The sequence below is a fragment of the Streptomyces sp. NPDC002817 genome, assembly GCF_053592055.1.
In genome coordinates, this window is sequence record NZ_JBSFUY010000014.1 from 1 (window position 1) to 112656 (window position 112656).

Below are 112656 nucleotides of genomic sequence, written 5' to 3' on the forward strand. Positions count from 1 at the left end.
CTCTCGACTCCCCTGCGGGCTGCGGTTAGTCGAGCATGCCGAGATCGGTGTGGGCGACAGGGCGGGGGGGGGCGGGGCCTGAAAGGCCTTATTCATTCAGCCTTTCGGCTGAATGCGCTGAGGAATTCCCCGTTGGGGAATTCTTGGGTGGTGTATGTCGGCCCCCGTTGGGGGCCTTGTTTTGCGTGTGAATTCCTCCGTTGGAGGAATTCGAGTTGTGGTGTGTTTTTTGAAATTCCTTCGGAATTTTGGGCCCCTGTCGGGGCTTTTGTTTTTGAGGGTGTTTCAGTTTTGTTGTGGTGGTGGGTTGTTGGGCCGCCCGGTTCGGGCGGCCGGGGGTGGGTGCGGGTGGTGTGTGGTGGGGCCCTGTCGGGCCTGGGTGGGGTGTGGGGGTGTCAGTTTTGGTGTGGGGGTGGGGTGTTGGGCGCCTTCGGCGCTGGGGTTGTGTGGGGTGTTGAGCTGGTGTTTTGTGGTTTGGTTGGTGGTGTTTGTCGAGAGTTGCAATATACGAATCCTCGGTTGGTGGAAGTGCTCCCTGGCCGTTGGCCAGGGGCGGCTGGGGGCGGGTTCGTTGGGGTGCCTGACGGTGGGCGTGCTCGGGTTTCCGGGGTGGGATTGGGTGGCCGCCGTAGTCCTGGCACGAAGGCGGTTTTCGGTGGTTTACCGGGCCTGCTGTTCCTTGTGTTCGGCGTCTTTCATTTTTCCTTTTCTGGGAGTGCTCTGGGAAGGGGTTACGTGTCTTTTTCTGGAGGTTATGGGCGTTGCTCTGGGGTCTCTTTTTCTGCTTCGTGTGTGTGGTGGAGGTGTCTCGTCTCGGAGTCTGAGGTGGTGTTTTTTATGAGCCGGGCTTGAATTGGTTTTTCTGCGTGTTCCTGGGTGTTGTCGGGCGTGTTTTGGGTGGGGTTGCTTGGCGCCCGTTGGGCGCTTATTGGGGGCGGTCGGGATACCAGGGGGCGAGGCGTAGGAGGAGGTGGAGGGTTCGGTGTGCGGCGGTGCGGTGGGCGGGGTTTCGGGCGTAGGCGGTGCGGAGGGCGAGGGTGGCTGTGGTGGCCAGGAGGAGGAGCAGTGCGATGCCGGCGATGGTGAGGGCGGTGCGGCCGGCCGTGGTGGCTGTGAGGAGGAGGGGGAGGGTGACGGTGGTGGTGATGCGGGCGCGGCGGTGGCGGGGGTTGGGCATGGGGTGGCTCCTTCGGGGGGTTGGGTTCCTGCTGGCTGTGGGGCATGGGGTGGTGAGGGTTAGTCAGCCAGGTGGGCTGTCGGTGGTTCACGGGTGCTTCGCGGGGTTCTAAAGTCGGGCGTTGTGGCACGTGGGGAGCCCAGTGGGGCGGATCAGGAACTGATCGAGCGCCTGTCGGCGCTCGGCTTGACGGTGTCGGCGGCGCAGCTGGAGCGGTGGCGTGGGGCCGGGCTGCTGCCGGGGCATGCACGGCGGTGGCTGGGGCGCGGGCGGGGTTCGGTGTCGGTGCTCGAGGAGGCGGTGGTCGACGTCGCCGCGGCGCTCGCCCGTCACGCGCGGCAGGGGCGGGACCTGCGGTGGACGGTGCTCGCCTGGTACGCCGAGGCCGGACGTCCGCTCGTGCCGGGCGCGGGCGTGGTGCCGGAGCCGCCGTGGCCGGCGGTGCGGGAGGCGGTGCTGTGGGCCATGGCCCACTCCCGTGCGCACCGCGTGCTCGCGCAGGCCCGTACGGCGGCCGGCGCCGCGGGTGAGGAGGATCGGGACGCCGGGCGGGACGCGTTCTACGCGGAGGCGGAGCGGGCGTTCGCCCACGGGCCGGCCGGGACGCCGGACCCGGCCGCGGTGCGCCGGCTGCTGGAGGGGGAGGCCGAGACCGCTGTGGTGCGGGGTGAGGACGCCGTACGGCGGCGCGCGGCCGTGCACCTGGCCGCGGCCGCCGGGATGGGCTCCGGCGAGGTGGGCGGCGCGCTGTTCGTCGAGACCCTCGCCGTTCTCCTGCCTCACCTGGACTGGTCGGCGAGCGCCGGGGCCGCTGACCAGGCCGAGGACGAGGGCACGTTCGACGGCTGGGTGTCGGCGGCCGCCGTGGACCCGCTCGCTCTCCTGGCCGCGGCCGGCGAGCAGGAGATGGCCCTGGCCCGGGCACGGGCGCAGCTCCTCGCCGGCGTCGGCGGCCTGCACCTGATGTACGGGCTGCTCATGCCCGACACCCCCGCCCTCGCCGCCCTGCGGACGGCGATCGAGAGCACCGGCCTGGCCGTGCTGCTCCACCAGTTGGTTCCGCTGCTGATCAACCCCTCCGGCGTCCCGCACGCGCTGGCCGCCTGTCTCACCCCCCAGTACGAGCACCTCGCCGACCACGTCGGTGAACTCCTCGCCGAGCACGCCCAGCACAGCCTGCTCACCGGCCCCGGCAGCGAACACCCCACCGCCCAGGCCTACATGGAGACCTGGCTCGACCGCCTGCGCACCGCCCCGATCCGCCGCGCGAACGCCGCCCCGCACGACCAGGAGGCCGCCGGCGACGAGCTCGGCGAGCAGGACGCGCCACACGGGCCCCAGGACGGCGGGGCACAGCACGCGGCCGGCCCGCCGGCCCCGCCCCGCGGCTGACCGCCTGGTGCACGCAGAGGGCTCCGGGGTGCGCCGGCCGCCACCTCCGACGGACACGCCCCCGGGACCACGGGGCCCGCCAACCTCTCTCCAGAATTCGTTTACTAAATTTCACAAGACCTCTTTTCTTGGTTTCCGAAGAGCTCTTTTCTCGTGAATTCTTGACGGGCTTTTCGGGCGTGCTATCGGGCGGATGCCGCCTGAGAAATTGTGCGACCTGTTGTCTCCGGGGCGCCCGGAGGGGCGCGGACCATGATCGAGTGCCGGAGCGCGTGCGCGGAGGCGCGGAGGAGCACTCCGGGCCGGCCGACGGACCGTCATGTCGACATCGAGCCTTGCAATATACGACGGCTCGGCTCACCGGAACCGGCTGCGGACGCGGCGGACCACCGAGGCCTACCGGGGTCCGTCCTGGCCCAACGCGCCGTGATGGACCGGGAGTTGGCTCCCAGGGCGGAGGGCGGGCCTGGACGAGCCGGGCGCCGTCGTACGGCGGCGGGCCGCTGCTGCCCGCCGGTGGAACGGGCGGCGCCAGGGCGCGGCAGGACCGGCCGTAGTCGACGTCGCCGAGTCGCAAAGGTCCTCGCTCAACTCCCGTAGCGCGGCGGATTGTTCGTCTCCGGGGGCGCCGTCGTGCGGCGGGGCGAGGGGCGGTGCCCTCGGCCATCGCCGTCGGCGGCAGACAGAGCGCCCGTACGGTCCGCCGGCGGGGCCGCGTACACCAACGCCACCCTCAACTCCCCTGCCCTGCCCGGATGTCCGTACCCGGGTAGCGGAGCCGAGGAGAGCGGTCTCCTGGTCCCGTGGCCTCGGCGAGGCCACGGGACCAGGAGACCGGGCCAGGGTGCTGCGCGGGCGCCGTGACGTGCCGACGGCGCCGTCGTTGACCATGCGGAGTTCTGCGCCGCTCCACCGCCGCCTGCTCGCCGTCATCCCGCCGCTGGAGTCGCCCGTGCCGTCCCTCGCAGCCCCGCCCGCCACCGCACCGGGACCGGGCCCCGACATGCGCTCCCAGCAGTACCTCGAACAGGCCGCCGCGGCCGGTGTGCTGGACCTCGACGAGCCCGAGACCCTGGTGGTAGCCGACGTCCCCCAGGCCGACGGCGGCCTCTTCTCGTGCACCGCCTGGACCCCCGGCGCCGCGCGTCTCGGCGACCACATCGACCAGGTCGCCCTCGCCGGCCGGCTCGACGCCTGCTCCTGGATCGAGATCCTCGACCGCCACTCCCGCACCACCCACCACGGGCAGACCGTGATCCGCACCTACCGGCTGCGCCCGTACTCGCCGACGTCGAGGCCGGCCACCGCGGCAGTGAGAACCTCCGGGCCAACCTCGCCCGCGTCCTGGCCGCCGACGCCGCGCGCGCGACGGCAGGCCACCGCTGCCGGCACCGGGCATTCCCGGATGGGTCGGCGTCGGCCCCCGGCTGTGGCACGGGCACCACTCGGTGGCGTCGACGGCGGCGGGCCGTCCGGCCGCCATGGCGTCGCGCCCGGCACCCTCCAGGAGGCTCCGGTGGCGCAGCCGCAGTCCGCGTCCGGATCGCCCTTCGGACGGCACGGCTGACCGCCGTTCAGCCACGATCGCCGGCCGCCGGGCGTCCGGCCCGCGAAGAGGACAGAGGAGATCCACAGTGCCCGCGGTGTTCACCACCATGACTCCCGGCGATCCGGAGAGCGAGGCGGCTGCCCGGCTCCTACAGGGCGTAGCCCTGTCCGACACCGTCCGGCTCACGTCCGGGGAAGAGGGGGTCTTTCAGCGGGAGTTGGCCCGGATCTGGGAGCGGCTGCTGCACAACGCCGGCGTGACGACGTGGCTGGCTCCCGGCCAGGACCTGGGGAGCATGCGGGGCGGGATGCCGCGCCGGACGGTCCGGGCGAAGGGCGGGCGTACCGAGGACCTGGTCCGGCTCATCCCATGGGTGCTGCGGGAGAAGATCGCCGGAGACACGGCCTACGAGGACGCCGCCCGGCGCGAGGAACAGGTCACCAGCGGGCACGGCCTTCAGCCCGGTGACGCCGCCTCCTTGCGCTTTCGCAGCACGAGCCCGCCAGTCGCGCAGGGCCGGCCGCCTGGTCCCGGTCGCGAGGAGGAGGTCGCGCGGTTCCTCGAACTGCAGGCGCTGATGGCGATGTACACCGCCACACCGCACTTCGTCCCGTCCCACAGCGCGTTCGACGCCGCCACCGGACTGCCGCCCGAGCCCGGAGCACGGCTACGGCTGACCAGCGAGGCCGTCCTGGTCTTCCACGACGGCGTCCCGCTGCCCGCTGTCATCGCCGACGACGAGGCCCTCCACGCCCACGCCACCGCGCACTTCGGCGCCGACCACGACATGCTCTTCGGCGCCAGCCCGCTCGTGATGGGCGGCGTCGTCCTCGCCCGCCCGGACGACGGCAGCGACCAGGCACTGCTGTTCGACCCGCTCGTCGGCTGGCTGATTATCGCCCACCGCGCGCACAACGGGCGGTACGCATGGGCGATGCACCTGGTCGACCAGCTCGACGCCAACCCCGGTCCGGCCGCCCGCGTCCTGCGCAACTACGCCGCCCTGAACGCCCTGGAGGGCTGGGACACACCTCCGCGGATCCCGGGCCAGGCCCGATCCAGCGGCAAGAGCAAGAAGAAGCCCCAGGCCCCTGCGGCCGAGCGGCGCCGACAGCAGCTGGAGCAGGCCGCCCGCACCCCTCAGGCCCAGCGCGGCGCGCTCCTCGGCGTCCGCGTGCTCACCTTCACCGCGCCGCCCCACGAGGCCGCCCCTCCCCCGCCGGCGCCGTCGGCCGGGTCACCGGGCAGGGCGCCCGCCCAGTACCGCGAATGGCGCCGCGCCCACTGGACCCGCAACACCCGCGTCCACCTCCTCGACGAGAACGGCCGGCCCTCCGGCCCGGTCTACGGTCCCGACGCCGTCGAAGGCGTGACCTTCACCCGGCGCCGCACCCGGGTGAAGGGAACCTGGGTCAACGAGCACCTCCCCCCGCGTCCCGGCCAGCGGCCGGTGTACGCCGTCGACCCGAAGCTCACCCGCACACCGGCCGACAGCTCCTGAACTCGGCGAGCGCAGGGCGGCGGGGGCCGCTCAACCAGCGGCACGGCCCGAGAGCGGAGGCAGCACAACCGGCACAAGACGCGCGGCCGTACGGCGTCCGAGCGCGGGCAGCAGGGCAGGAGCAGCGGCGCGGCACATCACACAGACCCCTCCTCCACGGGCGTTTCCTCGCACGGGACCTCACAATTGACTCTTAAGACTTGCATCCACCCATCAGTGCATATATAGTCTTAAGAGTCAACAAGTGCAGGGCTCAACCTCCCGGAGGAACCATGAACCGCTCCCTTCGCCGCCGCATCCTTCGGGCCTACTACGCAACTCCCTGCGTCGACGCCCCACGCGAGTGGAGCCAGGAGGCCACCCTCCAGCGCCACCGGCACCGGGTCGAGGTCGACATCACCTTCCCCCGCGGCATGTTCGCCGATGCCCCGCGCCCGTGGACCCCCGGCGAGGAGTACACCGAGGTGCTCGGCGGCGCGTGGCTGCGCACGAACGCGGACGGCTCGCAGACGGCAGTCGTCGCGGACGTGGGCCCCAAGACGCTTCCCGGGCGTGACGGAGGCCCCTGGACGGACGAGGAGCTGTGGACGGTCACGTCCCACGACCCGAGCGTCTTCGCCTACCTCGACGACAAGCCCCACCGCATCACCTGGGCCTTGGGCCGCGACGACGTGACGATCATCCGCGAGCCCTACGCCGCTCACCCGCACCTGGCCTATGCCGACTACTGGGACGCGGTGCACATGCAGTTGCACTTCACGCCCCGGCTCGACGCCGACGGCCGCTACCGGCTCACCCTGGCAGCCATGCCCAACTCCCTCGCCAGCACCGAGAACAACGTCCTCACCCTCGCGGCCGCAGCGAGCCACGTCCTGAAGACCGTGGGCGGCACGGCCGTGGTGCGCAGCACCGAGCGGAACGTCGACCCCGGCGACTGGCGGAACGCACCGCCGGAGGTCGACCTCGCCTACGCCCTCGCCCCGTACAGCGCCCGGTTCTAACCCCCCCGCCCCCTGCTCGACGCACGCGGGGCGGACTGCGCAGCACCCAGCAGTGGGCCCGGGGACGCGGCCGAACTCGACGACGCCGTACGCGCCCTGCTGGCCGCCGCCCCTGACGCCGCGTTCGCTCCCGCCCGGCCCGACGCGTACCAGCCGCCGCCCGGCCGGCAGCGCCTCAACTCCCCACCGCGCGGCGGTACTTCCGGACACGACGAGCGTTAGGCGGCCGCGCTCCGGACGGGGCGCGGCCGCGTTACGGCTCGGCGTGCCGGTCGCGGACCGTCCGGAGCGCGGCGCGCAGCCGGCGCCCGTTGTCCGTGCCCGGGATCCTGAGGCGGTCGGGGTCCATGGCGGCGAGGCGGGCGACCGCCGTCTCCTGCCCCTGGGGGCCGTCCCGGTCGGCGGTCTCCAGCCGGTACAAGGCCTTGTAGAGGACCTGGGAGATCCCCCCGACCCCGTTCATGAACGGCGCCATGGCCTGCGTCAACTTCGCCACCGGGTCCGGGACTTGCGCCCGGAGGGCGGCGGCGCGGCGGCGGTAGGCCTTCTGCCGGCACGCCCGCCCGCAGTACGCCGAATCCGCACGCCCAGCCGTAACGGCCTTGCCGCACGCGCCGCACGGCCGGCCCGATCCCCTGCCGCCGTGACGGATCCGCGTGAGGGATGTCCGGCAGGCCCGTGAACACGTCACCCCCGCCAGCAGCTTCTCCGCCCGCCGGACGACGAGCAGGGAGCAGTTGACGCACGGCGTCGGCGCCATGACCTCCCCCCGGCCGGCGAGCTCCGTCCACCGGGCCGTCGCCGTGCGCCGGGCGGCACCCGGGCGCGACAGCCCGGTCACCGGATCCGGGCCTCCCCTGCCATAACAGCCGGCGCAGATCAGCAGCCGGCCGCCGACCCACCGCCGGCCCCGGCGCACCGCGCCGACGACCAGGTACACCGGACCGCCGGACTCACCGGGCAGACCGGCGGCGCACACAGCGCAGGACCGAGAACCCTCACGGACAGCCATAACGGACACAACGACCCGCACGCGCAGCCGTAACGGCGCGGCCGCCGATCCCGCACGCGGCGGACAACCGGCACGCACAGCCGTAACACCCCGTCCGCCGCCGCCCGGCGCACGCCGGGTAACCCGAGTTACCCGAACCGGTCGTGACGCCCGCGAGCAGCTGCTCGGCGCCGTCGTACGACGCTTCAGCGGCCCGCTGCGGCGTGCGAGCAGACCAGCAGGCCACTCTTCCGCGCCTTCTTCTTGTCGTCGGCATTCCTGCGCCTGTACAGAACGTGCAGGCCAGAGGACATCCGCCGCACCTGGACCACGATCTCGTAGCGTCTGGTCAAGATGTCCCTTCTTCCGGCAACGCACCCGACTTCCACGGCGCAGGCGTGGGTACGGCCTTCAGCAGCATCCCAGACAACCACCCCCGCACCCGCGAGCGGCGGCACCGCCCAGACCTCCCGCGCGCAGCCCTCGCCGGCCGACCGCGAGACGAGGTCGCCGCCGCGCCGCAGCGCGAATTCCCCCGTCCGGCCCGTCTGCATCCCGTACGCTGCTCTCACCGACGCGGGGTGGAGCAGCTCGGTAGCTCGCTGGGCTCATAACCCAGAGGTCGCAGGTTCAAATCCTGTCCCCGCTACGAACATCCGGCCCCCTCCGATATTCGAGATCGGAGGGGGCCGGAGCCGTTCACGAACAGCGTCACCGGCCGGCGAGCAGGCCGGCGAGGATGCCGGCCCGGTACGACACCTGCGGGGCGAGCGGGCGCGCCAGATGCCGCATCGACGCGTTCGCGGGGTACCGGATCCGGCCGACGGGCAGCTCGAGGTCGAGCGGGGCGCCGGGCGCCAGGACGTGAAAGCCGTCGGCCTCGTAGTACGGCGCCAGATACGGCTTGCGGGTGTGGATGCCGCCGAGCATCGCCTCGTAGCCCTGGCGGGTGTAGGAGCGGACCAGTTCGTCGACGAGCCGGTGGCCCAGCCCCTGTCCGCGGGCGCTGTCGGCCACCGACACCGCTTCCAGTTCGACGAGCGCCCTCGACAGCCGCAGGCACAGCTGCCGGCCCAAGGACGTCTCCATCGCCATCAGCCACTCCACCGGCGGGATCGCGTGGGCAAGGCCGACGACCTCTCCCTCCGGGTGTTCCTGGGCGAGCAGCAGGGCCGCGGTGCCGAACTGGGCCGGCAGGCGCCAGCCGGTGCGCATCCGGTCGACGATCTCCCCGGGCATCGCCGCGTCCATGAAGTCCACCGGCTCCAGGAGCGCGCGCACCACTTCGGGGTCGTCGTCCAGGGTGGCCGGGCGGATCAGGTACCGGTCCAGCACCACGACACCGGGAGCGGCATCGGGCTGGGATACCGGCTGCGGCGCGTTGCGGCGTTCTGCACGTCGTCGAGAGGCTCGTCCCATGCCCTCATCCTCTCCCAACCCCGGCCCCGACAACGGGTGATGGCCGTCCGGCCCGCAGGGTCGAGGCCCACGTACGGTCGGCGAGCCGTAGAGCGACTCGTGAGGGAAAAAAGGGGGGCCGGCCGTTGGCCGGGGGTGGGGCGTGCCCCCTGTCGGGGGCCGCGTGGGGGTGGGGGTCGGGTCCCTTTCGGGACCCTGGTCGGTCGGGTGCGGGCCCGGGGCCGCTGGCCCCGGGGCGGGGTGGTCAGCGTGTTGTCCGGCTTCGGCTGTTCGGGCCGCCGCGTGAGCGCATGGTGGTGTCGGCCTCGGTGAGCAGGCGGTGGACGAAGCCGTAGGACCTGTTGCAGCCCTGGGCGAGGGTGCGGATCGAGGCTCCCTTGTCGTAGGCCTTCTTCAGATCGGCGGCGATCTTCTGTCGGGCCGGCCCTTTGATGTGGACGCGGATTCCCAGCATGCAGGCTTCCTTCAGGCTCGTGTTCGTGAGCGGCTGCGGACGGCGCCGGTGCGGTCCGCACGCGGTGTCGGGTGGCTCACCGGCGGCCGGCGGCGTCGACGTCGCCAGCGTTGACCAGAGCCGTCCTCAGCTCCTGCACCCCCGAGGGGCGTTCGCCTTGGGGCAGGGCGGTTGTGGCGTCCAGCAGGGCGCGGGCGTTGCGTCGTACGGCTGTCTCCCGCCATGTCCCGGGCGCCTGGGCGACCAACTCCGCGGCCAGCAGCAGGGCGTCGGTACGGTCGGGGTGGGTGGCGGCGCGTTCGGCGACGAGATCGGCGTCGGTCAGGGCCGGGGAGTGCTCGGCGCTCGCCCGCATCAGCTCAAGCCACACCGTTTCCTGGACGGCCGCGTCCGCGAAGGCGCCCGCACCGGCGAGCGCACCGGGCGGCAGGTCGGCCGCGATGGCGGCCCGCCACAGGTCTACGGCCGCTCCCGCCCGTGCCTGCTTGGCCGGCGGGAGCGGGCCGTCGGCGCCGGTGCGCGGCGTGCGGGCGGCGATCGCCTCCAGCAGGCGGGAGACCGCGGCCACGCCGTCGCCGGGGCCGGCTGCCAACTCGGTCCACCAGGTGGTGGGTTCACCCAGGAGGGCGGGGTCGTCCAGGAGGGCGTGCGCGAGGTGCTCGGCGGCGCCGGGCACGGCGGCGCGCAGCGCGGTGAGGAGCTCGGTGCGGTCCAGGGCGGCGAGGAGCTGCCCGTCGGGGCCTCCCCAGCGCAGCCAGGAGACGGCCGGCGACGGCCGTCCGGGCACGAGACCGTACAGGGCGGTGCGGTGGGCGGCGGCGAACGCGGGCGCGTGGTGGTGCAGGGCCGGCAGGTGCACCCCGATCGCGGTGGCCACCGCCTCCTGGCCGGCGTGTACGGCGAGGACGTCGGCGAGCGTGTCCAGGACCTCCTCGGGCATCTCGCCGGTAGTCCGGGCGCGGTGGACGGCGTACTCCAGCAGGCAGCCCAGCGCCCGGACTTCTCTGTCCGGTCCCAGCAGCGCCGGCGCCTCCCCCGCGGGCTGCGCAGCGCCGGCGCCCGGGCCGGCAGCCGGCGTCGGGGTTGGGGTCGGGGTGGCGGCGAGGGGGGTGGCGTCCTTGGTCTCCGCGGCGGGGCCGGTGGGCCCGGCTCGGCGGGTGAGCGGGGCGGCCAGGGTCTGCAGGTACGCCAAGGCGTCCTTCTCCTGGTCGCCGTCGAGGGCACCGGCCCGCCAGGCGGCGGTGAGCAGGTCGGCCAGCGCCTGGTCGGCGAAGGACACCCGGGCGGGCCGGCGTCGTACGCCGTCGAAGCCGACGGCGGGGGCCATCTGGCCAAGGCCGCGGCACAGGTCGAGCGCCGCGGCGACGGACGCCGGCAGCGCGCCGTCCGGGAAGGCGCCGGCCCGGTCGGCGTGGGCGGCGGCCGCGGCGAGGTAGAACGCGGCGAGCTCCGGCCGCCGGAGGCTGGCCAGGACGGCGGGCACGTCGGCCGTCCAGGCGGCCGGGTCGGCGGCGACAAGTTGATGCAGCACCATCGCGTACCCGTCGTCGCCGGCATCCCCGGCCCCGGCGATCCGGGCCGCGACCGCCACCGGCCCCTGCCCGGCCGCCAGTTCCGCCAGGTCCCCGCCGTCCAGGGACGTGGCGGTCCTCGACGGTTCGAACACCGCCTGGGTGCGCGGATCGGACGGGCCGTCGGGCTCCAGACGCCGCAGAGCCTCCAGCAGCGGCTCCCAGCCCTCAAGGACCGGGGAGCTCAGGACCGGCGACCAGTCCCACACCCGCAGCCACGAGGCGAGCGGCTCGGCCGTCCCGTCCGCCTGCCCAGCACCGTCGGGCAGGACCTCGGCCACCCGGGCGGCCGTCGGCACCGGGCCGAGCGCGGTACGCACGTCCGCCTCCAGCTGTCCGGCGCGCTCGGGCGGGCAGGAGCCGAGCACGAGCTCGACGAGGCGGGCCGCCTCCGGACCAGGTTCACCAGCCACCAGCCGCACGACCAGCACGACGGCCTGATCCCACCACTCCGTCTCCGCCACTCCGCCGGACACTGCAGGGCCGGCGGCCGGCGGACGGGCGGCGAGATGGGCGGCAAGGAGCCGGTCGTGCAGCCAGCCGTCGACCGCGGCCAGCCGGGCCAGCCGCCTGGTGCGCTCGGCCAGACCCACGCCGACGTCCGCGTCCGCCGCCGCGAGAGCGAGCACGGCGCGCGCCAGCCGCGGCCCGCCGAACGCCGCGGTGTCAGCGACGTGCACCTGGTCCAGGTCGCCGTGGAAGACGACCGGCCGGGCCTGCTCGGCGGTCAACTCGACGTCGTGGGCCAGCAGTTTGGCCAGGACCACCCGGACGGCGCCGACGTTGCGGTGTGCGGGGCCGCGGCGGCCGGCCGGATAGGCGGTGCACGCCAGCTCCCGCACCAGCATGGCGACGTCGTGGTCGGGCAGACCGGACGCGACCTGAAGGGCGATCAGCCCGCGCATCTCCTCCTCGGTCACCACCCAGTCCGCGGAAGCCGCCGCGCCCGCGACGTCCTCGCCGCCGTCGAGGAGGCCGGCGGCCTTCATCTGGGCCCTCACCCGCTCGGCGACCGCATCGAGCGCCAGGTGGCCGGTGTGCTCATCCTCGACGGCGCCGGTCAGCAGGCCCTCCACCACACCGATCCACGGTCCCGCCCGCTCGGCGCGCGGGACCGCGCGGGCCCACCTCGCGGCCAGGCGCAGCGTCGCCCCCGCCTCCAGGCCGTCCCCGTCCCGGACACCGGGGCCGGCCAGCACGGCCTGAAGGGGAGCGGCGTCGACGGCGTCCCAGTGGCGTACGGCAAGGTCCAGCAGCGCGTCAAGGGCCAGGCGGCCGGCGGCGGCGATCTGCTGGGCCCGCAGGACGCCGGGGGCACCCTGGCCGGCCGGTGCGTTCAGCCAGGCGCGGGCGGCGACGAGGTCGGCGGCGGCGACATGGTCGAGGAACGGGGCGGCCGGCCACCGTCCGCCCGCCGCCCCGTCCGGCATCAGCAGGTGCGGCGCATGCTCCTGCAGCACGCCCAGCCACGCCGTGGCCGGGCCCGAGCGGAAGAAGTACCCCTCGGCGCGCGGGTCCGCCCAGCCGGCGAGCTCCTTCGCCTCGACGACGCCCGGGTGTTGGAGAGCGACCAGCTCCAGGACGCGGGCCGCGCGGTCCGCCAGCGGCACCAGCAGGTTACGGGCCGCGCCGAGGACGTCCGCGTACAGGACGGCGGCCTCGCCGGCGTGGGCCGCGCGGCCGTGCAGGATCCCCGAGGCGACCCCGTAGACGGTTCCCCACACATCCAGCGCCCTCTCCTGCGCCGCACCGAGCTCCACCCCCATCAGCCGCTCGACGATCCCCCGCGCCCGCGCCTGGTGATAGCGGCCCGGACGGTTGAGCTCGCCGCGCAGCACGTCCGCGGCCGCCCTCACCCGCCCCCACGCCGCGCTCGCCCCGGCGGACGCGCCGGACAGCGCACCGGCCGCTTCGTCGTGGGCGGTGCCGGCATCGGCGGCCGGCCCGTCGGACGGGAAGGCCTCACCGGACGGCGGCGCGACACCGGCCGGTCCAAAAGCCTCGCCGGCGGGAGGCTCGACGGCATCCACCGCGGCCAGCAGGCCTTGCGCTGCGGGCTTCAAGCCCACCGTGACCGGGGCACCGGGCAGGCCCAGCAGCGCGTCCGCCGCGGAGCGCACACACGCCGCAGCGACCTCCGCCGGCCGTACGAACCCCTCCCCGGTCAACACCCGGTGGGCATCCCGCAGCAGCCCCAACGCCCGTACGCCCGCCTCCCCCTGCACCGTCAGGGCGTCCGCGAGGACATCGTCGACCTCGGGCAGCACGCTCGCGCCCACCGGCGCCACCTCGTCGCTCATCCCCGCACCGTAGACCCGCCGGCCACCACCGGCGGACCGGTATCGCGAACCCGCGACAGCCAACAGGCCCGGCCTGCCGGCACACCCCCACACACCAGCCGCGCAGACCCCGATTGCCGCTCCGGCGACGTCCTACCCGTCTCCGCCCGGCAGTTGCTGAACCGCAGCATGTGGTCCGCATCCCGGGGTCCGGCCGGTCCTACCGGCGTACGGCGGCGGCCGTAGGGATGCGCGGTCTCGACGGCCTGTTCGCCCCCGGTCCGTCACAGTCGACTCCCGACGAGGCCGTCGGCGGTCGGGGTGCGTGCTTCACCGGTCCGCTGCCGTCCTGCGAAACGGTGCGGCACGCCGCCGGGTGTACTCGGTGCCGAGCCGCTTGAGCTTGCGGCGGACCCGTTCACCGAACGCCTCGGGATCGGTGGCGCCGACGAAGCGAGCCGCCTCGGTCCAGGTGTCCGTACAGGGGCAGGACCAGGCCATCGCCACCCGCCGTTCCTCCACAGCGAGTTTGGCCAGGACGGCGTCGATGCGCGGATCGTCGAAGCCGAACGCGAAGACCAGATCGGCCGGGCAAGGGATGCCTTCGAACACCGGGGACTCCTCAGGACCATGGCGATGCCTACCTCTCCCAGCCCCAGGACCGGGGTGTTCCGGCAGAAAATCCTGACCGCGGACACCAGAGGCCCCCGCCTGCCGCACGTCGCCACGGCCGGACCGCCCGTTCATCTGCCTCCGGCGCCACCACGACCTCGGCACCAGGGCGCAGCGGGCCGTACGGCCTCCAGCGGAGCCGGCCGCACGCCGTGCGCCGTCGTACGGCGGCCCGCTACTGCATGAGCGCGTGCGTGGAAGTGTGTGAATTCGTGAACGCCGCCGGACGGTGCTTCCACCGGGCGCAGCGGAGGACAGCGCCGTACAGCCCCGCCACAGAGCGGTTCGGCGCGCTGCCGGTGGTATCCGCACTCCGGCGGTCTCCAGATGCCGCAATACGCAGATTTCACCCGAAACATCCGATCGACCGCCTTACGGAACAGGTCAGTTGACCTCTTTTTGTGCGGTCCGGGGGCTCGGCGGGGCGGGCGGAGAGCAGGACGTCGCACGGGGCCGGCCGTTGGCCGGCGTGGGGCGTGCCCCCTGTCGGGGGCCGCGTGGGGGTGGGGCCGGGTCCCTTTCGGGACCCTGGTCGGTCGCGAGGAGCCCGGGGCCGTTGGCCCGGGCGGCGAACGGGCGGGTGGCGGGGCGGGGTTGCCCGGGTGCCGGGCGCGGCGGTGGCGGCACCCCGGGAGGGCACAGAACATCCGCGGCACTGACAACAGGCCCTGGCCAGGGCGTTGCCGGCACGGACGGCCCATTGTCAGACCCTGCCGGTAGCGTCGGTGTTGTTCATGGGTCCGCACATGCCGAAGAGCCCCTGAAAACACGGTCCTTGCTTGGCGGCTGGCCGTGTCCCAGGAGCTCCAGGCGTCGCGGTCCCCCGACCCCCTCGTACGGGCAGCAGGAGAAACCCTTGACCGACATCTGTGAAGCTACAGCACGGCACCGACAATCGCTCCGACCAGCACAAACGGGCGCCGGAGCGGACGGCGGGAAGGCGACGGGGCGCGGCGTGCGCGTCGGCCGGGCGAAGGGGTCCGCCGTCCGATGACCGAGTTCGCCATCACGCCCGGCCTGCTGCTCGCCCTCATGGTCACGGTGGCCGCGGCCACCGCCGTCTACCTCGACACCAAGCGGCGCAGCAGCGAGATCCCGCCCCGCGGGGACCTGTACATGGCGATCACGGCAGGTGCCGCCGTCGCTACCGTCCTGCTGGGCCTGGCCCTGGCCTCCCAGCCGCCCGCCGCGCACACCCCGGTCGTCACTCCCGCGACGTCCTGCCCGTCCCCGCCCGGCAGCTGCTGAACCACAGCATGCGGTCCGCGCCCCCGGGGCCCGGCCGGTCCTACCTCCGGCCCGACCCCGGGAACACCCAACCCCGCCCAGCCCGGCCCAGCAGACAACCCGCACGCACAGCCGTAACAACCACCCGGACGAACGTCCGGAGCCCCCACGGACGAGAGCAGCGGACCGACGGCGCCGCGCGGGATTCCTCTCCGCCGCCGAGATCGTCTCACTGCGCCCGCCTCCCAGCCGCGTCCCAGAGTTGGACGGGATGACCTGCTCATACGGACTTAGGCCCGCGGGCCCGGGGCAGCACACCGCCCCGGGCCCGCGGGCCAGACTCCTACCGATTCACCACCAGCGACTGCGTGAACGCGATCTGCTCGCACGCCACCAGCGGATGCAACTCGCCAGACAGGACCTGACGCCGCAACTCCGCCACCCGCTCCGCCTTCCACTCCTCCGAGACCCCCAGCAGCCCCAGCAGTTCCCGCATCTCCTCGGCCAGCTCCACCTCCATCTGCCGCACCCGCCACGCGGACCTGATCCGGGCAACCTCCGCCTCCAGACGGTCACCGGCCACCACACGGCTCTCACGGTCCGAACGGCTCATCCCGCACCCCTCTCCACACCCCGCACCCTCTGACTCTTAAGACTATACATCAACATATGTACGCAATGCAAGCCATAAGAGACGAACAGGTCAAGCAGCTTCACACGCGAACCAAACACCCTCCCGGGCCACACTCCAAAACCGGCAGCACGCACACAGAAATGGACTCCACGCCGACAACCCGGCAACCCCCAAACCCAGGAACCCCCAGCACCACCCGACACACCCCCACAAGCCCCACACCCGACCACCCGACCACACCGGACACCCCCGCCCACGGAGCCGGCGGGCGCCGCACGGCACCCACACCGCCCGCACGCGCCGCAACGCAACCACTCCGCCTCTTAAGACTTGCAATCACACAATCCGATACGTATAGTCTTAAGAGTCAACAGGCGGGCGGCAGCCACCCGGAGGGGATCCGATGTACAGCGACGAGAACAGCAGCGACGAGCGCGAAGCCATCTACACCGAGCGCCTGGACGTCGACCTGGAGATGGCACAGATGCACGCCGAGGCCGACACCTGGCACGCCGTGCGCGAGCGCGGGTACTGCAACCACGGCTCCGCCATCGGCTACATCGACCCGCCGGTCCACGAGGTCCAGAAGCTCCTCAGGCCCGGCCAGCTCATCTGCACCGCCGGATGCTCCACGGTCTTCCGCGACGACGAGGACTGGTACACCCAGCTCGACGACCCGATGGCCAGCCCCGTCCCCCTGCCCGCCCGCACCCCCGCACCCGCCGGGAAGTGAGCACCGCCCCCGCGGGACCGCACCGGTCCCGCGGGGACCGCGCAGCCGCCCGCCCCGCCATCAGCCGCCCAGGAGCACCCGTGCCGACCACGCCCGCCCAGACCGTCTGGCGCTTCGCCGACCACGACACCGTCCGCACCGGCGACGGCCTCACCTGGCACCGCGGCCTGCGCCGCAGCCAGCAGTGGACCGTCCCCGGCGGTGACACCTCCTGCGAGATCGACGACAGCACCGTCCGCGCCCTGCTGTCCGCCGACCCCCGCGCCGTCTTCGCGCCCGCCGGACCCGACGCCCGCACCCCCCTGCCCGGGCGCACGCTCGACACCCCCGAGGCCCTGCGCCTGCTCGACATCCGCCCGGCCACCGGCGCCACCCTCCACCGCCACGTCCTGGACCGCGTCGGCGCGTTCGCCGGGAGCACCACCGGCACCCGCCGCACCCCCACCCCCGCACTCCGGCCCGCCGACATCCGCACCTCCCTGCTCGGCACCGCCCAGCGCCACCCCGCCGCCCGCATCACCCTCGACCGCACCCGCGGCCGCATCCACACCCGCTACGCCATCGCCAGCACCCTCCACACCCACACCTACGTCCTCACCACCACCTGACACCCCCCACAGCCGCCATCCCGGGACGGGCAGCAGCCGGCACACGCGAAAGCACGGCACCGCCTCACGGCGCGGGCACGGGAGACCCCCCACAGAGAACGACAACCCGAAGCAATCCATCGACTCTTAAGACTTGCACCCTCACCGATGCTTCGTATAGTCTTAAGAGGCAAGGGCGGGTGATCCCGCCGGACCTCTCCACGACATGGAGCACCACATGCCGCGCACCACCGCCACCAGCCCGGCCGACATCACTGAGCTCGTCGAGCTGCTGGAGACGGCGCGCGGCAGCATCGCCTACGACGCCGACAAGGACCACTACCCCCGCCACCACTCCGAGCGCGGCGAGATCGACGAGGTCTTCGACAAGCTCGTCGACTGGGCCCGCGCCCGCATGGCACCGGCGGAACTGCACAAGCTGGTCAAGCCCGCGTCCGACCCGGACCTCAAGCCCGGTGACGTCATCCTGATGAACAACACCCCGGTGACGGTCCGCGAGATCCGCTTCCGCGCGCCGGGCGAGCACCAGGGCTCCGGCCAGCCCGCGCACCACGCCGCGATCGAGGTCGTCACCGCCGAGGGCAGCCAGTGGCTGTCCCTCGTCCCCCACCCCGCCCTCGCCCGGTAGACCCATCACCAGGGTGGCGCCGCACACCGCGCGCAGCGCCACCCCGAACCGGACCCCAACAGGACCTGCCCACACCCCTCAGGCACCCTCGGCCCCCGCTACGATGACGGGAGCACCAAGGGCAACCGCGCCGCGCCCGGTCCACCACCACCTCGACGCCCACACCGCCGACGGGGACCGCAGACGTCTGAGACTCGCGCGAGCGATATCGTCATGCCCTCCTCCTGGACGGCCGGCGCATGTGGGGCAGCAGGCCGGACAAGGACGTGAGACGCCATGACCAACCGCCGCAACCGGGAACAGGACCGCGCCGTACGCCAGTACAAGCGCGAACACCCCGGCATCACCCTGGAACAGGCCCGCCAGGCCGTCGCCGCCCGCACCGGCCGGCAGCAGAGCCTCCCAGCCCGGATCCCCGCCGCTCCCCTGCCCCGCCCCGCCGAACGGCTGGAAACCTATGTGAAGCGCGTCGCCGACGCAGCCGGCGTCCAGCGCCACCGCGCCATGGAACTCCTCGGCCTCGCCCCCGGCACCTCGGCCACCGAACGCCTCGACCACCTCGCCGCCGGCCCGCTTCCCGAGCAGGCCGTACGCGCCCTCACCGCGGCCACAGGCATGACCCCCGATCAGGCCCGCGCCCTCACCACTCCGGACACCGCGTACCCCGACCTGGACGCCGTACGGCGCACGACCGAGGCGGCCTTCCCCGCCGGGTACTTCCGCCGCGGCGGCGCGGGCAAAACCTCGATCTCCACCGACCTGAGCGCGGCACTGACCCGCACGTTCGCCCAACGCGCCCACATGGTCCACCTGGACTCACCCGGCGACCCGGACCAGCCCGACCGGATCCCGGACCTGGAGGACCTGGCGCGGCGACTCCTGGACGAGAAGCACATCCAGCCCGGAGGCGCGGGCAAGACCCGGACAAACGCGCTTGACTTCGCCCGGCTCCTCGCCGAGACGTACGGATCACGAGTCCTTCCCGTCGACCTGCCTGTGCACGAGCTCTTCCCGGCCCCCTACACCCCGGTCATCGCCGATCCGGACTGGCCCTTCGATGCTCCCCGGCCGCCCGTCGACCCCGAGGTCCTCAACGAGGTCGCGAAGGCCCTCGGCATCGGACAGGACACCGACACCGACACCGACACGCCGCCACACGAATAGCCGCCCGCCCAAGCGCAGACCGGACCGGCCACCGCCCGGGGCCTGCAGCGAGGACGGGCGGGCAGCACCGCCCTACGGCCCTCACCACGGACGACAGTGACGCCCGAAAGTCCCGAACACCACACTGGACACCACAGAACATTGGCAGCCACCGCCGAAAGCCGCCGAACACCAGCGAACAGCCGGACCGTCATCACCAGCCACAACGCCGGCCACGACGACACTCCCTGCGGCAACACCCTCCTCAACGGCGCGGTGCCCTGCTTCGTCCAGCGCTGACCGGCCAGGTGTCCGCGGGTGCGCCGAGCCCCGGCCCGGAGTACGGCGTCCCACCCCGCCACCCACCCGAACCAGCCGGATGCGACCACCCGTCGGGCAAACCATTCTGACGCCCCTCACCACCCGCAAGGCACCTCGGCCTCCGGGTCGTAGCCGTGCGCGACGGCGTGGGCGTAAAACGCGCCGAGGGCCGTCCCCAGGCCCCGCCCCCGGTCCGTGTCCGGCAGCGGAGGCCGGGCCACCCACTCCTGCAGAACCGCACGCTGCGCCTCATGCGGCAGGTCCCCGAACTCCAGCCCGGAGAAGTTGTCGGGCATGCCCCTGCACAACTGCCCGAGCCTCTTGACCAGGCCTTCGGGCAGGCCGTCGGGCGCCTCCGACAGGCCTTGGGCCGCGGCCTTGAGCGCGTCCACGACCAGGCGGCCCTCGTCCGAGTCGAACACCCTGTCCGCGCGGAACTCCGGCCCGATCAGCCGGGCGCGCGGCAGGTCGGTGCTGATCTCCGCCTCGCGCTGCAGGCCGAGATCGCACTCGGTCACCCGCACTCGGTCCCGCCGGGCGTTGTAGCCGACGTCGTCCGCGGCGAAGGCCAGGTCGATCACGACGTCCGGGGTAAGGGCGGCGCGCAGGCCTTCGCCGTCAGCGCCACTGGTCTCGGTCACCGCGAGCACCGGCACATCGAGGTCCCGGGCCAGGCGCCGCAGTTCCTGCGCCGCCCCGGCGCCGTCCTCCACGTCGTGCGCCGGACGGCGCAGACCGGGCACCGCCTCGAGCCCATCGACGACGACCAGACGCAGCCCCTCCAGATTCCGGGCCAGACGCGCGAGTTCGCCGGTCTCAGTCCCGGGCCGGTCCTCAATCAGCAGCCGCGCGGCCTCCGGTCCGGCGCTGAGCTCGGCCACGGCGGCCCGGGCCGCTCCTTCCAACCGTCCCTCGCGCAGCGCCTGGTAACCGATCCGGAGCTGGCCGGCCATCACCCGCGCGGCGACGTCCCGCGCGGAGGGCCCGAACGCCGCGTACAGGACCGCGCCCGCGTCCCGGAACAGCGCGCCCCGCACCGCACCGGCGGCCAGCAGCCCTCCGCCTGCGCCGGGCCGTCCCTCACCGCCCACCGGGCCGGCGACGGTGACCAGGTACAGCCGGCCCGGATGCAGACCGCCGCCGAGCGCCTCGTCCAACACCCGCACGAACGTCGACACCGGAGGCCGCGAGCCCAGCAGGGACGCGACGGCCTCGGCAAGACTGCCCGGCGACAGCCGCTCCTCACCCTCAGGGCGGGAGTCCTCGGTGCCAGGAGACGGGGACGCGGGCATGGGGCACCTCGCACGGGCAGGCCGGGCACGGCCGGCGGCGGAAGGCCCACCGTACGGGCGGCGCCCGCGGCACCGGGCCGGTCCAGACAACCGGTCACCTTCGCGCGCGAACCCCACCGCAAGCCCCGGACACGGCCACCCACAACCGCTACCCTGCGTACCTCCACGACCCCCCTCCACCCCGGCCGGGCGCCAGCCGTAACGATCGGCGGCCGATCAGCAGGAGCTGGGGCACACCGGCCCGTCAAGCGGCAGCATTCCCTCCCGCCGCGGGACGAACTCCTCGGCCTGGGCCGCTGCCGTTCGCACGGTGGAAAAACACAGCTACGGTTGCCAGCCGAGGATCTCGGCGACCCCGTCCATGTCGACCTGGCCGTCCTTGTCCCGGGCGCGCCCCAGGAGCAGCTCCAGTCGCGTGAACCGGCCCACCTCGGCAAGGCAGTCATCTGCGAGTGCCATGGCGGGCGACGCGGACGAGGAGCGCGGCGACCAGGTGGTCGGGGTAGCGGACGCTCGAGGTCTCGGCGGCTCGGGCGCGCACAGCGGTCTCATCGTGTGGTGACCAGTCGCCGTCGGACGGCAGCCCCTCGGCCCGGGAGGCGACGAGGAAGATTCTGTCTGCGCTGATCCACTTCTCGTCCCCCTGGGCCGGGCGCACGATGTCGCTGGCGGGCCCGTTGGTAACGAGGATCTTGACCTGGCCGCGCCCGATCCGAATGACGGGACCGATGACGGTCGCCTGGTAGCGCCCGGACGTCGTGCCGCCCACGGTGTCACCCTCGCGGACGGTGCGGCCGGCGGCATCCCGAATGGTGTCCATGCTGGTACTTCCTTTGCTTGCGAAGGCACCCGCCCTGCGCAGAAAGGGGCGGGCACCCTGTGTCTGATGTGTAGGCCGGGGGCGGTCGCCTCAGGAGGGGGGCGGAGAGTGCACGGCACGGCCGCGCGCCCGGGCGTGTGTGGGCGGTGGTCAGCAGTCCAGGAGCGGGCCGTAGTGGTGCAGGTGACTGTCGATCGCTGCGTGGATATCCGCCTCCGAGAACCCGCACGTCCCATCAAGCTTTCCCCCGGCGTAGTCGAGGGAAATGTCGAGCAGGACCGTCAGCAGGTTGTGGAGGTCACGGGGCGCCAACGTCAGGGTGTGGCTGGCGCTGCCGGGAAGGAGCTGCTCAGAGACAATGCAAGCCAGGGGCCGCAAGGCAGGGTCCGGCCAGCCGCGGAGCACGGAGCAGACATGTCGGGCGATCGCGGTGGAAAGAGTGGCCACCGGCGCGGCGGGCATCGGGTTCGGCCGGTTGCGGTAAGAGGCGACTGCGCACTCCTTCGGCAGGTACACAGGGCCGGACGACCCCGACGACGTGAATCGGCACCCACGCCGGGGGGCGTATGGGCGCCGGCGGCAACCGTCTGTTTCCCGGGGCACGCGGCCCCGGGAAACAGACGGGAGGTCGGCGATCGCGCTCCCCGCCACGGGAGCCATCACCTCTGTGCACCGGGCAACGGCGCTCCAGCGGCGAAACGGCGGCTGCTGCCCAGCCCCGGGCTGAACCGGAAGCCGGAAAGCAGCACGGGCAAACGGTCCGCTCGCGGCGTTCCGGGCCCGGGGCCATCACAGACCGGCTCCGGATTTCGTACACCGGGCCTCAGCAGCCTGCCAGAGGGTGTTCCGGGCCCGGGTGGCCACACCGCGAGGTGCCCCGTCCGTGCCGTTCCTGGCCGTACGGCCGTCCCGTGGGGGCAGGGGCGGGCCGTACGACGTCGTGAGCCTGCGGGACCTGATCCCGCTCCTCCCCTCTCCGGGGGTGTGCTGCCAACACCAGAGCTCCAGAGGGGAGCTACCCCTCCTTCGACCCGAACCGGTGATCAGCCGGACGGGTCCGTCCTTCGTGCCGGTGTGTGCCCTCTCAACGGGGACTGTGCCTCTGGAGGGGCGCACACCAACACTTCGCGATCCGAGGGGACTTGAACCCCTGACCTTCCCCCGGCGTGGGGGACGCTCTACCAGCTGAGCTACGAACCTGCCGGACAACACGGATCGGCCGCTCCCTGTTGTCTGGCGCCATCGGGATTAACCGGCAACCCCGTTGACTCTTAAGACAATACAGCAGAGAAGCGTGAAGTGCAAGTCTTAAGAGACAATTGGTGGACGGGGCCCGCCCGCCAACGACGCAGCACCCAGGCACGGTCGCTCCCGCCCCACCGCCTGGCGGACTGACACTCCGGGTTCGATCCGACCGACTCCCCCCGCGCCGGCCGCCGACAGCCGGCGGGCCGGGCAGGGGCGAGTGCACAGGGCAGGGCTGAGCCGAGAGGTGGGGTGTATCCGGCCGTCTCCTCCCCGGGACCGGGCGCGGCTGCGGTCAACCAGCCGCACGGAGCAGGGCGGATGCCCACGAGCGGGCCGCCTGGGGCGCCGCTGTGCGAGGACGGACGGCAGCAACGCTTCGAACGTCGCAGGAGCACGGGCGCCAGCTCGGTCCGGCACCGTCGGCCGAACTCCCCGTCGGCCGAACTCCCCGTCGGCGGAGCCGCCGCGGGCGCTGCGTGCGAGGCCTCGGGCGAGATGGAGCACCGGGTCAAGGGACGCCGGCTTGCCCGGCCCGAGCAGGGCGGCGAGCTCGGGGAGCAGATCAGGTGAGCCAGGATTCGGCAACGAGTCTCCAGATCAGGAAGGGAAGTTGGGGTCGGCGGGCGGGCGATCGAGGAGATCTGCGGGTCGCCGATGCATCGCCACGGACAGCGAGTTACGGCTGCGCGGCGCCTCTACTGAGCACGGCCCGGCGCTTCAGCAGGCCGTACCGCCAGCAATGCTCAAGGCCGGTCTCCCGGTCGGGGAACGTCAGACCGTAGTGCCACGGATGGCGAACCCTGCCGAAGCCGCCGGAGTTGTTTCCGACTAGGAGGGTCACGTAGTCGCGGCTCTTCGCCGTGATGAAGCAGATGGCCCACGGCGTGGGCTCGTCGTCGCTCCAACGGCGGTGGACGGCCTGGTTGAACGGCTCGGGGTTCCTGAGAGGTGCAGCGGCGTCGAGTGCCTGTCCCAATGAGTGGATGAAGTCCTCGGGGCGCTTGTCGGTGAACGCGCGCAGTGCCGTCTCGAGGTGCTCTGCCACATCAGCCACGCCGGTGTTTCCGTGCGTGAGGTAGGGGGCGAGCTCCCAGCGGACGGCGGCGATCACCTCTGTGGAGCGGATGGGGTGCTCCCGGCCAGGCACGGCGAGCTCGGACGGCGCGGTGCGCTCCCAGCTGATGAGACGGCCTTCCGCCTCAGGGTCCGCGAGCGGGTACGTCTCCGCGGCGGGACGGGGCTTACTCCGCACCGATGCCCTGTCCTGGCACTGCCGCCGCTCCTCCCGCTCCCTTCGGTCCGGTGCGCCGGCAAGCCAGTCGTCGCAGACGGAACAGGACCTGTCGGTGTCCTCGGTGACCGAGTGCGGGCTGCCCAGCAACGGGCAGGGACCTGTCACCTTGCAGCAGGCGGCGACGGCAGCCCGGGCCGCGTCGATGATCACTGCGCCGGCCTCATCGATCGTGTCAGGCAGTCGGACGCTGAGGGTCTCGAAGTCCAGGACCTCGCGCGGGTCGTCGGCGCTGAACCCGGCAGCGAACCCGAGGCCGTGAGGAGCGCCGAGGAACCCGCCGCCGCCGGAGCTCGCGACGAAGCCATTGGCGGTCAGTACGGCCGCCACCGCACTGGTGCGGCACGCGCGACCGTTCGCTGCGCACAGCCGCTCGTCCGGCATCCAGGCACGCTGCCAGTTGCCCTTCAGCACCAGGCGGCCCGCGCGGACGTCGGCCATCGAGAGCTTCCAGCGGTCGGCCAGCTCCCACGAAGTACGGGCCTCGTCCGGGACGGTGATGCGGGTGGTCATGTGGCGACTCCAACACGGGCTGGGACTGGGCAGGTTGACGAGAAGGCTGTCGCGGGACGGGGGCCGTCTAGGACGCTGCCGCCCGACGCCGGTCGATCGCGGCGAGACGCTCCACCAGGGCGGCGACCTTGGCGCGTGCCTCGTCGGCTGCTCCGCTCACTGTGCGCTCCACCGCCTCACGCAGCACGTACGGGTCACCGAAGTCGCTCGGCCACTCGACGCGGGCCAGCTCGACGCCGCATTCGGTGACGGTGCCGATCACCAAGGCGTCGTCCGGGCTGCACTCGTCCTCGCGGTACCAGGTTTCGTCCTGCTCCGTCAGCCGCCGCACATGGATGTCCACCAGGAGGCCCTCGTGGCGGAAGCGGCACCGGCCGTCGAGACCGAGCCGGAATCCCGGATCGAGCGACGGATTGGGGTGAACCTGCTCCAACTCCACAGCACGCAACTCCTGTTCAGCAGTCTTCGGACTACGCCTGTCGCCGGGACAACGCGTCATCCGCCCGCCCCGGGAACCGCTGGTCCCCGGGGCGGACGGGGAGTTCGGCGAGCGCGCCCAATGCGGGACCCTCACCTCTGCGCACCGTCGTGCGGCGCGACAGCCGGTCGCTCGGTCACTTCCTTCCACGGCGGATGCCGCGAGGGGAGGACCTCGTACTCCTGCGGGGATTCGAACCCCGATTGCCGGATCCGTAGCCCGGCGCCCTATCCGTTGGACGACAGGAGCATCGCTCTGCAACGCCCCGAGCTGCGGCGCGGGAAGCGAGTCGTGCACGGCGCTCAGGCCGTGCGGGTCACATGTCCCGCGCCGCAGGGGCGGCGCCGCAGACCCCCGTTAGGGGGCGAGGGCCTGCGGCCGGTCCCTCCCGCCCCGGGCGGGGGACGAGGAGCGGAAGGAACCAGTGAGTCGACGGGAATCGAACCCGTTCCTGCCCCCCGGCCCACGTGAGCGACCACGCGGGGTGAGGGGGCCGTGCAGCACCGAACACCGCGACTCCAGGAGGGAGCGACCCTCCCTTCAGCTCCGGACGTGGATCAGACGCCCAGGCCTAACGTCATCAGGGAGGGGCGACATCAGCCTTCCGGCCCGCCACCCCGAACCCCCGATGACTCTTAAAACTATACACGACGAAGACGGGGGTGCGCAAGCCATAAGAGACAACCTGGAGCGGGTACCCACCAAGGCTCCGTACTCTGCGGCGCGACGCGGCGCCCCGGGAGGGTCACTCAACCGCGATGTGCCATCGCCACAGTGCCTCCGCTTCCTCGTACGAGGAGCACCACGACCTACCGTCGTCGCGGACGACGATCGCGGAACAGCAATGGACCCACCACTGGCCGCGGTTGGTGTAGTGGGACTGCTGGATCAGTCCGGCGTGTCCGCCTTGACGAAGGTTCACCGGTGCTGCCGCCGAGGCGGCGGACGGCGCCTCCCGGCGGGGACGAGGGTGGGTCCGGCCGTCATCGGCCGCAGAGGATGCAGAGGGTGTGAGGCCGGTACGTCGAGTGACGTCATCGGACGCCTTCGGGGCACGGGCCCCGGAGGAAGAGGTCATGTCGGGTTCCTTTCTGGCTCCTCGCCCGCCGGCGGGCCGCTCCCGGCGCGGGAGCGGCGGCGTGCGGTTCGCGGAGGTCAGGCGGAGCGGGGCTTGGGCTTGTGGCCCCAAATCCGGTCGGCGCCGGTCAGGCGGTAGGACTCGTCACAGCCGGAGCACTTGCCCCACCACCGCATGCCGCGCCGGCGGACCGTCCCGGACTTCGCCGGCTCACCGGCGCCCGCGCAGGATGCGGGCTTCTCGTTCCCGCGGGTCCACTCCAGCGGCGCGCTGGGGAAGCAGCGGGTGCACAGCAGCGGGCCGTGCTCGGCGACCGCCGCGGCTTCGTCGCGCCCGGCGAGGTCGGGCAGCCAGACGAACGTGGTCGTCGAGCGGCACGAGCCGCAGCCGGTGGAGTCGTGAATGTGGCCGCCCGCGCTGGAGGTGACCAGGTAGAACCTCGACCACCCTCGCCGCATCCACTCGGCGTGGGGCAGGGCTGCCGCCTCGGCCAGGCCGCGTTCTTCCACGCCAGCGGACTCGAGGTCGGCCAGGGCCTCGGTCAGGCTCGTGGCGTCCCAGGGGAACAGTGCGCCCGAGTCCAGGAGTTCGGCCGCGCGAGCGAGAGCGTCTTCGTGGGTCATCCGCCACGCGGGCTGCACCCCTCGCCGGTACTCCCGCCGGTCCTTCACGTGGTGATGGACCGAGTCCAGGAGGCGCCCGCGCCGAACGCGCACCTTGCCGAGCGCGTCGGCAAGGTCACTTGCCCACCAGTCGACCTGAGCCGGGCTCATCCCGGCGAGCTCCTCGGCGGTGTAACGCCCTACCAGCGCAGTAGCAGACACAGTGTGCATTCCCCTCACTCAATGACTCTTAAGACTATACATACGGGATCCAGGTATTGCAAGCCATAAGAGACGTGGCTCCACCCCCCGACCTCGTCGCCGTCCAGGACTGCGACGAAGCGGCGCGTCACCACCGAGCCACCGCGCGTGAGTCCACTTCCGCAAGGACTCGCGCACACCGGGACGCGGAGGCGCAGTGCGCGACATCAGTCGCAGGTCACCCTTCACTACCGACTCTTAAGACTTGCACTGTTCGAGACCCCTGCGTATAGTCTTAAGAGTCAGCCCGTTAGGGTTTCGCACTGGGAACGAGGAACACAATGACGCTCTTTGCCTCACTCGCCGGACTTGGGCTGTTCCTCACGGGATTCATGGCCGGCGCGCTGTTCATCGGCAAGGAAGCCGACCTCTTCATCGCCCGCCGCCACGACGACCTGATCGTGTGGCTGAAGCGGCAGGAAAGGGAAGGCCGCCGGGGCTTCCTCTTCTACGTCGCTCTGACCATCACCTTCACGCTGCTGCACCCCCTCGCGGGGCTCCGACTGGTCGGCGCGAAGCTCGCCCGGCTGGGCTCCGGCAAGCGCGAGGCCGAGTAGGCACCCTCCGGCCGCGCAACGGGGCTGGACGGCCGTGCGCTCGCCCCGCTCGGCGACGTCAGTCCCTGCGGTGGAGTCGCTCCACCAGCGCACGCCGTTCGGCGGGTTCACGCTCGATCGCCTGCCGTAGGACAGACATGTCGAGGCGGGATTCCACGGCTTCCCGCACGAGTTCAGCCAGGACGTCCGGCCGCAACGCTTCTGCTTGTGTCGTGGCGGCGCCGGAGAAGGCGCGGCGGTCCGCCGTGCTCGGCGGAGCAGTCGGCAGCCCATAGGCGACCACTTGCTCGGGTGTCACCGCCACCCGTACGAATTCGACGTCGGCGCCGCCGGCTGCCGCGAACGCGGCGACGTCCTCCGCCAACGCGATCAGAATCCATTCCCCGCTCTGGTCGTAGTCCCCGACGTGGAGCACGCAGGTTCTCCTGCCATCGGTGATGGCACGCTGGGCGGCGTTGTACTTGCCGGCGAGCCCGTCGAACCCCCCGCCGGAGTAGCAGGAAATGCCGTACTTCTGGCCGACCCGCGCGAGTTGAGGAACCATCCCCTCCGTCTCCGACCACAGCTCAAGGCGCACCGCCTGGCCGTGCTGGCGGTCGACCCGGTACGACGCGGCGGCTGCTTCCAGCGTCCGCCAGAAGTCCTCGGGGCCTGCAAAAGAAGGCGGAGCAGCGACGGCGACTTGTTTGTCGTCGCGGATGGCGTCCCAGGGGATGCGTCCGGAGCGGCGGGCCATGCCGACGTACTCGCACATGCGCTTGTAGTCCGGCCGAGTCTTGGCCAGCACGCCTTGCCCGTGCAGTACGTAGTAGATCTGCCGGAGTGTGACCGGCAGATAGTCGGCGTAGGCGTCCAGGACAGCCTCCACGGCTTCGAGGACGCGCCGTGTCTCCCTCTTGGGCCGCCAATTCGGCTGCGGCCCGCGCGGACGCTTGTCCGGCACCGCACCCACCTCCTGGTCGTCTCATCCCAGAGTCCGCCTACGCGTCCTTGCGTCTCAAGGGCGCGCAGTTGCAAGCGGCGAACGGAATGCGGCGCGAACCCGGACTCCAGGCCGGCACCTGGCGCCGGGCGGGTACGTCCGTCTGCACCCCGCTGGCCGCGTCGGCAGGATGGGGCCGGCCCCGTGTGGAGCCGGCCCCGAGAGCGGTGGTCGGTCCTCGCTCAGCGGGAGCCGGACCGGCCGATCGCGCGGTCTGCCCGGGCGCTGGCGCGCAGGCGCCACGCCAGACCCTCGGAGGGCTCCATGAGCTCGAATTCGTCGGTGATCCGCACACCGAGCGTCTTCAGCACCTTGGACGGCCCGAGGATCGTGTAGTCGAAGCGGTCGGCCTCTTCGAGTGTGGCCCCCGGTCCCAGGTCCACCGTGTCCCAGTGACGACCGCCGCACTCGCAACCGACCCGGGCGACCGTGCGCCCGGCCAGGGGGATGATCTCCACCCAGTACGGCGTCCGGCGGCCGCAGTCCGCGGACCGCTTCTGGGCCTCGGAGTCCACCGCGATCTCTGCCACCCACTGAGGAGCACTCACGAACAGCGCGGCGTAGCGGTCGTCGTCCGCGATCTGCGCGGGGTCCTGGTGCTCGGCGCGCACGGCGAGGTAGACGGCCCGTGCGATCTCCTCACGGAGGAGCTGGTCGCGCGCCCCGCGGACAGTGGCGGGCTCCTGCTGGGGCGCGTTCCCCCACGCGGTACGGGCCTCGCGGACACGGACGCTGTAGGACCAGTTGGATCCGTTACCCGAGGCGAGGTTCGCGCGCACCCCACGCTGAAGGGCCGGGAAGCCCGCGGGGCTGCGCATGATCGCCTCGGCTTCGTCCTCGGTGATCACCTCGGCCTTCACGTACGGCTCCACGACGTCGCGCGCAGCGCGCTCGGCCTGGTTCATCGGCGGTTCGGTCAAGAGGGGTCCTTTCGTCTCAGGTGTGCGGGCGCTGCTCGGCCGACGACCACGGCGGCCGTGGCGACGGCCGAGAGAAGCGCTTCCCATGCAGGCGGCGCGGGTCCGGGGATCAGGGGCAGGCGGTCGACCGGCTGGAGCCGTGCTCGGCCCTGAACTCGGCAGCCAGGCGCTCGTAGTTCGCAATGTCCTTGGCGTTGCCGGGGTCGCTCTGGCGGACGATCGTGGTCCCGCCGGGGTTCGGTTCCTCGTCGAGGTAGTCGTCGAGCGCGGCCTCCCAGGTGGGGTGTCCGGTGGAGCAGAACCAGAAGGCGTCGTCGAAGTATTCGACGCTCCACTCCGGGTCGAATTCCTCGTCGTCGTCGTGGTGGGCGTAGTCGAAGCGCCAGAAGCCGATGTTCCAGGTGCCGTCGGCGGACTCCCAGATGACGTTTTCGCGGTTGCAGCTCAGGGGGGTTCCCTTCGGGCGGATTACGAGCGGAGCGCGGGCAATTCCGCGGGCGGTCAGCTCAAGTCGTGGACGAGGAGCCAGCCGGGTGCGTCCAGGGCGCGGCCGGGCAGGGTTGCGGCGGCGCGGAGCAGGATCGTGTCCCACTCGGGCGAGGTCTCGAAGTCGTTGGCGGACTTGCAGGTGCCGGGCGGGAGTTGCTCGTAGCCGACGCCGATGACGACCCGGTCCTCGTGGGGCCAGTTTCCGCTGACGGTGTACAGGTCGACGTCCTCGCTGGTGTCGTCGTCGCGCCGGCTGCGGCGCAGAGCCTCCAGGCCGTCGTAGACGGCCAGCCAGTCCGTCTCTGCGAGTTCGACGCCGTACACCGCGTAGAACGAGTGGTCCAGGCCCAGGGTTTGACCCTCCTTGATCGAGCCGGGGTCGGGCGGGCAGCCAGCGGGGCGTGGCGCTCGGCCCCGTACGTGCTTCCCGCCGTGAGGGGGTCGGTGTCCGCAGAGGAACCGACCCCCACCAATCGACTCTTAAAACTATACATTTAAGTGAGAGTAGAGCGCAAGCCATAAGAGTCGGAGCATGGATCCCGCAACCGGTGCGACGACCTCAGGGGTGACGGGATGAGCTCGCGGGGCCAGGAGCGCGCCCGGGGCGCCTCCGTCAGCGCCCGGCCCGGCGGGCGAGGAGACGCTGGACGGGCCGGGGGACGACGCGGGCCAGGCGGCGGCCGCGACGGCTGCGCCCCTTGGCGGCGTACATCTCGGCGTCGGCGATCTTCAGGAGGGCCGAGAGCGGGTTGGCCAGGTCCTCGCCGGTCAGATCGGCGGTGCGGGCCAGGCCGATGGATGCACCCACCGAGAGGACCCGGCCCCGGTAGTGCACGGGCCCGGTCAGCAGGGCGGTCAGACCCGCGATCCGGTCAGGGAGGTCGGGGCTCGCAGCCATGGCCGCGACGAATTCGTCGCCTCCGAGGCGCCCCACGGCGTAGCCATCGGCGTCGGCCCAGTCGGTCATGCCAGCACCGATGTGGGCCAGGATGGCGTCTCCGGCATCGTGGCCGCATCGGTCGTTGATCGACTTGAAGCCGTCGAGATCGATCAGGAGTACGACGGCGGACCCTTCGGCGATCACGCGGTGGGCCCGCGCGGTCCAGGCCGCCCGGGTGGGCAAGCCGGTGACCGGGCAGGTGCGGGCCTGGGCCAGCTGGCCGGTGAGTTCTGCGACCTGGGACCGCAACTCCTCGGCGGCGGGGACAACCAAGGCGAGCGTCTGCCGCAAACGCTGAGGGCTCACCCCGTCGTGCGCGAGGTCGCTGCGAGCTCGGTCCAGGACGGCGCGGACGAACGAAGGTCCGTCGGCGCCGACCGTGCGGCCCGCCGCCGCGCCCGGGGCTCCGGCCCGGACGGCCGCCGTAAGGGAGGGGTTCTGTGCGGCGGCCATCAGCCGTCCCGCCGCGCGTCGCCCTGCCACTGGCGATTCTCACGACGCTTGGCGATCCGGCGGACCGTGCGGTCGTGCGAGCGGCTTCCGCGGCCCTTGTGGCCGTAGTTCAGGGTGTGGCTGCGGCGGAGCATTTCCGCCCCCTTCCTCTCGATGACTCTTAAGACTATACAGAGATCCACGCCGGACCGCAAGCCTTAAGAGACATCAGGTGGGTGTGCGCCCAGGGTCACGATCTGCGGCCGCGCCGGACGCGCGACCCGCACCGGGTCACGGAGGGGCGAAAGAACCCGCCCGGCGAGCGTTCCGTGCGTCAGACAGAGGCCAGTCCGGACTCTGCCGGCAGCTCCGCGGATGCCCACCAGCACGCGCTTGCGGCCGCTCCGCCGCCGGCGTACGGCGCGGCGCGCTGCTGACGGAGTCCGCCATCGTGCCGCACCCCAGCGGTCGGCGGCAGGCGCGATGACACAGTGACACAGCTGAACAGTGACACAGCCGAGCACTTTCACCAGGGGAAACAGGGGGTTGATGACACAGACCGGACTGTTCAGAGGCAGGCGTGACACAGATGCCAGCGGCCCGGCGGAACGCGCCGCCGGACACGGCTGCGGCCGGGAGCGGCTCAGTGGTCCCCATCGTGCGCGTCGTACGCGTCGCAGTTCTGGCAGGAGTCCTTGCCCGTGTTGGTCTCGTGCGGGCACGGGCGTCCGTAGGCGTAGCGGACCATCGCGATGACCACCGCACGGCGGTTGCGTCCCGTCCACGTGAGGCCGGATGCGAACGGGGGCGCCTCCACGTCCGCGGCGGGAGTGAGGACCCAGGTGCGGGCCCGGCCGCCGGTGATGGTCACCGGGTGCCGGAGGGTGTATGGCCGTCCCGCCCAGCGGAAGTGGAAGCCGTTCCCGTCTGCGTTGCGCACGAGCCCACAGGATCGGACAAGGTCGTTCCAGACCGCTCCGGCGATGCGTTCGCGGAAGGTCTCGGCACTCTGTGGAGCGGGCGCCGGACAAGTGGCGGGCGGGTGGGTCATCTCTGGGCCTTCCGGACTCTCAGGGGATCAGGGTGGCGATGGCGGGGCGGGCGGGGTACGCCCCGGGGGAGGGACCTCCCGGCAGCTACGGCTGGGCCTCGACGAGCGAGGCGGCGGCGCGGGCCCACGCGAAGCGGCTGCTGTGGCCGTCGGGTTCCGCCGCGGCGCAGAAGAACAGCCGCCGGGCGGTGGCGAACCCCACGCCCTCCGTGCCGCCGAGGCGCGTGACGGCCTCCTCCCGGACGTGCTCCACCTCTGGGGGGAGCAGGTCGCCGGTGGGGTGCATCGACATGTACAGAGCCTGGGCGGCGAGGCTGAGGCGCGTGGCGGCGTCTATTCGGAGGTGACGGTCAGAGGTGGTCGTGGGCACTGTCGCCGAAGGTGCGCAGCAGGGCCAGCCGGATGCCGGTGTGCTCGGTGTCCAGGTCCGCGAGTTCGCCGTCCACGGCGGCGGCAGTCACGGCGTCGGTAGTACGGGCCCGGACAGCGCGCAGGGCGCGGGCGTCCTCCAGGTTGCACATGAGGTCGTACAGGGAGGCGGGGCGGTGGGAGTTGACGCAGCCGATCGCGCCCGCGTCGATGAGGTTGCCGGCCATCCGGGAGGTCAGCGCGGTCCACGGGGCGTTCCAGTAGAGGGTGACGATGCTCATCGTGTGCTGCTCCTCGCGTCGGGGGCCGGAGGGATCCCTCACCCGCTCCGACTCTTAAGACTATACAGCGCGAGCACACCACGCCGCAAGTCTTAAGAGCCACACGGGGGTGATTCAGTCGCGGTGGAGGTTGATCGCACCCACCTTGGGCATCCCGGAGTACACGCGGCCGCCGACCGTGACGCACACGTGGCGGGGGCTGCGCCGATCGCCGGGACCGAACTGCGCCAGGAGCGGGGCCGCGACCGCGCTCACGCTGGTGCGGCGCGGGCCGCCGCTCCAGGTGACGCTGATCTCGTCGCAACGCTTGCCGGTGCCGGTGCGCACGGAGAACTTGACACCGGGGAAGACGCGGCGGAGCTCCCTGCGAAGATGCACGGCGGCGTACTTGGTCGGAATACCGATCACGGCCTCGCCCAGTTCGGCTTCACCGACGACCGGAGTCACGGACGTGTGGCGGACGTGCACGAGCGGGCCGGGCTTGCCGTCGAGGGTGTACAGCTCGTAGCGGCGAGCGGGGCGCCCAAGCAGGGTGGCGACGAGGCACGCGGAGCAGGCGCACGGCTGGACAGTCCAGTGCCCGCGGTAGTCAGCCTCCGTACCGTGGTAGGTGACCGGGGTGCCGGCGGGCAGGCGCAGGGCGAGGTAGGCAGCGTCTGCGGGCTGAGCGGTCGCGGTGGTCACGGTTCCTCCTGGATGCGTTTCGTGCGGGCCTTCCCCGCCCTCTCGACTCTTAAGACTATACATACTGGCCATATGTAACGCAAGTCTTAAGAGGCGCTCATATGTGGCGGTCCGGCGGCGCCCATGACGGGCCGGGCGGCACCGGATCCGGGGTTCGCCCTACCTGCCGAGGCGGGCGTTGCGCAGGCGTATGCCCATGCGCTGCACGCGGTAGCGGGCAGTGGAGGAGCCGGGGAAGTCGCCCAGGCCTCGCCAGATGCGGACGAGGGTGCGCTCGGACATGTCCTCGACCGTTCCCAGCGGGTCGATCTCGCGACGGAACGCGAGGCTGACCGTGTGGTCGGCGAAACCGGCGGCGCCCAGGGTGTAGAAGTACACCCGGTAGCCGCCCGTGGGGTCACCCTCCCGGAAGAGGCCCAGGACGACGGCCTTGCGCAGTCCGGTGTTCTTGCCCTCGACGTAGCGGGGGCAGCGCACGACCGCGCCCGCCTCCAGGACGTCCTGCGAGGTGACAGCAGTGGCAGTCACGGCGAGCCCCTTTGTGAGTGATGGCGGCCCGTCCGAGCCGCTTCGACTCTTAAGACTCTACATGCATGGATCACGGAATGCAAGCCTTAAGAGGCAAACCGCAGCGCAGCGCCCCGCATCTCGACCAGGCGACTCTTAAGACTTGCATTCACATCGCATCCGCATGTAATGTCTTAAGAGACGCAACGGAACGAGCCCGGGAGACCCCGTGAACCGTAGCCTGACCCGCAACATCCTCCGCATGGCGCGAGGCGTCCCGACGTCCGAAGCTCCTTTCGCCCACCTCGTCGAGGTTGAACACGTCTTCTCCCGCGAGGCGTTCGCCGATGCGCCGGCGCCCTGGTCGCCCGGCGACGACTTCGCGGAGGTCACGGGCGGCGCGTGGCTGCGCGACAACGGCGACCGCACACAGACGGCTGTGGTCACCGACATCGGGCCCAGGCAGCTTCCTGCGGCCGACGGCGGAAAGTGGACGGACGAAGAGGTCTGGACGGTGACGACGGCCGACGCCGACGTCTTCGCCTGGCTCGACGACAAGCCGCACCGTGTGACGTGGGCGCTCGGCAGGCCGGACGTGACGATCGAACGGGAGCCGTACGCGGGCCATCCCCATGAGGCGGTGGCCGACTACTGGAACCGCTTCTACCTGCGCCACTGGTTCACTCCCGAAAGCCGCGCGGACGGGCGTTACGGACTGACCCTGGCGTGCGCGCCCAATGACTCCTGGCACTCCGGGCCGTGGCGCCTGGCGGATGCGTCCAGCCGACTGCTGAAGTCGCTCGGCGGCCGGGCGAGCGTCCGGACGGTCCACGTACCCGGGGCATCCGACCAGCGCGTGCCGCACAGCGTCTCCCTCATGCAGTTCCTTTCTCACCTCTGACCCACACAGAGTGGCCGACTCTTAAGGCTTGCACGCAGTCGATCATCTCTGTATAGTCTTAAGAGTCAGCAGGGCGGGGACACCCCGCCGAGACTCCACCGGAAGGGCTTCCCGTGCTTGAGCTTCGCCTTGTGAACGAGACCGGCTACACCGTCCTCGTCCCCGGCTTCGAGACCGTGGTCACCGTGCCGGACGAGGTTGCGGACGCGGCGGAGGAGCTGCTCCTGGGCGAGCCCGCCGAGACGGACGCGGCCATGTGGCGGCAGGTCCGCCGCGAGCACGCCGAGGGCCTCGGCGGCGAGAGGACCATCAACGGCCGCCTCGCGCTGGCCAAGGTCGGATACCACAACGCGCGCCACTACCGCGTCCAGCGCACTCAGCTCTGACCGACCTGCGGCCCCCGCCCCGGCGGGGGCCGCCCCTCCCCTTCCGACATCCGAGGAGTACCGGTGAATGACGCACGGCAGGACATCGAGGCGCTCCTGAAGGAGGCGAGCCGCGTCCAGCTGATCAAGGCGGTGCTCGGCGCCCTGGAGACGGCCGAGGAGGCGCGGCGCCCACTCGACTATGCCGACTACGGCATCGGGCAGTACCGCGACAACGCGGCCGTAGAGGCGGAGCGCAACGCCCGCGTAGGCGTCGCGGACGAGATCGAGCAGTCCCTCCGCCTGGGGCTGACCGGGCAGACCGCCCCCCAGCAGGGCGGGTAGCACCGCAGGCGAGGACACCACGCCGCGCCCGCCGCCACTCGCCGGGCGCGGAGTGACAAGCACCACAGACCATCACGCGTCTCTTAAGACTTGCATTGTCGCCAACCTTTTATGTAGAGTCTTAAGAGACGACGGGGGATCGAGCCCCCGCACACGGACCAGCAAAGGACGGACAGACGACATGACGGCGACCCAGACCCCCGCGCCCCTCTTCGGCACCGAGGACCTGATCATCTCCACCGTCGCCACGCCGAAGGAGACCAAGCCCCACACCCTTCGCGTCGTCGACCTCTACATCAACGGCGACAAGCAGGGCGCTCGGTGCGTCGTGTGCGACGCGTACGGGGAGCTGAACGCGCTCAAGGACCTGCGCCCGTACGCGTACGGCTGCACCCAGGTCCCGGCGTTTGAGAGCCCCGCCCCCCAGTGGATGTGAGCGCCCCTCGCCGGTCCCGCCCCACGGGGGCGGGACCGGCTCCCCTGCACCACCCCCCCAACCCCCTGGAGATTCACCACGTGATCACCTACGCCACCGCCCAGGACATCGGAGACCGCCCCGCCCAGTGCGACGCGACGGCCGTGGCGACCGAGTCGGGCGCCCGCGCCTGGGTCCTCCTGGACGGCATCGGCACCACGCCCGAGGTACAGGCCTGGACGCACGAGAAGGCCCGGGTGCTCGCCCGGGTGGCTGCGGTCACCCGCAGCCCCGAGGCTGCCATCGCCGCCGCGCGGACGGTGTCCCAGTCCGACGGCTACGAGGACGAGTACCGGCCGCCGGACGCGGTCGCAGTCATCGCGGTATGTACGGCAGACGGCCGCCTCCGCGTCGGCTGGGCCGGTGACGCGCGCGCCTACTGGATGCCGACCGGCGGCGCCCTGGAGAAGCTCACCGCCGACCACAACGAGGCCGAGGCCCGACGGGCCAGAGGCGAGACCAACATCCCGCCGAACGACCGCCACCTCATCACGGCGAGCCTCCGGCGCTACGACGGCGAGGAGGCCGAGATCGGCACGGCGCGTCCGCTGCGCGCCCAGGGCGGGCGACTGCTGCTCGTCTCCGACGGCACCTACGCGCCCTTCGAGGACAACGGCATCGACATGAGTGTGCCGCTGGCGCAGACGACCCCGCGCGGCGCCGCCTCCGCGCTCGTCCGCACGGCGGTGTCTTTCACCGGCAAGCGGCGCGACAACGCCACGGCGATGGTCGTGCAGTTCGGCTGACGCTCCTCGGTGCGGGCCGCCAGCACCGGCAGCCCGCACCCCTCCCCCGCTCCCCACCGGCGCCCTGACGGACGTTTCGGCGCCGCGCTTTCACCCTCCAGCGCCTGCCCTCGTGGCCACTGCATCAGTGACTCTTAAGGCTTGCATTCCCCACCCCCTCAATGTAGAGTCTTAAGAGACAGAGGGCGAGGGGTCCCGGCCAAAGCACCCAAGCCAGGAGTGAACCTCGTGACGATCGCCCTCCCCGAGATGACCGAACTGCACCTGGAGGTCACGGAGTTCGACCGGATCGAGTGCTCCGAGTGCGGGAAGGCCTCACCCTTCCTCGACGACGGCGACGACGGCACCCACGACGCCCACGACGCGGGCTGGCACGTGCTGAATCTCGACGAGTGCGGCTGCTGCAACCTCTGCGGCCCGTGCGCCGAGGACCTGTGCGGCCGTGTCGACGACAGTCCCCGGCTGTTCGGGATGCGCGTCGTCTAGGCCAGCAGGCGCGGACGGCCGGAACCCCTGGCCACCGCTGTCCGCAGACACCGGAGCCCTGATGCAGCACCCGGCCCCCGGCACCTGATCCGGCGGGGAGAGCCGTCCCCTGGCTCGCCCCCTTGCACCTCCCCCAGCCGCGCCCGGCTGGCCCCTTAACCGATTCCCGCGAACAGGAAGAGCCCCATGTCCCGCACCGCATATAGCCCGACCTCTGCCCACCCGCACCGCTGGTGCCGCAAGCTCCACCGGGCCACGGCGGTACTCGTCGCCCTCGGCCTGGTCCTGGCCATGACGTTCGGCAGCCTCCCGCTGTCGCTGCTGGTCGGCATGACGCTCGCCGCCCTGCTCGCGGTCGTCCTCGTGACCGCCGGAACCGACCTGCGCGGCCTCAACCGTCAGCACGCGCACTCGGCCCCTCTTGTCACGCGTCCCGGGTGGGCTGCGGCTGCGGTCGTCGCCGACATGGCCGGGCTGTTCCTCGCCGTCCGCTTCGTCCTCAACTTCTCCGCCTACCAGACGGATCTGAACTGGACCGCCGCCACCGGATTCACGGCCGTGGCCGCCGGTGCGGCGTGGGCCGCGCTCTACACGGTGCTGCACGTCAAGGCGGTTGCACCGGCCCAGGACCGCGACGCCGCGTAGCCCACCCCGAGCAGGAACCCGCCGCGCCCCCGCACTCCCGGGCGCGGCGCGACCATGACAGGAGCGCCCCATCAGCCGATCCCCCGCCACCAGCCCGGACGCCGCGCCCCTCGCCGACGCGGGCACATTCACCCCGCCCGTATCCGTCGTCGCGCACGCCTCCGACGGCTCCAACCATGACGGCCGCGCCCTGCCGAAGGCGCTGTTCGACGACGTACTGGGAGCTCTGCGGGAGATCTTCGGACCCCCTGGCGCCCCCGCCGCGTCCCACGTGGTCTTCGGCATCGCCGAGACCGGCGAAAGGCTCGCGCGGGACCCTGACGGCCCGCTGCTGATCGGCGCGGCCGGGCACGCTCTGCCGGATGCGGCAGAGCTGTGCGGCGCGCCCGTCGCCGGCGCCCTGGCGGACCTGGCTGCCACGACCGGCGGAGGCTACGAGTGACCAACGGTCCTGGCCCGTCCGGCGCGCGGCGGCCGACGACGGTCCGCGAAGCCGTGGCGTTCGTGATCCGGCACGCTGTTGGTGCTCCGTTCCCGCACTTCGGCGACACCCGTAGTCGCACTGCCTACATCCGCCTGCGGGTGAGCCGCCGGCCGCGGGCCGAGCTGGAGTACACCCTCCGCCTGGCCGCCGCCCTGTGCAGGCACGCCGGCACCGCCCTGACCCGCGAGGAGCGCGGAGCCGTCTACGCCGTCACCCACGAGATCCGCGCCGAGATCGCCCGCGCGGCCGACGCCGCCGCTGCGACCGAAGGAACCGAGTGACCGAACACCTGCTGCCCCCGTACGTCACGGTGAGACCCGTCCCTCACACGCGCCCCGGGGTGATGGGCTACTGGTGCTGGCGCTGCAACCCCCTGGACGGGTTCACCGAGGCCTTCGGCGCTGGCGTGGACGAGTGCGGAGCGCGGGCGGGCGCCCGCGCACACGCCGAGCGGCGCCACCGGTACGCGCCCTCGATCCTGACGCCCGAGGAGACCGAGGAGGTCCGGCGCACCCGGCTGACCAGAAGCGATCTTCAGCTCCTGGACCTCGCATTCCAGGGCCTCCTCGAAGAGGACGCGCGCGGCTTCTACGCGGCCGACCCTCTCGGCCTCACCCCTCGTCTGAACATGCCCATCCCCCGCGTGCGCTCCATGGCCGCGCTCGGCTGGCTCCGCGAGGACACCGCCCGCCGCAGAGCCGAAAGCCGTCCCGTGCCCGCAACCGAGGCAGGAGCGCGGATGCTGGCGCTGTGGGCGCTGGCTTGGCAGGCCGGCCTCGTCGAGCACGCGGCCCGATCCAGCACGCTGTGGGCGGTGCCCGAGGCCGAGCAGCATGCGGCGTACCGCATGCTGGACGAGACGCACACCGGCGCCCCGGAACACCCCAACGTCTCTTAAGACTTGCACGCACGACTTCCGCGATGTATAGTCTTAAGAGTCAAGAGGGCGGCGGGTTGACGATCTCGCCCGCCGCCCGTATCCCACGCTCGTAAGGCCAAGTGCGCATGATCCGTTACCTGACCCGGCGTCACCGCACGGCGGCCGTCGTCGCCGAGCGCCTCACTGTCACGGGTGCGAAGCGATGACGGCCACCATCGCTCAGCACCGCGCGGCCCAGCTGGCCCGCCGCATGTTCGCTGGCCTGTGGCCGGCGCGGCCGGACGCCCACATCGCCGAAGTCACCGAGGGCACGCAGCTGCGGACGGACGACCTGGTGGTGATCTACAGCCCGCACCAGCCCCTCACTCGCGAGAATGCCCTCAGTTGGGCCGCGTGGTGGCGGGTCGTTTCCTCCAGTGCGAGGACGGCGGTCGTGCGGCAGGTCGCGGTGCCGGAGGGAAGGTGGGACCGGACGCCGGACATGACCGTGTTCGGCGAGCCGTGGCACGAGCTGCGGCCGCCCCCGCGCATGTACGTGACCACCGCGAACCGGCGCATGGCCCGGGTCGGCGCCCTGCACGACATCCGGGCCCGGATCACCTCCCACCCCGACTTCGGCCAGTGGCAGCAGGCGTACACGGAGGCCGAAGCAGACGAGCACGCCCAGCGCCAGAAGGCGCAGGCCCTGGTCGACGCGGCGAAGAGGGAACGCGCGCCGTACCGCGACGCCGTTCGGCGCCTGCGCGAGATCACCGGCCACGACCTGCTGATCTGGTGCGACTTCAGCACACTCGAACAGTCGCTGAACGGCTGGCTGGCCACCGACGGCCGCCTGCGCATCTATCTCACCGGGCTGAGCGGCGTCGGCGCGCTCACCGAGGAGCAGTACCGCGAGGCACTGAATTGCGCCGACACCCTCGGCCTGTAACTGCTCGGCCGGCCGGCCGCCGCGCCCGGCATGCCCCCCACCCTCTGCCTCACCCTCGATCCGAAGGAGGCGTGCCTGTGGCACGCGAAGCCGAGCACGTCGCACGGTTCACGCACACGGGAAAGACGCACGACATCCAGCCCGGCTGGTCGTACTCCCGCATCAGCGAGGCCCGTACCAAGTGCAGGATGAACGGCCCGTTCGCCATCGAGTCCCTGGCCAGCGGCCGACTTCTCGAGGTGACCTGCACCCTGTGCGCGGCGGCCGACTGACCGCCCTCGCCGCCACGGCCGTCCCCGCAGCCCCCGGCCGCCTGGCCCCCTCCGACGTAAGGAACGCATGGCCGACACCACCCCTCCCGCAATGTCGCCCCCGGCCCGCCCCGTGCCCCTGCGATTCTGTGACCGCGACCGGCTGGCCGCCCTGCACGGCCCCCAGGTGTGGCACCGGTGGGGCGCCCGCTGGGTCAACCACCTGTTCGCCGAGGGAACCAAGCCGTTCACCGACCGCACAGCGATCGAGCGCTTGTGGTACCCGCAGGAGCCGGACGCGGTCCGCTTCATCCCCTACACCCCTGCAGGCGATCGCGCGCTTCCCGGCGCCCCTCTCACGGTTGGCGACGTCGCCAACCTGGCCCTCACGCCTGCCCGCTGCGCGGTCCCCTACGTGCTGGTGCCGGAGGAACACCGCGAGGGCGTGCACCACTTCGTCCCCGCGCACGAGGCGGCGCACCGACTGGCCGAACGGGACGGCCTCGACGTGCCCGGCCGCGGGCCGTCCATGTCCCCCCGGGAACTGCGTGCGTCGCTGCTGGCGATCCTCGACGGCGAAGAGCCGGCCACGGCATCCCTTCACCGCCCCGCAGGCCGCGTGTATGCCCGCTGGACCTCGGCGCTCGGCACGATGACTTACGTGTGGGTTCTCGGCGAGGACGGCGGCTAACCGTCCCGACCGGCACGCTGCGCCGCACTCGACCCCCAAGAGCGACTCTTAAAGCTTGCACATCCAGCCTTCGTAATGTATAGTCTTAAGAGTCATCAAGGTTCGGGCTTCCGCTCCCTGAGACGCCCGCAGACCACTGAGGCTTCCCCGGCCTCGCACGAAACCGGCGCCGGAGATCCGGCCCGGACAACCCGTCGATCGGAGACAATCATCCCGCCCACGCGCGCCACCGTCGAACTGCCCATGGCCCAGCAGATCCTGCCGTCTGGCCTCGCCTCCAGCACCTACAGGCGCTTCAACCAGGTCCGCAAGTCCCTGGCTACCGCGTACTACCTGCACATCAGCCACCGCGGCATGCTCAGCGCCGACGACATCGATTCGCTCACCCAGAACCACATGGCGACGGCGGCGCGGTCGGCCGGTGTCGAGGCTCCGAACAGTGACGATACCCGCGAGATGATCCGCAACCTTCTGCGCGTCTTCAACGGGATCGAGGCCCCCGCCTCCGCGCCCGTCCCGCTCCCGAGCGGCAAGATCACCGAGAGCGACCTCGCCACTGCCCTCGTCGGCCTGACGGTCGTCGTCCAGGCGGCCGCGCAGGGCGTCACCCGGTAGCAGCCACGTGGGCCGGGCGGATCCGCCCGGCCCTCCGCCTCCCCAGATCGTGTCCCGGGGCGCTGTGGCGACCCGGGACCGGCGGGAGGGCATGCCCTCCTCCCACTCGGGCACCTCGAAGGGTCTCCATGTCCAGCACCACCTCCGCACGTGCCTCCTCGCCGGTGAGTATGGTCCTCGGCGCGCTGTCCGCCGCCGGCCTGGGCGCTCACTTCAACTCCGAAGAAGGCGTGGTCATCGCCTACCCGGCCGCCGTCCCGAAAGCGAGCGCCCTCGACGGCGTCCACGTAACGGTGCAGTGGGACACCACCGGCCCGCAGCAGCCTCACGAGACCCGGGCGCGCTTCAGCGCCTCGGCATGGATCCCCGACAGTCCGCCCGACTACCACGAGGTCGGCACCGTGCACACCTCCGCCACTCCTGGCCCTCTGGCCACCGAGGCCGAGGTGTGCGCGCGAGCGGTCGCCGCATGGCTGTCGCATCCGGAGACCATCGCCGCCAACACGCTCCTGTCCGCGCTCGCCGTACACGGCATCACGCCCGGCAACGGGCTGACCGTCTCCTACGGCGCCCACAGCGACAGGGCCAGCGTCACCGTCCGGCTCAGCCGCGACACCTACGGGACGCTGGTCATCGCGGACCGGGCGGGCTCACTGCGCCACGCCCCGGCCCAGCACACCGGCTGGAGCATCTTCCTCCACGACGAGCGGGGAGAACCCGTCGGCGACCCGGTCTACATCGCCGGCGACGGCGGGACGGTGGACTGCTCGCAGGACTCCTCGGCTGCGGCCCAGTTCATCGCGGACTGCCTGTCCGCCCCGCTCCGGCACTGCTGCTGCTACGCCCGCGAGACCCACAACCCCCGCCACGACCGCGAGTGCCACCTGTACGCGCTCCCGCGCCCCGTGTGAGCACCCCCGGGCCGGCGGCCACGCCGGTCCTCCGCTTTCCCTTGCGGCGCACCCGCCGCCCTGACCAGTGGTTGTCCCCGGGCGCTGCGCCGTCCCGGGACAACGGAAGGGACTTCATGCCCAACCCCCCTGCCAGCGTCCTGCACGACCATCCGGAGCAGCCGGTGTTGCTGTGCCCCGCGGCCGTGACCAATCCGGGCCTGATGGACGGCGTGCTCTCCGTGCTGTCCGACGAGCAGCTGCTCGAGGTCGGACGCCGGGTGGAACGACACCAGCTGCAGCGCAAGAGGTACGCGATCCTCGCCGAACTGCGCACGGCCGTCGCCGCGGCCCTCGACGAGGGCGAGACCGACAGCACCGCGCGCGTCACGCATGTCGGCATCCGCACCCGCGCCTGGCCGGGCATGCCGCCGCACTGGTCGCCGAGCAATCTCCTGCTCCGCCACGCCGACGGCACCACCACCTCGCCCTTCGACGCCGGTCACACCGAGCTCGAGGCCCTGCTGCCCGATCTGACCTGCCTCGACCAGCCCGCCGCCGGCGACGTCCTCACCATCGACCTGCGCACCGGCGCCTTCAGCCGCTAGAACGCCGGCCACCCCCTGCGCCCCCACCCGATCACCCCCTCGGCGGGCCGGGCGCCACCCCCTCCCCGTGAAAGGAACCTGCTCTTGGTCCAACACGTCGTCCAGTTCTCCGGCGGCGTCGGCTCCGCGATCACCGCCGTGCGGGTCGCCGAGCAACACGGCACCCAGAACCTGACCCTCCTGATCGCCGACACCCGCGCCGAGCACCCCGACCTGTGGCGCTTCTCCGACGACATCGCCCACCTCCTCGGCGTCGAACTGACCGTCGTCCGCGACGGGCGCGACCCGTGGCAGGTCTTCGCCGACCAGCGCTTTCTGGGCAACAACCGGCTCGCTCACTGCACGTTCATCCTCAAACAGAAGCCGTGCCGGGCCTGGATGAGCCAGCACGCGCCGCCGGACGACACGATCGCCTACATCGGCATCGAGCCCAACGACCGCGACCGGCGCCGGATCCCGGCCATCGCCCTCCACTGGCAGCCCTGGCACACCGCATTCCCGCTCGCCGACGGTCCCGACGCGACCAAGGACGAACTCCTGGGCGAGATCCGCGCGCTCGGCGTGCGGCCCCCGCTGCTGTACGAACTCGGCTTCCCGCACAACAACTGCTACGGATCGTGCGTCAAGGCCGGCCACGGCCAGTGGAAGCGCCTCCTCGCCACCCTGCCCGAGCAGTTCGCGCACGCCGAGGCCAAGGAGGAGGAACTGCGCGCTCTCCTCGGCCCCGTCGCCATCCTGCGCGACCGCCGCGGAGGAAAGAGCCGGCCGCTGCCGCTCGCCGAGCTCCGCGCACGCGAGCAGGCCGCCGCCTGAGCCACCGACCGCCGACCAAGGACCCCGCCGCCGTGCGGGCGTCCGTCCCACCCCGCAGATGCGCCCCGGCCGCCTGCCCTGATCCTGGAGACCGTCACTGACCCACACCCATCGGCGCGCACCCGACCCGGCGCGACAACCACCGCCCTTTCCCACCCGCCGCTCCGACGGCGCCGCGTTCGGCGAAGCAGTGGCGGAGACCTGGCAGCGCACCTACGGCCGCGGGCGGATGGACATCCCCTGCGGAGTGGTCGCCACGCTCGCCCTGTGGCCCCACAAGACGCCCGGCGCCTCGCATGCCGCCGACCTCGCCCGCTTCCTGGCCTCCCAGCCGGCCCGCCGGTGGCCCCCGACGGTCGGACAGGTCGCCGCCGTGCACTACTTGCGCCGTCCCGACCTGATCGGCGCGGCCGGGCCCCTTCTGCGGTGGGCCGAGGAGGAGCACGACGACGACACCCTCTACGCGGTCAAGGCGGTCGCCGAGACGGCGCTGAAGCACGGCGTGCTGCATCACACCGGCTCGGCCGATCCCTCCGCCCGCTCTGAGGTCGACCTGATGTCCTGGTCAATCGTCTGCCTCCGCCAGCGCGAAGACCGGTCATGGCTGGCCGAGCACCACACACCGGACGACGCCACCGAGGTCCTGGTCTCGCTGGCGATCGGCGACCAGCCTCCGGCAGCCGGCTCCCTGCACGAGCCCACCGGCGGAACCGGCGGCATCTTCCGGGCCGCCGCCCAGCGCTTACGCGACCACGGCGTCGACCCCCACGCCTGGACCTGGAGCCTTCAAGACCTGGACCCGCTCGCGGTGGCCGGCGCCGCGGTCAATTTCCTCGTGTGGGACCTGGGCCCGAACACGACCGTCGCCTGCGGCAACACCCTCAGCGAGGGCGACCTCACCGGACAAGCCCTCGCGGCACGGGCGCGGGCGGAGTCCCACCGCGACGCGCTCCTGGACGGCGCGCATGAGGCAGCCGGTCACCTGCACGCGCTGCGGGCACTGGGAGTCCTGACCTAGGGCCTAAAAGACGTCTCTTAAGACTTGCACGAAGAGACTTTCCAACGTAGAGTCTTAAGAGTCGACGGGGAACAGCCCCGCCTCACCGAAAGGTGCACTTGGTGCGACGTTCGACTGAGTTTCTGCTCCTGGCCGTGGCCGGTACCGCTGGCGGTTCCGCCTTCACGGCGGTCATCGGGTCCCTGACGCCCGCCACCGCGCTCCAGACCGCGATCACCAGCGTCATCGCGGCGACCGCGATCGTGTATGTCCGGTCCCGGCTCGCGCGGAACTCGCAGGACGCGTAGGCAGTCGGCGCCGCCCCCGGCCACTCCGGAGGCGGCGCCGGCCCCTCGCCCACCACATCAGGACCTCGAGTTCGACTCCTCCGGAGTCCTGATGAGCCCAGACGGACACCCCTCGACCACCTTTCCTCCAGGAGGCTCTCGTGTTCTCTCCGACCGACGGCGACCGCATCGTGGTCACCCGCATCGGCCGCGACGGCCGCACCACGTCGTACATCGGCACCGCCACCGAGGTCGTGCCGTACGGGCCGAGCCGAATCGGCAGCGTCTGGACCGGAGGCTGGCGCCTCACCGGCCGCAACCTGGCCACCGGCGAGGACGAGACCTCCTACTTCGCCTGCACCGAGGCCCTGGATCGCTACGACCCGGCCATCCGCCAGACCGTACGGCTGGCCACCGCCGACGACGAGTGAGCACGCCCGCCACGACACGAGAAGGGAACGCCTCCATCCGCACCATCCCCCGCAACCACACCAAGGTGCTCGCCCAGCTGCGCGCCACGCTCACCCAGGTCACCCGCCACAACGGCTTCCGCGACCTGGACGGCACCCCCGCCACGGCCGAAGAGGCCTGGGAGCACTGGGACAACGCGGACACCCACGGCAAGCCTGCGATCGTGCGCGAACTCGACCCGCACGCGGGCGTGTACGAGCTGCGCGTCAACGGCCAGCTGCGCTACGAGCTGCGCCGCCCCACGGCCGGTCTCCGGATCGACGTGGTCGTCGACCGCGAACCGGACGGCCAGACCGGCGTCACCGTGTACGTCAACGGCGCCAGGACCACCGGCCCGGACGTACGTACCCATGTCCTCGACCCGGGCGCGGGCGGGCCCGACCACGCCTGGATGACCGGTCATCTCCAGCACGACGGCTCCGTTCCCGATGAGGTCCAAGCCGAGATCGCCGCGCTCGCCGAGGACTACCACCGCCACCGCTTCTGCGCGCAGTGCGACGGGTAGCCCGGCACCCCTCACCAGCACGTACGACAGCACCACTCCGCATCCCCGGACCCAAGGAGCACCCCCTGTCCCCCGTCGCCCTCCTCTACGGCAACGCCACCGTCACCGTCTGCACGAGCGCCTTCGCCGTCGAAGGCCAGACGGGCGGACTGGCCTCCGTGCCCACCGGTCACCTCGTCAGCCTCGCCGAGGACGCCCTGGGGCTCACCGCGGGTCATTACCAGGCCGGTCACTACCAGGGACATCCCGCGAACGGCCAGCGCACCCTCTTCGCCCTTTCCGGCGACGAAGCTGCGGACGCCACGAACGAGGGAGCCACCGTCAACAAGGCCACGGTCGCCCCCGACTGGCGCCACCCCTTCGCCATCGCCGTCCCGGGCCTGCGCCTGAGTGAGCTCCGGGCCTTCCTGGCCGAGAACCCGGACCTGCCTGACGACGCCCTCGTCCTCATCGGCCCGGCCACCCACCCCCTCGACGTGGAGGACGCCCCCGCAGAACGCGGCCTCGACGTCGGCGCATACGTGCCCGCGATGAGCGCTGGCGGGAACTACGGCAAGTTCTGGCACCCGGAGCACTACGAGACGCCCCGCCCCGAGCTCAGCATCCCGGCGGTCCTGCTCTCCCAGTCCGTCTGACCGATCGGCGCCTGCGCGCCCCGCACCCACGGAGGTCTCCCGCGGCACTTCCGGTGCCGTGCCGCGCAGCACACCACCACGGCGTGCTGATCGTCCGGGCCTACCCAGCGGCCCACCGCCCCCTGCCCCTCCTGCACATTCGATCTCTGGAGCATCGACAGCATGACCCCCGATCACCCGTACACCACCCAACTGGCGCTCTTCGACACGGCCCGTCCGCGGCCGGGCCGTGCCAGCGACGAGGAGACGGCTCCGGTCGCCGAGGCCTGGCACGGCTTCCCTGATGGGGCGCTGGAACCCGGCGAGACCCTGTCGCCTACCGGGTTCACGGGGGGCGAGGCATGGCAGCTGGTGACGGTCGAGGGCTACGTGTACCGGGTGCGGCGCTGTGGCTGGTCGGGGAGCGATGACCTGTGGGAGGCCGGGCACGGGGAGGACACCTACTGGTGGAACGGTGACCTTGAGGACCGCACGCTTTCCGCCCTGCTCGGCCGTATCCGGTGCGACGCACAGACCCGGGCGCGGTTCGCCGACGCATGGGCCCGGTACGGCGACCGTACGGGCGAGGTCGACTGGTCGGCCGACGAGAAGCGCACCGAGGTGGAGGCGGGCGTCATGCTCGTCTCGCGGTTCGGGGTGGCCGGTCTGCTGGTCGAGGCGCGGTGGGGTTGGGACCACGCGCGCGGCGGCGACATGGACGGTTCGACGCCGGAGACGTGGGAGCGGCGGCAGGTGGACCACGCGCTCTACACGCGGTCATGGTGTGAGTGGTCGTCCGGTCTCACGTCGCTCTCGTCGCGGCCGTTCGAGGTGCTCGCGGTCGTCACCGAGGCCGAGGACGAGAAGCCCACCTGTGCGACGTCCGCGCCGTTCGTCGGCAAGTGCAGCCGTAAGCGGTCCGGGGAGTTCTTCCGGGTGTCCGTGTCGGGCCCGAACGGGGAGCAGGGCGAGATCGTCACGTGTGGCCGATGCCTGGCTGGTTGGATGCTGGACGGCGAGCGTCGCCACGGTCGCACCGCGCTGGACGTCGCGGGCCGGCTGGCCGGGGGTGACCCGTCGCCGAAGCTGTGCAAGCTCAATTGGCAGCAGTGGTGCGACCGCGCATCAGAACTTGCCGGGCAGGTGCTCGCGGACGCTCTGAGCGCCGGTCAGGTGGCTCCCTGGCCGTCCGCGGACGTGGTGACGCGGCTGCTCGCCGAGGCGTGCGAGATGGGCGACGAGCGGGCCAAGCGTGCCGCCCGCGCGACAGTGCGCGAAAAGCAGCCCGGGGCGGGCAAGAAGGCCCAGGACGCGGCTGCGGCCACCGCGGTCGAGGAACGCGCCGACCGTGCCGCGCTGGTCGCCGGGGCGTTCGCGCTGGACGCTGCGAGCTACGCCGAGACGTGCGCGCACACCGATGCCGAGACGGCCGTAGAGGCGGCCGAGGCTGGGGAGTGGAGCAAGGCCGAGGAAGCGGCCGGGCAGGCCTCCGAGCACGCCGTAGAGGCCCTGGACGCGGCCGAGGCCGCCGACCACGCGGGCGTGTTCGTGGCCGAGGCCCGCGAGTGCGCCGACAGGGCGAACGAGCACGCCCGGGCCGCGTGTGAGGCGATCGTGACCGCGCGGGAGGCCGCCGACGCCGGGCCCGTCACTGCCCTCCAGGTCCCGGCCGGCTCGGGGGCGGCGGATTGCGACCAGGCCGAGGAGGGGCCCAAGTACCCACGCACGGTGGATGGTTGGGAGGTCCGCGCCGGGGGCTACGACGTGAACGAGCGGCCGCAGGAGTACGGCGGGAAGCTGCGCCCGGAAGTCGTGCCGGGGGCGTGGGTGATTCAGGACTTCCACGAGCAGCAGACGGCGCGCCGTGTCGTCGACCTGTTCAAGAACGGGAATTGGATGGTGCGCGCAGTCGCCCACGAGGGCACCGAGCGTGAGTCGTGGCTGTGCGAGTCCATCGACCGCGTGAAGGTGGTCACGGATGCTGAGCTGTGCGACGCCAAGCGGTCCGCGTTCCGGCTGCAGTGGGGCCGGTGGCGGGGGCGCACGTACAAGGGGATCGCGACGCAGCACCGCGGCAAGTACGCGGCCTGCTGCACATGCGGGAACTGCATGGGTCTGGAGATCTACCGGGGCGGCCGCCGTATCGGCTGGTGCACGACGCTGGACGCGGCTCTTGCGCTGTGGGTGTGGCACATCACCGGCGAAGAGGGCCCGGCGCCAGCGGCTGACGCACCGCGCCCGGAGTTCATCCCGGGCAGCGTGGTCCCGCTTGACCGTGTGCCGGTCGCGTCGTGGGCGGGTCTGCAGGCGGCCGCCCAGGCCGGCAATGAAACGCCGATTGCGGCGAACACCGTTGCGACGGGCGTGATCGAGCGGGGCGGCAAGTGCGACCTGTGCAGCAAGATGTACGGATTCCTGATCACGGGTGAGCACGACGGCACGCCCTGGCAGGCCGACCGGTGGTGCCTCGGCCGGTACACCGACGCTCACGACGTGGCCCGCCGGCTGACCGGCGGCGAGCAGGACGCCGAGGGTCTCGCGCTCGCCATGGGTGGGTACAGCGGGATCTCGGACGCGATGGACACGGCCACCGAGGTACGGCGCGCTCAGGCCGCTCACGAACGGGCGCAGCGCCTGTCTTACTGCGCGTGGTGGTGCGCGGCCGTGCCGGAGGTCGAGGAGGGCCCGGAGGGCGCGGGATGCGGTAAATCGACGTACCGACACGGGGAGGCCGACGGGTACGCAATCGACGTCACCACGGCGTACGGGTACCGGTACCGCGTCGACTGCGACGAGCGCCGGAAGTCGCCGTTCGTGGTCCGTGTACTCAACGACCGTGAGCCGGGCACGAAGGTGGGCGGGGCCGCTCACGCTCGCGCGGCATGGGCCCTGATCCGCACGCACGCCGAGGCCGAGCTACTCGCCGAGGCCGAGCTACTCGCCGAGTTCCCCGCTGCCGCCGACGTCGAGGACCAGGGCGACGAGCAGCCCACCGAGGAGGAGCTGCCGCTGTGCGGCAGCGGGGCCGCGCGCCTGCGGGTCGAGCTCGCTGCCCAGCCGGAGCCGGGCCGCATGGCGGCGCCGCTGCAGGAGCACCGCCATGGGGCCGACTGGCGGTCGCGGTGTACCGGGCACGCCGGAACCGAGGGGCAGGAAGGCGAGGCAGACGAGGCGGCCGCCGTCGTGCGTCCCCTTTAACTGCGCGCAGCGACGGGCCGGGCGTGGCTGACCACGGCCTAGATCCGCACGGTGCCCCGGGCCGCCGACACCCGCGCAGGACACCCAACACCCCACATCAGAAGGGCGCGTGTGCGATGACCACAACAGCAGAGCGGTACCGGTTCGGGCAGGCCGACGAGGACGGGCGCACGCCGGTCTATGTCGACGGCAGCGACACCCCGTCAGGGGTCATTGCTCGCGACGGGCGCGGGAAGCGTCGGTGGACGGTCCGCCCGGTCCTGGACACCACCGGGCACGGCGGCGGGGCATACCGCGTGAAGGACGAGGCGGCCACCGAAGTCGTCGCTGCCGTCGACCGCACGGCCTCGATCCGCGCCGCCATGGCGCAGCTTCCTGCGGTCGTGGGATGGCGCTACGCGTCCTGGGAGGAGATTGAGCAGGGCCACATACGACTGGTCCGGCCCGTGGAGTGTGAGCAGGTGTACCGCCGTCACCGCGCCGCGGTGGGCGAGCCGGTCACCGTGGACCGCCTGACCGTCACCGAGTCGTGGGTGTTTGTGGCCGGAGAGCAGGACGGCAACGTGCTGCGGTACCTGCAGCTGTTCGCCCACGCCTGGCGGACCGTCGGTGCCCTGGTCCCCGACGACACCCCGGCCCGCGCGGGTGAGCCCGAGGGATGGCTGACGGTCGGCGACGTCATCGAGCGCCCCGACGACGCCGACGCCCGGCAGGCTCCCCAGGCGGCCGGGCCGGTCGTACGGACGCGTCTCGACTACGAGACCGGCACGCGCACGCTGGCCGCCGACCTCGGATTCATCGTCACCTACGACGTGCCCGCCGACACTGCCCGGCGCGCCGAGTCGGCCCACAGTGCGGGTGAGGTCGGCGGGTGCCTCTTCGCCCCCAGGTTCACCGACCCCGAGCGCATTGTCTCTTAAGGCTTGCCTTCAACCTCCACGTCATGTATAGTCTTAAGAGACATACGGAATGGTCCTGCATACCGATAAAGGGGAGTCTCCTTGCTGGTTGAAGTTCTCCAGGGCGTGGCCTTCGGCCTTGCGTTCAGCCTGGCCGTCGTCATCCCGGTGGCCATCTGGGCGTACTTCTACAAGTGCCCTCACCGCCGGAGGAAGGCGCAGTAGGCCCACTGTGCCGCCTCGGCCCGGGAGCGATCGAGGGCGAGGCGGCCAGAGCCGAGGACCACCGGCTCCGCATCCCCCGTTCCCGGCGTACGCCGAAACCAATTCGCCTGCGCCCCGCGCGAACCCGCGCCCCGTCTTGCCCTGGGAGTCCCGATGGCCAAGCCCGATTCCACCCCAATCCGCGTGGGCGACCGCCTGCTGGTCGTCGAGCCGCGCTGGCGCGCTGGCTCCGGCGAGCCGATCGAGGTGGAAGTGACCAAGGCCCCGCCGATCTGGCTGGAGATGACCGAGGTCACCGCGCGCGAGGGCTTCCGGCCGCGTACGTGGAAACTGCGCCGGGACACCCAGGACGACGGCGGCGAAAGCCACAGCCGCACCCACTTCGTCACCCCCGAGCAGTACGCCCGCAACCAGCGCAGGGCCGCGGTCAACGCCTATCTCGCTGAGATCGGCATCCGCACCGAGCGCGACAAGTCCTGGGGCGACGAGGAGCGCCGGGTGATCCTGGCCAACCTGCTGCGCCAGCACGAGGGCCTTCCCGCGCTGTAGCCGCATTTCCCCTGCCGGGTCATTGCCCCTCCGGGTCTCCCCTTGATCGACCCTGCGGGCAGCACAGGTCCGCGCTCCCCGCCCAATTGTCAGACCCCTGAGAAAGGATTCACTGCATGACGACCCTTCCTGCCGAAACGGCGCTCTCCAGCCCTACCCAGTACGAGGACGCCGTGCGCCAGGCCCGCGAGGCCGCCGCGGCCTACTACGGCGACGGCGAGAGCCCGCTCGACGACGCCAGCTACGACCAGCTGCTGCGTGCGATCGAGGTCTGGGAGAAGGACCACCCCGAGCACGTGGCCGCCGATTCGCCGACCGGGCAGGTCGGCGCTGGGGCTGCCCCGGTCGGCGACATCGCCCACACCACGCGGCTTCTCTCGCTCGCCAACGTCTTCAACCCGGCGGAACTCCTCTCGTGGGGCGCGTCGGTCGACCGGCGGCTGGGCCGCCCGGCTTCCGGAGGCTGGGCGGTCGAGGTGAAGCTGGACGGCAACGCGATCGTCGGCCGCTACACCGAGGGCCGCCTCACGCAGGTCATCCAGCGCGGCAACGGCACGCACGGCGAGGACATCAGCCACATCATCGGAACCATCGACGGCCTTCCCGTCCAGTTGCCGCAGCCGCTCACCTTCGAGGTCCGCGGCGAAATCCTCTTTACCAACGAGCAGTTCGAGCGCGCGAACGAGGTGAGGATCGCGCACGGGGCGGGTGTGTTCGCCAACGCGCGCAACGGCATCGCGGGCACGGTGCGCGCGAAGGACCGCCCGTACACGCTGCGCGCCACGTTCTTCGCATACGGTGCGGTCGACCTGCCCGGAGTGACGTTCCTGCCGCAGGACGCCACCCACGCCGAGGTCCTCCAGGCCGTCGCCGACGCGGGCGTGCAGACGGTCGCGAACACGCCGACCGGAGTGCGCGTGGTGGCGACGCTGGCCGAGGCGCAGCAGCTGGTCGACGAGATCGCCGCGCGGCGGGCCACGCTGCCGTTCGAGATCGACGGCGTGGTCATCAAGTGCAACGACGCCGCCGAGCAGGCCGCCGCCGGAGTCGGCAGCCGCTTCCCGCATTGGGCCATCGCCTTCAAGTTGCCCCCGACTTCACGCATGACGGTGCTCACGAGCGTCACGTGGGAAGTGGGCCGGACCGGCGTCATCGCGCCGACCGCCGTACTCGACCCGGTCGAGGTGGCAGGCAGCGTGGTTTCGCGGGCGACGCTGCACAACCCGCGGGACATCCGCCGTCGTGACCTGCACCTTGGCGACACCGTGACGGTACACAAGGCGGGCGATGTGATTCCGCGCGTGGAAGCCCCGATCGTGGTCCTGCGTCCGACCGGTGCACAGCCGGTTCCGCTGCCGGAGGTGTGCCCCAACTGCGGCGATGCGATCGACAAGAGCCAGGAGCGCTGGCGCTGTGTGAAGGGCAGCGCGTGCCGTCTGCCCGCACTGATCGAGTACGCCGCCGGACGGGACCAGCTCGACATCGACGGCCTCGGCGAGAAGTACGTCCAGGCCCTCGTCGACTCCGGTGCCGTTTCTGACGTGGCCGATCTGTTCTACCTCACGGTCGAGCAGCTCACCGCCGCCTCCGGCAGCGCCAAGCGCGGAGCAAAGCTCGCCGAGCAGATCGAGGCCGCCAAGTCCCGGCCCCTCAACCGGTTTTTCTGCGCCCTCGGGCTGCCTGGCACCGGTCGCACCATGTCCCGCCGTATCGCCGCGCAGTTCCGCACGATGGACGACATCCGCTCGGCAGACGCCGAAGCGCTGCGCTGGGTGGAGGGCATCGGGCCGGAGAAGGCGCCGGTGATCGTTCAGCATCTCGCTGACCAGGCACCGGTCATCGACAAGCTCGTCAAGGCGGGCATCGAGCTGACGGAGCCGGAACCGGAGGCCGCGAGTGCGGGACCGAGTCCTCTGGCAGGCAAGACCGTGGTCGTCACCGGCAAGATGACCGACGCACTCGACGGCTACGGGCGTCACGAGATGAACGTGCTGATCGAGAAGGCCGGTGGCAGGGCGGGCAGCAGCGTCAACTCCAAGACCGACTACCTCGTCGCCGCCGAGACGAACGGCAAGCCGAGCACGAAGGCCGTCAAGGCGGCGTCCCTGGGCGTGACGGTCCTCACCCCGAACGCCTTCGCCGACCTGGTCGCCGACTTCATCGGCTGACCTCCGGCCGGACGGGCCAACCAGGTACACAACGCAGTTGGGGCGCGCTTCGTGCGAAGCGCGCCCCAACTGCGTCGGCACCGCCGGAGGGATGGCCCCCGCGCTAACGGCCGCGGAAGTACAGGTACCAGATCCAGGCACCGATGAAGGTAGCGATCGCCAACACGGTGCCGAGGGCGGTGGAGAAGGCCTTCATCCCGCGCAGGACGGATTTGGTCCCGCTCGTCCCGGAGCGGTTCTCCAGCAGCCCGACGACGACGCCGGCGGCTGCAGCCAGCAAGATCATGAAGGCGGTCGCCGCGATGACGGCAATCAGAAGTACGGTCTCCAACCCGGGCCTCCCCACATGCCCGTGCCCCGGTTCTCGGAGCGTCGACGAGCGGGATCACCATCCGATGCCATGTCCGTCCGGCGTACGATCCTCCGTGCGCTCCGGAACCGACCAGCACGTGCCCAGGTCAGGACGACGTACTACCAGTGCGCTCCGGACTGCTCCGGAGCAGGATCCGTACACAGGTAGCCCGACAGGGGGAATCAAATGCCGGATGCGCGGGATCCGGCTCTTGTGGCATTCGGCCAGGCGCTCGCCGAACTGCGCGTGGAATCCGGGCTCACGCAAAAGGAAGTAGCCTCGGATTCAGCACCGTCGGCGGGCGCTGGCCATCCGCGACAACTGCGGCCCCAAGGCGACCGAGGGCCCGCGCCGATTTCGTCCAACGCCCTCGTGGCCTTCAGCGCTTCGACGATCTCCGAGAAGGAGCGGGGGATCGGTCGCGAGGCCCCCAGCCCGGATTTCGTCCGCCTGTTCGTCCAGCGCTGCCAGGCCTACGCCCGACGTGACGTCTTCGGTGAGCGCTACAACTTGGACATCTGGGAGCGCAAGCGCGAGGTTCTCGCCGGGGTCCTCAAACACACCGCCCATTCAGTACCGGAGAGGCGCGACCCATCCGCTACTCCCGCCGCCGCACCAGATCCTTCCCCGTTGTTCCGGCCACTGGCCGAGTGGACCCCCGACGCCTTCGGTGTCCAGCACCCGATGGCGCTGCCGGGCGAGAGCCAGACCGAGCTGTCCCCGTACATCGCCCGAAGTTTCGACACGATCCTGCGGCAACAGGTCGAGCAGGGCCACCGCTCCGGACCACGCTGCGTGACACTGTCCGGCTGGTCCTCGGCCGGGAAGACCCGGTCAGCCTGGCGGGTGGTCACCAGCTCCCTGCCCGAGAACTGCCCGCTGGCCCGGCCCGATGACGCCCTCGCGCTCTTGGAGCTCTTACAGCACCCGGTTCCCGATGGCGCCGTCATCTTCCTCGACGATGCCGCCGAGCACCTCGGCCCTGCCCACCTTCACGAGGTGGTCCAAGGACTTGCCGAGCTCCTCGGCCGACGAGAGCCCCTACTGCTCCTGGTGACACTGGACCCAGCAACACTCGGACGCCTGACCGAACTAACCGGCGACCCGGTCGAGGACCGACGGATACAGCGCGCCCTGGACCTGGTCGCGCGAACCGTCCACGAGGTCCCCGACGATCTCCAGGACCTGACCGAAGCACGGCAGCGTGCGCAGGAGGATCCCTACCTGCGTCACGCGCTCGCAGCCAGCGTCGGCACCGGACGGGTCTTCCCCATGCTGACCGGCGGTCCCCTGTTGGTCGACCGGCATGAGCGGCTCGGGCCGCACGCGCGGGCCCTGGTCACCGCGGCAGGCGATTGCCGGCGCCTGGGCCACGTCGGTCCTCTTCCGGACTCCCTGCTGAAGGCGGCCGCGCTCGCCCATCTCGACGAACAGCAGCGAGCGGTGCAGGACGACGGCTGGATCCGGACGGCTCTCGCCGAGGCGGAGCGTCCCGTACGCGGTCAAGTCCGGGCACTGTTCCCCGTCAACACGAGCCAGACCTACGGGATCGACGGTTACGAGGTGTCGCCCTACCTCGTCAATCACTGGGTGCGGCGGGCCGACTTCATCGACGTCACGGTGTGGCAGGCCCTGTACGACCACGTGGAGGACGGCGAGCAGCTCATGCGGCTAGGCCACGAAGCACACAGCCGTGCCGTGTACGGCTGGGCGTACCGCTACTTCACCAGGGCGGTCTCCCTCGGTCATCAGGGGGCTGCCGTTGCTGTGACGTGGCTGTTGCAGCAGGTCGGCGAAAAGGAAAGGGTTCGCACGCCAGCCAGCGCGACCGGTGCGGAGGCCCGCGATGTCGCAGCCGGAGGTGACCAGGCGAACGACGGCGATGCCGACGATTTCATGGCAGCGATCGAAGCGACTCTGGCAGAAATGGAGGAGATCGAGGGGCCGTTGGATCCGCGGCTGCTCGCCCGCCCCGGCGTGTCCTGGTTCGAAGCCGACTTCGGTATCGCAGCGAAGGACATCCTTGAGGAGCTCACCCCGTCGAGCTCGCACTTGGACGTTCTAGGACTGCCCCCCGAGAAGCGAGGCGCGCTGTACCGCCGCTTGTGGGACGAGATGGAAGGTGTCCACGGCTCCAAAGCGGCCGACGGAGATTTCTGGCTGCTTCCGACGCGCAGCTGGCTCGTCTCCCTGTTCCGGGCGATGAACGCCGCGCACGGCTCAGCCCGGAACAGGGAGGCGCTGGTGTGGGCCCTGGAGAACAAGCCCGACGCCGACACACCCGCCAACATGCGTGAACGCGAGGACCATCTCCGCGTTCTGCTCGCCAACTGGATCTCCACCAGGGAGGTCGTACGCCGTCTGCAGACGATCGCTGCCCAAGAGGCTCGCTGGAACGACGTCGACGACCTGACATCCATGGGCGGTAGGTACGAACTCGAGACGGCGGCCGAGCTGTACGAGCGATTCGGTCTGCACACAGCCGCCGAGCAGCTGAACACTGAGATCGCGAGCGAGTACGCGGACCAGCGCGCTCTGATCGAGTTCTGGTGGCGGACGGAACGCCGTCAGCAGTCCGAGGCGGCGCTACGCCGGCACATCGTGGCGGGCAACCGCCACTCACTGGAGCGGCTGGTCACCATGCTCCGGGAAACCGGCCGGGACGCCGAAGCCAGCGCCGTCGGCAGATCCGGGCTCGAACCCGACGGATCCACGGCTGCATGGACGCCTCCCCCGCGTCATCCCCCTCATGAGCCGGGGCCTGGGGGATGATGCGCGGCCTCCGGTGACGGACCAGGGGCACCGCGGCGCATTCGAGGCGGCGCCGTACAGCACGTGGGCGAGCACGGGGGCGACGGCCTCGTGCGGACGGATGTCGTCCAGCGGGCCTGCACCCGCCCCTTGCGCACCACCGCCCGCTCAGTCGAGGTCGACGGGGAGGCATCCGGCGGCGAGGACCAGGTGTGCTTCCCGCGCCAGGGGTCGCGGGGCGTAGAAGGCCGGGCAGTAGGCCGGATCGTCGCCGCAGGCGTCGCAGAAGAAGGGCAGCATGCGCTGTTCGAGGCAGTCGCGGGCGTGGAGATCACGGACGCCTTCGGCGATCTGGCGGACGTTCAGCGGCCAGGAGGAGAAGCCGCAGACGCACCTGACGACGAGAGCGCCCCGCAGGCTGGAGAAGCAGGACACGCGAACCCCAAGTCGGGAAGGGTGGGCCGTTTCCACCGGTTCATTCGTGTCCGATGTCGCGCAGCGGCGCAGCGCCTTGCAGGACACCCCCCTACATTGACTCTTAAGAGGCCACACCACCCGGCCGGCACCAGCCTTCCGGCATCCAAATGACTCTTAAGGCTTGCATGCAGCCCTGTAAATATGTAGAGTCTTAAGAGCCGCACAAGCCGCCTTCCCGACAGGAGCCCGATGGACACCCAGGTACTCACACCGGCCACCGGAGTGGTGGCTCCCGAGTCCTTGGAGTCCCTCCGAGCTCAGCGCGACCAGTTGGCGGCATTCCTGCGAAAGCTCGTGGCCGAGAACCCCCGGACCATGACGCTCAGGGCCGACGACCACCGGGCCGCGCTGGAGCTGCTCGACAGCCTTCCGGTTCCGGAACGGTGCCTGAACGCGTCCCCCAACGTTCCTGACGGCGGTCACGCGTTCTTCCTGCCCGTCGAGAACGGCAAGCGCTGCATGAACTGCCGGACGCTCCGCCTCGACCCCGAGCCCGCGTTCGCCGCCTGAACCGCCCCTCCGACCCGAAGGACACGTCGATGAGCACTCCCCCGACGGACATCCCTGCCGATCTCGCCCACGCCCTGCGCGCTGGCATCGACGCTGCACGCGCGGCGAGCGCGGCCGCCGCCCAGGTCTCCGCCACCGTGCTGATCCGGGCCGCAGACGGCCGGGGCAGTATCCACCAGGCCTGGCCCGGCGAGGGCCCGGACGCCTGGTGCCAGGTGGCATCGCGCGACTTCAGGGCCCATCTGCTGAAGAGCGGGCACGGCGACCGGGCGCAGATCGCGTTCGTCTCGCTGACCACCGATGCCTACGAGCGCGTACGCGACCGGGTCCTGGAGCTGGAGGAGTGCCCGCACGACCTTGAGTGCGAGTGCGTGGACGAGCCGTGGCCGTCGGTGGACGACCTGCGCTCACGCCCGGAGGTCCTGGAGATCGTCACCCGGGACGACGACGAGAGGGGCGTCGCACGGCTGTCGTCCGGCCGGATCGACCTCACGCTGTGGGACGAATCCGTCCGACTCCTGTTCGGGCTCATCCAGCTCACCCGCTCGGTCAACCGCCCGTAGGCCGCCGGGGCGGCGGTGCCCTGACAGCGCGCACCGCCCCACACCATCCATCGACTCTTAAAACTTGCACCCGCCTCATCCTGCATGTATAGTTTTAAGAGTCGAACGGCGGGTTTCGCCATCCCCTTCCACCCAAGGAGTCCACCACTTGCCCACGGCCCAGAACAGCGCCCCCACGCTGGCAACGGCGATCGCGTTCGTTTCCCTGCACGCCTCGCAGGACGACCTCGACCGGATCCACGCCGCCGCGAAGGAACGCTCCAAGGCACTGCGCGCGACCCGTGCTGCCGCCGTCACCAAGGGCGCGCTCATCCGGATCGACAAGATCCGCCCGCAGTACCTGGTCGGCCTGACCGGGACGGTCACCGACATCCGCATCGCGCGCACCAAGACCTACGCCACGGTCGAACTGGACGAGGCGTCCACCGACGTACTGCGCGCCACCGGCAAGCAGTACATCCCGCACGACGTGAAGCGGTTCTCGTACGACGGCATCCCCACCACCTGCTGCTTCACGCAGTAGCGACCCCTCCCCCGGCCGTGCGCCCGGCACAGAGCCGGGCGCAGCACCACCCCTCCCATTCCCGAGGAACACTCCAGCCATGGGCGCAGAGTCCTACATCGAAGGCATCATCACCTTCAGCGAGCCCGTCCCCGTCGACGTCATCGCCGGTGAACTGGCCGAACTGCGCCCGCTGGAGCAGCTCTTCACCCTCACCTACACCGCCGACGGCACCGCGCTGAACGGACTGTCCGCCCAGGACGACGACTGGGGAAACGTCAGGGTGTGGGACCTCGTGTTCGCACTGCTGGAGACGATCGCCGAGCAGCACCAGCGCACCCTGCATGCGGACGCGACGTGGGAATCCGACCCGGGTCCTTTCCGGGGCAGCCTCGTCGTCGACACGGCGGGCCGCATCCACCAGGCCCTTGAGGGCGACGACCCCGCCGTCCACCAGGAGCGACGCTGTAGATGCGTACCGCAGCAGGATCCGCAGGTCTGCAAGCAGTGCGGCTCTGCGGGATTCCTCGCTCGCGAGGACGACCTGCCCACCGCCCCGGCCCTGTGCGTCGACTGCCACGAGAGCGCCGGCAACCGCCAGGCCGCCGACGGCCACCAGTGCCGCGACTATTGCGCACTCGATACCGACCACTCGGGCCTGTGCCGCCCCTGACCCCCAAGCCTCCCCGACCCAAGGAGCCCTCTCCTTCGTGCCCTCCACCTTCGTCCCCTACCGCGACCGGGCCGACGGCGCCCTGCGCATCCGGATGACCGTCGCCTACCCCCTGCGCGCCGACGACGTCGTCGCGATCCTCGCCAGCGCCCACCGGGAGAAGGCCCCCGACGAACTGCCGCTGCTGCGCTACACCGACGCCGTCCGCATCATTCGGACCGAGTTGATCGAGCGCGGAGGCAAGACGCCGTTTCTCTGGCGCACCACCGCCGAAGGCACGGCCGCCGCTGCCCACGCCGACGCGCTGGAGACCTGGGCCCGCGAGGAAGTCCGCCGCAACTTCCCGGCCCTGAGCACCTCGAACTGACCCATCCGCTCCCCCGGGCCGGCGCACCCGCCCGCGCCGGCCCGGCTTCCACCACCCGAGGAGACCCATGAACAGCCAGGTCCTGCAGGCGTTCCCGGCATTCTGGCTGCGCACGCCCGCCGACGACTTCGCGTCGGCCGAAGTCGTCGACGTCCACAACCTGGTCGTGGGCCAGGTCGACGCCGCCTGCGGCACGTACCGCGGCCGCGCCGGAGCGGATGCCGGCCCCCGGCGCACGGACGCGCTGCGGGCCGCCGAGGACGTCGCGATGTTCCACATCGCCCTGCACGGACCGTCCGATGCGGAGGACCAGCCGTACTCCGGCGCCGCCGAAGCCCGGGCCGCCCTCGCCCTCATTCCTCTCCAGCGCCAGGAGATCGTCGACTCAGCCGCCCGCGCCTACTTCTTCCACGCCCTGCGCCAGCCGCACGTGGCCGCGATCCTCGATGGCCTGGACGCCATCGTGCGGGAGCACTTCGCCATCGGCACCCGCGGCGGATGCCTGCGCGTGGTCCGCCTCCTGGAGCAGATCCGTGAACCCGCCCGGACCCTGCTCGCCCAGGTCACCGGCGACGAGCGTGAGTGGATGGCCTACCCCCTCGCCCGACTGCTGGCCTTCTCCGAACTGGCCCTCGCCCGCCTCGGCACCACAGCGACGAAGCCGTCCGCCGACCTCGACGGCCCCTTCCCCGACCCTCACACCGCCGACCAGGCGCTCGCCACCGCCTTCCGCACCTACCGTGACGTCCAGGCCGGCGCCGGCGCCCTTCCCTCCCTGCCGGCCAGCGCCCTCCAGGCGCTCGAAGCCCTCGACGCAGCGGCGGCCCAGCTGCCCAGCGGACCCGTCGCGAAGAACCGGGCCGACTGCCGTACGGCCGCCTCCACCCTGGACAAGCTGGCCGCCGCGGCCCGCAGCGTCGAAGCCTCCACCCCCAGTGCCGCTGCCGACGTCCGCGCCCTGACCCGGGAACTGTCCGCCATCGCCACCGACACCAGCACCCGGCTGGAGGCCACGGCCCTGCTGCTCGAGGACGCCAGCCGCCACGGCGGTGTCCGCACGATCCTCACCACCCTCCAGGACACCGAGCTGGGCCCCGAGACCGACGCTGGCACCCGTTCGCTGCGCATCGGCGACACCGAGACCGGCCCGATCCGGCGCACGGCCAACGGCCACTGGACCGGCCCCGGCATCACCGACCCCTACCACTCCCCCGAAGGCGCCGCGGCAGCACTCATCGACACCATCCGCGACCGGCAGGCCGCCGCCGGCCACCCCGCCTGACGACGCACCCCGATCGAGCCCTGGAGCGACCGTGACCGAAGCCGACCCGATCTGGGTGTACACCGTCCTCACCTGTGAGCAGGACTCCCCGCACGACACCTGCGCCGAGTGGCGCTGGACCAGCGAGCACCCGGACGGCGCCGCCGCAGAGGCCTACGAGCGGGCCCGCACCTTCGACCACGCCCGCGTCCTGCGCCATGTCGACGGCTATCCGATGCACAAGTCCCTCGCCTACGAACACCGTGCCGGCGGCGGGCCGTGCGCCGCCTGTAGCGACGGCCGCGGACCGTGCGCCGACACCCCGGCGGGCCCCCTCTTCCTGTGCCCCGACTGCCTCAGCGTCCTCGACCGCGAACTCCGGCAGGGCCTCATCGCGCTCGGACTTCCTGATCCCGGCCAGCAGATCGCCCTGACCACGCCCACATAAGGAACCACGGCGTGGCCCGTCGGCATCCACCCCAACAGATGACTCTTAAGACTTGCAGTCACGTGATCTTGAGTGTATAGTCTTAAGAGTCAACGGGGGAGCGGCCCCCGGTAGGGGAGAGCATGCCGAACAAGGACGTAGACCAGCTGATCGCGAAGCTGCGGGACCAGGGCTTCGAGGTCGACGGCAAGGGCAAGGGGTACCAGGACGAAGAAGTCCTGAAGAAGCTCCGCAAGGGCAAGAAGCACCACCTGGTCACGAAGAACGGCACCTTCGTCACGTGGCTCCCCAAGACGCCGTCCGACCACCGGTCTCTGCCAAACTGCATGCCCTACCTCAAGCGGGCAGGGTTCCAGCCCGACCCCAAGCGGGCCAAGAAGAACAAGAACTGACCCCCACCACCGGGCCGCTGGAACCCCAGCGGCCCGACACAACCGCCGTTCCAGCAGATGAGGAATGAAGCCCCCGTGCGCCCGTTCAGCGTGTACGTCGAGTTCGACACCGCAGACGCATCCCCCGACACCTACGAAGCGCTCCACGACGCGCTCGCGGACCAGCACGGGGCCGTCGGCCCTTCCCCCAACGGCAACATCTCCGTCCGCCTCACCGTGAACGCCGACAGCGTCATCGAAGCCACCACCCTCGGAATCGAGCACGCCCAGGCCGCTGCCCTCCCGCACGGCATCACCCCCGACACCGTCATCGGCACCGAGGTCATCACCGAGGCCGAGCGCGACCGCCGCGTGCTGGAGGAGGACGAGTACGACGAGTCGTCGACCGTCGATGAACGCCAGGGCCGGGACAGCCAGCCGGCGTTCATCGTGTACGTCGAGTTCGACCGCGCGGACGGCTCTCTCAACCAGTACGAAGCGCTCCACTGTGCGCTCGCGGAACAGCGCGGGGCCGTCGGCCCGGCCAGCAACGGCAACCTCTCCTGCCGCCTCACTGTGGAGGCCGACAGCGTCGTCCAGGCCGTAGCACTCGGCATCGAATACGCCCAGGCCGCTGCCATCACGTGCGATATCTCCCCCGATGCCGTCATCGGCACCGAGGTCGAGAGGGGGTGACGCCTGCTCCGCGAGGACGAGGACTGCAATGGTCAGCCGCCTGGATAGCTCGGCGACGCGCATTCGGTGAGGTCGCTCGGCATCTATGCCGAGTTCGGCGAGGCCGAGGTCTCCCTTGACACCTTTCAGGCGCTTCTCAGCTCTTTCCTAGCCAAGCACGACACATTCGGACTCACGTGCAAGGGGAACCTCTCTGGCCGCCCCGCCGTGCGAGCCGACTGCGTCGTCTCGGCTGTCGCATTATCGTGTACGGCCCGGCCGCTGCCATCGCGTGTGGGACCGCGCCCAGGGCCATCATGGGGCCAGGTGCTGTCACCCACTGGGCGCTCAAGCGTCGCGTAGTTGCATCGGATGGGCAGCACGTCTGACGTAGTACTGCGCGAGGCCGACAGGTCAACAACCGGCCGCCAGCGCTCCCCAGCAGGCATTCAGAGATGCCGCGGTTGTGTGCCTCTTCGCTGCTCTGGCGATCCGTGTGCGCGACGAGCTGGCCCATGTACCGCACGGTTGGCGTCTCATGCTTGCCCATGTCGCGCCGCAGTTGGGGGCTGAGGGTCTCTCAGCTGTACGTGTTTGGCTTCACGTCACCAACTTCCTCAAACGAAGTAGCAGCACAGTTGACGCCTCGCTCGGTGGATACGATGTTTGGGTGGAAGCACTCCTACTCAATGAGCGCGGTCGCATGCTTCCAACTGCGTTTCGCGATGTTGTAGTTGGCGATGAATCCTTCACTGATGCTGTTCCAGTTGCTATGACACATGGCTTCACATCAGGCATGACCAACGTGCGAACTTGCTCATCGATTTTACGGCTTCGGCTGCTCGTCACTCACCTTCGTTATGGAGCATGTGGCTTGAGTTTGAGCCAGCTACTGAATGTTGCCTGCTTGGGCAGGCGTTTGTGCGCCAGTGGGTACTGAGACGCTTACGGTTGCTACCGAGCTAGCTGAGTGCTGGATATGCGCCATCGCTACGGTTTGGCTGTACAGCATAGTTTTCATTTTGAGATGTGATAGCTGACGCAAGGGTGTGCTTCCTTAAATCACTACACGTTCCATCGGGCAAGTGCGGGCACAACTGCTTGCTGGAGCGAGGACCTGATTACGGATTAATTTACGGGTTGCCAGAAGCCTTCATCAAAAGACTGCTGGTTTCCGTCAGGCAATCGCGTATTCGCTTTTACCTGCACCCACTCTTGAGCCGTAGTTCAGGTGTAAGCGAGCACGCTTCCTTGTAGGGACCCTTGTAGGGATAGATGTAGGTACGTGAGTAGCCCTGTAGGGATCTAGGTATGGATGCAAGAAGGGATGTAGGCAGCTCTGTAGGGATGCAGGTAGCTATGACGCTAGCCGAGTGTCCACTCCCTCACCCGCCTAGGTGCATACCGTCCAAGGTGTGCACCTGCATGCGATGCGCAGTCAACGCCTGCTCTGCGCAGATGGCTCGGATGGCCCTTCCCTAGTACTCACTCGATCCCGCCACGCTGGACGCATCTGCTGCCGAATCCGCCGCATCCCCCTACCAGGATTCTCCTACCCCCTTCACGCGCGCAGCCCATGGACAACAACGCCATCCACCATGCGCGTGAGGGTCCACGCGCAAGCCTCGAACCCGCAATGGCGCGACCACACCCTCACCTCGTGACACGCGGACACGCCGACCACCCACTAGGCGACATTCATTCCTGTTATCTTCCTCGTGCCACGACGTAACACGTCAAGGGTCAGTACACCGCAAGCCGGTACTCGGAAGTGTCGCGAACGCCCCAATTTTCACGAGGCTTCCAAGTCTCCGGCTTCCCGGACCAGCCTTAGATGAAGTCGCGGCGTGGCACCCATAACCGATCAAACCTCATCAGAACGAAGGGCCCCACCATGACCATCATCTTGGCGATCGCCACACAGAAGGGAGGGGTTGGCAAGACAAGCACGGTGGTCAACCTGGGCTGCCGATTGGCTATGGACGGGGCCAACGTCCTCATCATCGACCTGGAGCCTCAAGCACAGGCTGGCTCCGCTCTCGGGGTCAACCTCGTGTCCGAGGACGAGATCCGCAGGTCTCTGGGGCTCGCTCTCACCGACTCCCTCACAAAGGCGGGGAGCCGCGACCCCCTCGCGAAGATCATGTATGACCGCAGCGAACTCGTGAGCGAGTACGACGGCGGTCGTCTGTGCGTCCTGGCGTCGGAAGAGTCGACAATGACTGCGGCCCAGAACGCGTTCGTTACTCGGCCCTACTCGGACACCCCGGTTCTCAGGCGCCGGCTACTCCACGAGTTCAGCGGCGAGTTCGACTTCATCCTCATCGACACTCCGCCCGCTGTCTCCTCCCTCAACGCGGTCGGCCTCGCCGCAGCTGACCACGTCATCAGCCTGGTGAACCCGGAGTACCCCACCATCAAGGGGGCGATGATCCTCAAGGAGGCCGTTCAGGCAGTCGAGAATCTCACAGCTGGGGAATGCAAGCCGCGCTTCCTCGGAGCGTTCATGAACCGCTCGAACCCTGAGTCGGCCTGGACCATAGAGGACCTCAACATCCTCGACATGATGATCACTGGCAGCCTGTACCCCTACGTGACAGATATCCGCCGAGATCGACGCATCTCCCGGGCCTACTTCGACGGCAAGCCCGCCGTCCTCCAGCATCCGAACCAGTCCTGCGGAAAGCAGTACACCGATCTCCTTCAAGAGGTCCTGGACCGCATGAGTACGCCGGAACTGTCTTGGCCGATCGCGCAGCTCCCTGACGCAGGTGAGGAGGCGGAGGATGTCTGACGCCAAGAAGGCACCAAGGAAGACGACCGCCAAGCGCATCACAGCTCTACGCCGCCCAGAGGGTAATGAGGCCCTCCTCAACAACCCGGCTCTGAGTGGCATCAAGGAGACGGTCAGCCGCTCGTACATCGGCGGGGGTCAAGGTGTCATCCCAGCACCCTCCACGCCTGACGATGCTCTGTCGCCGGAGTCCGTCGCCCCTGAGTCCAGCCCCGAAGCCGAGGCTGACGACGCAAAATCAGCGGCCGTACACACCGCCCCTGAGGCGGAACCAGTTCAGGCACAGTCCTCCGGGGCGGAAGTCACACACGTGCCAAGCTCTCAGGCGCACGATCTAACCGACACGGGCGGAGATCGAAGCACACCCACAGACGTCACAACCGAGCCAGCCCGCGTCAATGTCACGGTCATCCGCGGAGACCAGCCCCGGGCCGGTGAGAATGAACCTGCGGGAACTGACAAGCCGCGAGACTCAGTTGCGGCAGACGGCCCTCGCTCCGAGGCAACCACAGATGCCCATGTCACGACAGCTGGCAATCAACTTGGAGCGACGGAAGCGGCTGACAGCGACGAAGAGGCGCACCCGCCTACAGCCACGGAGCAGGCCGAGGCCGAGCCGGCCGACACAGAATCGGCCGACGGCAAGAAGCGCTCTGGACCACGTGTTCGACGTCGGCAATCCGCTCAGCAAGTCCTGGAGAGGTCGTACACCGAGAGCGTGATCGACCTACGGTTGAGGAAGAAGGAGTGGGCAGCACACCCCTTCCGCTTCACGCCTGATCAGATCAGCCAGATGAACACTCGTGCCGCCGAGGACAGCGCGGATACTGGCCTCCCGCTGACCTCTGCCCAATACGTCAACGCAGCGATGGCCATGTACCTGCCGGTCACGCTGGACGAGCAACTGGGACTCGCCGAGGCCTTCTTGCGGGACATGGGCACCCGCCGGATCCCCGAAGGCCAACAGTCGTCCTATCGGGTAAGCCCAGAAGTCCTGGACATCGTCCGACCCTTGTCAAACCACCTCAAAGCAGCAGGCAAGGCAAGAACGGCGTATCACATCTACTCTGCTGTCCTCGCACGTTTCCTGAAGGACCTCGCGGCTGAAGGTCCGCTGAAGTTCGAGAACTGAGCCCAACGACGAAGGGGCCGCCACCCATCAAGGGTGGCGGCCCCTTCGTCGCGCCTACCCATCGGCCAAGTGTCTAGTAGGGATGCCAGTAGTTATCCCAGTAGGGATGTTAGTAGGTCTGTAGGTATCTAGGCATTTATCTCTGCTCTCTTCTAGCTAGGGATCTGCGCATCCTGTTGAGCCACACAGCAATGCTGCGGCGCATCACGTTGATGGCCCCTCAAAACGGACCTAGAGAGCGACAACCTGCCGAAACGCCCAGCCAAGCGACACGCCAACCTGCTACGGCGTGACACAAATTGAGTCCCGACTGCGATAGTCTGACCGGTGATCAATTGGACAGATGGATTCACCGTGAGGAGGGCCTGACGTGGCGGGGCGCATTACGCCGGCATCGCTGGCAACGGCCGCGAAGCTCAATCGCATCTGGGTCAAGAAGGCAACCGAACTTGGCCTGATCAGTCCAGCTTCCCTCGACGGCGAAGACGTCATCGTGGTTCAAGTGCTGGCTGTCGTCGATCAACTCGTCTGGCCGGGCAACAAACGTTCGAGAAGTCAGTCGCGAACTCTCGAGGTCGGCCTACCGCTTGTCGTGAACACGGCCCGCGACGCAATCACAGACGCACGGACCACCCGCGACACCGTGCTCTGGGTGGTACAAGACGAGGTCCCCAAGGTCACCAACACTCTTGGTGAGCGAGCTCAGTACGTGATCGACGTGCTCGGCCGACGGTGTGCATACGCCATTCCACTCGGCGAGTGGATCGCCACACTGCCGCAGGGCTATCAGGTGCCTGCAACCCACAGGCTTGCGAAACAGGGTCCTCCGACGGCTGACTCGGCCGACGCCACGAACGACGATTTCCTCCCGGACCAGTCAGCCGCGGCCTAGAACCTTTGCTCAGCAATCCGGCTGAGCACAAAAGCTACTGGCCCGGGACTCCGCAATCCCGGGCCAGTCACGTCGAGGAGGTGAGCGTTACTCCACATCCCTAGCTGAATACCTGTGTCGCGTCCGGCTTCCCTACCTCCCAAGGCGGTGCCGGTTGGCGATGAGGGTTTCCCTCGTACCTCCTCGACTGGAGCACATCATAGCTACCTGTACGAGGGCTGGCGCAGTCGTGCCCGAAGCAGACCGAAATCGTGCGTCCGCCCGTCCACCGGTTCCTCCGTCCTCCACCTCGTCCTCGACCGCGCCGTCTGCGTCAGATGGTGTGAGGGATGGCGAGGGTTCTGTGCTCGCTTCCTCAGAACCTCTTGTTCTCAGGCGGAGCATGCGCAGCGCTCTGCTCTCATCCGTATGGACCCTCCTTGCTGACCCCCGGCTGGAGGGGGCGAGCAATCCTGTACGTCTCACCTCGGTCCTGGTACTCGCAAAGGCGCCGGCGTCGTCCGCGCACGTGATCACGATGGCCCGGGATCTGGCCGGGTGGCTGGGTTACGGGGTCTCGCATGTTCTGCACACGGTTGTGCCTGGGGTCCGGGCGAGCGGGATCGCGACCTGCGTTCCCGCTCGGGACGCGGCCGGTTGGACGCACGCGCTGGATTTCGAGCTGCTGCCGCTCAAAGAGGCGCGTGCTCAGCAGGGGTTGAATCCGCTGTCGCTGTTGAACCGGCGGGACCTCGCGACCTTCCTCCGCTTCTGCGAGGCGGTGCTGTGCCCGGGTTGGGCACCGCAGGACCGGCCGGAGACACCGGCGGGGTTCCTCGCGAAGCGGCGGGGGAGGGGGTCGGCCACCGACCGTCTGGCGATGTTGCTGCTGGCGTTGAGCGCCCGTTCCGATGGCCGGGTGCCGATGGCGCCGGGGCGTCTACCGAAGGGCTACAACCGGTCCGAGGCGACGGTGGCCAAGCTGCTGGGCTGCTCCGTCGAGGACGCCCGTCCGGTGCTGAAGAGCCTGCTCGCGCTGGAGGGTGTGGCGTGGGACCGCCCGGAGCGGTACGGGGAGGATCGGCTGCTGGTGCCGGCGATCCGGGACGCGTACGAGCGTGCTCGGGCTGCGTCGAAGGCCGCGCGCGGGCCGGCGGTCGAGGATGCGCTGGCCTCCCCGGCTCGGGCGTCCACGGAGGAGCCGGATGCGGGTGCCGGGTGCGCGCAGTGCCGTGAAGAGGAGGAGTGCGAGGGCCTGGTGCTGGCCGGGGAGGGCTGGGCGCAGCTGAGCTTCGAGGACGTTCCGGGCGAGGTTCCTGGTGCATGTGGGGTTCAGGAACCTGACGTCGATGCATCGTCGCAGGTGGAGACGGGTTTTGATGGTCGTTCGGGAGAGGCTGTTGGTGCAGGCCCTCACGCGGCCCACCCACCTGTGGTCCCTCTTTGTACTTCTTCTACCGGTGATCTGGACTGTTTTTCCGGCTCTGCCGTCTTGGGTGAGGACCCGCTGCGGGAATGCGCAGGCGCGGGTGAGGATCTCCCGGAGATGACGGAGGTTCTTGCCGGTCCAGTCGGCGGGACGGACCCGCTTCGCGGGGAACAGCAAAGCGCGTCAACGGGATCAGGGTGGAACGCGCCGGTGCGAACTGCCGGGTTCGTACGGCCAGTTGGGGTGCCGGAGGACCTGACGGTGGCTCTGGCTCCGGTGGCGTGGCTGTGGGCCGGGCTGGGGCGCGCGTCGACCGGCGCGTGGCTGGCAAAGAACGTTCGTCGGGAGCTGGTGCGGCTGCGCACCTTCGTGGGTGACAGCGAGGGTGTGGCCGAGCGTCGGCTGGCCGAGCGGCTCAAGCGCCGGCTGGACCGGCAGCGGACCCCGGTGCAGGACTTGGCGGCTTGGCTGATCCGGCGGGGGCTCCCGCAGAACAACGGGTGCTGGTCGAACCTGTGCGACGAAGGGATCCGCATCGACTCCGGTGGCACCTGCCCCAGTTGCGACTGTCTGATCGGCGATCGGCGTGGCCTGCGCCAGATCGTCGCCACCGAGGTCGCGGCCCAGCACCCACACGTGGCGGCGGGGGAGTGGCGCGAGGTCTACGAGCAGGCGCTGCAGGCGAAGTTCGACTACCAGAGCGCGATGGATGCGGTGCGCCGCGAACGGTCGGCCGAACGCCAGCTCGCCTTCCACGCGGCAATCGAAGAGCAGAAGGCGCAGCTGGCCGAGGAGGGGATGCAGCGCGCGGCGCGGCCGTGTGAGGACTGCGGTCGCGCCGAGGCCGCCGGGCTGTGCCCGGTGTGCTCGCTGCGCCGGTCCACGAAGGCCCTGGTCGACCAGGCGGTCGACATCGCCGTCGCGGTACGGGCCGACGTGGATGATCCCCAGGCGGTGGCCACGCTGACCACACAGGTCGCCGGGGACACGTGGGCGGTCGTCCGGGGCGCTGGGGCGGCGGACGGCGCCGACGATCCGGTGTGCCGGGCATTCGCCGAAAAGGACGTGGCCCAGAAGGTCCTCGAACAGCGCACGCAGCGGGCGCTGAAGCGGCTGCGGGAGTCCGAGCCGGCCGAGATGGAAGCCGCTCATGTCCGGCGGATGACTCTGCACGGCATGTTCCCGACCCAGAAGAACCGACAGCGGGCCGAGAAGGCGGCCGCGAAGGCGCGGGAGAGGGTCGCTCAGGACCTGTTGCGCGAGTTCCTCGGCGACCTGGCCCGGGCACGGGCCGCGGCGGTGCCGCGCGAGAGGCCACCGGCGTGGAGCGAGCGGTGCCCCGACCTGGCAGCCCGCCCGCTGGACGACAACACGGTCGCGGTCGGCGCGGGAACGGGGCCGACATGATGCGGCGCGCACCGTGCGGTGGCGAACTCCCGTTCCCGGCGTGGGTCGTACCGGAGGCGTTGAGCGGCCGCTGTGCAGGCCCGGCCGTGATCGTCGGGGCGCCGGAGGTTACGGGGGTGCTGCTCGACGGGGCCCGGGCCTCTTCTCAGGCGGTTGCCGCAGGCTCGGCCGCGGCCGGCTGGGTGGTGTGGATCAGCTTGGACCGCGCTTCGGCGCGGTCGGCGGCATCGACCTCGCTCCAGAACCAGTGGCAGATCACGAACGCGCTCAGCTCCCGGGCGCGTTCCTGCAGAGCGGTGTACGCCTCGGTGTCCTCGGCGCTCCAGCCATCGGTCGCGGGGCGCACGGAGGGATACCACTTGGCGGAGTCGTCCCAGCCGTTGCTCGGCTCGACCGACCAGGGCCGGTCCGCCTGCATCGTGCGGATCTCGGCGTGGATCTCGTGCAGCTCCCTGCGGGCGTCGAAGAGGTCCTTGGGGAAGGTGAAGACGTTCTGGTCGGGCATGAGCGCATCGTAAGCGGGGGGTCTGACACGACCCGTGCCGCGACGAGCCCACCGTCACGAGTTGTGTGAGGCAGACCACACGCCGGTGGGAAGATTCTTTGTCGGACGGGTGCCCTGCCGGTGCCGAGGGGTGAACGCTCGTACCGATCAGCAAGGAGTACAACCCCGATGATCCTCCACGACGGTGCTCCCTCGGAGCCGTCCGGCCCCAGCGGCCCTCAGCCGTCGGCCGACCTCGTCGCCGTCCGCCGCTTCCGAGTGGCGCAGTTGCCCCTCCACGTGCGGGCCGAACTCGCCGAGGCTCGGCGAGCGCTCGCCGGCCGCGGGCCCGCCGGAAGCGACCTCGGGACGACGCTGGCGGAGAAGATCTGCTCGATCGTCTTCCTGGGCGGCGTTGCGAAGCCGGAACCGCAGGAGCGCGGAGCCGACTTCACCTGGGTTCAGCGGGTCGACGGACAGCTGCGGACGATGGTGGTCCAGGCGAAGTGGGCGCCCAACGGTGCCAAGGCTGCTCGGGCCCGCCACGGCGTCTTCGCCGCCCTCAACGCCCGCCAGGCGATCCTCGAGACGCGGACCGTGGACGGGTGGAAGCCGACGGTCGCCGAGTTCGCCCGCATGTGGCTCGACATCCCGAACCCCGACACCGAGTGGCTGGAGGCGGTCTCGACGGCGTTGCTGGGCAGTTGGGTGGACCTGCTGGACGAGCACCTCGTCGACGACGCCGGCGCCCTCGGCCTGAAGCAGCTGAAGCGCGAGTCGTCCGTGGTGCACCGCCAGTTGAAGCCGCTGTGGCGGCGCAAGACGGCCGGCGGCCGGCTCCTGTCGCTCGACCACCCCGTCCCCGGCGGCGGCACGCTCGTTGACCTGCTCGCCGACCGGGCCGCCCCCGAGGAGTCCTCGGCGCTGTGGGAGCCGCAGACGCCGGGCGCGGCGGCCGTGTTCGCCGGCCTGTCGCCCGGCGAGCAGCAGGTGGCCCGCGTCTGGGCGCAGTCCGGGCGGACCTCGTGGGCCGAGGCCGCCGACCTGGCGGGGGTCAGTGCGGCCGAGGCCGACAGCGTCCGCCGCAAGCTCCGCCGCCTGGGCGACCGCTACGAGCAGAGGACGGCGTCCGCCCGTGCCACGTACGGGCGTTCGCCGAACGGCGCCTTCGGGAGCCGGGCGTGAACCTCCTCGGCCAGGTCGTGGCCGAATACCTCGCGGATGTCGCCGCCGCGCTGACGGTCACGGCCGTGGCGTCCCTCGCCCGCAGGAGGCGCAGCCGTCGCATGAGGCCGGGGCGGGAAGAGCCGACGTAGTCGCGCCGGTCCGCCGGGCACCGATACATGCGCCAGGGTGTCCGGCGGGCGCACCCCGTCTCAGCGGGTGCGCGTTGAGCATGCGGAGGTGGTTCGGTGGAGTTCTTCGGGGTCGGTCAGACGGTGCAGCGGCGTGATGTCTTCCGCGGACGCGTGTGGAGCGCCCAGGCCCTGCGGGTGGTCCAGGACACGCCCGTGGCCCTGGTCACCTGCGCCTGGCCGGGAGCCGGCGTACGAGTGCCCGCGGCCTATGCGCGGGCCCGCCGCGGTGAGTCCACGGCCTCGCGCGAGGAGGCGGTGCAGCAACTCGCCGACGGCACCTGGACGCTGAGCGCGGGGGAGTGGCAGGACACGGTGCTGCTGCTCTGGAAGGCGCCCGGCGCCCACTTCAGCGTCAACGCCTTCTACAGCGGCGACGCCGACCACCGGCTGCTCACCTGGTACGTCAACTTCGAACGCCCCAACGTCCGCTGGCCCGGCGGCTTCGACACCTTCGACCTCCTCATCGACCTCCTCGTCGACGCGGACCTGTCCCGCTGGCGGTGGAAGGACGAGGCCGAATACGCACAAGCCCGCCGGCTGGGCATCGTCGAGGACGCCGAGCATGCGCGCGTCGACGCCGCCCGCGAGCAGGTTCTCGCGCTCCTGGTCGAGCGGGCTGGCCCCTTCGCCGAGGCCGAACGGTGGGCGGCCTGGCGCCGTGACCCGGCCTGGCCGACACCCACTCTGCAGTCTCCGCTGCGCTGATCGCGCGGCAGGCGGCATACGGGGCGAGGACGCGACACAGATAGAACCCGGCATTTACCGTCCGCGCGAGTAGAGGTCCGACACGCCTATCTCCACACAGGAGAAGACCGGGCCCTGGAAGGGACGACCACCATGAACGTGCTCGAAGACGGCCTCGAGGTGCGGGACGGTTACGCCTGCGGACCCCTGGCCGAGGCCGCTGCTCGCCGTGCGGAGCGAGCCGGTGATCGCCTGAACGGTCTAGGGGAGCGAGCGGCTTCGCTGACGGACAACGAGTTGTGCGAGGCGGTGGCCGGCGCCCTGCGGCACTTCACCCAGTGCGCCCCGCGTGCCGGTCAGGTCCAGGCCCTCGTCCGGCAGATCCGCCTGGGCGTGCCCGTCGCATGGGACTTCACGGGACGCTTGCGCTGCGCCTGACCCGACCGGGCCGGCGGCCGCGGGTCCCAACGCGGCCGCCGGACGGCGTGGTCACAAAAATCTATCCACAGGTGATCCGGGTGACACTCACGGCTCAACGATGGAAGGAGTCGGTGTGTCACCCAGTCGCGTCCAGCTCACGCGCACCCACCGCGTCCTGATCGCGGTCGTGGTCCTCGGCGCGGTCATCGTGGCCGCGATCGGATTCGCCGGGTCCTACACCGCCGTACGCGAGCTGGCCGCCAGGAAGGGCTTCAACGACTTCGCCTACTTCTTCCCGATCGGCGTCGACGCGGGCATCTGCGTCCTGCTCGCCTTGGACCTGCTGCTGACCTGGATCCGTATCCCCTTCCCTCTCCTGCGGCAGACAGCGTGGCTGCTGACCATCGCGACCATCACGTTCAACGCCGCCGCGGCCGACGACCCCCTGGGCATGGGGATGCACGCGGTCATCCCGGTTCTGTTCGTCGTCACCGTCGAGGCCGCCCGCCACACGGTCGGACGAATCGCCGACCTCACCGCCGACAAACACATGGAAGGCGTGCGGATCACGCGCTGGCTGCTGGCGCCGCTGCCGACGTTCCTGCTGTGGCGGCGGATGAAGCTCTGGGAGCTGCGCTCCTACGAGCAGGTCATCAAGCTGGAGCAGGATCGACTGGTCTACCAGACCCGGCTGCAGTCCCGGTTCGGTCGTGGCTGGCGCCGCAAGGCGCCCGTGGAGGCGCTGATGCCGCTGCGGCTCGCCCGCTACGGCGTCCCCCTCGCAACAACCGCGCCAGCCGGGCTCGCCGCTGCGGGCATCGAACCCCACCCGGTGCCCGCCGACGAGCGCGCTGCGCTCGACCCGGCCTCCATCCCAACTGAGATCACCGTCGGCAACGGACTGCCGCCCACGGATCCCGACGACGCCGTGGGCCCGGCGGGTGCCTTCACCGAACCTGGCACCGTCCGTCCCGAGCCGCACCACCTCGGGGACGGGACGCAGTCGCCTGACCCGGGGGAGGAGCAACCCGATCCGCCCGGCACCGAGGAGGATCCGGCCCCGCCGGGCGAACATCTGGGTGCCGGCGGCGGTGAAAACGAGGAGCGGGAACCTGACGAGGACGGCGAGCATGACGGCCACCACGAGGCCGTCGGCGAGGACGGGGGAGAAGAGGAGGACGGCGTGCCGGACCGTACTGAGACCGCCGACCACACGAAGGTCATCGCGCCGATGAAGAACGCCGACGCGGTCCGGTACGCCATCTCCGAGCTCGCCAGCTACGACGCCCCGGCCCTGTCGAGGTGGCTGAAGGAGCACGGCAAGACCGTCAACGGCGGACAGATATGGCGGATCGCCACCAACGCGGCCAACAAGGCTGCCGCCTCGCCGGACCCGAGCACATCCGAGCCGGAGACGGAGGATCGGGGGACACGGCTGCCGCCTAGGCGCACTGTCGGGTTGGGCGGTGCCGCGGTCGCCATTCCGGCCGCAGCGACGCCTCGCACGCAAGGTCTCCCCGGGCGGAGGTGAGCCGATGATGTACGAATGACATACATAGCTCCCCCGCAGTGGCCGCCACCGGATGGATGGCGACCGCCGTCCGACGACTGGACGCCTCCACGGGGTTGGACGCCAGACGCGCATCGCGCGGTCCGCATTCCGCCGGACGGACACGGCGTACTGCTGCCAGAGCCGCCCAGCGTTGAGGAACCCTCTGCTCCCGAACCGCCAGCCGCTGCCGCGGATGCGCGCCCCAGGGTCGTGGTGCGGATGCTGGCAATGTGGGCGCGGTCCGTCCAGCGCGATGCCCACAGCTACTACCAGGCCGCGAGCAAGGCCGCATGGACGGACCGGGCGATCGACCACGGGGAGGAGTGGTCGCCGACCGAAGACCATCTCGCACGGGCAATTGAGGACGTCTGGGTCCGTGGCTATCGACTCGTCATGTCGGCCTACCAGATGCAGCGCTGGTCGCAAGCCCACCAGCAGATCACCGGCGGCGCCGAGGAGCCGGACGAACTCCTGCAGAAACTGCGCAACACCATCGAGCACCTCGACGAGGCGTCCTTCACCGACCTCGTCGCGCAAAAGGGCCCGCCCGACCCGAAACGCAAGAAGAAGAACTGGTCCATCGAGGAGCTTCCCGGCAAGGAGCTCTTCCTGGGGTTCGACGCCGGCTATACCGAGGCCGCCTTCGGCATCGTCAACCTGCGGGAAGTGACGGAGCGGGCACGCGCGTACGCCCAGCTGGATGCACCCGACGAGCCGTCGTTCGACGACTACGAGCCCGATTCGTACGACCCCGAAAGCGACTGAACCGCGCCTGCGCAGCGAGGTGTTGTGCGGGAGCGGGCCCCGCCTGCCGAGCTATCGCTCTGGTGTCCCAGATGCTGTGGACGACCAGAGCAGTGCAGCGGCGCAGCAGTACGGCTCTGGAGTAGCAGGAGTAGCAGGAGCAGTAAGACAGTAGGCGCAGCAGGCTGCAGGGTGCCAGCCGCTGCACGCATCGCCCGCCGCGCCGGCCGCAACAACTCCTGCTGCTTCGTACGGGCGTGCTACTCCTGCACGATGCTGCTGCATCGAGCAGCAGGGCTGCGCCGCGGTCCGCTGCACGAGGTCGCTTGGCCACTGCCGCAGGTAGTGAAGTGCAGTCCGGGACACGGCAGCAGGCTCCCCAGGGCAGCCGTCGACTACGAGCGGGCCCGCCCGCCACTGTCCCGTGCAGGCCGGGGGCAGCGGCGGGCCGGACTGCCACCGTCCCCGGAACCGGGGCGAACTCCTGCACGAGCAGCACCCGGTGCAGCGGGATGTGCTGCGCCCGGCGGCGATCTGCAGTCGCCGCCGGGCTCCTGTAGTGCTGCCTGCAGTGCCGGTGCAGTCCTGCACGCAGCCGTGCAGCGCGGGAGCAGTCGCTGCTCGTGCAGCGGAGCAGGGCGCGAGAAGCACCGAGCAGCCGGGTGCAGTACGGGCTGTGCTGCTCGGTGCAGCGGTTCGCGGCCTCCAGTGCAGTGCTGTGACTGCCCTCCGTAGTTGGCGAGTGGGCCGGTACGTCCGCGCTGGTCACAGGAGTTCTGCTCATCGAGGTTGGCGACCTCTGCTCGCGATAGTTGACGAATCCGTGGCCTCCACTGCCGTTACGGCGGTCGAAACCCCAGGTCGGGCGATCCCCACGGCCCACTCGCCAACTATCGAGAGCATTCGCCAACTACAGCGAGCGGTCACAAGTGCGTGCAGTACGGCGCGGACCGTGCACAGCGAAAAATCTATCCACAGCCCAACCGGCTTAGCGTCCCTGGAGATCAACGTCCGTGGCACGCGGACGGCACCGTGCGCACGGGAGGCGAGGCAGGCGATGGCGCGCAGCGACTTCGACCGGCAGCTCGAAGAGGGCGTCGAGGCCTTCCTCATGGGTGTCGGCCGGCTGCTGTCCGGGCGGGAGATGGACGGACAGCGCCGTACGGACGCGACGTTCTTCAAGGGCGGCCGCCGTGTCCTCGACGGTGTCGAGGGACGGGTCGGTCCCTGGTCCTACCGGCCCGGCTGGCAGCGGGCGGGCGCCCGGCTGACCACGCTCGGATCCCTGGGCGGGGGCGGCTGGTTTTACTGGACCGAGCCCGAACAGACGCTCAGGGCGCTGGAGTACGGCGGGGCCGGGGCCGGCGGACTGCTGCTGACCGGTGCCGCAGTGCACGCCGTGCGCAACCGCGGAAAGCGCGAGCTGATGCGGGAATGGGTCGAGCCGCTGCACCTGGCGCTGGTCGGCCCGCTGGGCATTCCCGAGGCGACCCGGCCGCGTTCCTACCTGCACGTTCCGCTGAACTTTTCCGACGACGACGCCGAGATCCGCGTCGACCTGCCGGTCGCCTTGAAGTTCAAGGAGACCGACGTCGCCGAGATGATCGTCAAGAAGCTCGCCCTGCAAGGGGTGTCCTTCAGCTGGAAATACGACGGTCGCAGCCCCTACGTGACGGTGAAGAAGGTCCACCGCCCGCCGTCGAAGGTCGTCTTCAGCGATCCCAAGGTCAAGGAACTCGTCAAGAAGGTGCCCGAGTCGGCGCCGCTGATCGGCCTGGAGCGCGGACAGAAGATCGTGTCCGTGGACCTGGACGCAGAGTCCCCGCACGTCCTGGTGAGCGCGGGCACCGGCGGCGGCAAGAGCGTCATCCTGCGCACCATCGCCTCCCAGCTCATTCACCACGGCGCGCACGGATACATCCTCGACTTCAAACGCGTATCCCACATGTGGGCCCGCGGCGTGAAGAACGTCGAATACTGCCGTGATATCGCCGACATTCACGACGCTCTGGTCAGGCTCGGCGCCGAAGGGCAGCGCCGAATTCACGTTGCGGAGCACCTCGGAGACGACGCCGACCCGACCGCGGTCGGGCCGCGCATTGTGATCCTGCTGGAGGAGATCAATGCGACGATGAAACAACTGACCCGCTACTGGGAGAAGATCAAGGAAAAGGGCGATCCGAAGATATCGCCAGCGGTCGACGCACTTGCTGAAATTCTCTTCATGGGCCGCGCTGTTCGGCTCCATGTGCTCCTGGTCGCCCAGTCGGCGACGGCCCGCGCTCTGGGCGGTCCGGAAATGCGTGAGAACTTCGCCACCCGCATTCTCGCCCGCTACACGCAAAACGCCTGGAAGATGCTCGTCCCCGAGGTCCAGCCCGCCCCCAAGAGCACCCGCCACATCGGCCGCGCCCAGGTCGTGCTCGGCGGCATGTCGCATGAGACCCAGGTCTTGTTCATGAGCGACGCCGAGGCCCGGGCCTGGGCCATGGCCGGCTCCGCCCCGGCGCCCGCCGTCACCCTCGCCAAGACCGCCGACGCGGGCGCGGATGACACAGTGACACAGTTGAACAGTGACACAGATGCACATGTCCACCTGGGGAAACGGGGGGTTGATGACACAGATGGAACTGTTCACGGCCGCGCTGTTCACGCCCTGGCGTCTGTCGCGGGCGAATGGCAGGAGGACGCCGATGTCGACGAGGAGGGCAACGACGAAGTCCCGGAGCTCACGGATGGCGATGGGGAGCAGGGCGGCGACGAGGAGACGGATCCGCTCGTCGGGCTGCGCGAGGCCGAGGACCTCCTGCCCGACGTCGACCTGACGTCCCTGCGCAACGCCCGTGCCCGCGACCCCGAATTCCCCGACCCCGCGGACAAGCGAGGCCGGGAAAGCCTCTACCGGCTGAGCGACCTGGAACGCTGGGCACGCAACCGCCTCGACATAGAAAGCGGAGAGTTCGACGAAGAGGGCGTCTCCGAAGAGATAGACTCCTCCGCCCTCTGACTTTCACCCCGACCATCTCCAGGGCCCGCACCTTGTGCGGGCCCTTTTCCCGTTGCCGCCGACAAGGCGACTGCACAGGTGTCGCGGCGCCGAAATTTATCCACAGGGCATTCGGCATAGCTTCTTGGTGTGCGCTTCCCGTATCTCGCGGAGAAGCCGATCAGTCATTGCGCCCGCATGCGCACAAGGACCGGACTGCGAAACGGCCGAGGAGTTCACATGAAGTTGCTGCGGAAGGTTTTCCGCCTTCCCCAAAAAGAGAAGGCGGGGGGTGAAGAATTCGCCGACGCCCTCGCCAGCCGCTCCCGCCGGAAGGCCGGTGACCAGCCGGAAGCCGGCGCGCCCGAGAATGCGCCGGCCGTAGCGGCGGAAGCGCCGGTGCGGAGGCCGGACACCTCGGCGTGGGCGGAGGAAGACGAAGGCTCGACCAGCGTGGTCGCCCGGCGCACCGGACGGATCGCGGTCTGGGCCGTGATCGGCCTGTTCGCCGTCATCGGCGTACGCAGCGTCATCGCCCCGCCGCAGCAGCCGACGACCGCTCCCAAGGCCAGCCCCCAGGCGGAAGCGGCCAAGGACGACGTGCCCGCGGCAACCGCCCAGCAGGTCGCCGCCCGGTACGCCCGCTCGTACCTGACGTGGTCCGAGGACGACCCCGACTCCCGGGCGACGGAACTCGCCCGGGACCTGCCCAAGGGCGCGGACACCAAGGCCGGCTGGGACGGCCAGGGCCTCCAGCTCGTCGCGCAGACCATCCCGGGCCAGGTCACCCAGACCAGCGCGCACCAGGCCCGGGTCTCGGTCGACGTGCGGGTGTCCTCCACCCAGGGCTCCGGCTCCAAGGCCAAGACGGTCTCCTCGTGGGTCGGCCTGGAGATCCCCGTCGCCGACACCGGCGGACGCGTCATCGTCACCGGCCAGCCCGCCCTGGTCGGCCTCGCGCAACCGGTCACCTGGAAGGAGCCGGCCGCACCCGACACCGACGCCGAACTGTCCGAGCGCACCCGCACGACCGTCGCGAACTTCTTCGAGGCCTGGGTCGACGGCACCGCCGACCAGTCGGCCGCCCCCGGCGCGAAGATCGCGCCACTCGGCGCCGGCCTCGCCTGGCACTCCCTGGACACCTGGGCCGTCCAGACCGGCTCCGGCTCACGGCGCACCGGCCTTGCCACCGTCCGCTGGGAGCTGGCCGGCGCCGAGCTGCAGCAGACCTACCGCGTCACCCTCACGCAGGTCAGCGCCGACGGCGCGTTCCGCTGGCAGGTCTGGCAGGTGACGTCGCAGTGAGCTCGCCCTCACCTCCGGTCGCCGCGCGAAGCGCCTTCGAACCCTCCCTCATACCCGCACGCCAAGGAGAGTCATGGGCACCAACCCGCTGACCTCGTACATCATCACCATCGTCTCGTCGCTGTTCGGCGCCGTCCTTGCGGTGCAGGTCGGCCTGTATTTCACCCGGAGCCAGTGGGGCAAGTTCGGAACCTGCCTCGTCGGCGCCGCGGTCGCGGCGTTCTGCATCTTCAAGACCGACCAGGCCGTCGACATCCTCAGCGTCCTGGGGACGAAGATCGTCTCCATCTTCCCGGTCTGAGCGGCGGGAAGACGATGCGAGAATCCCGCACCTTCAGTCGCCACTGGGACATGGAGACCCGCCAGCACGAACTGCTCGGCGTCGACCTCGGCGAGGGCATCCCCCGCACCACGCTGCGCTACGGGCTCGTGTGCTTCGGCACCTGGTGGACCCTGTGGCTCAGCCTGTTCGGCTTCCCCCCTCAGCCGGCCGTGCCGTTCTTTTTGTTGCCGCCGCTGGGCCTGACCTACGCCGGTGCCAAACGCTCCACCGTCTACTGGCGGCGCACCAACCTCCTGGTGTGGAGCGTGCACCTTCAGTACTTGGTGCGCGGCGTCCACCCGGTCACCGGCCGCGGCCGCATCCCGGTACGCCGGCTCGGGCTACGGCTGCGGACCCGCCGGATCGGCGAGCGCCTGCCGCACCTGGTCCACATGCCCCTGTTCGGGGCGCTGTTCGCCGACCGCGGCCCGGACCCGGCCCACACCGTCGGCCAGCCGGCGCTCATCCGGCCCCGGGTGCGGCTGTACGGGCCGGACGCCGTGGCCCGCTCCCGCCGGCGCCTGCGCCGCAAGCACCGTACGGCCGCCCCCCTGGAGAACTCACCATGAACGCCCAGACCCGTATGCCCATCGAGGCGATGCGCGACGTGGTCCGCCTCACCGACCCGCACACCGTGCGCGCCCTGCGCGGCAGCGACCGGATCCTGCTCGGCCTGGCCGACGGCGACCAGCCGGTCTACCTGACCGCCGTGCCGTCCAACGTGCTGGTCGCCACCGGCGGGGGAGGGGGCACCACCACCGTGCTCCGCTCGATCGCCGCGCAGGCCCTGCACCACGGAGCGCACGTCGACATCCTCGACCTCGACGCCCGCCGCGCCTCCCACACCTGGGCGGCCTCGCTGGACAACACAGCCCTCTACAGCCGGATCGACGCCATCCACACCTTCCTGATCGAGATGCACGACCGGCTGCGCCACGAGTACACCGCCACCCCCGAGGCCTGGCACCGGCGCCGCTTCATCGTCATCGAACACGCCGAGCGGCTGCTGGTCGGTCTGCGCCAGCACTGGATGCTGACCCGCCCCGACAGCCAGCTGGAGGAGGCACCCGGCGTCGAGGCACTGGGCATGCTGCTGGCCGCCGGCCGCCACAACGGCATCCAGATCGTCGCCGGCAGCACCCGCGGCATCCCGCCCCACCTCGGCACCCAAGTCGGCGACGTGTTCGCCACCCGCGTCCTGGCGTACGGCGGACAGACCCTGTGGGCCCGGGTGGCCCCCGAGGTATGGCCCGTCCCGCCGTACTCCGTCATCCCCGGCCGGATGCACGCCGTCCAGGACGGCGTCACCACCCGCATGCAGGCCCTGCACCTGTCCGAGTCCCAGGCGCGCGCCTGGGCCCGCGGCACCGTACCCAAGGAGTTCCGATGAGCAGCGCGACGAAGGCGAAGACGGCGAGGAAGAGTGTCTCGCGGGTCGGCCGGCTCCTCGGGCTCGGCGCCGAGCGGTTCATGCCGGTGCCCCAGTTGGTCGCCGTCGCCGACGGCCTGGTCGTGACCGCCACGGGCGCGGAGGCCTGGTTCGTCCTGTCCGGCGCCAACACCGATTTGATGCCCGAACCGGCTCAGGACGCCGAACAGGACGCGGCCGCGCTCGCCCTGGCCAAGGTGCTGCCCGGATACGACGCCCACCTGAAGGTCCTGTGGTCGCCGCTGGACGGCGAGCTCTACCGGGCCGAGGCGCACGCAATGTTCACCGCCGGCGACGTGGAGGCGTTCGCCGACATGTGGGCGCAACGCCTGGACGGCCTGGACCTGCCCCAGCGTCACCTGCTGCTCGGCATCAAGATCGCCGAGCGGGCCACGGCGGCGAACGCGACCGCCAAGGACGCCACCGCCTCCGCGCTCGGCCTGCGCCACACCGGCCTGGGCGAAGGCGAACTCGCCCAGCTGGACGCCGCGGTGCGGCGGCTGGAGCGGAGGCTGGAGGCCACGCCGTGGCGGGCGCGGATAGCACCGGTCGAACTCCTCGCGTGGGCCATCTCCCGCGAGTCCTACCGTCCGCAGCCGGCCCCGCCCCGCCTGCCCGTCGTCACCGGCGCCTCCCTGGTCCGCCTGAGCCAGTCCAGGGCGATCCCGCACGCCGACCACCTGCAGCTCCTCGATGCCCGCGGCGAGACCGCGGCATGGGTCGCGATGCTCGCGATGCCCGCCTTCCCGGAGGCGATGCACACCCCCGGCGAGCAGGAGTGGCTCAGGTGCCTGTCGGAGATCCGCTACACCCACGAATCCGGCGACGAGCTCCTGGTCTGCCCCGAGGCGTCCGTCCGCTTCAACGTCTGGCGCAAGGGCGCGGCGATCAAGGCCGTCGACAGGGTGCGGCAGTCGGCGAAGGAGCAGAGGCGCTCCGCCGCGGAGAACTCGGCCGGCGAGACCCTGGTCGAGATCGAGGAGACCGAGCTCGTCATGGAGGCCCTGCGCCAGCGGATGTCCCGGGACAGCATGACCCTCCTTGAGGACCACCCGCGCCTCCTGGTGGCCTCCGCCGAGTCGCTGGAGGACCTGCACGCCCGGTGCGATGCGGTCATCTCGCACTACGCCGGCCTGTCGATCGACGTCATCGTCGCCGCCGACGAGCAGCGCGAGATGTGGCTGGAGAGCCTGGTCGGCGACATGCTGCGGGTTGCCGACCTCGGGCACATCCGCGAGACCGACGCGCTCGCCGCGTCCATGTTCTGGGGCGGGTCCGAAGCCGGGGACGACAGCGGTCCCATCGCCGGGCTGCTTACCGGCACCACCCCTGGCGTCGTGCGTTTCGACATCACCGCCGGCAGCGCCCGCGGTGACGCCACCACCACCGCCTACCTGGGCCGCAGCGGACGCGGCAAGACGACAGCGATGATGCTGGCCACCCTCACCGCCGCGATGCGCGGCGCCTACGCCCTGATGCTCGGGTTCAAGGGCGACGAGATCGGCCTCATCCGGGCCGGCGAATACCTCGGTCTGCCCTCCCACCATGTCACCTGCGGTATCGACACCCCGGGCGTCGCTGACCTGTTCCGCATGCTTCAGCGCGGCGAGGCGGCCCTGCAGGTCGTCTCGCAGATGCTGATCATGCTGCCGGAGCGGATGCGCAACCAGGGCGTCGAGACTCATCTGCTGCGCGCGGTCAACGAGATCGCCGAGCACCATGACCCGGCCTCGTGGCGGGTGGTCGACCTGCTCAAGGACAGCGACAACGAACTGGCCCGCGACGCCGGAGACGCCCTCGCCGAGGTCGCCCGCACCCAGCTCGGAGCGCCGGTCCTCGGCCGCCCCCGCGACGGCGCCAGCCCGCTGCGGCCCGAGGCGGGACTGTGGCTCGTCCAGGTCCCCGGCCTGACGATGCCGCAGGCCGGAACCCGCCCGGCGGACATGACGATGAACGAGCGCGTCAGTCTCGCCCTGATGCGCGGGCTGATCGCCTACGCCCTCAACACCTCCTCCCGCGCCGACCTGCGCAACCTGCCCAAGGTGATCAGCGTCCCGGAAGTCCACGTGCTCACCGGCACCGACGACGGCAAAAAGTTCCTCGACCTCGTCGCCCGCATGGGCCGCGCCCTCGACACGAGCCTGGCGATCGACAGTCAGGACCCCAACTCCCTGCTCGGCCTGGACGGTGTCCTGGAGGCCATCACCACCGTCTTCGGCTTCGAGCAGTCCACGAAGATCCAGCAGGACGCGCTCGCCGAACTGCTGCGCCTGCCCGTCGGGGAGGCGAGCCGGGCGCTGATCCACGGCGTCGGCAAGACGGCCCACGGCGTCATCCGCCACGGCCACTGCATCGTCAGGGACCGCTTCGACCGGGTCGCCACCATGCAGTGGGACTCGCCCAGTTACGAACTCCTGCGGGCCCTGTCCACCAACCCCAAGGACCAGTACGAAGACGCCGAACGCGAGCAAAGCGGACGTGCAGAAGGGGAGTTGGGGCCCGAGGACGAGGGGCCGGATCACCGCGCCGACTTCGCCAAGGCAGGATCGGAGGGTTGAGTGATCACCCGTACCCGATCGAGGAGAGCCCATGAACCCGCGTATCCGGCGCGCGTCCGCCGCCGTTGGGGCCGCCGCCGCCGTCCTGACCACCCTCGCCGCCTGCTCCGACTCCGGTTCCGGCTCGGACAAGGCGCAGACGAAGGGGCCGAGCGCCGAGCAGCTGGTGACGAAGGCCGCGGGCGACTACATGCACGCGTGGATGGCGGTCAAGCCCGCCGACGCCCAGACGATGTGCGCGCTGTCGACGAAGGCCTCGCGCCCGAACTTCGACGAGGACGGCGGAACCCTCGCCGGCTGCGTCAGGGAGCGCAAGACCATCGGCGCCGAGGACACCGACGCCACCCGCGCCCCGCTCGACATCAAGATCAGCAACGTGCAGGACGTCCCGGCGTCCGACACCCATCCGGCCGGCAAGGGCGCGCTGGCCACCATGCACCGGTCCGGCGAGGACCAATTCCGCTACGTCGTACGCCTCGTGAAGGAGGGTGACCAGTGGCTCATCGAGCAGACAAGCGACGTCGGCGACCGCTTTTCGCACACCGCCGACCCCGTCGCACCGGTGCTGGCCGGGACGGACTGATACTCCGCGCGGCCAGCTGGATCTGCCTCTACACATGGCGGCTACCGCGGCTGCGCACCCTGCTCCTGTGGGGCGTCGGCCTGCTCACCACCCTCATGGTGACCGCGCCGGCCGCGGCCGCCGCCGGCGAGGACGGCAAGTACCAGCCGGCCGGCATCGGCGATCTGATGCCGTCCCCGCTCAAGCCGCCCGGAGGCCAGGGCACTCTCTTCGAGAGCCACCCGGCCAGCACCTTCCAGCTGGACAAGCAGCTGAGCGACGACCTCACGGGCGGCGACCTTGTCGATGGCAGCATGCACGAGGTTGCCTCGCTCCTCATGGCGGTTCTGACGATGATCGGCCGCGCGGCGATCACGATCATGCAGTGGACCTTCAAGGCGGTCTCGCTGCCCGAGATCGAGCCGGCCATCTCTCGCGGCATCGGTGCCGCCGCCGAGTCGATGGTCACGATGTTCCTGCCGGCCGCGCTCGCGGTGGGCATGTTCCTCGCCTGGGCCCGGCGCTCCGACCAGAGCATGCTCGGCCAGCTCGTGTGGGTGGCCGCGTCCGCGGCCATCGCCACCACGCTGCTGACCTCGCCCCAGACCTGGGTCAAAGGCGTCGACGAGGCCCGGCAGGCCGGCTCCACCGTCGCCATGACCACCCTCTCCGGGGGCCTCGCCGGTGACACCTCCAGCTCCCTGCCGTTCAAGACACCCACCCCGACCTGGTCGGACGACGACCGTGACACCGCCGTTCGCAAGGCCTCGGACGCCGTGTGGCGCACCTACGTCGTCGTCCCCTGGTGCGTCGCTGACCTGGGCTCCATCGAGGCGTGCAAACGGTGGGGGCCCGACGTCGTCAAGCTCGGCGACGACATGGACAAGCGCGAGGACTACCTCGCGGAGAACATGACCACCGACAACGCCGGGCACGAGGCCGTCCAGTGGCGCCAGGGCCACACTCCCTCCGGGCGTCTCGGCGTGCTGCTCGCCGCCATCATCACCGCCGTGATCTTCTGCGCCCTGGTGATCGTCCTGGCCGCGGCCACCCTCACCAGTCTCCTCGGCGCACTCATGCTCCTGGTCTGCGGCGTCGTCTTCGCCTGCCTGTGGTGCATCCCCGGCAAGCCGCGGCAGTGGGGCGTGGCCTGGGTCGAGGCACTGGTCGGCACCGTGCTCACCTCGATGGTCGCGATGATGCTCCTGGGCAGCGTCATGATGGTCAACATGGCGATGATCAGCCTGCTGAACGTCTACGGCTGGCTCATCGTCTCCCTCCTCAACATCGCCACCGTCGGCACTGCCCTCAAACTCAAGGGTCAGCTCGACGGGATCGTCTCCGGCGGCGGCGCCCAGCTGGCCGGCCGCGGAGTGCTGAGCACCCTCGGTACCTTCGCGACCGCCCGCCGACTGCGCTCGCTGCGCCCGAACAGCTCCGGCGGCGGCAGCGGCGGCCTGATCGGGACACTGCGCCGCGGCGGCGGCCGCGCCGGCAACATCCTCGGCGGCATCGGAGGCGGCATCGCGTCTGCGGGCGGCATCATCCGCGACCGCTGGGGCGGGGGAGCAGCAAGCGGTGCCGCAAGCGACCCGGGCGAGACCACCATCCGCGTCACCCGTGCACGCACCTATCCCGAACCGCCCAGCTTCCCGAGACTGCCCAGCGGCACCTACGGCGATCACGCCGCCACCCGGCCCGGCCTGCCCGGCGGACCCGGAGGACCTCCCGGCCGCACCCGCGGCCCCGGCCCCCGCCCCACACCGGGTGGCCCGGGGCAGCCCGCCGACGCAACCGCCGCGCGTGCGGCGCGTGCCGAAGCCGCCCGGCAGCGTGGCTACGTTCCCGGCAGCGGCTACACGGTCCGGCCCGGTGCTCCCGAGCGCAATGGCGTTCCGCACCACCCGCGGCAGAACGGTCCGCGGACCGTCCAGGGGCAGGTCGTCGACCCGTCCAACCCGGTCGGGGCCCGCTTCCGCGCCTACCCGCCGGCCACCGCCCAGCGGTCATCGGTCGGGCGCAGCCCCGCGCCGCCCGCCAGCCGCAGGCCGGCCATCCGCGGCGAGGTCGTGCGCCGGCCCCAACTGCCCCCGGGCCGCGGCAGCTCCTAGCCCGCCGTCCGGTGTCACCGGACCCTCCATCCCTGCTTCCCGCGCGTGAGACCCCCGCGGTCCGGCTGCACTGCGGCCGGATCACCCCGGGGCCATCTCGCCATGCCCGCGCGCCCGCACGCGGGCCGCCGACCCCGGAGTTCCCCATGCCCGACCGCGACCACGACGAGCCGCACACCCCGACACCGAAGAAGCCGAAGAAGCAGGCACCGTTCTCCCCCACCCCCGACGGGTGGCGCGATCTCCTGCGCGCCGAGGAGCTGCCCGAGGAGATCGCCGATCTGCCCTTCCGCAAGCGCCGCCGCGCCCGCAGGGCCTGGCGATCGGCCCGCCGCGACGCCCGCGCCCGCTGGGTGAAGGAAGAGCGCAGGAAGGTGCCCACCCCGCTGAGCGTGCCGATCATCCTGCTCATCGTCGCCGGACTCGTCGCCGGGGCCTCCTGGCTGACCTCGCACCACGACCGCGACACCGTGCAGACCAAACCCCCCGCCACACACGCGGCGACCGAGGCCCCGACCGACGACGCTCCGTCACCCGCGGCCTCGGCCAGCACCACCGTCCGCCGCCCCGGCACCCCCGACGGCATCGCCAAGGCCTTCGTCCTCGCCTACACCACCCGGATCCTGCTGCAGGACGGCACCCACTCCGCGGCCGTCGAACGGGCGGCGCCGTACGCGTCCACCGCTCTGGTGGACAACCTCAACAAGCACGACGACATCGACTGGAACAAGCTCGTCGCCGCCCAGGCCACATCCGCCACTCCCACCCAGGTGAGCATCAACGTCCCTGCCGCCAGGGAGGAGTTCGCCCCTGACACCCCCGTGCGGGTCTACCGGGACGCCACCGCGCGCATCGAGGTCAAGGGCACCGACGACTACACCTACACCCGCAAGTTCACGCTCGAGGTCTCCCGCGCCGACGTCGGCCAGCCCTGGATGGTCACCCGCGTCCTGGGCCTGGAGGCGTAGCCATGGACCAGGACGACCTCACCCAGATCGCGACGCGGGCGGCCGGCGTCGCGAAGAAGGGCCTGATGCTCAAACTCGGCGCCGTCGCCGCCGTCCTCTTCCTCGCGGGCCTGCTCCTCCTGGGCGCCATGCCCATGGGCTCCAGCGCCCAGGCCTCCACCTGCGAAGACACCGGACCGGGCACCGGCGCGGCCGCCCCCGACAGCAACAACAGCCCGCCCGCCCAGGGCAGCGTGCACCAGCAGCAGCTCACCAACGCCAAGTCCATCGCCAAGGCCGCCACCAAACTCCCGGGCAGGGCCACGCTCATCGCCCTGATGGCGGCCATGCAGGAGTCCTCCCTGATCAACCGGCCGGACGGCCACCTGGACTCGGTCGGTCTCTTCCAGCAGCGGCCCCAGATGGACTGGGGCACCAAGGCCCAGATCATGGACCCCGCGTTCGCCACCGAGTCCTTCCTCTACGGGCGCGGCACCAACAAGGGCCTCGTCGACGTCCCCAACTGGCAGACCAAGCCGCCCGGCGACGTCGCCCAGGCCGTCCAGGGCAGCGCCCACCCCGAGCTGTACGCCGGGCGGGAGTCCGAGGTCCGCGCGCTGGCGAAGGAGGCCGGCATCGACCTCTCCCACGGCGGCACCGACTCCGGCTCCACCTCCGGGAGCACGGCGGACTCCGGCACCGCGTCGGGCGACGTGCCCAGCCAGTGCGCCGACAGCGCGACGGGCACCTCCGGGAGCGCAGGCGGCACCTTCACCGACGGCACGGCCACCTGGCAGCTGAACAACCCCCGCTCGGTCAAGGACGCCATCGCCTGGGCCCGCCAGCACGCCGGACTCATGTCGACCAACGGCTGGTACCGCAGGTGCCTCGCCTACGTGGCGAACGTCTACGGCTGGAACTTCAGCGGCGTCACCTACGCCATCGACCACTACAAGGTCGTGCCCGCCGACATGCGCCACGACGGCGACCGCAACCCGCCCCCGGGCGCCCTCATGTACTGGGACACCGGCCACCGGGCCGGCCACATCGCCGTCTACCTCGGCAACGGCGAGATCGCCAGCAACGATGTGAAACGCCTCGGCTACATCGACATCGTCAAGGCCGACTTCATAGAAAAGACCTGGAAAGCCAAATATGTGGGCTGGACGCCGCCTTATTTCCCCAAGGCCGGATGAAACCGGGCTATAACCGTTCGCGATAGTTGGCCAATCGACTCTGAAGCCCCACCAGGCGAAGACGGTCCTGTTCCTTGCAGGTGACGCTGCCTGTTCACGGCAGTTGACGGATCCGCGACCCGAACCGGCACCCAAACCAGCAAAGACACAGCTCACGACACCAGTTCGGGTCTGCGCCACCTCTGACGAAAAGTCGCCAGCTATCGCGAACGGTCGCACCGGCGCAATTGCACCGGCGGCGTCATTTCTCAAAATCTATCCACAGGCGATTGGCTCTAGATTTTCCGTGTCGGCGCGCACCGAATAACAGATCGCAGGCCTCGACGGCCTCCGCTCGTCGAAATCCCGAGGCTTTCCCGTGCCCGGAACACCGAAAGGAAGTCATGACATGCGCATTTCCCGACTCGTGCCCGTCATCGTCGGCGGCGCGCTCGCCGCATCCATCAGTACCACTCCGGCCTCCGCCAACAGTGGCTGGTGGTTCTCCCGAAGCGAGAGCGCTTCCGGCTACTACAACTCCAGCACCAACCGGGTGACGGCATGTGACATCCGGACGGACGGCTACAAGGCCCTCGTACAGATCACCACGCTGAGTGAGAGCCTCCTGTCCCGCACCGCCGACGATCTCAACAACAAGAAGTGCACCACTAAGAAGCCCAGTTACGTCCGCGAGGGCTCCCGATACAAGATCCAGGTCTGCATCGTGAAGGTGGGCCAGCGCCCCAAGGACTGTGGCAGCCTGCACGAGTTCACCGCCTGACCCGCCTGCGGCCTGGAGGGCGCATCCGGCCGCCTGCAGCCGGCTCCTCCCGCGCGATCCCCGCTGCTCTGGAGCCCGTCCACCCCACGAGCCCCCGGCCAGGCCCAACCCCCGAGCCTGGCCGGGCCCGGCCGAGCGCGCCGCCCACACCCGGCGCCTGAGCCCCGGCCACCACCGCGTGCGCCAGAGGGCCCTCGGCCACCGCGGGTGCCGCCGAGAACCCCCGTCCTCGGCGGCACCCCGCACCCTCACTCCGTACCGGCGTACGCCCGTCCGGCGCGCGCTGTCCCACCCACAGGAGCCCCTGTGACCACCACTGCCGCGCCGGTCAGAGCACCGGACGCGCAGGCAACGGGATACACGCGCTCATGGCCGGCGTCGATCTGGACCCTGCTGCTCGGCACGTTCACCGTGAGGGCCTTCGGCTTCACCTTCCCGTTCCTGCCCTACCACCTCACCCAACTCCACCTGACAACAAGCCTGGTGGGCATCCTGCTGGCGACGTTCGGGGCCGGCTGGCTGGCGGGCTCGGTCCTGTGCGGCTGGCTCGCCGACCGATGGGGCCGCCGCGCCACCCTCGTCACGACCATGCTCCTCGCCGCAGCCGTACTGCCTCTGCTCGCCTTCGCGCACACCACGCCGGCGCTGATCGCCACGTCCTTCCTGGCCGGCGTCGTGTACGACGCCCCACGCCCGGTCGTCACCGCGGCGATCGCCGACGCCTTCCCCGACGACGCCGCGCGCGCCGCGGCCAACGGCTGGCGCAACTTCGCGGTCAACGTCGGTGCCGCGGTCGCCGGGACCGCTGGCGGCGTGCTCGCGGCGCCTCTCGGAATCGGCACGCTGATCTGCATCAACGCAGCCGTCTGCGGCACCTTCGCACTGATCGCCTGGCAGCTGGTCGACGCCCGGGAACCCCAACACCCTTCCGCCGCACCGGGCGTGGCCGCCGCGCTGCGCGACTCGCGCCTGTGGTGGCTGCTCGCCGCCAGCCTCGCCGCCCTCACCTGCACCGGCAGCCTGTTCTCCGCTCTGCCGCTGCTGATGGAAGGCGACGGCCTGTCGGCCGCGGACTACGGCTGGGCCCAGGCCGCGAACGCCGGCGTCGTCCTCGCGCTGTCGCCCGCGCTGAACGGCTGGCTCAGCCGCCGCTCCAGCCGTCCTCACGCGATGACCGGACTGTTCGCCCTCAGCTCCCTCGGCCTGGCCGTCACCGTCGGCGCCACCGGTTTCGTCTCCACCACCCTCGGCTACGCCACCGCGGCCGCCCTGGCCGTACCCGGCGAGATCGTGATCTTCGTCGCCGCGGCCGACATCCTCAACAGGATCGCGCCCCCCGCCGCCCAGGGAACCTACGCCGGCATCTGGGGGACCACTCTCGCCGGCGCCGTCATCGTCGCGCCGTCACTCGCCACCTGGGCGCTCACCCACGGAGGCCACGCCCTGGTCGGCGTCGCCACCTTCGGCTGCGGCCTCCTCGGCGCCGCCCTGTGCTGGCCGCTCGCCACCTCCGTACGCCGCCCCCGCCCCTCCACCCCGAAAGAAGTCACGTCATGAGCTCTTTCCGCCTCACCCGCGCCGTCACCGAACACGCCACACACGCCGCTCTGCGCGCCGACGTCCTCGACGGCCTGACCCACAGCCCCAAGACGCTGCCGCCGAAGTGGTTCTACGACGCCGTCGGCAGCGAACTGTTCGACCGGATCACCGAACTTCCCACCTACTACCCGACCGCCGCGGAGCACGCCTGCCTGGCCGCCCGCGCCGCGGAGATCGCCGCAGTGACCGGCGCAGGCACCCTGGTCGAACTCGGCTCAGGCTCCCTCTCCGAGAAGAGCCGGCAGCTGCTGGACGCCCTGCCGGACCTGCACACCTACATCCCGGTCGACGTCAGCGAAAGCGCGCTCACACAGACCGGCCAGACACTGGGCGCCGAGCGGCCCGATCTGAGCGTGCACGCCCTGATCGCCGACTTCACCACCGGCTTCACCCTGCCGGCCACCACCGGACCGCGGCTCATCGCCTTCCTGGGCGGCACCATCGGCAACCTGCTGCCGGTCGAACGGACCGCCTTCCTGTCCGGCGTCCGGGCCCTGATGGAACCCGGGGACGCGCTCCTGCTCGGCACGGACCTGGTCAAGGACGAATCCGTGCTGGTGGCGGCCTATGACGACCCCACGACCGGCGCCTTCAACAAGAACGTCCTCGCCGTGTGCAACCGCGCACTCGGCGCCGACTTCGACACCGACGCCTTCGACCACATCGCCCTGTGGAACGCGCACAACGAATGGATCGAAATGCGGCTGCGCTCGCGCACCGACCAGACCGTGAAGATCCCCGAACTCGACCTCACCGTGCACTTCGCCGAGGGAGAGGACCTACGGACAGAGATTTCGGCGAAATTCCGCTGGGACCGCGTCTACGCCGAACTCGCCGCTGCCGCTCTGGAACTGACGCACTGGTGGACGGACCCGCAGGCACGATTCGCCCTGTCCCTGAGCGTCGCGCGGTGACCCGCGCCAGCCCGGCACACCCAGCCCTGCCACTTGCCTGACCCACCCCGAAGCCGCTGCACCCACCGGCACCCGTCACGCCCCGCACCACGTTGCGCCCCGACCGAAGGACCCGGTCCACCATGACCACCGGCTTCACCGCCGATCGCCCGCCCTCCCCGGCCGGCTACCGGCACCTGCTGACCGCACCACACGTCCTGCGCCTGCTGACCGCAGCCGTTGTCGGACACCTTCCGGTCGCCATGGCGCCGATCGCCCTGCTCCTGGTCGTCCGCGCCGACGGCGGAAGCGTCCGCCAGGCCGGTCTCCTCGCCGCCGCGTACGGCGTCAGCGCGGCCCTCGGACAACCGGGGTGGGGCCGCATGCTGGACCGACACGGCCCGACACCGACTCTGCTGGGCACGGCCCTCGCCTCGACCGGCGCGTTCACAGCCCTCGCGTTCCTCAACACCGTCGACCACCCGTCGGCCGCCGGGCTGCTCGCCGTCACCGCGGGCCTGGCGACCCCGCCGGCCGAGGCGGCGCTACGAGTCCTGTGGCACGAGGTGACCGCCTCCGACGCCCAGCTCCGGGCCGCCCTCAGCCTCGACGCCTGCGCCCAGGAAGTCGTCTTCATCGCCGGCCCGCTCCTCGTCCTGGGCATAGACGCGCTAACGGAGACGCAGGTGACCCTCGCCGCAGCCGCGCTCCTCGGCCTCATCGGAACGACCGCGCTCGCCACCACGGCACCCACCCGACGCTGGCAGCCCTCCCCACCGCGCCGCGCGGACGCGTTCGGCCCTCTGCGAGCTCCGGGCCCGCGGACACTGGGCGTCGCGCTCCTCGGCGCCGGCATCGCGCTCGGCGCCATCAACGTCGTGGCCCTCGCGCTCGCCGAGGAGCACCGCACCCCCGCCCTGTCCACTCTCATGCCCGCCGCCCTCGCCGTGGGCAGCCTCACCGGCGGCCTTGTCTACGGCAGGCGCCGCTGGCCCGGCACGCCTCCCGCGCATCTGCGCGCCACCACCCTGGGACTCCTGGCCGGCCTCCTTCCGCTGCTGCTCCAGCCCTCCCCGCCAGCAGCCGTGGCCGTGGCCGTCCTGCCCGGACTCTTCCTCGCCCCGCTGCTGGTCAGCGTCTTCTCCAGCCTGGACGACCTGACCCCAGACGGCACGCTCGGTGAGGCGGCAGCATGGATGATCGCCTGCCTCGGCCTGGGCCAGGCCGCCGGAACCGCACTCGCCAGCTCGGCGGCCGGCCCGCTGACGCCCATCACCACCGCCGTCGCCGGCGCCGCCGCGGCCTGGATCACCCTGGCCACGCGCCGCTCCACCCTCACCCCCCTGCCGCGCCCCTCACGCGTGATCCGGGCCGCGCCCCGCGCGACAGCACCCCTCAAATAGCCGGTGCCGTGACCTGCCGCGGTAGTTGGCCAGCCTCCGCCGGGGCTGCCCAGGTCAGCAGCTCTGCTCTTTCACGCTGTTGGCCATCCAACGGGCTGGGGACGCGCTATCTCGCAGAAAGCCGCAGGTCAGGTGATTGCCAGCGGCCACTGGCCACCTATTGCGGAAGGTGGCCAACCAGCGTGGAAGGTCACACCTCCACTCGAACAACAAGTGCCTCACGGCGCAACGAAATTTATCCACAGGCCACCCGGGTGATGATCGGGACTCACCCGCTGACCGGTGACCAACTTCCCTTCGGCGCACGGCGATTGCCGACACGCGAACACGCCGCGCCGTCTCTCCCCTTTCTCCAACGTGTGAGGACGTCATGCACATCGCCCTGCCCCTGCCGCCTCGAAGGACTGGCCGTTCCCGTGGCGCCGAGCCGGCCCACGCTCCCCGGCCCGCCCGCACGGTCTCCCTGCAGGAGGCGAGATGACCGCCCTCGCCTCCGCCGAGCACGCCGCACCCCCAAGGACCGACCGACGGCTGCTGACCGGCATCTTCGCCGCCCTGGGCATCGTGATGGCCGTGTGGGGAACGCGGATGCCCGCCGTCCAGGCCGCCGCCCACCTCACGGCCGGTGAGCTCTCGATCGTCCTGCTCGGCGCGGCGGCCGGCATGGTCGGCGGTCTCCAGCTCGGCGGCCAGCTAGCCGATCGCCACGGTCCCTCACGGCTGCTGGTCGGCCCGACGGTCCTCTTCGGCACCGCGCTCGTGGTACTCGGCCAGTGCCGCACGCTGCCCACCCTGGCGCTGGGAGCGGGGGTCTTCGGACTCGCCCACGGTCTCCTCGACGTCGGAGCCAACACCTGTGCGGTCAACTGCGAGCGGGCCGCTCGCCGGAAGATCATGAGCTCGCTCCACTGCGCTTACTCGGTCGGGGCCCTCGGTGGAGCCGCGCTCGCCGCCACCACCACGTGGCTGCCGTACAGCGTCCTGTTCACCACGGTCGGCGCGGTCACTGTCCTGGCCGCCCTCGGCGTCGTTCCGCTCATCCGCGCGGCACAGCACCTCGACGCCCCAACGGGCAAGCCCCGCACGGAGGATGAGGGAGCACCGTCGTCCTCCCGTGCCACCGTGTGGCTGCTGGGCGCCCTCGCGGCCGGATGCCTCCTGGGCGAGGGGGCCGCGGTGGACTGGAGCGCGGTCCACCTGCACTCCCTGCACTCCAGCGAAGCCACCGCCGCAGCCGCGTACGCCCTCTACAGCGCGGCCATGGCCACCGGACGGTTCTTCGGCGACCGGCTGACCACTCGCTACGGCGCCCCCACCGTGGTGCGAGCCGGAGCAGCGCTGGCCACCGTAGGACTCGGCGCCGGCCTGGCCATCGGCACCGCGCCGGCCGCGCTCCTCGGCTGGACCGCGCTCGGACTGGGCCTGTCCACTGCCGTCCCCTCCCTCATCTCCGCTGCCGGACGAGGAGGACCACGCGCCGTCGCCGCAGTCGCCTCGACCGGCTACCTCGGCCTGCTCACCGGCCCCGCCGCCATCGGGGCGCTCGCCTCCATCACCAGCGTGCCCGCCGCCCTGGCGCTGCCCGTCCTCCTGGCGGCAGCCGTCTCCCTCGCCGCCCACCGAGCCCTGGAGCCACGATGACCATCTCCACAGCAACCACCCACGCCGACACCGACCTTGAGGGCCTGATCCTCGACTACAACGGTGTCAAGGGAAAGCAGCCCAACACCCCCATGTGGATGCGCCTCGCCGAGCTCGCCGAGTGGCCCGACGGGCTCGACTCCTTCCTGAAAGCCTTCTGGGCAGCCCGGGACGGGTACGACGCCGGAGAACTGAGCGACCTGGCCTACTGGGCGAAGGTCCTCGGCTATCACCCCGGCCCCAGGGCCCTGCGCGCGCTGCGCGCCGCTGACACCGAGATGTGGATCCACACCGACGACCGCGTCCTGGACATCCTGTACCGCGCCGCCCGGCCGAACCTGTCCATGGTGCTCTTGTCCAACGCCCCGCATTCCCTGAGTGACGTCCTCGACGCCACCGACTGGCGGCGGGAGCTGATGACAGAGGCCCTCTACTCGGCCCGACTGGGTCTGTGCAAGCCGGACCCGGCCGCCTACCATCACGCGCTGGCGGCCACCGGAGTCGACGACCCCGCACGCGTCCTGTTCGTCGACGACCGCAAGGAGAACTGCGCGGCCGCCGCCCAGCTGGGCCTGCGCACCCTCCACTACACCGGTGACCCTGCCGACCTCGCTCGCCACATCCTTCCGGCCCCGGCTGCGGCCTTCCCGCACCCCACCGTCAGCAGCCCGTTGCTGGCCATGTGACTGCCCTCCGTAGTTGGCGAGTGGGCCGGTACGTCCGCGCTGGTCACAGGAGTTCTGCTCATCGAGGTTGGCGACCTCTGCTCGCGATAGTTGACGAATCCGTGGCCTCCACTGCCGTTACGGCGGTCGAAACCCCAGGTCGGGCGATCCCCACGGCCCACTCGCCAACTATCGAGAGCATTCGCCAACTACAGCGAGCGGTCACAGCCAGCTGCCCCACAGCCCCAGCGCCGGCGCACCGAAATCTATCCACAGGCAATCCGGATGACGATTGATCACGGCACACGGCACCGCCCCGTGAAGGCCGAACCGGCGCCCTCCCCTTCTCCCCATATACAGAGAGGCATCCTCCTCATGTTCAGAACTCGATCGGGCCTGCTGCGCAGAGCTGCCGCGACGGCTGCGGTGGTCGCAGCGGCCGGCTTCTTCGCTGCTCCGGCCGCCTCGGCCGCCGACGAGCCCACCGCGAGCGCCTCGGACGCACCGCTGCTGGACGTACCGGCATCGGCCGAGGTGAGCATCGGCGCGACCACCGATCCGACCACGGACCCGACCGACCCGGGCGACGGCACGGACCCGACGGCACCGGGCACGCCGACTGATCCGGGAACCGACCCAACCGACCCCGGAACGGACCCGACCGATCCAGGAACCCCGACCGACCCTGGAACGGACCCGACGGACCCCGGCACCCCGACCGACCCGGGGACGCCTACGGACCCCGGCATACCAACTGATCCGGGCACGCCTACGGACCCCGGCACACCAACTGATCCGGGCACGCCGACCGATCCGGGTACGCCGACCGACCCTGGTACGCCGACCGATCCGGGTACGCCGACCGACCCTGGTACGCCGACCGACCCCGGTACGCCGACCGACCCCGGTACGCCGACCGACCCCGGTACGCCCACAGACCCGGGGACGGACCCGACCGACCCCGCAACTCCGACGCCGACGGACCCCGGCCAGGGCGGTGGTGGGTCCGACGGGGGATCTGACTCCGGCGGTGAAGGCGGCAGCAGCTCCGAGAGTGGGAGCGGCGGAGCGTCGCACAGCGCCGACCGCGCCTCGGCAAGCGAGTCCAACGCCTTCTCGCCCGCGGCCGACGCCTCACTGGCCCACACCGGTGCATCGGGCGACGGGACCTTGGCGCTGGCTGCCGGGGGACTGCTCGCGGTGGGCATCTCCGCTGTCGGAGCCGGCCGCTACACCCGCCGCCGCACAGGAAACGGCGAGCAGCCCGCTCCACAGGGCTGACCCACAGACACACCGGCACACCGTGTGCCGGTGGGGGAGCCCGCGCAGCCGGCCCGGGTCATCCCGAACTCGACCGAACACGTCACCAAGCGAAGGAACGTTTCTCATGCGACCTGCGCTCCGCAACGCCGTCATGACAGCGACGGCCACCGCGGTCCTGCTCGGCGGCCTCGCTGCCGTCGCCACACCCGCGTCCGCCGTCTCCTCGGCCGCCTGCACCCGCAACGACCGCAACCACTCCGTTTGGGGCCCCAACCTGGAGTGGCCGAACATCCGCACCGGCCCGGGCGTGGCCTACAAGTCCAAGGGCCGCCTCGACTCCGCCGGCGAGTTCTGGGTGGAGTGCTCCGCCGTCAACAAGTACGGCAACCGCTGGTACTACGGCGAGTCCCTGTCCAGCAGCTCCTACGGCAAGAGGGGCTGGGTCGCTGCCAGTTGGTTCTAGCAGCACCCTGCGCCGCCGACGCGATGCGCCCCCAGACCGCTCCCATACGGAGCGACCTGGCCGAAGCGCCGTGAACTGACCACGGCCTGGCCAGCCTTCCAGGCCTCGGCGACGCCGGTGTCCGACACCGCGTCCAGCGCCTGCCCACCGACCTCTCGCCGAGGCACACCCCTACCCAAACCCACCCCTTATATGGAGGTTTGCACATGTCTGCACGACGCATAGCCGTGCTCGCGGCCACCGCGGCCGCCGTCGCCCTGCCGCTGCTGTCCGCCCCGGCAGCCACCGCCGCGCCGCAGTCGGTCGCCACCGCGGTGCCCGCCTCGTCCTGCACCACCAACCCCTACCTCCCGTGGGCGGTGCACGGCACCAACGCCGTGACCATCCGCTCGAAGGCCACCACCAAGTCGACGGCCGTCGGGATCCTCTACAAGTCGCACAAGTTCACGGTGCACAAGACCACCAAGGGCGCGACCTGGGTCTACATCACCGACAAGAACACCAAGAAGAAGGGCTGGGTCTCAGGCAAGTACGTCTACCGCGACGTGCGCATGTGCCTGGACTGAGGCGCCGCCTCCTCATCGGTGCCCCGGGCCGCCCGGCCCGGGGCACCCCCGCCCGGCCCGCCGTCTCGAGCCGCGCTTCCTCTCCAGCCCTCACCCCAGGTGATCTCTCATGCCGTTGTTCCCGCACCCCGGAGCCGCCCTGCGCCGTCCGACGCTCATGCGCGCGGCCGACGCGCTGGCCACCGCCGTCACCACGTACGCCGTTCCGCTCCTGGTGCTGACGACCACCGGCTCCACCGCCCTGACCGGCATCGCCTTCCTCCTGGAGTGGCTGCCCCGCCTCGCCGCGTTCACCATCGGCGGCCCTCTCGTCGACCGCTACCGCGCCGACCGCGTCTTCCGCGCCGCCACCGCCGGCCGGGGGCTGCTGCTGGCTGCAGCGGCCCTCACCCTCCTCGTGCTTCCAGGCGGCACCGCCACCACGACCACGGTCATGTCAGTAGGCGCCCTGAGCGGCCTCCTCGCGCAGGCGTCGTTTGTCGCCATTGAAACCCTCGGCGCCCAGGTCAGCCGGACCGCCGGTACTCAGGCTCACCGCGTGCAGTCCGTCCAGATCAGCATCGACCAAGGCGCCCTGCTCGCCGGGCCGTTGCTCGGCGGAGTGCTGCTCCTGGCCGGCCCCTCCACGCTCCTCGCCGTCGTCGCAGTCCTCTCCCTCAGCGCCGCGCTCCTCACCGAACCCCTGCCCGGCCCCGAAGCTGCCGCCAGCGGCCCGGACGCACAGTCGGTCGTCGCCAGCCTGCGGACCGGATGGCGGACCCTGCGCGCCATCCCCGCTCTGGGCTGGCTCGTCACCGGCCTGATCGCCAGCAATCTCGCCGTCTCGGTCGCCCAGGCCAGCGCACCGATCACCGTGCTGCACACCTACGGCGCCTCCTCCCTCGCCGTGGGCGCTGTCTGGAGTGCGGCCGGAGTCGTTGCGCTCGGCGCCGTCGCGGCCAGCCGCCGCCTCATCGACCACCACGGCCTGTGGCCGGTCGGTGCCGCCGCGGCCGCCACCGCCTGCCTGGCCTGCTTCGCCACCGCCCTCGCCCCGGGACTGAGCAGCTACGCCCTGACGATCGCCGTCCTGATGGCGGGGGAAGGCGCGCTCACTGTCGTCCTGCGCACCCTGCGGGCACGGCTCATCCCGGCGGCTGTCTTCGGCGGCACGCTGAGCGTCACCATCGTCCTGATCGCCATCCCGATGCCCGTTGCCGGAGCCCTCGTCGCTGCACTGCCAGCCGACCGGCTCGCCGCCCTGCTGCTGATCTGCTCCGCGGCCCAGGCACTTGCAATGGCGCTGGCCTTCCACGGCCTGTGGCGCCACCGCGCCTCATACACCGCGCCGCACCCCCCTGCCGAGCAGGGGGCGTCCACCAACCCCTCGCCCGCGGACCTCGTGGCCCGCGACGCCGCCTGAACAACCCCGCGCCACCTTCCAGGAGTTCTTCATGTCCCAACCAATGCTGCTCGTCATCGGCTCCGCACCCGAGCTGATGCGCCGGTACATGCTGGAGTCCGCCGCCGCCGAGCACTCCGTCCTCCTCATCGACGACCAGGCACCCACCTGGCAGCTGCCCTATGTCGTCGACTACGAGACGACCGACCTCAATGACCCGGCCCGCGTGATCGCGGCCGCCGAGTCCCTGGCCCGCCACTGGACCATCGCCGGCGTCCTGACCTTCAACGAGTACCTCCTCGTGACGGCGTCGCGGGTCGCCGAACATCTCCAACTGCCCGGCAACACACCGACCTCCGTCGCCGCCGCCCGCGACAAGGCCACCAGCCGGCAGCACTTCGCCGCCTCCGACGTCCCCTCGGCGGCCTCCACCTGGGTCCACACGCTCGACGCGGCCGCCTCCGCCGCCGAACGTCTCGGCGGATACCCTGTCGTCCTCAAGCCCGCCGCGCACGCTGGCAGCATCGGCGTCGTCCGCGTCGACAGCATCACCGACCTGCCCGCCCTCTGGGACATCGCATCCGCAGGCGCTGCCCACCAGGGTCCCGAAGGCCAGGGCATCCTCCTGGAAGAGTTCATCAACGGCCCGGAGGTGTCCGTCGAGACGGTCACCGACCGCGGCGTCACGACCGCCGTTGCCGTCACCCACAAGGCAGTGGGCTTCCCGCCGTTCTTCATGGAGCGCGCCCACCTCGTCGTCGGGGGGGACCCGCTGCTCGACGCCGTCGCTCCCGTCGCCGCGGCCGCCCTGCGAGCCGTGGGCATCACCCACGGTGTCTCCCACGTTGAGATGAGGCTCACGCCCTCCGGCCCACGGCTCATCGAGGTCAACGCCCGCCTCGGCGGCGACCGCATCGGTCAACTCGTTCACCACGCAACGGGCGTGGACCTCGCTGCGGCCGCCGCCGACCTCGCCCTCGGACGCACGCCGAACCTCACGTCCACCCGCACCCGCAGCGCCGCAATCGGCATGATCTATCCGCCCGCCGACGGCACCGTCACCGGTCTTGCCTTGCGTCCGCACCCGTTCGACGCCCATCACCTGCAAGAACTCCAGTGGCTGTGCGCCGTGGGCGACCAGGTCACGCTCACCCCGTCGTCCACCGAACCGAACAACATCCGCGCCGGCTTCGCGATCATCACCGGCGACTCCGCAGCCGACGTGCGCCGCCACCTCAACAGCGTCCTCGGCCGCGCCGAAGTCGAAGTCCGCCCCACGATGATCAGCGCAGCGTGATCCTCGTGACCCCGCAACTCCGCGCCGCGACTGATCGGCCAACCGCCCGCCGAGCTCCTGGCGGCGAAGACCGGCGCCGGCGCCGCCAAGACGCGGCCCCCCGCGGACTCCTTCGTGATCAGCCGCAAGCCTGTCCCCGGTCCGATTGACAGAGCGAGCGAAGGCACGAGACCCGCACCCGCGACATCGAGACCACGGTCTTCACTCACCCCTGCGAAGCCCAACACGCCGTTGGCCGGCTTGCACCGACCTCCTTCTGACCTCAAGGAATCTCATGCCGATACGTGTCGGTGTCGAGGCACCGCCCTACCAACAGGCCGCCGCCATCCTCCGGGCGGAGATCACCGTTGGCCGGTTCAAGCCCGGCCAACGGCTGCCCGCCTACCGCGAACTGCAGGAGCGCTTCGGCATCGCCAACATGACCGCCCGCAGCGCGATCGGGGTTCTGCGCAGCGAAGGACTCGTGCACACCGTCCAGGGCCTCGGCACCTTCGTCCGCGACGCGGCGAGCCCAGCCCCGACACCACCAGACGGCGACCTCCGCAAGCAGGTCCTCGACCTGACACGGCGGATCGAACACCTCACCCAACGCGTCACCCACCTGGAATCCGAACTTCACCGCGTGACAGCCCCACCCCCGGCCGCCTGAACACCGCTGTCCACCCGCCTCGCGAAAGGCGCCCCCTATGACCCGCCTCACCCACGCCTCCATCTGGCTCACCCAACGCCTCACCCACCACGCGCCCCAATTGGGCGTTTTCCTCCCCGCGGGTTTCCCTTCAAGGGGCAACGACAGCGCTGCCCTGCGGCTGTTCGCCGACCGCGGAGCCGGCCTGCTCGAGGTCGGCATCCCGCACCACGAGGCCGTCTACGACGGCCCCCTCATCACGGCTGCCTACCAACAGGCACTGCGCCAGGGCACTGGGGTCCTCGATGCGCTGCGCACCGTGAACCGGGTGGCATCCACGACCGAGGCGTCCGTCGTGGTGATGACCTACTGGGCTCCCGTGCGCGACTGGGGGCCCGAGCACTTCGCCCATGACCTTGCCGCCGCCGGCGCCGCCGGAGCGATGATCGTCGACCTGCCCGTCGACCAGGCCGAACCGTGGCTGTCCGCCGCACAGGCAGCGGGCATCCACACCCCCCAACTCGTCTCCTGGCAGGCCAGCGACGCCGAGCTGCATCAGGTCGTCGCCGCCGCGACCGGGTGGGTGTATGCGCCTGCCGCCGACGCGCTCACCGGTTACACAGGGGACATCGACATCCCCGCGCTCAGCGCGTTCACCGAGCGCCTGCACGCGGCAGGCCCCACCCCGGTGGTCACCGGCATCGGCATCTCCACGCCGGAGAAGGCGGCACAGGTACGGAACCTCGTCAGCGGGATCGTCATCGGGACCCCCGTCGTTCGACCGCTGCTGGAACTCGGCGCCTCCCACGGCCTTCGTACCGCTGCTGACCAGGTCTCGGCCTTCGCCGAGGCCCTCAATCCGGTCCACCACACCAGCCTCGGGACGCGAGCGGGCATACGGTGAGCGTCGGCATCCGGAGGCTAGCCACCAACACGGCAGGCTGAACCGGTCCCCGTGATGCCGAGCGGCTCTGCTCGCCTTCCCGAAGTCCCCCCAGCAGGAGTCTCTTTGCCCCCGCCCCTCCACCCGCGACGCGCCGAGAGCGTGGCGGCACGCCGCCGTCAGCCCATCGCGCCCCTGCCCGACCCGCACCGCATCTTCCTGGAACCCGCCTACACCAACCCGGCCGTTGCCGCCGAATACGCCCAGGCGTGGGAGGAAGAGCAGACGGAACGAGCCGTCCGCCGCCGTCCACCACGGCGCCCGGGCCCATGACCGTCGCAAGCCCCCGTGACCAACCCGCCGAACGCGGCCCACACGTTGTACGTACAGCACCCAGCTCGCGGGCGCTTCCCACGAGCTGACGATTGGCCTCGATCAACCTGACGAAGATGAAAGGGACCCGTCATGACCTTGCCTTTGCTGACGCCGGATCAGCGTACCGCCGCCCTGGAGAAGGCTGCGGCGTCGCGCAGAGAGCGCGCCCTCGTCCTCACTGAGCTCAAGCAGGGACGCCGTTCCCTGAGTGACCTCCTGGACAGCGACAGTCCTGTCGTCCAACGGACCCCCGTGCGTAAACTTCTGGAGTCGCTCCCCGGTATCGGAAAGGTCCGCGCCGGGCAGCTCATGACCGAGTTCGACATCGCCGCCAGCCGGCGGATCCAAGGGCTGGGAACCCGGCAGAAGCAGCTCCTGCTGGAGAGGTTCGAGACCGTAGCGGCCTGATCCCGCTGCCCGGACGATGCATATGCAGGAGGAGGGGTACGACGTGGTGGAGGCCGCCATCGGCCTGGTCGGCGCTGCTGGCGCGGCGCTGGCGCTGTGGAGCTTCCCGCGCGGCGAGCGCCAGCCGGTTGTCTGGGGACTCGCCGTCGCCGCGGCATCCGGGGCGTCCGGACTCGGCATCATCGACCTGGCAGACCCGATCCGTGCCTTCCTCCTGTCCGACCTGGTCCAAGACTTCCTCGACGTGTACGCGTAGCCGCGAGTCATACCGCAGACGCCGGGGAGAACCCCGACGCCGGGCACACGGCGTGCGCTGTGTCCCCGGCGTCGGACCGCATCGTGCCCATCGGGCCTGGTGGAAGGCCGGGCGCGGCCGGATGCCCTCGCCCGGCCGACGGGGGACGCATACACGGTCAGTAGCGCAGAGCAGGTGACTGGCGTTCCGGAACGGTCAGTTCGGTGACGGGCGGTGATGCCGGTCGAAGAGTCCGGCGGCTTCCTTCCACCAGGCCTCCCGGAGTGACGCGTCCTCACTTGCCTCCCGGCACAGACCGCGGTGTTCGCCGATTCCTCCGGACAGCGGCGTGCACAGGTGCGGAACGGAGGCACGCAACAGGTCCGCGTAGCTCTGGCTGCCGAGGAAGATCACGTCTGCGTCGGCCAGGCCCAAGCCTGCCGTCTGGAGGGCGACTCGTTCGGCAGCGACTGATCGTTCGTCGCCGAGCCTCACGTTGTAGGGAAGTAGCGGCTGGGCCAGCGTTACGATTCCGTGGAGCGCCGACAGGATGCGGATCAGGGAGCCGTCGGTCAGCGAGTCCGCCGCCTGCCGCAGCGATCGGTGGTACTGGCCGATGTACAGCTGACCTGCGGGGATCACGTCGCGGTAGTGGTACTTTTCCCAGCTCGGCTCGGCCTTCTTGTCTCCGCACTGGGCGATTACGAGGCGTCGGCGGCGTACCTCTACGTTCCCGCGCTGGCGTGCGTACTCGCGGCCGGCTGCGGTCAGGTACAAAGATGCTCCGGACTCTTCCCAGGTCCTGGTCCCTGCCCTCCAATCGGCAGGGCGGACGTCGGCGTATCCCGCCACGTTGACGACCCTCAGCGTGGGCGTGCGGAACCACGTCTCGCCGCGGTGGTATGCCGAGTCGTCCCGGCCGGCAACGAGCTGGTCGGGACGCAATGCGGCAGTGATCACCGCCTCGTGGGGCTTGGGCGGCAGCTTGGGCATCACACCGAAAGCGGTGTCCTGGGTCGGCTCCCCGTGCTCCTCCTGCCAGGCCTTCAAGGCCTCGCGTCCGGCGTCCGTCATCACCCGTAGGCCATGGGCACGGCGGATCAGACGGGAGCCTTCGAGACGGTCCAGGGCAGCCGGATGACCGGTGACGACGCCGTTCACGTGCGCGGCAAGGATCTTGGCGCCGGTGGGGCTGAGGGTCAACAGAGTCCTTTCGTTGGGCCCGGGCGTGTCAGGAGCCTGGGCCGGGGGAGTCAAGCGGCGTGCGAGTGCGCCGCGGGGGAAGCGGCGGGGGCCAGCAGGGACATGAAGTAGGCCTCGCGGGCGCGGTGTTGCCGCAGTCGGCGGCTGAGCTTCGCCTCACGTCTGCGCAGGCGGTCCAGTTCCTCGGAGACACAGGCGCGGGCACGCTCGGCGTTCTGCTTGCCGGCGGCGACGCGCAGTGCCTCCAGATCGCGGCGGGAAGTGAAGTGGACGGCGAGGGCGCGCAGTATGGCTGCGGCGCGGCGGTGAGTCAGGGGGGAGACCGAGACGGACCGTCCGGGGCCCGCGGGCACCTGGGCCTTGGAAGTGTCGGGGGATGTCGCGGTCACGGTCTGTCCCCTGTGACTCCAACCGCCGTGCACGGTCACGCCGTTGACCTTGGGCATGTTGACGCGGTCCTTGGTGAACCAGGACGCGTTGGCGGGCCTGCCCCAGCAGGCGTAGAGGCCTCCGGGCAGCGGGGCCTTGCCGTAGATATCCGGGCCGAGGGTGACCATGCCGCGCCCCACGCGCGGGCCGCTGATCTCGTAGACCACGCGGCCCGGGAGCACGTTGACTTCCAACTCCCGCACGATCAGGGCCCCCAGGGCGGTGCCGTCCCTGGCGGCGATCGGCAGCTGCACGGCGCTGGTGCGGGGGGCCTGGACGGGCGGCTGGCGACGCCGCACCAGGCCGGCCAGCTGGCGGCTGCGCTGCCGGGCGCTGGCCCGGCCAGCGCGGACTCCGGCCAGGTCCTCCTCCAGCGCCCGGACTTTGAGCCGCTCGTGTACGGCGTGGGCGGCAGCGCAGTGGCGGACGGCGGCCTGGATGAGGTCGCTGCGGTCGGGGCGCTGTCGCCAGTGGCGAACGACGGCTACGACGAGGGCCTCGATCACTATGCGGGCCCCGTCGGGGATGCGCCGGCTCCCGTAGCCGTTGCGCAGGACGACCGCGCGGGAGGCGAGGAAGCACTGCGAGCGCTGGACGGTCGCGGGGTTGATGGACTCGGTGGCGCCGTGGACGCGCACGCCGTTGACAACGGGTTCGTCCGGACGGGGCGTGTACGGCTTGACCTGGTCGGTGCCGTCGCCGAAGTGGACGCGTACGGTGCGCGGTTCGAGCGGTCCGTCGTAGGGCGTTTCGGGGACGACGATCAGGGTGCCGTGAAGGCGCCGGCCCCTTACGACGTAGCGGACCTGGCCGTGCTCGAGCACGTCGGACGTCACGGACACGGAGGGACGCCCGGGCATGCCGAGCGGGAGATGGAACGGCAGGGGTGTGGCGTGGACGGGCCCGGGCATCGTGGTCCTCCTTCAGGGTCTCGGGCGTCGAGGGGCCGCCGGCCGGCGGTGTCAGGGCTGAAGAGTGATGCGAAGGTCTTCGAGGTAGCCCGGTTCGACAGCGAGGGCGACCTCTTCCAGCGACTCCTCGATCTCGGTGTTCTGCAGATCGGTGCGGTACGACTCCTGGCGGCCGCCGTGGTGCACGATCAAGTCCATGAGCGACCAGGTCGACGCCCGGTCTGAGCTCTGCCACGGGAAGGTGACCGCGTCCGGCAGGGGCTTGATCTCCTGGGCGAGGAAGTGGTCCCTGACCTCCTCACGCAGCCGCTCCCAGATCTCGTCCGGGGCGCAGTAGAGGCCGGGCTGTGCGTCGGATAGAGGGTGTCCCTTGCGGTTGCGGCCGCAGCCCCGGCAGAGTTCCGCGCCCTGGTCGTTGTGATGGCTACAGGCGGTCTCGCGGCACTGCCACAGCACGCCGGCCGCGACGGCGGCCTTGAGGATCGCCGGGCGGGCGGCTGCGTCGGAGTGGTCGAGGAGGGAAGCGATTTCGATCGTGGGCACAGAGTTCCTGTCAGTACGGGGGGCATGGGCAGGGCACGGTGTGGCGGGCGTGCTCGGGTGGAGGGGGAGGGGTGCGTCCGGCGGGTCTCCATCCCGCGTCTCCGGCTTTGCGGCCGGGCTCTCCGCAGTTGAGCTACGGACGCACCCCGCTGGTCGGGGGAGGACCAGCATCATCAAGTGACTCTTAAGACTCTATATCAATGGCGATGTTCGGTGCAAGTTTTAAGAGTCACCGGTGTCGAAGAGGTCGGCGGCCGCACACAACTGGTCGACCTGCGTGGAGCTGAGAACGTCGTGCGGGTCGCCGTAGGTACCGAACAGCTCGACGGCCGACCGGACGGCTCCGCGCACGGCGAGCGGTCCGAGAGCCTCAATCAAGTCGGCCAGTGCGTCATCGTCGCAGGTACACGGGGCGCCCTTGCAGCCGTCGCAGCCCATCGGCGGGAAGCCGAATGCCGTCAGCCGCTCCTGGACGGTCTCGTAGAAGTCGCCGCCGCCGGTCTTGGCGAGCAGCAGCTGCACGGTGCGGACCGCGACCACCGGGTTGGGGACGTTGGCCGAGCGAGTCGTGACGGTGTCGGTCCACCGGACCAGGAGGCGGGCCGCGCCGTCCAGGGCGGTGCGTCCCGTCGTACGCAGCCAGGTCACGCGTTCACCTCCGTACGGTCGTCCAGGCTCGCCAGCAGAGGGGGGACGAAGGTGCGGGCGACGTCGATCGCCGGTCGGCGCCAGGCGGGGGAGCGCAGGATGAAGGCCCACAGGGTGTCGGTGACCATGACGGCCTCCTGGTCCTCGTAGTCCTGGAGCGTGCCGGGCAGGTGGGCGCCGGTGATGTCGACGTGAGCGCCGTCGGGGCGTACGGCGACGAGGTGCTCCAACTGGCATCCGCATACGTCGGACGCCACCGGCTCCATGCTGCACAGGTCCGGATCGGCGCTGCACGAGCCGGAGAGGATGACGGCCATCTTCCATCCGGTCTCGTCGCACAAGGCGCGGGCGAACGCGTGGCACTGGCCGTGCCGGAAGGCCTCGCGGGCGCGATCGTCGAGGCGCCCCGTCGTCACGGTGTAGGCATGGTGGTCGCTGCCGGGGACGGTCACGGCCATGCCGTCGGGGAGCGTGAAGCGTCCGGTCAGCAGGTCCATGGCCTGCTCCAGGAGGGGGCGGGCCTCCAGGGCGTCGGTGCGGTCGCGCCTGTTGTAGGCGCGGCGGTGGTCTTCGTCGACGTAGCCGTCCGTGTCGACGTAGGGGTCCAGTGCGGCCTTGTGCCGGTCGGACATAGACCGGTAGGCGGAGAGGAGGCGGACCAGCGGGTCGTCCTGGTGGAGGGTCTGCGGCATCGTGGCCTTTCGTGGGCGCGGCAGGTCCGACCCGGACATGGGCAGGCCGGACCGCCGCGTGGACAGGGAGAGTTCGGGAAGGCCGCTCGCTCATGGGCGGCGCGGAAGGTGCGCAGCACCCGAGCGGCGGAGTGGGCACCGGAGCGGCAGGGCTCAGTCCCGGCGCAGTTCGTTGCCGCGCTTGGTGATGTGGGCGCCCAGGGTGATGCCGATGCCGCTGGGCAGCAGCAGCGGGTGGCCCTCTGCCTGGCGCAGGCGTACACGGTGCATCAGGTCGCCGAGTTCCTCGAACGACAGGTCGGGCTGGAGGGCCTCGGCGGCGAGGTCGAAGGGCAGGTCGACGGCCTCGCCCTGGTTCAGCCAGTCCGTGATGCGCGCGGCGAACCGTGCGCCGGGCTTGGTCTCGACGGCGCCGGACAGATCGTCCGTGGGGGCCTTGACGACCACGAGGGTGTGCGTGTGGTCCATCGTGGCGACGAGGTCGAAGTCGTACTCCATGCCCTCGCGGGCGACCGGGGCCAGACCGACGATCCTGCGATGGACGCGGCCGGATTCGTCCGCCTCGGCGACGTAGTCGAGCTTGTCGCGCACGGTGGCCACGACATGGCCGGGGTATCCGAGCAGTGCGTCGAGCATGTTCTGCTCGATCGGGCGCACCTCGCGCCAGCCGCTCCACGTGCTGCCGGACGATGCCCTCTTGGAGGCTCGGTCGGCCTGTTCGCGCACCCCGCCCGCTCCGCTCCAGAACGGAGAGGCGGTCGAGACCACGACCGTGTCGTAGCGCTGGTCAGCGCAGTGCGCCAGCGTCGTCACCAGGGTCTCGGGGGAGTAATAGCTGAGCGGCGGGCACGCGTCGAAGGGGAAGGCGTCCGCGTAGGCGCTCACTCGGCCGCGCTGGGTGTCGATGACGGCGACGCGCTTGCCGATCGAGGTGGCCAGGGCCAGGGCGGTATAGGTGGTACCCGCTCCGGGCGGACCGTCGAGAAGGATCCGCGCAGGACGCTGCTGGCGTACGGCGGTGGTGAACTGGAAGCGATCGTTGCGGCTAGGCTGCGGCGCGGACGCCTCCGCCTGATGGGTGATGGTATCCGTCAAGGTTCCTCCGGGAACCAGTCGGTGGAGTGTTCCAGCGAGTCCCGGCACCAGCACATGATGTCCAGTCGCGACTGGCGCCGGGATCAACGCCATCTGACTCTTAAGACTATCATCTTTTTGGTGTTCTTGCAGCTCAGAACGGGTTTTCGCTGTCGGGTCGCATCGAAAATCTCAGCGTGCACGGAGGCTTTCAGTATCCGGTCACGGTCGTGCCGGCTTCGCCGGGCGCTGGAGGTGCGGCCCCGAATGTTGACGCGCTTCATGCTGTGCCGGGGCGATGGCGTGCATACAGCGCCTGAATTGTCGCGGCATCTGCGGTTGGCTCCCCGCTCGGCGGGTTGGAGATCCGTGCAGTTGGCCGCGTGGCCCCAGCGCCCCTGGGTGAAAATGCCGGCACCCGCCCCAGAAGCTTCTGGGACGGGTGCGCGTCTCGGTCGGCTCCAGCCGCGAGACGGAGACCTGCGAGGAGGCGACCTCGAGGCCGGCGCAGGTGCCGGGGCTCGTCACTCCGAGGGCGGAACGCTCGTTTCGGCTGCCTCCTCCACGGAAGCGGACGGATACTCGTGCGGAAACGCGAATAGATCCGTGATGTTCTTGTCCGTGAGGATCCTGTTGGCAGTCGGCACCCACCAGAAGACCCGACCGAGCTCGTCCGTCTCGTCCGGCTTCGTGAAGGCCTCCCGGAAGAGCGCCATTTCGATCGACGAGTTCTTGATGCCCATCTTCGTGGCCAGGTGATTGGTGTAGACGCGGCGTCGGCCTGAAGCCGGGTCGATCGTAGGGGCGACTGGTAGCCAGCGGCCGCGGCCCTTGTTCGCGATCTCCGGGATGATGTGACCGGTGTGGTCGAGGTATCCCAGGGCCTTGCCCAGAGCCAGGACGACCTCCACCGGAAAGCGTGGTGTCGAGGTTTCCAGGATGTCGTCGCCCAGGTCAACGTCCAGCGCCTCGGCGACCGCGTGCAGAGCCGGCTTGTTGGCCGGCCCCTTACCGCCCATCGCCGCCTGCGTGGGCGGCTTGTGCATCTTCTGGGCGTTGCCGCGCGACTTCATCCCGAGGGCCCTGCTGATCTCGCTTAGGCTCAGAGGTTCTGTCCGCTCGGTCAGGTCGATGACCTCTGTGGCGTCTGTGCTGCTCATATATAAAGTCCTGTCTCTTATAGCTTTCGTCGAGGGTTGAGGATACGGCAGAGTGGGCGGGCCTCGTGCGCGGTAGGGCACGATCGGCGCGGCCTGTGCAGGCGAGGGTGCGGATCGCGGCCCGCCGTAGGTTCCGCCGGCAGTACGAGACTGCGTCTGGGTTGGCACGTCAAGGCCTGGCTGTCCAGTCAATGAGGTGCCTCCCGGCCGTATCCGGCAGCTGCCCACCCTGCAGATGCTTTCCGAGGGTGGTTTGGCCGCCTTCGCCCGCAACGGGTTCCGCGCCGGTTTCACGGGTGCCGGCGTCGGACGGCGCCGCGGGGCCGTCCGTGGCGTTCGCCCGCTACGACCTGGCGGCTCTCCATCGGGCGCGGTCGGCCTCGCGCAGTGCCGTGAGCACTCGCCCAGCGGTAAGCGGCAGGTGTTGGTCAGCGCACTCGACAGCCCAGGCCTGGTGGGTGTAGCAGGTGATCCGCTCGTCGGCGTGCATTCCCGCGTCCTCCAGTGCATCCTCGCGTGCGATCGTTCGTGCCAGGCGGCTTGTCATGGCGGTAATCCTCCTTCGCGTCGTGGGTTTGGTGGTCAGGAGCTGAAGGTGAGGTCCCCGCAGCTGCAACCGGTGACGCCACAGGGCAGTCGGCCGCCGGCGACACGACGGGCGTGGACAGCGCCGAGGTGACTGCATGCGAACCGAGCGTCCGGAGTGGCGCCGGCATTCAGGCGCCGAGTCTCGACCTCCGCCAGCGCCTGGTTGCGCTCGAACTCACTGCGCGCCTCGCTCAGGCCGAGTTCGATGGCAGTGCCGTCGAGGGAACCACCGAGATCCGTGAAGTCGATGACCGCCAGGGCGTCGGCGAGCTCCGGGGCCTGGGTGGTGTACATCGACAGGGTCTCCCAGGCCCGCGTCTGAGTGCATGCCTGGTCGGCGGCCCGGGTGACTTCGCTGGTCTTGGTATTCGTGCCCATCTGTACGGCTCTCCAGAGGCAAGGAGCGGCGGCCGTCGTGAAGGTCCTCCGCAGACTCCAGCAGGTTATGACTCTTAAGACTCTAAGTGTGACGCGACGTGAGCGCAAGTCTTAAGAGTCGATGAAGGTGGCCGCATCCGGCCGGATCTTCTTCTGAAGGAGAGGTGCAGCTGGCAGCCCGGTCACCGATGTGCTGCTCACGCGACCTACCGAGCCCACCTCGCGGTACCTGCTGGCGATGCTGGAGGTCCAGAACAAGGACCTGCTCGGGCGGATCGACGAGTTCACGAGACCTGGCTGTTCGTCCTGTTTGAGACCGCGGAAGTCAGTAGTTCCGGCGCAGCAGCATCTGTTCAGCCGTTCGCGGCGGGGTCACAAAGGTTTCTGGCGGTGCGGAATGGAGGTGCCCGGGGCAGGATCGGGCCAGGTGCGCAGGGCGGCCTTGAGGGCGTGGCCGGCCTCGGCGGCGAAGGTGAGGCGGCCCTGTTGGGTGGCCGTGACGATGATGGCGGCCGCGTCGGTGACCGTGCAGATACGCATCAACTCGCCCTCTACCTCGTTCGGTTCGCGGCCGTATCCGCGATAGAACTCCCTACGCAGATCCGGCCGTTGGCGCAGGGTGCGCTGCGTGATGCGAAGGAAGTCGCGGCCGCGGGCTTCGTAGCGGCTGGTCTCGAAGTCGATCACGCCGACCCTCCTGCCGCCAGGGCGGACGAGGATGTTGCGTTCGGTGAAGTCAAGGTGGGACGGCTGGGCACGCTGGGGTGGCATACCGCCAAGCAGGTTGAGGGCCTCGTGGAGGACATCGGTCTCAGAGTCGGTCAGGGGCGCGGTGCCTTCCGTCAATTGCGCGCGAATGTAGGCGGCGCGGTCCGGTCCGAAGCGGGGCAACGTCGTGGGTGCGGCTGCATGGTGGAATCGGGCCAAGAGCTCGCCGGCGTGGCCGTAGGCGACACGCTCCTGACGTCGAGGCATGTCCAGCTCGGCCAAGGGGCGGCCGGCGACAGCGGTCATGACGAGTTCCTGCTCGGCCTCGTCGACTTCGAGGAGCTGGGGCGCATCCGCTCCAAGGACGGGGGCCCAAAGGGCAAGCGCTGCGTGCTCGCGCTGGAAGCTGCTGCCACTGGTGTTGCGCTTGAGGATCATCTGTCGGCCGGCCGGGTCCAGCAGACGCAGAACCGTCGTCGACGTGCCGGGC

Annotated in this window: 123 protein-coding genes and 4 tRNA genes (1 of these 127 only partly in view); 86 read left to right on the plus strand and 41 right to left on the minus strand. The window is 70.7% G+C overall.

The features are described from left to right. Positions 1-925 precede the first annotated feature (925 nt). Positions 926-1177 (minus strand): hypothetical protein, encoded by a 252-nt coding sequence (locus ACWD3I_RS24880; protein ID WP_365414094.1) that lies wholly within the window; start codon positions 1175-1177, stop codon positions 926-928. Positions 1178-1300: 123 nt separating this feature from the next. Between ACWD3I_RS24880 and ACWD3I_RS24885 the strand changes: the two genes are divergently transcribed. The 4 genes from ACWD3I_RS24885 (at position 1301) to ACWD3I_RS24900 (ending at position 6620) form a co-directional block, all read left to right on the plus strand. Then, complete coding sequence (locus ACWD3I_RS24885) at positions 1301-2569, plus strand: hypothetical protein (RefSeq protein WP_365414096.1); 1269 nt, start codon at positions 1301-1303, stop codon at positions 2567-2569. Between the two features lie 844 nt (positions 2570-3413). After that, complete coding sequence (locus ACWD3I_RS24890) at positions 3414-4136, plus strand: hypothetical protein (RefSeq protein ID WP_451084184.1); 723 nt, start codon at positions 3414-3416, stop codon at positions 4134-4136. A 76-nt stretch (positions 4137-4212) separates the two neighbouring features. Beyond that, positions 4213-5619, plus strand: coding sequence for a hypothetical protein (locus ACWD3I_RS24895; RefSeq protein WP_365413869.1), 1407 nt, complete (start codon positions 4213-4215; stop codon positions 5617-5619). Between the two features lie 272 nt (positions 5620-5891). After that, positions 5892-6620, plus strand: coding sequence for a hypothetical protein (locus ACWD3I_RS24900; RefSeq protein ID WP_365413867.1), 729 nt, complete (start codon positions 5892-5894; stop codon positions 6618-6620). A gap of 253 nt (positions 6621-6873) precedes the next feature. Here the strand turns inward: ACWD3I_RS24900 and ACWD3I_RS24905 are convergent, their stop codons facing one another. Beyond that, entirely contained in the window at positions 6874-7599 is a 726-nt protein-coding gene (locus tag ACWD3I_RS24905; protein WP_365413865.1) for a hypothetical protein, read from the minus strand. Positions 7600-7817: 218 nt separating this feature from the next. Continuing rightward, the gene (locus ACWD3I_RS24910; protein ID WP_365413863.1) at positions 7818-7964 is read right to left on the minus strand and encodes a hypothetical protein; all 147 of its coding nucleotides are present in this window, start codon (positions 7962-7964) and stop codon (positions 7818-7820) included. A 222-nt stretch (positions 7965-8186) separates the two neighbouring features. Here ACWD3I_RS24910 and ACWD3I_RS24915 point away from each other — a divergent pair. Further along, positions 8187-8260: transfer RNA gene (locus ACWD3I_RS24915), tRNA-Met, on the plus strand. A gap of 62 nt (positions 8261-8322) precedes the next feature. Here the strand turns inward: ACWD3I_RS24915 and ACWD3I_RS24920 are convergent. The 4 genes from ACWD3I_RS24920 to ACWD3I_RS24935 form a co-directional block, all read right to left on the minus strand. After that, complete coding sequence (locus ACWD3I_RS24920; RefSeq protein ID WP_365413861.1) at positions 8323-9030, minus strand: GNAT family N-acetyltransferase; 708 nt, start codon at positions 9028-9030, stop codon at positions 8323-8325. Between the two features lie 244 nt (positions 9031-9274). Then, a complete protein-coding gene (locus ACWD3I_RS24925; RefSeq protein WP_451084189.1) occupies positions 9275-9499 on the minus strand; it encodes a helix-turn-helix domain-containing protein in 225 nt (74 codons plus the stop codon). Between the two features lie 61 nt (positions 9500-9560). Next, positions 9561-13355 carry a hypothetical protein gene (locus ACWD3I_RS24930; RefSeq protein ID WP_365407808.1) on the minus strand — a complete coding sequence of 1265 codons (3795 nt, stop codon included), beginning with the start codon at positions 13353-13355 and terminating at the stop codon, positions 9561-9563. A 309-nt stretch (positions 13356-13664) separates the two neighbouring features. Continuing rightward, positions 13665-13946 carry a hypothetical protein gene (locus ACWD3I_RS24935; RefSeq protein ID WP_365407811.1) on the minus strand — a complete coding sequence of 94 codons (282 nt, stop codon included), beginning with the start codon at positions 13944-13946 and terminating at the stop codon, positions 13665-13667. Positions 13947-14996: 1050 nt separating this feature from the next. Here ACWD3I_RS24935 and ACWD3I_RS24940 point away from each other — a divergent pair. After that, the gene (locus ACWD3I_RS24940; RefSeq protein ID WP_365407814.1) at positions 14997-15254 is read left to right on the plus strand and encodes a hypothetical protein; all 258 of its coding nucleotides are present in this window, start codon (positions 14997-14999) and stop codon (positions 15252-15254) included. Between the two features lie 322 nt (positions 15255-15576). On the opposite strand, the gene ACWD3I_RS24945 is transcribed toward ACWD3I_RS24940, so the two are convergent. Further along, complete coding sequence (locus ACWD3I_RS24945) at positions 15577-15846, minus strand: hypothetical protein (protein ID WP_365407817.1); 270 nt, start codon at positions 15844-15846, stop codon at positions 15577-15579. Positions 15847-16270: 424 nt separating this feature from the next. On the opposite strand from ACWD3I_RS24945, the gene ACWD3I_RS24950 reads away from it, so the two are divergent. The 5 genes from ACWD3I_RS24950 (at position 16271) to ACWD3I_RS24970 (ending at position 19279) form a co-directional block, all read left to right on the plus strand. Continuing rightward, positions 16271-16600, plus strand: a complete 330-nt coding sequence (locus ACWD3I_RS24950; RefSeq protein ID WP_365407820.1) for a hypothetical protein — start codon at positions 16271-16273, stop codon at positions 16598-16600. An 80-nt stretch (positions 16601-16680) separates the two neighbouring features. Next, positions 16681-17208, plus strand: coding sequence for a hypothetical protein (locus ACWD3I_RS24955; RefSeq protein ID WP_365407823.1), 528 nt, complete (start codon positions 16681-16683; stop codon positions 17206-17208). Positions 17209-17425: 217 nt separating this feature from the next. Further along, complete coding sequence (locus ACWD3I_RS24960; RefSeq protein ID WP_365407826.1) at positions 17426-17836, plus strand: hypothetical protein; 411 nt, start codon at positions 17426-17428, stop codon at positions 17834-17836. 276 nt (positions 17837-18112) lie between these two features. Continuing rightward, positions 18113-19000, plus strand: coding sequence for a hypothetical protein (locus ACWD3I_RS24965; protein WP_451084185.1), 888 nt, complete (start codon positions 18113-18115; stop codon positions 18998-19000). 141 nt (positions 19001-19141) lie between these two features. After that, the gene (locus tag ACWD3I_RS24970) at positions 19142-19279 is read left to right on the plus strand and encodes a hypothetical protein (protein WP_365412425.1); all 138 of its coding nucleotides are present in this window, start codon (positions 19142-19144) and stop codon (positions 19277-19279) included. Between the two features lie 116 nt (positions 19280-19395). Here ACWD3I_RS24970 and ACWD3I_RS24975 read toward each other — a convergent pair whose 3' ends face one another. The 5 genes from ACWD3I_RS24975 to ACWD3I_RS24995 form a co-directional block, all read right to left on the minus strand. Next, positions 19396-20592: a DnaB-like helicase C-terminal domain-containing protein gene (locus tag ACWD3I_RS24975; RefSeq protein WP_365412423.1), complete on the minus strand. Its 1197-nt coding sequence runs from the start codon at positions 20590-20592 to the stop codon at positions 19396-19398. Between the two features lie 324 nt (positions 20593-20916). Further along, on the minus strand, positions 20917-21051 hold the full coding sequence (locus tag ACWD3I_RS24980) for a hypothetical protein (protein ID WP_365412421.1): 135 nt from the start codon (positions 21049-21051) through the stop codon (positions 20917-20919). Then, a complete protein-coding gene (locus ACWD3I_RS24985) occupies positions 21035-21412 on the minus strand; it encodes a hypothetical protein (RefSeq protein ID WP_365412419.1) in 378 nt (125 codons plus the stop codon). Before ACWD3I_RS24985 ends, ACWD3I_RS24980 begins: the two co-directional genes overlap by 17 nt. Positions 21413-21562: 150 nt before the next feature. Further along, the gene (locus tag ACWD3I_RS24990) at positions 21563-21928 is read right to left on the minus strand and encodes a hypothetical protein (protein ID WP_365412417.1); all 366 of its coding nucleotides are present in this window, start codon (positions 21926-21928) and stop codon (positions 21563-21565) included. Positions 21929-22538: 610 nt separating this feature from the next. Then, positions 22539-22614, minus strand: a tRNA-Ala gene (locus ACWD3I_RS24995). Between the two features lie 364 nt (positions 22615-22978). On the opposite strand from ACWD3I_RS24995, the gene ACWD3I_RS25000 reads away from it, so the two are divergent. Beyond that, positions 22979-23230, plus strand: coding sequence for a hypothetical protein (locus ACWD3I_RS25000; protein ID WP_365412415.1), 252 nt, complete (start codon positions 22979-22981; stop codon positions 23228-23230). Between the two features lie 106 nt (positions 23231-23336). Here the strand turns inward: ACWD3I_RS25000 and ACWD3I_RS25005 are convergent, their stop codons facing one another. The 4 genes from ACWD3I_RS25005 to ACWD3I_RS25020 all read right to left on the minus strand — a co-directional run bounded on the left by ACWD3I_RS25005 (position 23337) and on the right by ACWD3I_RS25020 (position 26793). Next, on the minus strand, positions 23337-24464 hold the full coding sequence (locus tag ACWD3I_RS25005) for a hypothetical protein (protein ID WP_365412413.1): 1128 nt from the start codon (positions 24462-24464) through the stop codon (positions 23337-23339). A gap of 67 nt (positions 24465-24531) precedes the next feature. Further along, positions 24532-24903 carry a hypothetical protein gene (locus ACWD3I_RS25010; RefSeq protein ID WP_365412411.1) on the minus strand — a complete coding sequence of 124 codons (372 nt, stop codon included), beginning with the start codon at positions 24901-24903 and terminating at the stop codon, positions 24532-24534. 216 nt (positions 24904-25119) lie between these two features. Further along, positions 25120-25191 (minus strand) — tRNA-Arg (locus ACWD3I_RS25015). Positions 25192-26097: 906 nt separating this feature from the next. Next, on the minus strand, positions 26098-26793 hold the full coding sequence (locus ACWD3I_RS25020) for a hypothetical protein (protein WP_365412409.1): 696 nt from the start codon (positions 26791-26793) through the stop codon (positions 26098-26100). 371 nt (positions 26794-27164) lie between these two features. On the opposite strand from ACWD3I_RS25020, the gene ACWD3I_RS25025 reads away from it, so the two are divergent. Then, on the plus strand, positions 27165-27440 hold the full coding sequence (locus ACWD3I_RS25025; protein WP_365412407.1) for a hypothetical protein: 276 nt from the start codon (positions 27165-27167) through the stop codon (positions 27438-27440). Positions 27441-27498: 58 nt separating this feature from the next. Here the strand turns inward: ACWD3I_RS25025 and ACWD3I_RS25030 are convergent, their stop codons facing one another. The 11 genes from ACWD3I_RS25030 to ACWD3I_RS25080 all read right to left on the minus strand — a co-directional run bounded on the left by ACWD3I_RS25030 (position 27499) and on the right by ACWD3I_RS25080 (position 34116). Next, complete coding sequence (locus ACWD3I_RS25030) at positions 27499-28383, minus strand: hypothetical protein (protein ID WP_365412405.1); 885 nt, start codon at positions 28381-28383, stop codon at positions 27499-27501. Between the two features lie 221 nt (positions 28384-28604). Continuing rightward, a complete protein-coding gene (locus tag ACWD3I_RS25035) occupies positions 28605-29342 on the minus strand; it encodes a hypothetical protein (RefSeq protein ID WP_365412403.1) in 738 nt (245 codons plus the stop codon). Between the two features lie 109 nt (positions 29343-29451). After that, the gene (locus ACWD3I_RS25040) at positions 29452-29934 is read right to left on the minus strand and encodes a hypothetical protein (RefSeq protein WP_365412401.1); all 483 of its coding nucleotides are present in this window, start codon (positions 29932-29934) and stop codon (positions 29452-29454) included. Next, positions 29844-30155: a hypothetical protein gene (locus tag ACWD3I_RS25045; RefSeq protein WP_365412399.1), complete on the minus strand. Its 312-nt coding sequence runs from the start codon at positions 30153-30155 to the stop codon at positions 29844-29846. The genes ACWD3I_RS25040 and ACWD3I_RS25045 overlap by 91 nt, the downstream gene beginning before the upstream one ends. A gap of 289 nt (positions 30156-30444) precedes the next feature. After that, a complete protein-coding gene (locus tag ACWD3I_RS25050) occupies positions 30445-31224 on the minus strand; it encodes a GGDEF domain-containing protein (protein ID WP_365412397.1) in 780 nt (259 codons plus the stop codon). Continuing rightward, positions 31224-31358, minus strand: a complete 135-nt coding sequence (locus ACWD3I_RS25055; RefSeq protein WP_365412395.1) for a hypothetical protein — start codon at positions 31356-31358, stop codon at positions 31224-31226. Before ACWD3I_RS25055 ends, ACWD3I_RS25050 begins: the two co-directional genes overlap by 1 nt. Before the next feature lie 488 nt (positions 31359-31846). After that, positions 31847-32143 carry a hypothetical protein gene (locus tag ACWD3I_RS25060; protein ID WP_365412393.1) on the minus strand — a complete coding sequence of 99 codons (297 nt, stop codon included), beginning with the start codon at positions 32141-32143 and terminating at the stop codon, positions 31847-31849. Positions 32144-32339: 196 nt separating this feature from the next. Next, positions 32340-32546 (minus strand): hypothetical protein, encoded by a 207-nt coding sequence (locus tag ACWD3I_RS25065; RefSeq protein ID WP_365412391.1) that lies wholly within the window; start codon positions 32544-32546, stop codon positions 32340-32342. A 58-nt stretch (positions 32547-32604) separates the two neighbouring features. Further along, positions 32605-32904, minus strand: coding sequence for a hypothetical protein (locus tag ACWD3I_RS25070; RefSeq protein ID WP_365412389.1), 300 nt, complete (start codon positions 32902-32904; stop codon positions 32605-32607). A gap of 114 nt (positions 32905-33018) precedes the next feature. Further along, positions 33019-33588 (minus strand): LPD29 domain-containing protein, encoded by a 570-nt coding sequence (locus tag ACWD3I_RS25075; protein ID WP_365412387.1) that lies wholly within the window; start codon positions 33586-33588, stop codon positions 33019-33021. 159 nt (positions 33589-33747) lie between these two features. Next, positions 33748-34116 (minus strand): DUF6409 family protein, encoded by a 369-nt coding sequence (locus ACWD3I_RS25080; RefSeq protein ID WP_365412385.1) that lies wholly within the window; start codon positions 34114-34116, stop codon positions 33748-33750. Between the two features lie 208 nt (positions 34117-34324). Here ACWD3I_RS25080 and ACWD3I_RS25085 point away from each other — a divergent pair, with 208 nt between their 5' ends. The 27 genes from ACWD3I_RS25085 (at position 34325) to ligA (ending at position 54131) form a co-directional block, all read left to right on the plus strand. After that, positions 34325-34996 (plus strand): hypothetical protein, encoded by a 672-nt coding sequence (locus ACWD3I_RS25085; protein ID WP_365412383.1) that lies wholly within the window; start codon positions 34325-34327, stop codon positions 34994-34996. 113 nt (positions 34997-35109) lie between these two features. After that, the gene (locus tag ACWD3I_RS25090) at positions 35110-35382 is read left to right on the plus strand and encodes a hypothetical protein (RefSeq protein WP_365412381.1); all 273 of its coding nucleotides are present in this window, start codon (positions 35110-35112) and stop codon (positions 35380-35382) included. 63 nt (positions 35383-35445) lie between these two features. After that, entirely contained in the window at positions 35446-35706 is a 261-nt protein-coding gene (locus ACWD3I_RS25095) for a hypothetical protein (protein ID WP_365412379.1), read from the plus strand. A gap of 181 nt (positions 35707-35887) precedes the next feature. Next, on the plus strand, positions 35888-36142 hold the full coding sequence (locus ACWD3I_RS25100; RefSeq protein WP_365412377.1) for a hypothetical protein: 255 nt from the start codon (positions 35888-35890) through the stop codon (positions 36140-36142). Positions 36143-36222: 80 nt separating this feature from the next. Beyond that, on the plus strand, positions 36223-36927 hold the full coding sequence (locus tag ACWD3I_RS25105; RefSeq protein ID WP_365395183.1) for a PP2C family protein-serine/threonine phosphatase: 705 nt from the start codon (positions 36223-36225) through the stop codon (positions 36925-36927). Between the two features lie 228 nt (positions 36928-37155). Beyond that, positions 37156-37413 (plus strand): hypothetical protein, encoded by a 258-nt coding sequence (locus ACWD3I_RS25110; protein ID WP_365395180.1) that lies wholly within the window; start codon positions 37156-37158, stop codon positions 37411-37413. A gap of 186 nt (positions 37414-37599) precedes the next feature. Next, entirely contained in the window at positions 37600-38058 is a 459-nt protein-coding gene (locus ACWD3I_RS25115) for a hypothetical protein (RefSeq protein WP_365395177.1), read from the plus strand. 271 nt (positions 38059-38329) lie between these two features. Next, the gene (locus tag ACWD3I_RS25120; RefSeq protein ID WP_365395174.1) at positions 38330-38500 is read left to right on the plus strand and encodes a hypothetical protein; all 171 of its coding nucleotides are present in this window, start codon (positions 38330-38332) and stop codon (positions 38498-38500) included. Further along, positions 38497-38823 (plus strand): hypothetical protein, encoded by a 327-nt coding sequence (locus ACWD3I_RS25125; RefSeq protein WP_365395172.1) that lies wholly within the window; start codon positions 38497-38499, stop codon positions 38821-38823. The genes ACWD3I_RS25120 and ACWD3I_RS25125 overlap by 4 nt, the downstream gene beginning before the upstream one ends. Then, positions 38820-39440, plus strand: coding sequence for a hypothetical protein (locus tag ACWD3I_RS25130; RefSeq protein ID WP_365395169.1), 621 nt, complete (start codon positions 38820-38822; stop codon positions 39438-39440). The genes ACWD3I_RS25125 and ACWD3I_RS25130 overlap by 4 nt, the downstream gene beginning before the upstream one ends. 184 nt (positions 39441-39624) lie before the next feature. Continuing rightward, positions 39625-40350: a hypothetical protein gene (locus ACWD3I_RS25135; RefSeq protein WP_365395167.1), complete on the plus strand. Its 726-nt coding sequence runs from the start codon at positions 39625-39627 to the stop codon at positions 40348-40350. Positions 40351-40427: 77 nt separating this feature from the next. Next, positions 40428-40622, plus strand: coding sequence for a hypothetical protein (locus tag ACWD3I_RS25140; protein ID WP_365395164.1), 195 nt, complete (start codon positions 40428-40430; stop codon positions 40620-40622). Between the two features lie 67 nt (positions 40623-40689). Then, positions 40690-41292 (plus strand): hypothetical protein, encoded by a 603-nt coding sequence (locus tag ACWD3I_RS25145; protein ID WP_365395161.1) that lies wholly within the window; start codon positions 40690-40692, stop codon positions 41290-41292. Between the two features lie 243 nt (positions 41293-41535). Continuing rightward, entirely contained in the window at positions 41536-41907 is a 372-nt protein-coding gene (locus ACWD3I_RS25150; protein ID WP_365395158.1) for a hypothetical protein, read from the plus strand. A 128-nt stretch (positions 41908-42035) separates the two neighbouring features. Next, positions 42036-42818: a hypothetical protein gene (locus ACWD3I_RS25155; protein WP_365395156.1), complete on the plus strand. Its 783-nt coding sequence runs from the start codon at positions 42036-42038 to the stop codon at positions 42816-42818. 116 nt (positions 42819-42934) lie between these two features. Next, positions 42935-43405 carry a hypothetical protein gene (locus ACWD3I_RS25160; RefSeq protein ID WP_365395153.1) on the plus strand — a complete coding sequence of 157 codons (471 nt, stop codon included), beginning with the start codon at positions 42935-42937 and terminating at the stop codon, positions 43403-43405. Positions 43406-43489: 84 nt separating this feature from the next. Then, positions 43490-44218 (plus strand): phosphoadenosine phosphosulfate reductase domain-containing protein, encoded by a 729-nt coding sequence (locus tag ACWD3I_RS25165; RefSeq protein WP_365395150.1) that lies wholly within the window; start codon positions 43490-43492, stop codon positions 44216-44218. A 190-nt stretch (positions 44219-44408) separates the two neighbouring features. Continuing rightward, positions 44409-45236 carry a hypothetical protein gene (locus ACWD3I_RS25170; RefSeq protein WP_365395147.1) on the plus strand — a complete coding sequence of 276 codons (828 nt, stop codon included), beginning with the start codon at positions 44409-44411 and terminating at the stop codon, positions 45234-45236. Positions 45237-45337: 101 nt separating this feature from the next. Continuing rightward, positions 45338-45523, plus strand: a complete 186-nt coding sequence (locus ACWD3I_RS25175) for a hypothetical protein (RefSeq protein WP_365395144.1) — start codon at positions 45338-45340, stop codon at positions 45521-45523. A gap of 140 nt (positions 45524-45663) precedes the next feature. After that, entirely contained in the window at positions 45664-45933 is a 270-nt protein-coding gene (locus ACWD3I_RS25180) for a hypothetical protein (RefSeq protein WP_365395141.1), read from the plus strand. Continuing rightward, on the plus strand, positions 45930-46478 hold the full coding sequence (locus ACWD3I_RS25185; RefSeq protein ID WP_365395138.1) for a hypothetical protein: 549 nt from the start codon (positions 45930-45932) through the stop codon (positions 46476-46478). Before ACWD3I_RS25180 ends, ACWD3I_RS25185 begins: the two co-directional genes overlap by 4 nt. Beyond that, a complete protein-coding gene (locus ACWD3I_RS25190) occupies positions 46466-47113 on the plus strand; it encodes a hypothetical protein (RefSeq protein ID WP_365395135.1) in 648 nt (215 codons plus the stop codon). The genes ACWD3I_RS25185 and ACWD3I_RS25190 overlap by 13 nt, the downstream gene beginning before the upstream one ends. Before the next feature lie 162 nt (positions 47114-47275). Further along, on the plus strand, positions 47276-50290 hold the full coding sequence (locus ACWD3I_RS25195; protein ID WP_365395132.1) for a hypothetical protein: 3015 nt from the start codon (positions 47276-47278) through the stop codon (positions 50288-50290). 116 nt (positions 50291-50406) lie between these two features. Further along, on the plus strand, positions 50407-51210 hold the full coding sequence (locus tag ACWD3I_RS25200; RefSeq protein WP_365395129.1) for a hypothetical protein: 804 nt from the start codon (positions 50407-50409) through the stop codon (positions 51208-51210). An 81-nt stretch (positions 51211-51291) separates the two neighbouring features. Continuing rightward, positions 51292-51414: a hypothetical protein gene (locus ACWD3I_RS25205; protein ID WP_365395126.1), complete on the plus strand. Its 123-nt coding sequence runs from the start codon at positions 51292-51294 to the stop codon at positions 51412-51414. Between the two features lie 153 nt (positions 51415-51567). Then, positions 51568-51963, plus strand: a complete 396-nt coding sequence (locus ACWD3I_RS25210; RefSeq protein ID WP_365395123.1) for a beta barrel domain-containing protein — start codon at positions 51568-51570, stop codon at positions 51961-51963. 116 nt (positions 51964-52079) lie between these two features. Then, positions 52080-54131, plus strand: a complete 2052-nt coding sequence (ligA, locus tag ACWD3I_RS25215) for an NAD-dependent DNA ligase LigA (protein WP_365395120.1) — start codon at positions 52080-52082, stop codon at positions 54129-54131. A gap of 103 nt (positions 54132-54234) precedes the next feature. Here ligA and ACWD3I_RS25220 read toward each other — a convergent pair whose 3' ends face one another. Continuing rightward, positions 54235-54462: a hypothetical protein gene (locus ACWD3I_RS25220; protein WP_365395117.1), complete on the minus strand. Its 228-nt coding sequence runs from the start codon at positions 54460-54462 to the stop codon at positions 54235-54237. A 393-nt stretch (positions 54463-54855) separates the two neighbouring features. On the opposite strand from ACWD3I_RS25220, the gene ACWD3I_RS25225 reads away from it, so the two are divergent. Then, positions 54856-57255, plus strand: coding sequence for a hypothetical protein (locus ACWD3I_RS25225; protein WP_365395114.1), 2400 nt, complete (start codon positions 54856-54858; stop codon positions 57253-57255). Positions 57256-57402: 147 nt separating this feature from the next. Here ACWD3I_RS25225 and ACWD3I_RS25230 read toward each other — a convergent pair whose 3' ends face one another. Further along, entirely contained in the window at positions 57403-57669 is a 267-nt protein-coding gene (locus tag ACWD3I_RS25230) for a hypothetical protein (protein WP_365395111.1), read from the minus strand. A 231-nt stretch (positions 57670-57900) separates the two neighbouring features. Here ACWD3I_RS25230 and ACWD3I_RS25235 point away from each other — a divergent pair, with 231 nt between their 5' ends. From ACWD3I_RS25235 to ACWD3I_RS25295, 13 genes are all read left to right on the plus strand, one after another. Beyond that, positions 57901-58221, plus strand: coding sequence for a hypothetical protein (locus tag ACWD3I_RS25235; protein WP_365395108.1), 321 nt, complete (start codon positions 57901-57903; stop codon positions 58219-58221). Between the two features lie 29 nt (positions 58222-58250). After that, the gene (locus ACWD3I_RS25240) at positions 58251-58784 is read left to right on the plus strand and encodes a hypothetical protein (RefSeq protein ID WP_365395105.1); all 534 of its coding nucleotides are present in this window, start codon (positions 58251-58253) and stop codon (positions 58782-58784) included. A gap of 148 nt (positions 58785-58932) precedes the next feature. Beyond that, positions 58933-59307, plus strand: a complete 375-nt coding sequence (locus tag ACWD3I_RS25245; protein ID WP_365395102.1) for a hypothetical protein — start codon at positions 58933-58935, stop codon at positions 59305-59307. A gap of 79 nt (positions 59308-59386) precedes the next feature. Then, entirely contained in the window at positions 59387-59959 is a 573-nt protein-coding gene (locus ACWD3I_RS25250) for a hypothetical protein (RefSeq protein WP_365395100.1), read from the plus strand. A gap of 37 nt (positions 59960-59996) precedes the next feature. Beyond that, a complete protein-coding gene (locus ACWD3I_RS25255) occupies positions 59997-60326 on the plus strand; it encodes a hypothetical protein (protein WP_365395097.1) in 330 nt (109 codons plus the stop codon). Between the two features lie 67 nt (positions 60327-60393). Next, positions 60394-61608: a hypothetical protein gene (locus ACWD3I_RS25260; protein WP_365395094.1), complete on the plus strand. Its 1215-nt coding sequence runs from the start codon at positions 60394-60396 to the stop codon at positions 61606-61608. A 31-nt stretch (positions 61609-61639) separates the two neighbouring features. Beyond that, on the plus strand, positions 61640-62035 hold the full coding sequence (locus ACWD3I_RS25265; RefSeq protein WP_365395091.1) for a hypothetical protein: 396 nt from the start codon (positions 61640-61642) through the stop codon (positions 62033-62035). Between the two features lie 122 nt (positions 62036-62157). Beyond that, on the plus strand, positions 62158-62427 hold the full coding sequence (locus ACWD3I_RS25270; RefSeq protein WP_365395088.1) for a hypothetical protein: 270 nt from the start codon (positions 62158-62160) through the stop codon (positions 62425-62427). 75 nt (positions 62428-62502) lie between these two features. Beyond that, on the plus strand, positions 62503-63102 hold the full coding sequence (locus ACWD3I_RS25275) for a hypothetical protein (RefSeq protein WP_365395085.1): 600 nt from the start codon (positions 62503-62505) through the stop codon (positions 63100-63102). A gap of 1873 nt (positions 63103-64975) precedes the next feature. Further along, the gene (locus ACWD3I_RS25280) at positions 64976-65875 is read left to right on the plus strand and encodes a ParA family protein (RefSeq protein WP_365395082.1); all 900 of its coding nucleotides are present in this window, start codon (positions 64976-64978) and stop codon (positions 65873-65875) included. Further along, positions 65868-67007 (plus strand): hypothetical protein, encoded by a 1140-nt coding sequence (locus tag ACWD3I_RS25285; protein WP_365395079.1) that lies wholly within the window; start codon positions 65868-65870, stop codon positions 67005-67007. Before ACWD3I_RS25280 ends, ACWD3I_RS25285 begins: the two co-directional genes overlap by 8 nt. A gap of 370 nt (positions 67008-67377) precedes the next feature. After that, positions 67378-67899, plus strand: a complete 522-nt coding sequence (locus ACWD3I_RS25290) for a hypothetical protein (RefSeq protein ID WP_365395077.1) — start codon at positions 67378-67380, stop codon at positions 67897-67899. A gap of 382 nt (positions 67900-68281) precedes the next feature. Then, positions 68282-70714 carry a hypothetical protein gene (locus ACWD3I_RS25295; protein ID WP_451084186.1) on the plus strand — a complete coding sequence of 811 codons (2433 nt, stop codon included), beginning with the start codon at positions 68282-68284 and terminating at the stop codon, positions 70712-70714. 145 nt (positions 70715-70859) lie between these two features. On the opposite strand, the gene ACWD3I_RS25300 is transcribed toward ACWD3I_RS25295, so the two are convergent. Next, positions 70860-71219 carry a hypothetical protein gene (locus tag ACWD3I_RS25300; RefSeq protein WP_365395074.1) on the minus strand — a complete coding sequence of 120 codons (360 nt, stop codon included), beginning with the start codon at positions 71217-71219 and terminating at the stop codon, positions 70860-70862. Positions 71220-71387: 168 nt separating this feature from the next. On the opposite strand from ACWD3I_RS25300, the gene ACWD3I_RS25305 reads away from it, so the two are divergent. The 32 genes from ACWD3I_RS25305 to ACWD3I_RS25460 all read left to right on the plus strand — a co-directional run bounded on the left by ACWD3I_RS25305 (position 71388) and on the right by ACWD3I_RS25460 (position 103853). Beyond that, positions 71388-72383, plus strand: a complete 996-nt coding sequence (locus ACWD3I_RS25305) for a hypothetical protein (protein WP_365395071.1) — start codon at positions 71388-71390, stop codon at positions 72381-72383. After that, a complete protein-coding gene (locus ACWD3I_RS25310) occupies positions 72380-72514 on the plus strand; it encodes a hypothetical protein (protein WP_365395069.1) in 135 nt (44 codons plus the stop codon). The genes ACWD3I_RS25305 and ACWD3I_RS25310 overlap by 4 nt, the downstream gene beginning before the upstream one ends. A 96-nt stretch (positions 72515-72610) precedes the next feature. Continuing rightward, positions 72611-73261, plus strand: coding sequence for a DUF402 domain-containing protein (locus ACWD3I_RS25315; protein WP_365395066.1), 651 nt, complete (start codon positions 72611-72613; stop codon positions 73259-73261). Between the two features lie 132 nt (positions 73262-73393). Then, positions 73394-73678 (plus strand): hypothetical protein, encoded by a 285-nt coding sequence (locus ACWD3I_RS25320; protein WP_365395063.1) that lies wholly within the window; start codon positions 73394-73396, stop codon positions 73676-73678. 100 nt (positions 73679-73778) lie between these two features. Beyond that, positions 73779-75191: a DUF2637 domain-containing protein gene (locus ACWD3I_RS25325; RefSeq protein WP_451084187.1), complete on the plus strand. Its 1413-nt coding sequence runs from the start codon at positions 73779-73781 to the stop codon at positions 75189-75191. 240 nt (positions 75192-75431) lie between these two features. Next, positions 75432-75977 (plus strand): hypothetical protein, encoded by a 546-nt coding sequence (locus ACWD3I_RS25330; RefSeq protein ID WP_365395057.1) that lies wholly within the window; start codon positions 75432-75434, stop codon positions 75975-75977. A gap of 802 nt (positions 75978-76779) precedes the next feature. Further along, positions 76780-78963, plus strand: a complete 2184-nt coding sequence (locus ACWD3I_RS25335) for a pRL2-11 (RefSeq protein ID WP_365395054.1) — start codon at positions 76780-76782, stop codon at positions 78961-78963. 219 nt (positions 78964-79182) lie between these two features. Next, complete coding sequence (locus ACWD3I_RS25340; protein ID WP_365395051.1) at positions 79183-80247, plus strand: conjugal transfer protein; 1065 nt, start codon at positions 79183-79185, stop codon at positions 80245-80247. 73 nt (positions 80248-80320) lie between these two features. Beyond that, on the plus strand, positions 80321-80548 hold the full coding sequence (locus ACWD3I_RS25345; RefSeq protein ID WP_365395048.1) for a hypothetical protein: 228 nt from the start codon (positions 80321-80323) through the stop codon (positions 80546-80548). Between the two features lie 14 nt (positions 80549-80562). Then, positions 80563-81138: a hypothetical protein gene (locus tag ACWD3I_RS25350; protein WP_365395046.1), complete on the plus strand. Its 576-nt coding sequence runs from the start codon at positions 80563-80565 to the stop codon at positions 81136-81138. After that, positions 81135-81959 carry a cell division protein FtsK gene (locus ACWD3I_RS25355; protein ID WP_365395043.1) on the plus strand — a complete coding sequence of 275 codons (825 nt, stop codon included), beginning with the start codon at positions 81135-81137 and terminating at the stop codon, positions 81957-81959. The genes ACWD3I_RS25350 and ACWD3I_RS25355 overlap by 4 nt, the downstream gene beginning before the upstream one ends. Next, positions 81956-84556, plus strand: coding sequence for an ATP-binding protein (locus ACWD3I_RS25360; RefSeq protein ID WP_365395040.1), 2601 nt, complete (start codon positions 81956-81958; stop codon positions 84554-84556). The genes ACWD3I_RS25355 and ACWD3I_RS25360 overlap by 4 nt, the downstream gene beginning before the upstream one ends. A 31-nt stretch (positions 84557-84587) precedes the next feature. After that, positions 84588-85139, plus strand: a complete 552-nt coding sequence (locus ACWD3I_RS25365) for a hypothetical protein (protein ID WP_365395038.1) — start codon at positions 84588-84590, stop codon at positions 85137-85139. After that, positions 85052-87229, plus strand: a complete 2178-nt coding sequence (locus ACWD3I_RS25370; protein ID WP_365395037.1) for a hypothetical protein — start codon at positions 85052-85054, stop codon at positions 87227-87229. The genes ACWD3I_RS25365 and ACWD3I_RS25370 overlap by 88 nt, the downstream gene beginning before the upstream one ends. Before the next feature lie 146 nt (positions 87230-87375). Then, entirely contained in the window at positions 87376-88197 is an 822-nt protein-coding gene (locus ACWD3I_RS25375) for a hypothetical protein (protein ID WP_365395035.1), read from the plus strand. Positions 88198-88199: 2 nt separating this feature from the next. Next, the gene (locus ACWD3I_RS25380; protein WP_365395033.1) at positions 88200-89372 is read left to right on the plus strand and encodes an NlpC/P60 family protein; all 1173 of its coding nucleotides are present in this window, start codon (positions 88200-88202) and stop codon (positions 89370-89372) included. A 388-nt stretch (positions 89373-89760) separates the two neighbouring features. Continuing rightward, the gene (locus ACWD3I_RS25385; protein ID WP_365395031.1) at positions 89761-90132 is read left to right on the plus strand and encodes a hypothetical protein; all 372 of its coding nucleotides are present in this window, start codon (positions 89761-89763) and stop codon (positions 90130-90132) included. A 306-nt stretch (positions 90133-90438) separates the two neighbouring features. Beyond that, positions 90439-91689, plus strand: coding sequence for an MFS transporter (locus tag ACWD3I_RS25390; RefSeq protein ID WP_365395029.1), 1251 nt, complete (start codon positions 90439-90441; stop codon positions 91687-91689). Further along, complete coding sequence (egtD, locus tag ACWD3I_RS25395) at positions 91686-92645, plus strand: L-histidine N(alpha)-methyltransferase (protein ID WP_365395027.1); 960 nt, start codon at positions 91686-91688, stop codon at positions 92643-92645. Before ACWD3I_RS25390 ends, egtD begins: the two co-directional genes overlap by 4 nt. Positions 92646-92767: 122 nt before the next feature. Beyond that, positions 92768-94027, plus strand: a complete 1260-nt coding sequence (locus ACWD3I_RS25400; protein ID WP_365395025.1) for an MFS transporter — start codon at positions 92768-92770, stop codon at positions 94025-94027. Positions 94028-94504: 477 nt separating this feature from the next. Next, complete coding sequence (locus tag ACWD3I_RS25405) at positions 94505-95668, plus strand: MFS transporter (protein ID WP_365395023.1); 1164 nt, start codon at positions 94505-94507, stop codon at positions 95666-95668. Then, positions 95665-96354 carry an HAD-IA family hydrolase gene (locus ACWD3I_RS25410; protein WP_365395021.1) on the plus strand — a complete coding sequence of 230 codons (690 nt, stop codon included), beginning with the start codon at positions 95665-95667 and terminating at the stop codon, positions 96352-96354. The genes ACWD3I_RS25405 and ACWD3I_RS25410 overlap by 4 nt, the downstream gene beginning before the upstream one ends. Positions 96355-96708: 354 nt before the next feature. Beyond that, on the plus strand, positions 96709-97614 hold the full coding sequence (locus ACWD3I_RS25415; protein ID WP_365395019.1) for a hypothetical protein: 906 nt from the start codon (positions 96709-96711) through the stop codon (positions 97612-97614). A 106-nt stretch (positions 97615-97720) separates the two neighbouring features. Continuing rightward, positions 97721-98059, plus strand: a complete 339-nt coding sequence (locus ACWD3I_RS25420; RefSeq protein ID WP_365395017.1) for a hypothetical protein — start codon at positions 97721-97723, stop codon at positions 98057-98059. 206 nt (positions 98060-98265) lie between these two features. Then, positions 98266-98625, plus strand: a complete 360-nt coding sequence (locus ACWD3I_RS25425) for an SH3 domain-containing protein (protein WP_365395015.1) — start codon at positions 98266-98268, stop codon at positions 98623-98625. A 109-nt stretch (positions 98626-98734) separates the two neighbouring features. Beyond that, complete coding sequence (locus ACWD3I_RS25430; protein WP_365395013.1) at positions 98735-100027, plus strand: MFS transporter; 1293 nt, start codon at positions 98735-98737, stop codon at positions 100025-100027. A 31-nt stretch (positions 100028-100058) separates the two neighbouring features. Continuing rightward, positions 100059-101303 (plus strand): ATP-grasp domain-containing protein, encoded by a 1245-nt coding sequence (locus ACWD3I_RS25435; RefSeq protein WP_365395011.1) that lies wholly within the window; start codon positions 100059-100061, stop codon positions 101301-101303. A 274-nt stretch (positions 101304-101577) separates the two neighbouring features. Further along, positions 101578-101952, plus strand: coding sequence for a winged helix-turn-helix domain-containing protein (locus tag ACWD3I_RS25440; RefSeq protein ID WP_365395009.1), 375 nt, complete (start codon positions 101578-101580; stop codon positions 101950-101952). Between the two features lie 37 nt (positions 101953-101989). Continuing rightward, on the plus strand, positions 101990-102835 hold the full coding sequence (gene trpA / locus ACWD3I_RS25445) for a tryptophan synthase subunit alpha (RefSeq protein WP_365395007.1): 846 nt from the start codon (positions 101990-101992) through the stop codon (positions 102833-102835). Positions 102836-102940: 105 nt separating this feature from the next. Next, positions 102941-103147: a hypothetical protein gene (locus tag ACWD3I_RS25450; RefSeq protein WP_365395005.1), complete on the plus strand. Its 207-nt coding sequence runs from the start codon at positions 102941-102943 to the stop codon at positions 103145-103147. A gap of 132 nt (positions 103148-103279) precedes the next feature. Then, the gene (gene mihF / locus ACWD3I_RS25455) at positions 103280-103597 is read left to right on the plus strand and encodes an integration host factor, actinobacterial type (protein WP_365395003.1); all 318 of its coding nucleotides are present in this window, start codon (positions 103280-103282) and stop codon (positions 103595-103597) included. A 22-nt stretch (positions 103598-103619) separates the two neighbouring features. After that, positions 103620-103853 (plus strand): hypothetical protein, encoded by a 234-nt coding sequence (locus ACWD3I_RS25460; RefSeq protein WP_365395001.1) that lies wholly within the window; start codon positions 103620-103622, stop codon positions 103851-103853. 195 nt (positions 103854-104048) lie between these two features. Here ACWD3I_RS25460 and ACWD3I_RS25465 read toward each other — a convergent pair whose 3' ends face one another. The 10 genes from ACWD3I_RS25465 to ACWD3I_RS25510 form a co-directional block, all read right to left on the minus strand. Beyond that, positions 104049-104906, minus strand: coding sequence for a DUF6884 domain-containing protein (locus ACWD3I_RS25465; protein ID WP_365394999.1), 858 nt, complete (start codon positions 104904-104906; stop codon positions 104049-104051). A 179-nt stretch (positions 104907-105085) separates the two neighbouring features. Continuing rightward, positions 105086-106375, minus strand: coding sequence for a hypothetical protein (locus ACWD3I_RS25470; protein WP_365394997.1), 1290 nt, complete (start codon positions 106373-106375; stop codon positions 105086-105088). Between the two features lie 51 nt (positions 106376-106426). Next, complete coding sequence (locus ACWD3I_RS25475) at positions 106427-106918, minus strand: hypothetical protein (protein ID WP_365394995.1); 492 nt, start codon at positions 106916-106918, stop codon at positions 106427-106429. 72 nt (positions 106919-106990) lie between these two features. Continuing rightward, a tRNA-OTHER gene (locus ACWD3I_RS25480) sits at positions 106991-107061 on the minus strand. A gap of 79 nt (positions 107062-107140) precedes the next feature. Continuing rightward, positions 107141-107566 (minus strand): hypothetical protein, encoded by a 426-nt coding sequence (locus ACWD3I_RS25485; protein ID WP_365394993.1) that lies wholly within the window; start codon positions 107564-107566, stop codon positions 107141-107143. Next, on the minus strand, positions 107563-108258 hold the full coding sequence (locus tag ACWD3I_RS25490) for a hypothetical protein (protein WP_365394992.1): 696 nt from the start codon (positions 108256-108258) through the stop codon (positions 107563-107565). The genes ACWD3I_RS25485 and ACWD3I_RS25490 overlap by 4 nt, the downstream gene beginning before the upstream one ends. A 153-nt stretch (positions 108259-108411) precedes the next feature. Then, a complete protein-coding gene (locus tag ACWD3I_RS25495) occupies positions 108412-109353 on the minus strand; it encodes an AAA family ATPase (protein WP_365394990.1) in 942 nt (313 codons plus the stop codon). Between the two features lie 503 nt (positions 109354-109856). Beyond that, entirely contained in the window at positions 109857-110492 is a 636-nt protein-coding gene (locus ACWD3I_RS25500) for a hypothetical protein (RefSeq protein ID WP_365394988.1), read from the minus strand. Between the two features lie 582 nt (positions 110493-111074). Continuing rightward, positions 111075-111458 carry a hypothetical protein gene (locus ACWD3I_RS25505; RefSeq protein WP_365394986.1) on the minus strand — a complete coding sequence of 128 codons (384 nt, stop codon included), beginning with the start codon at positions 111456-111458 and terminating at the stop codon, positions 111075-111077. A gap of 372 nt (positions 111459-111830) precedes the next feature. Then, on the minus strand, positions 111831-112656 hold the 3' portion of the coding sequence (locus tag ACWD3I_RS25510; RefSeq protein ID WP_365394984.1) for an aminoglycoside phosphotransferase family protein. The gene runs 71 nt beyond the window's last position; 826 of the gene's 897 nt are visible here — the last part of the coding sequence; the start codon falls outside the window, past its right edge; it ends in the stop codon at positions 111831-111833.

Coding starts and splice junctions, on each gene's coding strand:
- trpA (WP_365395007.1), top strand. CDS start 101,990: ATGACCCGCCTCACCCACGCCTCCATCTGGCTCACCCAACGCCTCACC.
- ACWD3I_RS25405 (WP_365395023.1), top strand. CDS start 94,505: ATGACCGCCCTCGCCTCCGCCGAGCACGCCGCACCCCCAAGGACCGAC.
- ACWD3I_RS25440 (WP_365395009.1), top strand. CDS start 101,578: ATGCCGATACGTGTCGGTGTCGAGGCACCGCCCTACCAACAGGCCGCC.
- ACWD3I_RS24950 (WP_365407820.1), top strand. CDS start 16,271: ATGTACAGCGACGAGAACAGCAGCGACGAGCGCGAAGCCATCTACACC.
- ACWD3I_RS25470 (WP_365394997.1), bottom strand. CDS start 106,375: ATGCCCGGGCCCGTCCACGCCACACCCCTGCCGTTCCATCTCCCGCTC.
- ACWD3I_RS25280 (WP_365395082.1), top strand. CDS start 64,976: ATGACCATCATCTTGGCGATCGCCACACAGAAGGGAGGGGTTGGCAAG.
- ACWD3I_RS25135 (WP_365395167.1), top strand. CDS start 39,625: ATGACGGCCACCATCGCTCAGCACCGCGCGGCCCAGCTGGCCCGCCGC.
- ACWD3I_RS25050 (WP_365412397.1), bottom strand. CDS start 31,224: ATGGCCGCCGCACAGAACCCCTCCCTTACGGCGGCCGTCCGGGCCGGA.
- ACWD3I_RS25115 (WP_365395177.1), top strand. CDS start 37,600: ATGTCCCGCACCGCATATAGCCCGACCTCTGCCCACCCGCACCGCTGG.
- ACWD3I_RS25375 (WP_365395035.1), top strand. CDS start 87,376: ATGCCCGACCGCGACCACGACGAGCCGCACACCCCGACACCGAAGAAG.
- ACWD3I_RS25070 (WP_365412389.1), bottom strand. CDS start 32,904: ATGAGCATCGTCACCCTCTACTGGAACGCCCCGTGGACCGCGCTGACC.
- ACWD3I_RS24880 (WP_365414094.1), bottom strand. CDS start 1,177: ATGCCCAACCCCCGCCACCGCCGCGCCCGCATCACCACCACCGTCACC.
- ACWD3I_RS25400 (WP_365395025.1), top strand. CDS start 92,768: ATGACCACCGGCTTCACCGCCGATCGCCCGCCCTCCCCGGCCGGCTAC.
- ACWD3I_RS24980 (WP_365412421.1), bottom strand. CDS start 21,051: ATGGCACTCGCAGATGACTGCCTTGCCGAGGTGGGCCGGTTCACGCGA.
- ACWD3I_RS25410 (WP_365395021.1), top strand. CDS start 95,665: ATGACCATCTCCACAGCAACCACCCACGCCGACACCGACCTTGAGGGC.
- ACWD3I_RS25260 (WP_365395094.1), top strand. CDS start 60,394: ATGAACAGCCAGGTCCTGCAGGCGTTCCCGGCATTCTGGCTGCGCACG.
- ACWD3I_RS25305 (WP_365395071.1), top strand. CDS start 71,388: ATGATCCTCCACGACGGTGCTCCCTCGGAGCCGTCCGGCCCCAGCGGC.
- ACWD3I_RS25025 (WP_365412407.1), top strand. CDS start 27,165: ATGACGCTCTTTGCCTCACTCGCCGGACTTGGGCTGTTCCTCACGGGA.
- ACWD3I_RS24900 (WP_365413867.1), top strand. CDS start 5,892: ATGAACCGCTCCCTTCGCCGCCGCATCCTTCGGGCCTACTACGCAACT.
- ACWD3I_RS25250 (WP_365395100.1), top strand. CDS start 59,387: ATGGGCGCAGAGTCCTACATCGAAGGCATCATCACCTTCAGCGAGCCC.
- ACWD3I_RS25320 (WP_365395063.1), top strand. CDS start 73,394: ATGAACGTGCTCGAAGACGGCCTCGAGGTGCGGGACGGTTACGCCTGC.
- ACWD3I_RS25240 (WP_365395105.1), top strand. CDS start 58,251: ATGAGCACTCCCCCGACGGACATCCCTGCCGATCTCGCCCACGCCCTG.
- ACWD3I_RS24975 (WP_365412423.1), bottom strand. CDS start 20,592: ATGCCCGCGTCCCCGTCTCCTGGCACCGAGGACTCCCGCCCTGAGGGT.
- ACWD3I_RS25430 (WP_365395013.1), top strand. CDS start 98,735: ATGCCGTTGTTCCCGCACCCCGGAGCCGCCCTGCGCCGTCCGACGCTC.
- ACWD3I_RS25150 (WP_365395158.1), top strand. CDS start 41,536: ATGGCCCAGCAGATCCTGCCGTCTGGCCTCGCCTCCAGCACCTACAGG.
- ACWD3I_RS25500 (WP_365394988.1), bottom strand. CDS start 110,492: ATGAGCAGCACAGACGCCACAGAGGTCATCGACCTGACCGAGCGGACA.
- ACWD3I_RS24965 (WP_451084185.1), top strand. CDS start 18,113: ATGACCAACCGCCGCAACCGGGAACAGGACCGCGCCGTACGCCAGTAC.
- ACWD3I_RS25325 (WP_451084187.1), top strand. CDS start 73,779: ATGGAAGGAGTCGGTGTGTCACCCAGTCGCGTCCAGCTCACGCGCACC.
- ACWD3I_RS25100 (WP_365412377.1), top strand. CDS start 35,888: ATGACGGCGACCCAGACCCCCGCGCCCCTCTTCGGCACCGAGGACCTG.
- ACWD3I_RS25360 (WP_365395040.1), top strand. CDS start 81,956: ATGAGCAGCGCGACGAAGGCGAAGACGGCGAGGAAGAGTGTCTCGCGG.
- ACWD3I_RS25065 (WP_365412391.1), bottom strand. CDS start 32,546: ATGTCGATGCACCCCACCGGCGACCTGCTCCCCCCAGAGGTGGAGCAC.
- ACWD3I_RS25270 (WP_365395088.1), top strand. CDS start 62,158: ATGCCGAACAAGGACGTAGACCAGCTGATCGCGAAGCTGCGGGACCAG.
- egtD (WP_365395027.1), top strand. CDS start 91,686: ATGAGCTCTTTCCGCCTCACCCGCGCCGTCACCGAACACGCCACACAC.
- ACWD3I_RS25425 (WP_365395015.1), top strand. CDS start 98,266: ATGTCTGCACGACGCATAGCCGTGCTCGCGGCCACCGCGGCCGCCGTC.
- mihF (WP_365395003.1), top strand. CDS start 103,280: ATGACCTTGCCTTTGCTGACGCCGGATCAGCGTACCGCCGCCCTGGAG.
- ACWD3I_RS24930 (WP_365407808.1), bottom strand. CDS start 13,355: ATGAGCGACGAGGTGGCGCCGGTGGGCGCGAGCGTGCTGCCCGAGGTC.
- ACWD3I_RS25200 (WP_365395129.1), top strand. CDS start 50,407: ATGACCACAACAGCAGAGCGGTACCGGTTCGGGCAGGCCGACGAGGAC.
- ACWD3I_RS25465 (WP_365394999.1), bottom strand. CDS start 104,906: ATGACGGACGCCGGACGCGAGGCCTTGAAGGCCTGGCAGGAGGAGCAC.
- ACWD3I_RS25285 (WP_365395079.1), top strand. CDS start 65,868: ATGTCTGACGCCAAGAAGGCACCAAGGAAGACGACCGCCAAGCGCATC.
- ACWD3I_RS25435 (WP_365395011.1), top strand. CDS start 100,059: ATGTCCCAACCAATGCTGCTCGTCATCGGCTCCGCACCCGAGCTGATG.
- ACWD3I_RS25340 (WP_365395051.1), top strand. CDS start 79,183: ATGAAGTTGCTGCGGAAGGTTTTCCGCCTTCCCCAAAAAGAGAAGGCG.
- ACWD3I_RS25300 (WP_365395074.1), bottom strand. CDS start 71,219: ATGCCCGACCAGAACGTCTTCACCTTCCCCAAGGACCTCTTCGACGCC.
- ACWD3I_RS25210 (WP_365395123.1), top strand. CDS start 51,568: ATGGCCAAGCCCGATTCCACCCCAATCCGCGTGGGCGACCGCCTGCTG.
- ACWD3I_RS25380 (WP_365395033.1), top strand. CDS start 88,200: ATGGACCAGGACGACCTCACCCAGATCGCGACGCGGGCGGCCGGCGTC.
- ACWD3I_RS25195 (WP_365395132.1), top strand. CDS start 47,276: ATGACCCCCGATCACCCGTACACCACCCAACTGGCGCTCTTCGACACG.
- ACWD3I_RS25415 (WP_365395019.1), top strand. CDS start 96,709: ATGTTCAGAACTCGATCGGGCCTGCTGCGCAGAGCTGCCGCGACGGCT.
- ACWD3I_RS25385 (WP_365395031.1), top strand. CDS start 89,761: ATGCGCATTTCCCGACTCGTGCCCGTCATCGTCGGCGGCGCGCTCGCC.
- ACWD3I_RS25000 (WP_365412415.1), top strand. CDS start 22,979: ATGCCCACGAGCGGGCCGCCTGGGGCGCCGCTGTGCGAGGACGGACGG.
- ACWD3I_RS25160 (WP_365395153.1), top strand. CDS start 42,935: ATGCCCAACCCCCCTGCCAGCGTCCTGCACGACCATCCGGAGCAGCCG.
- ACWD3I_RS24945 (WP_365407817.1), bottom strand. CDS start 15,846: ATGAGCCGTTCGGACCGTGAGAGCCGTGTGGTGGCCGGTGACCGTCTG.
- ACWD3I_RS25355 (WP_365395043.1), top strand. CDS start 81,135: ATGAACGCCCAGACCCGTATGCCCATCGAGGCGATGCGCGACGTGGTC.
- ACWD3I_RS25005 (WP_365412413.1), bottom strand. CDS start 24,464: ATGACCACCCGCATCACCGTCCCGGACGAGGCCCGTACTTCGTGGGAG.
- ACWD3I_RS25365 (WP_365395038.1), top strand. CDS start 84,588: ATGAACCCGCGTATCCGGCGCGCGTCCGCCGCCGTTGGGGCCGCCGCC.
- ACWD3I_RS24920 (WP_365413861.1), bottom strand. CDS start 9,030: ATGGGACGAGCCTCTCGACGACGTGCAGAACGCCGCAACGCGCCGCAG.
- ACWD3I_RS25345 (WP_365395048.1), top strand. CDS start 80,321: ATGGGCACCAACCCGCTGACCTCGTACATCATCACCATCGTCTCGTCG.
- ACWD3I_RS25295 (WP_451084186.1), top strand. CDS start 68,282: ATGCGCAGCGCTCTGCTCTCATCCGTATGGACCCTCCTTGCTGACCCC.
- ACWD3I_RS25490 (WP_365394992.1), bottom strand. CDS start 108,258: ATGCCGCAGACCCTCCACCAGGACGACCCGCTGGTCCGCCTCCTCTCC.
- ACWD3I_RS24960 (WP_365407826.1), top strand. CDS start 17,426: ATGCCGCGCACCACCGCCACCAGCCCGGCCGACATCACTGAGCTCGTC.
- ACWD3I_RS25460 (WP_365395001.1), top strand. CDS start 103,620: ATGCAGGAGGAGGGGTACGACGTGGTGGAGGCCGCCATCGGCCTGGTC.
- ACWD3I_RS25505 (WP_365394986.1), bottom strand. CDS start 111,458: ATGGGCACGAATACCAAGACCAGCGAAGTCACCCGGGCCGCCGACCAG.
- ACWD3I_RS24940 (WP_365407814.1), top strand. CDS start 14,997: ATGACCGAGTTCGCCATCACGCCCGGCCTGCTGCTCGCCCTCATGGTC.
- ACWD3I_RS25350 (WP_365395046.1), top strand. CDS start 80,563: ATGCGAGAATCCCGCACCTTCAGTCGCCACTGGGACATGGAGACCCGC.
- ACWD3I_RS25155 (WP_365395156.1), top strand. CDS start 42,036: ATGTCCAGCACCACCTCCGCACGTGCCTCCTCGCCGGTGAGTATGGTC.
- ACWD3I_RS25020 (WP_365412409.1), bottom strand. CDS start 26,793: ATGAGCCCGGCTCAGGTCGACTGGTGGGCAAGTGACCTTGCCGACGCG.
- ACWD3I_RS25330 (WP_365395057.1), top strand. CDS start 75,432: ATGCTGGCAATGTGGGCGCGGTCCGTCCAGCGCGATGCCCACAGCTAC.
- ACWD3I_RS25145 (WP_365395161.1), top strand. CDS start 40,690: ATGGCCGACACCACCCCTCCCGCAATGTCGCCCCCGGCCCGCCCCGTG.
- ligA (WP_365395120.1), top strand. CDS start 52,080: ATGACGACCCTTCCTGCCGAAACGGCGCTCTCCAGCCCTACCCAGTAC.
- ACWD3I_RS25235 (WP_365395108.1), top strand. CDS start 57,901: ATGGACACCCAGGTACTCACACCGGCCACCGGAGTGGTGGCTCCCGAG.
- ACWD3I_RS25420 (WP_365395017.1), top strand. CDS start 97,721: ATGCGACCTGCGCTCCGCAACGCCGTCATGACAGCGACGGCCACCGCG.
- ACWD3I_RS24985 (WP_365412419.1), bottom strand. CDS start 21,412: ATGGACACCATTCGGGATGCCGCCGGCCGCACCGTCCGCGAGGGTGAC.
- ACWD3I_RS25055 (WP_365412395.1), bottom strand. CDS start 31,358: ATGCTCCGCCGCAGCCACACCCTGAACTACGGCCACAAGGGCCGCGGA.